Source organism: Clostridium sulfidigenes, assembly GCF_000732635.1.
Classification (GTDB): Bacteria; Bacillota; Clostridia; order Clostridiales; family Clostridiaceae; genus Clostridium_J; species Clostridium_J sulfidigenes.
Map to the genome: position 1 here is coordinate 1 of NZ_JPMD01000010.1, position 87,973 is coordinate 87,973.

81 protein-coding genes, 2 tRNA genes, 1 rRNA gene, 2 pseudogenes, 1 riboswitch and 2 other annotated features are annotated in these 87,973 nt (G+C 29.2%); of the genes and pseudogenes, 70 read left to right on the plus strand and 16 right to left on the minus strand.

Annotated elements, in window-relative coordinates:
• The first annotated feature begins 4 nt into the window (after window positions 1-4).
• The 3 genes from rrf to IO99_RS04420 all read left to right on the plus strand — a co-directional run bounded on the left by rrf (window position 5) and on the right by IO99_RS04420 (window position 283).
• Window positions 5-122, plus strand: a 5S ribosomal RNA gene (gene rrf, locus IO99_RS04410).
• A 7-nt stretch (window positions 123-129) separates the two neighbouring features.
• A tRNA-Phe gene (locus IO99_RS04415) sits at window positions 130-205 on the plus strand.
• Window positions 206-209: 4 nt separating this feature from the next.
• Window positions 210-283: transfer RNA gene (locus IO99_RS04420), tRNA-Cys, on the plus strand.
• 126 nt (window positions 284-409) lie between these two features.
• Here IO99_RS04420 and IO99_RS04425 read toward each other — a convergent pair.
• Window positions 410-1,570: a zinc-binding metallopeptidase family protein gene (locus IO99_RS04425; RefSeq protein ID WP_035130773.1), complete on the minus strand. Its 1,161-nt coding sequence runs from the start codon at window positions 1,568-1,570 to the stop codon at window positions 410-412.
• A gap of 469 nt (window positions 1,571-2,039) precedes the next feature.
• On the opposite strand from IO99_RS04425, the gene IO99_RS04430 reads away from it, so the two are divergent.
• The 10 genes and pseudogenes from IO99_RS04430 to IO99_RS04470 all read left to right on the plus strand — a co-directional run bounded on the left by IO99_RS04430 (window position 2,040) and on the right by IO99_RS04470 (window position 9,220).
• Complete coding sequence (locus tag IO99_RS04430) at window positions 2,040-2,246, plus strand: sigma factor G inhibitor Gin (protein WP_035130775.1); 207 nt, start codon at window positions 2,040-2,042, stop codon at window positions 2,244-2,246.
• Entirely contained in the window at window positions 2,228-3,664 is a 1,437-nt protein-coding gene (locus tag IO99_RS04435; protein ID WP_035130777.1) for an aminotransferase class I/II-fold pyridoxal phosphate-dependent enzyme, read from the plus strand. The genes IO99_RS04430 and IO99_RS04435 overlap by 19 nt, the downstream gene beginning before the upstream one ends.
• A gap of 41 nt (window positions 3,665-3,705) precedes the next feature.
• Window positions 3,706-4,332, plus strand: coding sequence for a dTMP kinase (gene tmk / locus IO99_RS04440; protein WP_156964285.1), 627 nt, complete (start codon window positions 3,706-3,708; stop codon window positions 4,330-4,332).
• A 20-nt stretch (window positions 4,333-4,352) separates the two neighbouring features.
• Complete coding sequence (locus IO99_RS04445; protein ID WP_035130781.1) at window positions 4,353-4,682, plus strand: cyclic-di-AMP receptor; 330 nt, start codon at window positions 4,353-4,355, stop codon at window positions 4,680-4,682.
• A 76-nt stretch (window positions 4,683-4,758) separates the two neighbouring features.
• On the plus strand, window positions 4,759-5,688 hold the full coding sequence (locus IO99_RS04450) for a DNA polymerase III subunit delta' (RefSeq protein ID WP_242844090.1): 930 nt from the start codon (window positions 4,759-4,761) through the stop codon (window positions 5,686-5,688).
• Between the two features lie 88 nt (window positions 5,689-5,776).
• Window positions 5,777-5,929: pseudogene (locus tag IO99_RS18640) on the plus strand (MerR family transcriptional regulator); the annotation flags it as partial.
• A 63-nt stretch (window positions 5,930-5,992) separates the two neighbouring features.
• Window positions 5,993-7,132, plus strand: coding sequence for an RNA-guided endonuclease InsQ/TnpB family protein (locus IO99_RS04455; protein ID WP_035130785.1), 1,140 nt, complete (start codon window positions 5,993-5,995; stop codon window positions 7,130-7,132).
• 163 nt (window positions 7,133-7,295) lie between these two features.
• Window positions 7,296-8,204, plus strand: a complete 909-nt coding sequence (locus IO99_RS04460; RefSeq protein WP_035130787.1) for a PSP1 domain-containing protein — start codon at window positions 7,296-7,298, stop codon at window positions 8,202-8,204.
• A 10-nt stretch (window positions 8,205-8,214) separates the two neighbouring features.
• On the plus strand, window positions 8,215-8,418 hold the full coding sequence (locus tag IO99_RS04465) for a heavy-metal-associated domain-containing protein (protein WP_035130795.1): 204 nt from the start codon (window positions 8,215-8,217) through the stop codon (window positions 8,416-8,418).
• Between the two features lie 139 nt (window positions 8,419-8,557).
• Entirely contained in the window at window positions 8,558-9,220 is a 663-nt protein-coding gene (locus IO99_RS04470; RefSeq protein WP_035130797.1) for a LysM peptidoglycan-binding domain-containing protein, read from the plus strand.
• A gap of 113 nt (window positions 9,221-9,333) precedes the next feature.
• Here IO99_RS04470 and IO99_RS04475 read toward each other — a convergent pair whose 3' ends face one another.
• A complete protein-coding gene (locus IO99_RS04475) occupies window positions 9,334-9,993 on the minus strand; it encodes a type II toxin-antitoxin system VapC family toxin (RefSeq protein ID WP_035130799.1) in 660 nt (219 codons plus the stop codon).
• A gap of 662 nt (window positions 9,994-10,655) precedes the next feature.
• On the opposite strand from IO99_RS04475, the pseudogene IO99_RS04480 reads away from it, so the two are divergent.
• From IO99_RS04480 to IO99_RS04490, 3 genes and pseudogenes are all read left to right on the plus strand, one after another.
• Window positions 10,656-11,403: pseudogene (locus IO99_RS04480) on the plus strand (tRNA1(Val) (adenine(37)-N6)-methyltransferase).
• A gap of 30 nt (window positions 11,404-11,433) precedes the next feature.
• On the plus strand, window positions 11,434-12,276 hold the full coding sequence (gene rsmI, locus IO99_RS04485; protein WP_035130800.1) for a 16S rRNA (cytidine(1402)-2'-O)-methyltransferase: 843 nt from the start codon (window positions 11,434-11,436) through the stop codon (window positions 12,274-12,276).
• Window positions 12,277-12,459: 183 nt separating this feature from the next.
• Window positions 12,460-13,587: a C40 family peptidase gene (locus tag IO99_RS04490; RefSeq protein WP_051823916.1), complete on the plus strand. Its 1,128-nt coding sequence runs from the start codon at window positions 12,460-12,462 to the stop codon at window positions 13,585-13,587.
• A gap of 126 nt (window positions 13,588-13,713) precedes the next feature.
• Here IO99_RS04490 and IO99_RS04495 read toward each other — a convergent pair whose 3' ends face one another.
• The gene (locus IO99_RS04495; protein WP_035130802.1) at window positions 13,714-13,959 is read right to left on the minus strand and encodes an AbrB/MazE/SpoVT family DNA-binding domain-containing protein; all 246 of its coding nucleotides are present in this window, start codon (window positions 13,957-13,959) and stop codon (window positions 13,714-13,716) included.
• A gap of 788 nt (window positions 13,960-14,747) precedes the next feature.
• Here IO99_RS04495 and IO99_RS04500 point away from each other — a divergent pair.
• The 12 genes from IO99_RS04500 (at window position 14,748) to IO99_RS04555 (ending at window position 25,592) form a co-directional block, all read left to right on the plus strand.
• Complete coding sequence (locus tag IO99_RS04500) at window positions 14,748-15,311, plus strand: DUF1836 domain-containing protein (RefSeq protein WP_414632299.1); 564 nt, start codon at window positions 14,748-14,750, stop codon at window positions 15,309-15,311.
• Window positions 15,312-15,390: 79 nt separating this feature from the next.
• The gene (locus IO99_RS04505) at window positions 15,391-16,287 is read left to right on the plus strand and encodes an HD domain-containing protein (RefSeq protein ID WP_035130803.1); all 897 of its coding nucleotides are present in this window, start codon (window positions 15,391-15,393) and stop codon (window positions 16,285-16,287) included.
• 118 nt (window positions 16,288-16,405) lie between these two features.
• Window positions 16,406-17,896 (plus strand): methyl-accepting chemotaxis protein, encoded by a 1,491-nt coding sequence (locus tag IO99_RS04510; protein WP_035130805.1) that lies wholly within the window; start codon window positions 16,406-16,408, stop codon window positions 17,894-17,896.
• An 878-nt stretch (window positions 17,897-18,774) separates the two neighbouring features.
• Window positions 18,775-19,698, plus strand: a complete 924-nt coding sequence (pyrB, locus tag IO99_RS04515; protein WP_035130807.1) for an aspartate carbamoyltransferase — start codon at window positions 18,775-18,777, stop codon at window positions 19,696-19,698.
• 21 nt (window positions 19,699-19,719) lie between these two features.
• Complete coding sequence (locus tag IO99_RS04520; protein ID WP_035130809.1) at window positions 19,720-20,154, plus strand: aspartate carbamoyltransferase regulatory subunit; 435 nt, start codon at window positions 19,720-19,722, stop codon at window positions 20,152-20,154.
• A gap of 22 nt (window positions 20,155-20,176) precedes the next feature.
• Complete coding sequence (locus IO99_RS04525) at window positions 20,177-21,364, plus strand: dihydroorotase (RefSeq protein WP_035130811.1); 1,188 nt, start codon at window positions 20,177-20,179, stop codon at window positions 21,362-21,364.
• Between the two features lie 19 nt (window positions 21,365-21,383).
• Window positions 21,384-22,259, plus strand: a complete 876-nt coding sequence (pyrF, locus tag IO99_RS04530; protein ID WP_035130918.1) for an orotidine-5'-phosphate decarboxylase — start codon at window positions 21,384-21,386, stop codon at window positions 22,257-22,259.
• A 72-nt stretch (window positions 22,260-22,331) separates the two neighbouring features.
• The gene (locus tag IO99_RS04535) at window positions 22,332-23,075 is read left to right on the plus strand and encodes a dihydroorotate dehydrogenase electron transfer subunit (RefSeq protein ID WP_035130813.1); all 744 of its coding nucleotides are present in this window, start codon (window positions 22,332-22,334) and stop codon (window positions 23,073-23,075) included.
• A gap of 10 nt (window positions 23,076-23,085) precedes the next feature.
• Window positions 23,086-23,982 carry a dihydroorotate dehydrogenase gene (locus IO99_RS04540; RefSeq protein WP_035130815.1) on the plus strand — a complete coding sequence of 299 codons (897 nt, stop codon included), beginning with the start codon at window positions 23,086-23,088 and terminating at the stop codon, window positions 23,980-23,982.
• A 12-nt stretch (window positions 23,983-23,994) separates the two neighbouring features.
• Window positions 23,995-24,567 (plus strand): orotate phosphoribosyltransferase, encoded by a 573-nt coding sequence (pyrE, locus tag IO99_RS04545; RefSeq protein ID WP_035130817.1) that lies wholly within the window; start codon window positions 23,995-23,997, stop codon window positions 24,565-24,567.
• A 186-nt stretch (window positions 24,568-24,753) separates the two neighbouring features.
• Entirely contained in the window at window positions 24,754-24,975 is a 222-nt protein-coding gene (locus tag IO99_RS04550; RefSeq protein ID WP_035130819.1) for a hypothetical protein, read from the plus strand.
• A 128-nt stretch (window positions 24,976-25,103) separates the two neighbouring features.
• Window positions 25,104-25,592 (plus strand): YhcN/YlaJ family sporulation lipoprotein, encoded by a 489-nt coding sequence (locus IO99_RS04555; protein WP_035130821.1) that lies wholly within the window; start codon window positions 25,104-25,106, stop codon window positions 25,590-25,592.
• Between the two features lie 62 nt (window positions 25,593-25,654).
• Here the strand turns inward: IO99_RS04555 and ispF are convergent, their stop codons facing one another.
• Window positions 25,655-26,128, minus strand: coding sequence for a 2-C-methyl-D-erythritol 2,4-cyclodiphosphate synthase (gene ispF / locus IO99_RS04560; protein WP_035130823.1), 474 nt, complete (start codon window positions 26,126-26,128; stop codon window positions 25,655-25,657).
• 583 nt (window positions 26,129-26,711) lie between these two features.
• Here ispF and IO99_RS04565 point away from each other — a divergent pair.
• Window positions 26,712-27,257: an LptM family lipoprotein gene (locus IO99_RS04565; protein ID WP_035130825.1), complete on the plus strand. Its 546-nt coding sequence runs from the start codon at window positions 26,712-26,714 to the stop codon at window positions 27,255-27,257.
• A 66-nt stretch (window positions 27,258-27,323) separates the two neighbouring features.
• Here the strand turns inward: IO99_RS04565 and rluF are convergent, their stop codons facing one another.
• On the minus strand, window positions 27,324-28,061 hold the full coding sequence (rluF, locus tag IO99_RS04570) for a 23S rRNA pseudouridine(2604) synthase RluF (protein WP_035130827.1): 738 nt from the start codon (window positions 28,059-28,061) through the stop codon (window positions 27,324-27,326).
• 169 nt (window positions 28,062-28,230) lie between these two features.
• Between rluF and IO99_RS18270 the strand changes: the two genes are divergently transcribed.
• Window positions 28,231-29,406, plus strand: coding sequence for an N-acetylglucosaminidase (locus tag IO99_RS18270; protein ID WP_051823918.1), 1,176 nt, complete (start codon window positions 28,231-28,233; stop codon window positions 29,404-29,406).
• A gap of 63 nt (window positions 29,407-29,469) precedes the next feature.
• On the opposite strand, the gene IO99_RS04580 is transcribed toward IO99_RS18270, so the two are convergent.
• The gene (locus IO99_RS04580; protein WP_035130829.1) at window positions 29,470-30,042 is read right to left on the minus strand and encodes a hypothetical protein; all 573 of its coding nucleotides are present in this window, start codon (window positions 30,040-30,042) and stop codon (window positions 29,470-29,472) included.
• Between the two features lie 231 nt (window positions 30,043-30,273).
• Here IO99_RS04580 and IO99_RS04585 point away from each other — a divergent pair, with 231 nt between their 5' ends.
• Both IO99_RS04585 and IO99_RS04590 read left to right on the plus strand, forming a co-directional pair.
• Window positions 30,274-31,833, plus strand: coding sequence for a hypothetical protein (locus IO99_RS04585; RefSeq protein WP_035130831.1), 1,560 nt, complete (start codon window positions 30,274-30,276; stop codon window positions 31,831-31,833).
• A 115-nt stretch (window positions 31,834-31,948) separates the two neighbouring features.
• Window positions 31,949-33,514, plus strand: coding sequence for a hypothetical protein (locus IO99_RS04590; RefSeq protein WP_035130832.1), 1,566 nt, complete (start codon window positions 31,949-31,951; stop codon window positions 33,512-33,514).
• Window positions 33,515-33,636: 122 nt separating this feature from the next.
• Here IO99_RS04590 and cls read toward each other — a convergent pair whose 3' ends face one another.
• Entirely contained in the window at window positions 33,637-35,091 is a 1,455-nt protein-coding gene (gene cls, locus IO99_RS04595; protein ID WP_035130834.1) for a cardiolipin synthase, read from the minus strand.
• 200 nt (window positions 35,092-35,291) lie between these two features.
• On the opposite strand from cls, the gene IO99_RS04600 reads away from it, so the two are divergent.
• Together IO99_RS04600 and IO99_RS04605 are read left to right on the plus strand one after the other, a co-directional pair.
• The gene (locus tag IO99_RS04600; protein WP_035130837.1) at window positions 35,292-36,167 is read left to right on the plus strand and encodes a YitT family protein; all 876 of its coding nucleotides are present in this window, start codon (window positions 35,292-35,294) and stop codon (window positions 36,165-36,167) included.
• Between the two features lie 86 nt (window positions 36,168-36,253).
• Window positions 36,254-37,747 (plus strand): leucyl aminopeptidase, encoded by a 1,494-nt coding sequence (locus tag IO99_RS04605; protein ID WP_051823919.1) that lies wholly within the window; start codon window positions 36,254-36,256, stop codon window positions 37,745-37,747.
• Between the two features lie 237 nt (window positions 37,748-37,984).
• Here the strand turns inward: IO99_RS04605 and IO99_RS04610 are convergent, their stop codons facing one another.
• On the minus strand, window positions 37,985-38,170 hold the full coding sequence (locus IO99_RS04610) for a hypothetical protein (protein WP_035130839.1): 186 nt from the start codon (window positions 38,168-38,170) through the stop codon (window positions 37,985-37,987).
• A gap of 77 nt (window positions 38,171-38,247) precedes the next feature.
• Window positions 38,248-38,451, minus strand: a complete 204-nt coding sequence (locus IO99_RS04615; protein WP_035130841.1) for a hypothetical protein — start codon at window positions 38,449-38,451, stop codon at window positions 38,248-38,250.
• A gap of 180 nt (window positions 38,452-38,631) precedes the next feature.
• On the opposite strand from IO99_RS04615, the gene IO99_RS04620 reads away from it, so the two are divergent.
• Both IO99_RS04620 and IO99_RS04625 read left to right on the plus strand, forming a co-directional pair.
• The gene (locus tag IO99_RS04620; protein WP_035130843.1) at window positions 38,632-39,207 is read left to right on the plus strand and encodes a nucleoside recognition domain-containing protein; all 576 of its coding nucleotides are present in this window, start codon (window positions 38,632-38,634) and stop codon (window positions 39,205-39,207) included.
• 14 nt (window positions 39,208-39,221) lie between these two features.
• Window positions 39,222-39,755 (plus strand): spore maturation protein, encoded by a 534-nt coding sequence (locus IO99_RS04625; RefSeq protein ID WP_084178068.1) that lies wholly within the window; start codon window positions 39,222-39,224, stop codon window positions 39,753-39,755.
• Between the two features lie 321 nt (window positions 39,756-40,076).
• Here the strand turns inward: IO99_RS04625 and IO99_RS04630 are convergent, their stop codons facing one another.
• Entirely contained in the window at window positions 40,077-41,462 is a 1,386-nt protein-coding gene (locus IO99_RS04630; protein ID WP_035130844.1) for an MATE family efflux transporter, read from the minus strand.
• A 420-nt stretch (window positions 41,463-41,882) separates the two neighbouring features.
• Window positions 41,883-42,131 (plus strand) — a binding site (T-box leader).
• Window positions 42,132-42,215: 84 nt separating this feature from the next.
• Between IO99_RS04630 and metG the strand changes: the two genes are divergently transcribed.
• Both metG and IO99_RS04640 read left to right on the plus strand, forming a co-directional pair.
• Window positions 42,216-44,150 carry a methionine--tRNA ligase gene (metG, locus tag IO99_RS04635; protein WP_035130845.1) on the plus strand — a complete coding sequence of 645 codons (1,935 nt, stop codon included), beginning with the start codon at window positions 42,216-42,218 and terminating at the stop codon, window positions 44,148-44,150.
• A gap of 76 nt (window positions 44,151-44,226) precedes the next feature.
• On the plus strand, window positions 44,227-44,475 hold the full coding sequence (locus IO99_RS04640) for a TIGR04076 family protein (protein WP_035130846.1): 249 nt from the start codon (window positions 44,227-44,229) through the stop codon (window positions 44,473-44,475).
• A gap of 21 nt (window positions 44,476-44,496) precedes the next feature.
• Here the strand turns inward: IO99_RS04640 and IO99_RS04645 are convergent, their stop codons facing one another.
• On the minus strand, window positions 44,497-45,264 hold the full coding sequence (locus tag IO99_RS04645) for a histidinol phosphate phosphatase (protein WP_242844091.1): 768 nt from the start codon (window positions 45,262-45,264) through the stop codon (window positions 44,497-44,499).
• 226 nt (window positions 45,265-45,490) lie between these two features.
• Here IO99_RS04645 and IO99_RS04650 point away from each other — a divergent pair, with 226 nt between their 5' ends.
• The 7 genes from IO99_RS04650 to IO99_RS04685 all read left to right on the plus strand — a co-directional run bounded on the left by IO99_RS04650 (window position 45,491) and on the right by IO99_RS04685 (window position 52,438).
• Window positions 45,491-46,255 carry a TatD family hydrolase gene (locus IO99_RS04650; RefSeq protein WP_035130847.1) on the plus strand — a complete coding sequence of 255 codons (765 nt, stop codon included), beginning with the start codon at window positions 45,491-45,493 and terminating at the stop codon, window positions 46,253-46,255.
• 319 nt (window positions 46,256-46,574) lie between these two features.
• Window positions 46,575-47,600 (plus strand): 3D domain-containing protein, encoded by a 1,026-nt coding sequence (locus IO99_RS19600; RefSeq protein WP_035130848.1) that lies wholly within the window; start codon window positions 46,575-46,577, stop codon window positions 47,598-47,600.
• 154 nt (window positions 47,601-47,754) lie between these two features.
• Entirely contained in the window at window positions 47,755-48,297 is a 543-nt protein-coding gene (rnmV, locus tag IO99_RS04660; RefSeq protein ID WP_035130849.1) for a ribonuclease M5, read from the plus strand.
• Between the two features lies 1 nt (window position 48,298).
• On the plus strand, window positions 48,299-49,141 hold the full coding sequence (gene rsmA / locus IO99_RS04665; protein WP_035130850.1) for a 16S rRNA (adenine(1518)-N(6)/adenine(1519)-N(6))-dimethyltransferase RsmA: 843 nt from the start codon (window positions 48,299-48,301) through the stop codon (window positions 49,139-49,141).
• Window positions 49,142-49,242: 101 nt separating this feature from the next.
• Window positions 49,243-50,859: a hypothetical protein gene (locus tag IO99_RS18275; protein WP_051823920.1), complete on the plus strand. Its 1,617-nt coding sequence runs from the start codon at window positions 49,243-49,245 to the stop codon at window positions 50,857-50,859.
• A 94-nt stretch (window positions 50,860-50,953) separates the two neighbouring features.
• A complete protein-coding gene (locus tag IO99_RS04680) occupies window positions 50,954-51,538 on the plus strand; it encodes a hypothetical protein (RefSeq protein ID WP_035130852.1) in 585 nt (194 codons plus the stop codon).
• 93 nt (window positions 51,539-51,631) lie between these two features.
• Window positions 51,632-52,438, plus strand: coding sequence for a YhfM domain-containing protein (locus IO99_RS04685; protein WP_035130854.1), 807 nt, complete (start codon window positions 51,632-51,634; stop codon window positions 52,436-52,438).
• 74 nt (window positions 52,439-52,512) lie between these two features.
• Here IO99_RS04685 and thiT read toward each other — a convergent pair whose 3' ends face one another.
• The 4 genes from thiT to IO99_RS04705 form a co-directional block, all read right to left on the minus strand.
• Window positions 52,513-53,157 (minus strand): energy-coupled thiamine transporter ThiT, encoded by a 645-nt coding sequence (gene thiT / locus IO99_RS04690; RefSeq protein WP_035130856.1) that lies wholly within the window; start codon window positions 53,155-53,157, stop codon window positions 52,513-52,515.
• Window positions 53,158-53,268: 111 nt separating this feature from the next.
• Window positions 53,269-53,364: riboswitch (TPP riboswitch) on the minus strand.
• Between the two features lie 139 nt (window positions 53,365-53,503).
• Entirely contained in the window at window positions 53,504-53,704 is a 201-nt protein-coding gene (locus IO99_RS04695) for a cold-shock protein (protein ID WP_035130858.1), read from the minus strand.
• Between the two features lie 200 nt (window positions 53,705-53,904).
• Entirely contained in the window at window positions 53,905-55,386 is a 1,482-nt protein-coding gene (locus tag IO99_RS04700) for a C40 family peptidase (RefSeq protein WP_035130860.1), read from the minus strand.
• Between the two features lie 150 nt (window positions 55,387-55,536).
• On the minus strand, window positions 55,537-56,169 hold the full coding sequence (locus tag IO99_RS04705; RefSeq protein WP_035130863.1) for an MBL fold metallo-hydrolase: 633 nt from the start codon (window positions 56,167-56,169) through the stop codon (window positions 55,537-55,539).
• Between the two features lie 263 nt (window positions 56,170-56,432).
• Window positions 56,433-56,647: a binding site (T-box leader), on the plus strand.
• Between the two features lie 179 nt (window positions 56,648-56,826).
• Here IO99_RS04705 and ileS point away from each other — a divergent pair.
• Together ileS and IO99_RS04715 are read left to right on the plus strand one after the other, a co-directional pair.
• The gene (gene ileS / locus IO99_RS04710) at window positions 56,827-59,928 is read left to right on the plus strand and encodes an isoleucine--tRNA ligase (protein WP_035130866.1); all 3,102 of its coding nucleotides are present in this window, start codon (window positions 56,827-56,829) and stop codon (window positions 59,926-59,928) included.
• A 156-nt stretch (window positions 59,929-60,084) separates the two neighbouring features.
• Window positions 60,085-61,080, plus strand: coding sequence for a LacI family DNA-binding transcriptional regulator (locus IO99_RS04715; protein ID WP_035130868.1), 996 nt, complete (start codon window positions 60,085-60,087; stop codon window positions 61,078-61,080).
• A gap of 67 nt (window positions 61,081-61,147) precedes the next feature.
• Here the strand turns inward: IO99_RS04715 and IO99_RS04720 are convergent, their stop codons facing one another.
• Window positions 61,148-62,638, minus strand: a complete 1,491-nt coding sequence (locus IO99_RS04720) for a 4Fe-4S dicluster domain-containing protein (RefSeq protein WP_035130870.1) — start codon at window positions 62,636-62,638, stop codon at window positions 61,148-61,150.
• A 368-nt stretch (window positions 62,639-63,006) separates the two neighbouring features.
• On the opposite strand from IO99_RS04720, the gene IO99_RS04725 reads away from it, so the two are divergent.
• The 23 genes from IO99_RS04725 to IO99_RS04835 all read left to right on the plus strand — a co-directional run bounded on the left by IO99_RS04725 (window position 63,007) and on the right by IO99_RS04835 (window position 87,723).
• Entirely contained in the window at window positions 63,007-63,333 is a 327-nt protein-coding gene (locus tag IO99_RS04725; RefSeq protein ID WP_035130872.1) for a hypothetical protein, read from the plus strand.
• A 145-nt stretch (window positions 63,334-63,478) separates the two neighbouring features.
• Entirely contained in the window at window positions 63,479-65,032 is a 1,554-nt protein-coding gene (locus IO99_RS04730; RefSeq protein WP_035130874.1) for a cell wall-binding repeat-containing protein, read from the plus strand.
• A 277-nt stretch (window positions 65,033-65,309) separates the two neighbouring features.
• Window positions 65,310-65,453, plus strand: coding sequence for a hypothetical protein (locus IO99_RS18970; RefSeq protein WP_156964286.1), 144 nt, complete (start codon window positions 65,310-65,312; stop codon window positions 65,451-65,453).
• Window positions 65,454-65,865: 412 nt separating this feature from the next.
• Window positions 65,866-66,891, plus strand: a complete 1,026-nt coding sequence (gmd, locus tag IO99_RS04740; RefSeq protein ID WP_035130878.1) for a GDP-mannose 4,6-dehydratase — start codon at window positions 65,866-65,868, stop codon at window positions 66,889-66,891.
• 20 nt (window positions 66,892-66,911) lie between these two features.
• Window positions 66,912-67,838 carry a GDP-L-fucose synthase gene (gene fcl / locus IO99_RS04745; RefSeq protein ID WP_035130880.1) on the plus strand — a complete coding sequence of 309 codons (927 nt, stop codon included), beginning with the start codon at window positions 66,912-66,914 and terminating at the stop codon, window positions 67,836-67,838.
• Window positions 67,839-67,911: 73 nt separating this feature from the next.
• Complete coding sequence (locus tag IO99_RS04750; RefSeq protein ID WP_035130882.1) at window positions 67,912-69,039, plus strand: glycosyltransferase family 4 protein; 1,128 nt, start codon at window positions 67,912-67,914, stop codon at window positions 69,037-69,039.
• A complete protein-coding gene (locus tag IO99_RS04755) occupies window positions 69,032-70,249 on the plus strand; it encodes an oligosaccharide flippase family protein (RefSeq protein ID WP_035130883.1) in 1,218 nt (405 codons plus the stop codon). The genes IO99_RS04750 and IO99_RS04755 overlap by 8 nt, the downstream gene beginning before the upstream one ends.
• A gap of 183 nt (window positions 70,250-70,432) precedes the next feature.
• Window positions 70,433-71,095 carry a sugar transferase gene (locus IO99_RS04760; RefSeq protein WP_035130885.1) on the plus strand — a complete coding sequence of 221 codons (663 nt, stop codon included), beginning with the start codon at window positions 70,433-70,435 and terminating at the stop codon, window positions 71,093-71,095.
• A 1-nt stretch (window position 71,096) separates the two neighbouring features.
• Window positions 71,097-72,200 carry a UDP-galactopyranose mutase gene (glf, locus tag IO99_RS04765; RefSeq protein ID WP_035130887.1) on the plus strand — a complete coding sequence of 368 codons (1,104 nt, stop codon included), beginning with the start codon at window positions 71,097-71,099 and terminating at the stop codon, window positions 72,198-72,200.
• Entirely contained in the window at window positions 72,200-72,970 is a 771-nt protein-coding gene (locus IO99_RS04770) for a DUF4422 domain-containing protein (protein ID WP_035130889.1), read from the plus strand. Before glf ends, IO99_RS04770 begins: the two co-directional genes overlap by 1 nt.
• A gap of 29 nt (window positions 72,971-72,999) precedes the next feature.
• Complete coding sequence (locus IO99_RS04775; RefSeq protein WP_051823921.1) at window positions 73,000-74,127, plus strand: CDP-glycerol glycerophosphotransferase family protein; 1,128 nt, start codon at window positions 73,000-73,002, stop codon at window positions 74,125-74,127.
• Between the two features lie 44 nt (window positions 74,128-74,171).
• Entirely contained in the window at window positions 74,172-74,879 is a 708-nt protein-coding gene (gene ispD, locus IO99_RS04780; RefSeq protein WP_035130893.1) for a 2-C-methyl-D-erythritol 4-phosphate cytidylyltransferase, read from the plus strand.
• 115 nt (window positions 74,880-74,994) lie between these two features.
• The gene (locus tag IO99_RS04785; RefSeq protein ID WP_035130895.1) at window positions 74,995-76,068 is read left to right on the plus strand and encodes a zinc-binding dehydrogenase; all 1,074 of its coding nucleotides are present in this window, start codon (window positions 74,995-74,997) and stop codon (window positions 76,066-76,068) included.
• A gap of 12 nt (window positions 76,069-76,080) precedes the next feature.
• Window positions 76,081-77,073, plus strand: coding sequence for a glycosyltransferase family 2 protein (locus IO99_RS04790; protein WP_035130897.1), 993 nt, complete (start codon window positions 76,081-76,083; stop codon window positions 77,071-77,073).
• Window positions 77,070-78,581, plus strand: a complete 1,512-nt coding sequence (locus tag IO99_RS04795) for a lipopolysaccharide biosynthesis protein (RefSeq protein ID WP_035130899.1) — start codon at window positions 77,070-77,072, stop codon at window positions 78,579-78,581. Before IO99_RS04790 ends, IO99_RS04795 begins: the two co-directional genes overlap by 4 nt.
• Before the next feature lie 43 nt (window positions 78,582-78,624).
• Window positions 78,625-79,875 carry an O-antigen ligase family protein gene (locus tag IO99_RS04800; RefSeq protein WP_035130901.1) on the plus strand — a complete coding sequence of 417 codons (1,251 nt, stop codon included), beginning with the start codon at window positions 78,625-78,627 and terminating at the stop codon, window positions 79,873-79,875.
• Window positions 79,876-79,904: 29 nt separating this feature from the next.
• Window positions 79,905-80,771 carry a glucose-1-phosphate thymidylyltransferase RfbA gene (gene rfbA / locus IO99_RS04805; protein ID WP_035130903.1) on the plus strand — a complete coding sequence of 289 codons (867 nt, stop codon included), beginning with the start codon at window positions 79,905-79,907 and terminating at the stop codon, window positions 80,769-80,771.
• A gap of 26 nt (window positions 80,772-80,797) precedes the next feature.
• On the plus strand, window positions 80,798-81,355 hold the full coding sequence (rfbC, locus tag IO99_RS04810; protein ID WP_035130905.1) for a dTDP-4-dehydrorhamnose 3,5-epimerase: 558 nt from the start codon (window positions 80,798-80,800) through the stop codon (window positions 81,353-81,355).
• A 17-nt stretch (window positions 81,356-81,372) separates the two neighbouring features.
• Window positions 81,373-82,425: a dTDP-glucose 4,6-dehydratase gene (gene rfbB / locus IO99_RS04815; RefSeq protein WP_035130907.1), complete on the plus strand. Its 1,053-nt coding sequence runs from the start codon at window positions 81,373-81,375 to the stop codon at window positions 82,423-82,425.
• Window positions 82,426-82,440: 15 nt separating this feature from the next.
• Entirely contained in the window at window positions 82,441-83,121 is a 681-nt protein-coding gene (locus tag IO99_RS04820) for an acyltransferase (protein WP_035130909.1), read from the plus strand.
• Window positions 83,122-83,146: 25 nt separating this feature from the next.
• Window positions 83,147-84,445, plus strand: a complete 1,299-nt coding sequence (locus tag IO99_RS04825) for an O-antigen polymerase (protein WP_035130911.1) — start codon at window positions 83,147-83,149, stop codon at window positions 84,443-84,445.
• Window positions 84,442-86,793 carry a preprotein translocase subunit SecA gene (gene secA / locus IO99_RS04830; RefSeq protein ID WP_051823922.1) on the plus strand — a complete coding sequence of 784 codons (2,352 nt, stop codon included), beginning with the start codon at window positions 84,442-84,444 and terminating at the stop codon, window positions 86,791-86,793. Before IO99_RS04825 ends, secA begins: the two co-directional genes overlap by 4 nt.
• A 21-nt stretch (window positions 86,794-86,814) precedes the next feature.
• Window positions 86,815-87,723, plus strand: a complete 909-nt coding sequence (locus tag IO99_RS04835) for a glycosyltransferase family 2 protein (protein WP_035130913.1) — start codon at window positions 86,815-86,817, stop codon at window positions 87,721-87,723.
• The last annotated feature ends 250 nt before the right edge of the window (window positions 87,724-87,973 follow it).

The window sequence follows — 87,973 nt, forward strand, 5'->3', positions numbered from 1 at the left end:
CTWATCTGGTAATTATGCTTTTGATGGATACACCCGTTCCCATACCGAACACGAAGGTTAAGCATCAAGAGGCCGATAGTACTGCACGGGAAGCTGTGTGGGAGGGTAGGTTGTTGCCAGGTCAGGTGTGGCTCGATAGCTCAGTCGGTAGAGCAGAGGACTGAAAATCCTCGTGTCGCTGGTTCGATTCCTGCTCGAGCCACCAGTTTGGCGCTATAGCCAAGTGGTAAGGCAGAGGCCTGCAAAGCCTTTATCCCCAGTTCAAATCTGGGTGGCGCCTCCAAAAAGACTTGTAAACAATATGTTTACAAGTCTTTTTATTTTACTTATTAAATCATAGTATATCATTATTAGATTTAGTATATAAATTTTTATATAGTATGTTACATAAGAATTCACTTTTATTCCATTATAAAGTTTTAGAAATGTTTTTAGAGAGAGAGGTAGTGCTTTCATAGATTAAATCTTTGCGTTCAATTAAATCTATAGAAGTTAAAATTAAGGCTTCAATAGCTTTCCATATATTACATTGAGCATATTCTGTTAATGTTAAGTCCATAAACTGTTTTGATGGACAGTGAATTGATGGATCATTTACTATTGATATAGACGGATATATAGTAGGCGTAGTATGACTTACAGTACCAATTCCTAAGGGATATAGCATTTTTTTTCCGTAGTTCATTTCAATTAATCCAGTTTCTTTTAAGTTATTTTCAAATAATTTATTTACTATTTTATTATCTAAAAGTTCTTTGCAAGGAAGCTCAATTAGCTTAATAGAGCAATCTATATTTATGATATCTTCTATGCATTTAATATAGCTTCTTATATTTTCTTCGATTTTATGACATAACTTATGATCTTTTGATTTAATTTCAAATTTAACCTTAGCAGATGAAGGATATTCAACTAATGCATTATCACAGGTAAGATTTAAATGATCCATATAACATTCTTTTGAGATGTTTTTAACTAACTCGTTTATAAAGTGTACTGTATGTAGACAAACATCTAATGAACTTTGGTTAGCATTATCATTAGAAACAAGTAAATTATTATAATCAAGCTGTAAGGTTGTGCATGCTTGTGAAGTATTATTAATAGATGTTATATTATCCACATGAGGAGCAAAAATTACACTACAATTTTCAAATACATTTTCTTTTGTCATTATAATTTCTGAACCATTGGAGTATTTCCCTGGACATCCGATTACTAGAATAGAACCTCCTATTTTGTCAATGACAGAAGATAAACCTATGGCTGCACCTAAAGACATAGTAGCATTGGCATTATTACCAAAAACATGACCATCATCACTTCCACTACTATATTTACATATAAAACATATCTCAGGATGACTGTGTCCAATTCTGGCACGAAATGCAGTTGGAATATCTATGAAATTTTTTTCAATATTAAAATTATATTTTTGTAAAAGTTTTATAATGTAATCTGATGATTTATATTCATTAAAACAGTTTTCACTATTTTCATATAAAAATTTATTAATATCTAGGATTTCAGATTTTATAGTAGATAAAAAACTTAGAACATTTTGTTTCAATTGTAACCCTCCCTACAATTTTATAGATACTAATATTATCAATATCTGACCTTATGTAATTAGTATGTGCACATATATCTATATTATCCAGTAACAAATTTATAGATAAATAGTATTTTAATAGTATCTATATTTGTAATAAGTTTTTTATTAAATGTATTTATGAATACAAGAAAATTAGACAATTTATGTAGATTAATAGATATATGGGTTTATTAATTTATTAACATTATACTTGATGTTATTTAAGGTAGAAAAAGTATGAATTATAAGATGAAATTTTTTTTTTTGGACAAAATAAAAAAAAGGATTTCATGAATAAAATATATTATAAGGGGCGATAATTAAGACAGTCTTAACATGGATAAAACTTAGAAGGATTACTCTATTTTAACTAAGTTGACTTATTCAAAGACAATATAATAATAGACTAACAAGTTCTATTGGATAAATTTTGAGGGGGAAAAATATGAATAAGGAATGTATTATATGCAGAAAGCCTCTAGATAATGGTATACTTATATATGGACGAAGAATTTGTGAGAACTGTGAAAGAAGATTATTAACAATAGAAACTAGTACAGATTTTTATGAATTTTATAAGAATTGTATTAAAAAGAATATAGTTCAACTTATACCAAGAGGAGTGAGTGATAAGTGCCAAGATTACCGATAGTAGATGCACTATTGAAATATAAAGAAGAAGAAAATAGCTATTTTGCTATGCCTGGACATAAAATGGGAAAGGCATATGAAGATACAAAAGAAGGAAAGATTTTATTAGATAATTTCATTAAATTTGATATTACTGAGGTAGAGGGTTTGGATAATCTTCATAATCCTACAAGTATAATAAAAGAAGGACAAGAACAACTTGCTAATTACTATGGGTGTAAAAAATCTTACTTTTTAGTTAATGGAAGTACATCAGGAAATATGATTATGATATTTGCTACATTTAAAGAAGGGGATAAAATAATCGTAGAAAGAAACTGTCATAGATCAGTATTCAATAGTATAATATTACGTAAGTTAAAGCCTATATATGTTATGAATGAGGTAAGTGAAAAATATGATGCTTCTTTTTCTATTAGTAAGAAGCATCTATTTAAATTAATAAAGGAAAATCAAGATGCTAGGGGAATATTATTAACATACCCTAATTATTATGGCATATGTACAGAGTTAGAAGAAATAGTAAAAGAAGCTAAGAAATATAATATGAAGGTATTAATAGATTGTGCTCATGGAGCACATTTTGGAGTTATAGATGAATTGCCTGATAATCCGCTTAAGCTAGGTTGCGATATGGTTGTTCAAAGTGCTCATAAAACATTACCAAGCTTAACACAAACATCATTTTTACACGTTAATTGTGATGAGCTTTTAGATGAGGTTAACTTCTATACTAGCATGTTTTTGACAACGAGTCCTTCATATTTATTTCTTGCCAGCATGGATTATAGTAGATATTATTTACAGAAGTATGGAAGTAAGGATTACGGTATATTAATTAATTTATGTGAAGAATATAGAAGAAAAATAAATCTCATTGGTTTTTATCATATAATAGATGAGCATGATATAATTAAGAAAAGTTCATCAACTAGAAATAAGGTATATATAGATAAAACTAGATATGTTATAAATGTACCTAAAGGATTTAGTGGACATCTATTACTAGATTATTTAAAAGTTAATAAGATTCAATGTGAAATGAGTGACTCAAGAAATGTAGTATTAATTTTTGCTACTTCAAACACCAGAGATGATTTTGATAAACTTTATAGAATACTAAAAGAGTGCAATAAGGATACTTTAGTAGATGAATATGTAAAGCCTATGCAGTATGAAATTCCACTAATAGATAAATTACCATGGGAAACTCTAAATATGAAAAAAGTTGAGTGTAGTATTAAAGATTCCGTAAATAAAGTGTGCGGACAAGCTATTGTCCCATATCCACCTGGGGTACCACTAATAATGCCAGGAGAGATTATTACGAAAGATATTATTGATATAATAGGATATTATATAGATAATAATGTTACATTATTAGGAGTGAAGGAAAATAACTTAATTATAATAAAATAGCAAAGAAACTATAGGAAAAGATAAGTTTGGAGGTAAGTTTTTTGAATAAAGGGTTATTAATAGCATTAGAAGGTCCAGATGGTAGTGGAAAATCTACACAAATAGAATTATTAGAAAAATATTTTGTAGATAAGGGTATTGAAGTTATAAGAACGAGAGAACCTGGAGGAACTAAAATTAGCGAAAAAATTAGGGCGGTAATTTTAGATAATGATAACCAAGAAATGGATAACATGTGTGAGGCTTTACTATATGCTGCAGCGAGAGCTCAGCTTATAAAGGAGGTAATAAAGCCTGCAATTGCTGAAGGGAAGGTAGTCTTATGTGATAGATTTGTATATTCATCTATAGTTTATCAAGGAATTGCTAGAGATTTGGGAATAGACACTGTCAAATCTATAAATGATTGTGCTTTAGGTGGACTTGAAGCGGATTTAGTATTTATGATAAGTATTCCATATGATAAAGGAATTGGAAGAAAGAAAAATCAACGGGAATTAGATAGACTTGAGAATGTTGGTATGGATTTTCATAAAAAAGTTTTTGAAGGATATTCAAAAATTAGTAGTATTTATGATAAAATAGAATTAATAAATGGAGATGACTCTATAGAAAATATTCATAGGAACATAGTAAATAGAGTTGAATCCTATATAGAGCATAAATAAATATTTAGGAGGGGTATTATATGAAATTAATAATTGCGATAGTTCAAGATGACGATGCTATGGATTTAATCGATATCTTAACAGAGAATGGGTTAAGGGTTACAAAGCTTGCAACTACAGGTGGATTTTTAAAAGCTGGAAATACCACATTAATGATAGGTGTAGAGGTAGAGAAAGTTGATACTGTTTTAGGATATATAGAAGAAATCTGCAAAGTTAGAAAACAACTTATATCATCACCTTCTCCGGTTGCTGGATCTACAGGAGTATATGTTCCGTATCCTGTAGAGGTAAATATAGGTGGTGCTACTATATTTGTTGTTGATGTAGATAAGTTTTTAAGAGTATAATATATTTAAGTAAAATAATGTACAATAGGTTAAACTTATTGTACATTATTTATTATATAGGAAGGAGCAAATGAGTATGATAGGTCATGAAAATATAAAAAATAGCTTAATTGAAGCAATTAATAATAATAAATTTACTCATGCTCATATACTAGTTGGAGAAAAAGGTATAGGGAAAAGTGTCTTAGCTAAATTTATAGCATCAAGGCTCTTAGGAATAGATGAAGTAAGGGAACATGTAGATATAATTAATTGGTCTTTAGATAAGGGAAAAGCATCCATAGGGGTGAATACTATTAGGAGTATTATAGAAGAATGTAATAAGAAACCTTTTGAGAGAGATAGAAAGGTTATTATCATAGACAACGGTGATAAGATTACATTTCAAGCACAAAATGCATTTTTAAAGACTATAGAAGAACCACCGGCTAATGTTTATATATTTATATTGTGTGAAGAATTAGAAAGCATGTTGGATACAATTAAATCCAGGTGTGGCATACATAAACTAAAACCACTATCAAAGGAAGAGATGATTTTATTTCTTAAGAATAGATACACAGGAATTGAAGAAAATAAGATGTTAGTGGCTATTTCTTTTGCAAAAGGAATACCAGGAAAAGCAGAGAGTTTAATAGAAAATGAGGATTTTAGTTTAATAAGAAATACAATTTTTGAACTTATATATAAAATTAAGGATAAAGATTATGAAACTTCTTTATTATATGAAAAGTTTTTTAATGATTATAAAAACATGGAAGAGGATATTTTAGATGTAATTATAACCATAATAAGAGATATAATTATTTATAAAGAAGTTGGAGATGAAGAGCTTATAATAAATATTGATAAATTATCCGATATTAAAGATTTAGTTAATATATTTTCATTAAGTAAATTAAATGGTATGATTAAAGTTGTAGATGATACAAGAAAAACTTTAAAAAATAATGTAAACTCGTCATTGGCATTTATAACGATGGTTTTGAGAATGCAGGAGGTATAGCAACAGTCAATAAAACTCTATAGAAGTTTATATAATATTTTTGATTTTATATAATGATTATGTTGTAATAAATTCAAGAGGTGATTATATGAAATACTATTCTATTGGGGAGTTTTCAAAACTAATAAGTAAAAACTCTCAAACATTAAGAGGGTGAGATAAAAAAGACATATTAAAACCACATCATGTTGCTCCAACAGTGTATAGATACTATTCACAAGAGCAACTTAATCAGTTTTTAGTTGTAGACTTCAAGGCAAGAGATCCAATAAAGCTAAAAAAATGATTAAGGAGTTGTTAGAGAGTGATACTGGGGAAGAAAGTTAGATTGTATCCAACTAAAGAGCATGAACAGAAATTATGGCAATCAGTTGGTACTGCAAGATTTATTTATAATTGGACTTTAGCAAGACAAGAAGAAAACTATACCCTAAAGGGCACGCGTAAAAATGGTGGTAAATTCATATCTGATAATGATTTAAGAAAAGAATTAACTATCTTAAAGAAAACAGAACTTAATTGGCTTAATGAAGTATCTAACAATGTGGCTAAACAAGCTGTTAAAGATGGTTGTGAAGCTTATAAAAAGTTTTTCAAAGGGTTAGCTGATAAACCACGATTCAAGAGTCGAAGAAAATCTAAACCGTCTTTCTATAACGATACATCAAAGCTAAAAGTTAAAGAAAGTTCAGTATTAATTGAAAAAGTAGGTTGGGTTACTATAAAGAAAAACTCAATACCTATAAATTGTAAATATACTAATCCAAGAATAAGTTTTGACGGAAAGTATTGGTTTATAGCAGTTGGTATAGAAAAAGAAAACCCAATAGTAGCATTAACTACTGAAAGCATAGGAATTGATTTGGGCATAAAAGATTTAGCTATATGCTCCAATGGAATGACTTTTAAAAATATTAATAAAACAAGAGTTGTAAAGCAACTTGAAAAAAGGCTACGTAGATTACAACGTAGAGTATCTCGTAAATACCTAAAAAATAAAGAAGGGAGTAAGTTTGTTAAAACAAGTAATATTATAAAAATCGAAAAGCAGATTAGATTACTTCATAGAAAATTAGCCAATATAAGAAGTAATTATAATCACCAAGCAACGAATAAGATAGTGAAAACCAAGCCATCAAGAGTTGTTATGGAAACACTTAATATTAAAGGCATGATGAAGAATAAGCATTTATCAAAAGCAATTTCAAAACAATGTTTATATGAGTTTAAAAAACAAATGCAATACAAATGTGAGTTCAATGGAATTGAGTTTATTGAAGCTGATAAATGGTATCCATCATCAAAGACTTGTAGTAAGTGTGGTCATGTAAAACCAAAGCTTTCATTATCTGAAAGGACATATATCTGTGAAGAATGTGGCTTAGTTATAGATAGGGATTATAACGCAAGTATCAATCTATCAAGATATGAATTAGTAGGCTAATCACTTAAAAGATACTACTAATATGTACCATGCGTTGTATGGGAATTTAAGCCCTGGGAGTGTTATAGCAAACGAAAGTAGCTTTATAGCAAAATCGGACACATTGAACAGGGAATTAAACAAGCTTTATAGATTTCTATAATGTTTTGGCAACGGTTTAAATATGATAACAGTAATAGGAGTAAGATTTAAAAAGGCAGGTAAGATATATTATTTTAATCCTGGTGATTTAGATATAAAAAAGGGTGACTTTGTAGTTGTTGAAACCGCAAGAGGAATTGAGTTTGGTGAGTGTGTAGTTGGTATGAAGGAACTCAGAGAAGGTGAAATTGTAGCTCCTTTAAAGGATGTAATAAGGAAAGCTTTAGAGGAAGATATAAACGCAAATAAAACTAATAAAGAAAAGGAAGAAGAAGCTTTTAAGATATGTCTTGAGAAAATAAAGGCTCATGATTTAACTATGAAGCTTATAGATGTAGAATATACTTTTGACAATAATAAAGTAATATTCTATTTTACAGCAGATGGTAGAGTAGATTTCAGGGAATTAGTTAAGGATCTGGCATCAATTTTTAGAACTAGAATAGAATTAAGACAAATTGGTGTTAGGGATGAGGCTAAGATGACTGGAGGTCTTGGACCTTGTGGAAGAAGTTTATGTTGCTCTACATTTTTAGGTGAATTTGCCCCAGTATCAATAAAAATGGCAAAGGAACAAAACCTATCTTTAAATCCTACTAAAATATCAGGAATATGTGGAAGACTTATGTGTTGTTTAAATTATGAACAAGAAACATATGAAGGGATAAGAAAAAGATTACCTAAGGTAGGTTCTATAGTAGATACATGCTATGGAAAAGGAGAAGTAGTTTCTAATAGTGTAGTTAAAGAGGCGGTAAAAGTAAAAGTAAACCTAAAAGATGGTGAAGATGATATTAAAGTAGTTAGTATAAATGATTTAACATTAATATCTGGTAGCTATGAAGATATAATTAATGAAATTGATTTAAAGGAATTAGAAAATCAAGCTGAAGACCCTACACTAATTAAAGAGCTATTTAAAGAAAATTAGGAGGAAGGATATGAAGACCACACTTAAAGTTTGTGATATGGTTACAAGTAAAGATGTTACAAGAGTTAAGAATGCCATATCCGCCAATGAAGGGGTTATAGCCTGTGGAATACACAAAGCTAAAAAAGAAGTAGAAATTGTTTATGACAATTATTTTATAAACATAGAGGATATAATTGAATCCATAGAGAATAGTGGTTACACAGTTATATAATTATTCAGAATCCTTGTAGATATAAAGCTACAAGGATTTTTTTTACATAAAAATAAACAAAATTAATTAAACATGTATATTTTATATAAATTTGTTAATTATTTAAATAGTAGTATTAAAATATAGAGAGGTGTTAATTATGAAATTTAAAAAACAAATAATAATAGCTATAAGCTGTGCAATTGTTTTGGGTGGAATATTTTTTTCTGTAAGCTATATAGGGAATAAAGATCAAAATAAAGAAACTAGTAACAAACCAGCTACAACCACTGACTCAAAGACTAATGAAGCTATAAATGAAAATAAAGAGAATACTGATAGCACAAAGGTCAATGATAAAACTACACTAGGACAAGAAGATAAAAAAGATACAGGTATGGAAGAAGTAAAAGAAGGATACTATACAGTAAAAGCTAATGATACTCTTTATAGTATAGCTAGAACTTACATGCCAAGCTCTGACCCAAATGAAGTAGTAGCAGAAATATTAACAAGGAATAATATGAATAAAGATGATATTATTTCATCAGGACAAAAACTCATTATATCTTATGAAACTTCATTGGTAACAGGAGAAAAAAAATCAGACCAAAAATCAGAAGAGGTAGCTTCAGCTAATACAGCAGAGCATACTGATCACATTAAGTATGTTGTTAAATCAGGCGATACATTATTTAGCATATCTAAGGAGTATTTATCCAATATGGATATAATGGATGGAATTGAATTAATTAAAGCACATAATAGCCTAAATGAGGATACAATAAAAGTTGAAGACACTCTATGTATACCTAATAAATAATATACGAATAAATTAACTTTAGATTAAGGAGATATCTGAAGTAATACCATAGCCTATAAAACAGTTTTAAGATTTTATAGGCTGAAATATAGCCATGTAGAAATACTACATGGCTATATTTTTAATATTTTAACAGAATCACAATTGGCATAAACAAAGTCACTATCTAGAGTCAATAAATAATGTATATTATGACATATACAAGTAGCTATATGAGTAGCATCATTTATAGACAATAGGTTTTTAATCATTATTTCTTTAGTCTTACTCATACAGAGCTTATTTATTTCAACATATTCGTATTTAACGGTGTTTTCAAGTTGATTGTGCATGGTTACAGCAGTCTTATAATAAATACTTAGCAGATCTCTTTTAGAACTGTTTTTAGATAGGTTATCAAAATACTTTTTATAGGGAATTTCTCTTAGTTTATCTATTCTTTTATCCTTTATAATTTTTCTGTCATATTTACTAAAGGATGATATAATTTGTTTTATATTTGTTTGAGAATTAAAGGCACTTTCTTTATCAATTTTGTGACGTATATCTATCATAAATATTTTATACATAATTTGATTTAAAACTTCAGCAGAAATTATATTTGTAACTAAAAGTTTGCACTGGTTATTGAGTAATATTCTGAATACTTCTATACATTCAGTATGTTTTATATCATCATCATAAACTAAACTTAACAAAAATGATGCATCTAACAATATAGAAGTACTTGATTGAAAATCTATTGATGAAAAGGGGTAAAATAATATTTCCATAATGCAAACCTTTCTTAATTGATTATACTGAATGATTATTGTATTATATTAAATTAAACCATTAGTTATTACTGCTACTTAAGTAATAAATTAAATATAACTGTATATTCCTATTGATACTGGTAATAATATAAACAGAGTTCTTAGCTTCTTTGAAGCTCTAGAAATCGTTATCCAGGGACGTAGCAGCTCTTTACTCCCACATTGAAGAAAATATGGGCGTATTAGAGCTGGTAGTCATCGGATAAACAGAGTTCTTAGCTTCTTTGAAGCTCTAGAAATCGTTATCCAGGGACGTAGCAGCTCTTTACTCCCACATTGAAGAAAATATGGGCGTATTAGAGCTGGTAGTCATCGGATAAATGACAAATTAAATCATAAATATAAACCCTAAATGCAATATGTTTTATTTAGTATATATTATTTATAAAATACTAGAAAAAACATATTGCATCCCCCTATATTATAGTATGTAAAAATAAAAAGGTTTCCCCTTGATGGTTAAATATTTATAACTACTCAAGGGGATTTTATAATTTTAAGAATAAATTTTTGGATAATTAGTAGTTATATTATAGATATTATGGATAAGATGAAAAACATAGCAACTTATTATATAATAGGATATGTGTAATTTGGGTATTAGAAAGGAATTTTATATTATGAGTTTAATAAACATAGATGAAACGTTAGATGACTTACAATTAAAGGGTATTCATATCATACAAAAAAAAAGAGGGATTTAGATTTGGAGTTGATGCAGTACTTTTAGCCAATTTTGCTAAGGTAAAAAAAAATGCAACTGTTATTGACTTGTGTAGTGGAACAGGAATAATTCCATTTATAATTAAAGGGAAGAGCCAATGTGGAGTAATAAAGGGTGTAGAGATACAAGGAGAGTTTGCTGAAATGGCAAATAGAACTGCTATGTATAATAATTTTAGTGATGAGATTAAGTTCATAGAAGGGGATTTAAAGGATAAGGAACTTTTAAAATCATTAGGTAGAGTAGATATAGTTACTGTAAATCCACCGTATAAGTTGTATAGCTCTGGAATACTCAATGAGAGTGATAAGAATGCCATTGCTAGACATGAGGTATGCTGCACATTAGAAGATGTTATAATCGCAGCTAGGACGTTATTAAAGGATAATGGTAAATTTTTTATGGTACATAGACCAGATAGAATAGTAGATATATTTACTCTTATGAGAAAGTATAAAATAGAACCAAAGAGAATAAGATTTATTCATCCTAAACCAGGAAAGGCACCTAATATATTATTAGTAGAAGGACAAAGGGATGGGGGAGCATTCTTAAAAATAGAAGATCCATTATATGTACATATGGAGGATGATTCTTATTCAGAGGAAATTAAAGCAATGTATAATTCACAATGGTTAGATTAATAAGATAAAGAATAGAAGAGGTGAGTAAAAGTGAGTGGTAAATTATATTTAATTCCTACTCCAATAGGAAATCTAAAAGATATAACTCTTAGGGCCCTTGAAACTTTAAAAAGTGTAGATATAATTGCATGTGAAGATACAAGACAGAGTTTAAAGCTTTTAAATCATTTTAACATAAGAAAAACATTGATAAGTTATCATAAACATAATGAGAATGGGAAAAGTGAGGATATAATAAATAGATTAATAGAAGGCAAAAATATAGCTATAATAAGCGATGCAGGCACTCCAGGAATTTCAGATCCAGGTGCTATTATAGTGAAGAGATGTATTGAAGAAAATATAGAATTTGAAGTGTACCCTGGAGCAACAGCAATTACTACTGCTCTAGTTTATTCTGGATTAAATACAGATAAATTTTTATTTGTAGGATTTTTATCTAGAGAGAATAAGGATAGAAAAGAGGTTATAGAGGGGTTAGCAGATAGGCAAGAAACTTTAATATTCTATGAGGCACCACATAGATTAGAATCCACTTTAAATTTCTTAAAAGATAACTTAGGTAATAGAAATATTGCAATATGCAAGGAGCTTACAAAGCTTCATGAAACTATATTAAGAGGAACATTAGAAGAGTCTATAGAGCATTATAAAGAAAATAAGCCTAAGGGTGAATATGTACTAGTGTTAGAAGGAAAAAGCAAGACTGAGATTATTGAAGAAATGAAGTCTAAGTGGGTAGATATGAGTATTGAGGAGCATATAAAAGAGTATATAAATCAAGGATTAAATAAAAAAGAAGCAATAAAGAAAGTTGCAAAGGAAAGAAACCTACACAAATCAGAGGTATATAAGTTTGGAATTGATATATAAGCAAAATCATTTTGAAAATTTTTCAAATTAGAAGGAATATGATAATTTATATTGAATATATTTACTGTATATCTATTAAAAAATAGATGGTTATCTCATTTTTTTCCTAAATTACTTGAGATAACAATCATTATAGTGTTATAATGGTAAATGAGATTTATAAATGAGGGGGAGGGAATTTTTTTGAATAAGAAGAATATATCATTAGTACTTGCTTTAGCATTGTCTATTTCTTGTGTTGGAACTAGTGCATTTGCAGACCCAAACAGTGATAGATCAACATATGAGCAAAAGTTGGAAGAAAACAAAAACAACTATAAAAGTGCTCAAGAGCAAGTCGATGAGATAGAAGCTTCAATACAGTCAGTAAATTCTCAGATGGAAGATATATCTATAGATATAGAAGAGTTGAATGCTGAAATTCTTGAAGCAGAAGGCAAAATTGAAGAGAGCAACAAGAAGGTACAAGCTACTGAAAGTGATATAAAAGAGCAAAATGAAAAATTTAGTGAGAGAATGAAAGCGATGTACATTAATGGTATGGGTAGTTATGTTGAGGCGCTTTTAAACTCAAATAGTATATCAGATTTTATGTCTAGATTAAATAACATAAATATAATGATAAACTCTGATAAAGAAATTGTTAGTAGTTTAAATGAAAAAATAGAAACTATTGAAAAACAGAAAAAAGTAGTTCAAGATGAAAAAGTAAAGCTAGATGCATTACAAGAAGAAAATAATAAAAAATTAGCTCAATTGGAAGAAAAAAGAGCAGAACATAAAAAGGCTTTAGCTAAAGCGGAGGCTAATAGAGACTTATTTGATGCAGCTGTGAAAGAGAGTGAAGCTCAAATAAGAGAGACAGAGAGACAAATAAGGGAGTATGTTAGTAATGGTAATACTAGTAGCTCTAATAGACCAAGTAGAGGAGGCAGTGGTGATTCAAATGTGATAGCACCTCCAAATGCCTCAGGAAGCTCTATAGTTGGTTATGCATATAAATTTTTAGGAGTTCCATACCAATGGGGTGGAAACGGGCCTAATACTTTTGATTGTTCAGGCTTAACTAGATATGTATATGCTGCCAATGGAATAAATCTTCCTAGAGTAGCTCAGGATCAAATGAACGCAGGAACACCAGTTTCTAATCCTCAACCTGGGGATTTGGTATTCTTTGGTTCAGGCGGATATGCATACCATGTTGGTATATATGTAGGTAATAATTCTTACCTTCATGCTCCTCAAGATAATGAGGTTGTAAAAATATCGCCTATGAGTAGATACGATTATATAGGGGCAAGAAGATATTAATTTCTTAAGATAAGATCAGTAATTTAATTGCTGGTCTTTTATTTTAGGGTTAATAGATAGATTTATATAGTATATACGATATAAATAATAAAAACGTTACTTATTTCTAAGTAACGTTTTTATTATTTATTGTTGATTCTTTAATTCATTTAGACATTTTTGACAGATGTTTTTAGATTTATAGTTAACCACATCACGAGCATCTCCACAGAAGATACATGCAGGTTCATATTTCTTTAATATAACTTGCTCACCATCTACGTAAATTTCAAGAGCATCCTTAACGTCAATATCTAAAGTCCTTCTCAATTCTACTGGGATAACTATTCTCCCTAGCTCGTCTACTTTTCTTACAACACCAGTTGATTTCATAATAAATTCCTCCTATATTTTTGATTATGTAATCAAATAAAATTTAGTTAGCAGATATTATATTTAATACCATATAATAACTATAATACAAGAAAAATCATAAGTCAATAAAAAATGATAAAAAAAATAAATTTATTACATTATATGCCATTAATATATAATCTATTATAGTAGTATTAATCACATAATAAGGAAAAAATGAATAATTTAACTTATAATTTAATATTTTAACATAAAAATGCTTATTTTCAAAACTATTTTATTTAGTTTGTGAATTGATTCTACAAAAAATATCAAAATTTGAAGGAGGTAAAGCCATATTATTCAGTAGTCTAGACAGAAAATAAAAAATATTATGCACAACCTATATGTGGATAATGTGGATAATATATAAAGATACCTAAAGTTAGTAGAATTATAGGAATTAACATGTATATATTAATCAACAGTTGATGTTGATATTATTTATAATAATATGTTAGTAAAATGTGATTATTGTTAATAATATTGATATGTGCTTATATTTGAATGAACAATTTATATTAATTTCATAATCCATGAATAAATAATTCGACTTTTATTTTATAAGATATTTGTAAATATAGACATTATCTTTTATAATTAATATGAAGTAGTGTACAAAAATTTACATTATCATATATTTAACTAGTATTAAGGCGAGAATATGTTAAATATTAAAAAGGTTATTAAAGTGAGGGATGAAAATGAATGATAGAGATAGAGATAATGGGACTATTTTTCAAGAGGTGGTATCTAAATTTTCGGAGATGATAGGTGAGAATACTGAAAAAAGTATAATACAGTATGATGAATTACCACAGTATGATTTATTCTTATCACAAGTTAAAGATTATCTTAACGATAAGTTTAAGCACGATAAATTTACTAATAGCATACTTCAAAATTATATAAAGAGCGAAGTTATTTCTAAGCCAGAAGATGGTAAAAAAAGAGGATATACTAAACTGCATTTAGCTCAATTGGTTTTATTAGGATATATGAGGCCGATTTTGACAACAGATGAAATAAAAAGTGTATTTAGATTAGCTTTTAATGATATAAATAATAGGGAGGATGATATTCTTTCATGGGAAGATACCTTTAAATTATTTAGTGATTTACAGCAAAAGAATATAGAATTATTTTTTAGTGGAGAAGAGAAGGATTTAGAAGAAATAATTAGAAGACACTTGGAAAAGTATGAGTTTAATAATGAAGATAAAGAAAGAATATTAATATTCTTGTTAGTTATGATTTTAGTAGCTCATGCAAGTAATATAAAAAAACTAGTTACTACATTAGTTGAAGAATTTGGAGATAAATATAAGTAAAATATTATATGGATCAAAGAATAAAAATATCTTCTTATGAAAAGATACATAATAGATGACTTTATAAGGAGATGAGGTTATGAAATCAATCTATTTGATTCAAGTAGCTAATAGTACTAATAAGGATTTAGTAGAATTGTTACTTATGATTAAAGATAAAAAAATATATAAAGATGAGATAATATATACCCTAGGAGATATTACAGGCGAATTAAGGCTTAAAGTTGAAAATAATTACAACAAAGTATTAAATATAGGTGATGTAGTAAATGTTAGTATAAAAGACAATAGTATAGTGAAGATAGATTTATCAAAATCTAGTTATAATTTAAATGATTTTATGAACTGTGTAAAAAGAGATGTAAAATTTATATTAGATGAATTAGAAGAAATGACAACTCAACAATTTAAATGTGAAGAGGTTATGTCTTTAGATAAATATTTTTTTTGTGATAAGAAATTTATAAATGATTTTTCTCAAGGAATTGGAGGGTTAGAACACCATACATATATAGGTGGGCTTGCAGAACACACTCTTAATGTAACCTATTGGGCAAAGAAACTTGCATATAGGTATAATTGTAGATATAAGGAAATTGCTATATTAGCAGCAAAACTTCATGATATTGGAAAGATATATGAATATTCGTCAATTGGAAGATTTAAACCAACCATGAGAGGTGAAATGGAAGGTCATATAGTTATAGGTATAACTATGATAGAAGAAGCATTTAAAAATAACCCTGGATTTTATAGTGAGGACTTTAAAAATCGAATTAAAGGATGTATTGTTCAACATCATGGAAAACCGGAGTATGGATCTCCTAAAGGGCCAAATACAGAAGAGGCTTTTATAGTGCATTATGCAGATTATCTTGATGCTACTATGAATAAGGTATCAAAGGTAAAAGATAAAACAATACATGATACGTGGTCGGATTATGAAAAAAAGATAGAAACTAAATTATTTATATAAAACCATAAAGCGAATTACTTAGGTAGTTTGTTTTATGGTTTTATTTTCAAAATATATATTAAGATGTATATACAATGGTACGATAATTCAATCGAGTAAAAATATGGGGGGAATTATTATGGGGAAAAATGAACATAAAGAGAACTATAACAATTATATTACTAAAGTAAATAAATTAATGTTAATTGTATTCCTAAGTATTATGTTTGTTACAGTAGCAGGTTCAGTTCTACAAGTTTATAGGGGAGATAGAAGGATTGGATTTGCAATATATAATATATTAGTAGCAGGTATAGCCTATGTTATAGCCATATTCTTATATATGAAAAACTCATCAAATAACATAATGAGATGGGTTTTGGCTACAGGATTTTTATTAGTAGATACATATATATTACTCACATCATCCTGTGCATCTGCTTTTGCAGCTGGATTTCCATTTATACTAAGTTTAGTTTTATACTTGGATTTAAAATTAATAACTACTGTTGGTGGAATAAATTTAATATCTATACTAATATATGCATATATGCAGGTAAAGTTAGGAAATAGCACTGAGTTAAGTGGGATTTTAGGTACTACTATAATGTTTTTGCCAACGCTTGTAATAGTTACACAATTTATTTCTAAAATGAATAAAGATATAAATAAAAATGTAGAAGAATTAAATGAAAATAGTAAGATACAACAAAAGATGTTAATAGATTTATCCAATGTATATACTGTAGTTAAAGAAAAATCTAATGAGCTTAGAGGAATTGTTTCTTTAATAGGTCAAAGTACAGAAATTGTAAATTCATCTATAGATGAAATAGCAATAGGGGCAACTAATACTAGCAAAGAAATTGAGAGTCAGACTAATTTAGTAAATAATATAAAGCATGAAATAACAGAGACTGAAGAGGTAACTACTGTTGTTAAACAATCCTCTGAGGAAGCTGATGAGGTAATAGACAATGGAATAAAAATTGTTCATGAATTATCTAAGAAAAGTGAATATATTATGAGCAAAAATAAAAAGGTTAGTGACATTATGAAGGAACTAGCTGAAAAATCATCTAATATTGCGGAAATAACTAATGTTATATCATCTATTTCAGAGCAAACTAATCTTCTAGCATTAAATGCTGCAATTGAAGCAGCTAGGGTTGGTGAAAGTGGAAAAGGATTTGCTGTGGTAGCAGATGAAATAAAGAAATTAGCAGCTGAGAGTAAAAATAACTCACTAGAGATAGGAAATATACTGAAGTCTCTAGAAGAAGATACTAATGTATCAGTTTTAGAGGTAGAAGAATTAGTTCATGCTAATGATGAACAACAACAATTGGTTAAAGATACAAATAAAGCATTTTCAATTATTCAGAAAAATGTATCTACAGTAAAAGAGGAAATGATAGGTGTGGTTTCTAAGGTATCTGCAATTTTAGATAGCAGTGAAAAAATTCATGATAACATTACAAATCTATCAGGTATAGCCCAAGAAACCATGGCAAGTTCGGAAGAAACTTCAACCATATCTCATGAAAATCTAAATAATTCTAAGGAATTAGAAAATATAGCAGCAGTGTTAAATAGTTCAATAGAGGAAATAAGTAAGTACTTCAAATAAATAGAGTTTGTAGTCATTGGGATTAACATATTAAAAAAATAATGCACTCTTCATTTTAAAGAGTGCATTATTTTTTTATATTTTAGCTACAAGAACTTTCACCTATAGCTTTAGATATTACTCTAAAAGTTTTTCCAAAGAATGTTTTTTTGTAAGAAACAATACAATCTTCAAAAATATATTCTTCATCTTTATCAACTGCAAAAGTTATTCCATTAACAGTTTCTACAGTATCATTTGATTTTTGTTCATCCAGAACAACGCTTAGGTTAGGGCCACCTCAACCAAAACCTGCAATAGCTAGTCTAACAACAGATTTGCCTTGTTTGCTTAAATTTTCTAAAAGTGCATCTTTAGTTTCGTTATCAAAAGTTATTTTCATTTTAATATCCTCCTTTTAATTTGCTTTTATTTAGTATACCATGTGGTTTTACATTTATGCTGATAAATATTTGATAAGCTTGGTATTTACTTCTTAAGATAAACTAGGGTAAAAGTTATACTGTTTATATAATTTATAATACAATATTTATATAGAAAGATATGTGATTTAATCACATAAATAAGCCAAATTAAAAAATTTAGTATTATGATAAACTATATTGACATTACAGTTTATTTAAAGTAAAATGAAAATAGTAAAAATTTAATAAAGAATCCTTTTAAAAACGGTACAGAGATGCCGGCAAGGGAAGATAATATTTTGGTATGAATACATTTGTAATATGATAAAATTTACAATAATATATTCATATACAAAGTTGTATTTACAGATATTTATAGCTTTCCTTGTTGAGGAAAGCTTTTTTTATTGAATTTTATAAGTAAATCTTAATACCTTTAAATTATCCCAGAGAGGCTAAAAAGGAGTGTTTTATATGTTAAAAGGAAGAAATTTAATCGAACCAATGGACCTTACTTTAGAAGAATTAGACGAAATATTTGACCTAGCAGATGAAATAATAAAAGATCCAAGGAAATTTATACATGCTTGTGATGGGTACTTGCTTACTACATTATTTTATGAGCCAAGTACTAGAACCAGATTTAGTTTTGAAGCTGCTATGAATAGATTAGGCGGAAGCGTAATCGGATTTTCAGAACCAAATGCTAGTTCAGTAGCTAAGGGAGAAAGTATTGCAGATACCATAAGAACTGTTGCATGCTATGCAGACATTGCTGTAATGAGACATCCTAAAGAAGGAGCACCACAGGTTGCAGCACAATATAGTGACATTCCCGTAGTAAATGCAGGGGATGGTGGACACCAACATCCAACTCAAACCTTAACTGATTTACTAACCATAAGAACCCTGAAGGGAAGACTAAATAATTTAACAATAGGTTGTTGTGGAGATTTAAAATTTGGAAGAACAGTACATTCATTAATAAAAGCTTTAAGTAGATATGAAAACAACAAGTTCGTACTAATTTCACCTGAAGAATTAGAAATACCAGAGTATATAAAGAAAGAAGTCCTTAAAAAGAAAAACATAGAGTTCAAGCAAGTTAGAACTATGGAAGAAGCTATGAAGGAAATAGATATTTTATATATGACAAGGGTACAAAGAGAAAGATTTTTTAATGAAGAAGACTATATAAAACTTAAAGATACTTATATATTAGATAATGAAAAAATGAATCTTGCGAAAGAAGATATGATAGTACTTCACCCATTACCAAGAGTAAATGAGATAGCATATGAAGTAGATAGTGATAATAGAGCTGTGTACTTTAAGCAAGCTAAGTATGGAATGTATGTGAGAATGGCATTAATACTAAAACTATTAGGAATTTACTAAGGTATATAAGGAGGAAGTAATATGTTAACTATAAATAGTATAAAAAACGGATTAGTAATAGATCATATAAAAGCTGGAGAAGGAATAAAAATATTTAACTTCTTAAACTTAGATAAAGCTGATTTCACTGTAGCTCTTATAATGAATGCTAATAGTGATAAGTGTGGGAAAAAAGATATAATAAAAATAGAAACTAGAATAGATATTGATTTTGAAATATTAGGAGTAATAGATCCAAATATAACTATAGATATAATAGAAAATGAAGAAATTAAGGAAAAAATTAAGCTTACACTTCCTGAAAAGGTTGAAAATGTTATTAAATGTAAGAATCCTAGATGCGTTACATCTATAGAACCTAACATAATGCATATACATTACTTAGTAGATGAAGAAACGAAGGAATATAGATGTCATTACTGTGATGATTTACAAAAGGTAACTTCATTATATTAATAGATAGGATTGGAGAATACTTATGGAAATTTGCATAAAGAATGGTACAGTAGTTGACTGGAGTGGAACCTTTGTTGGAGATGTGTATATAAAGGACGGAGTAATTTGTGAGCTAGGAAGAAATCTCATAAAGGATTGTAAAACTATAGATGCGGCAGGAAAGATAGTAATGCCTGGTTTTGTAGATTTACATGTGCATTTTAGAGATCCGGGACTTACACATAAGGAAGATATACAATCAGGTTCTCGTGCTGCAGTTAAAGGTGGATATGTAATGGTAAACCTTATGGCAAATACAAATCCAGTATGTAGCACTATGGATACAGTTAATTATGTTATAAATAGGGGTAAGGAAGTAGGACTTATAGATATTAATCAAGTTATATCTATAACTAACGAGTTTAGTGGAGATGACATAAGCCATTTAGATAAGCTAAAAAAAGGTGATATAAAAGTAATATCAGAAGATGGAAAAGATGTTATGCACAGCGAAGTTATGTTAAATGCTATGATTAAGGCTAAAGAGAAGGATATAACTGTTATGTGCCATTGTGAGAATCATAATCTATCTGATATAGATATGAGACTGGCAGAAAATACTATGACTTGGAGAAATATAACTTTAGCAAAACATGCAGGGTGTAAAGTTCACTTTTCCCATGTAAGTACCAAAGAATCTATGGAATATATCATTAAAGCAAAGGAAAAAGGTCATAAAGTTACTTGTGAAGTATCTCCCCATCATATAGCTTTAACAAATGATGTAGAGTATAGAGTAAATCCACCTCTTAGAGAAAAGGAAGATATGGAATATTTAATCCAAGCTATAAAAGGTGGATATGTGGATAGCATTGCTACAGATCATGCACCTCATACTGAAGAGGATAAGAAAAAAGGAGCTCCAGGAATATCAGGAATAGAAACAGCCTTTGGAGTTTCTTATACAAAGCTTGTAAGGTCAGGTAATATAGACTTAAGTAAGCTAAGTGAAATCATGAGTAAGAGACCTAGTGAAATACTAGGAGTTAATAAGGGCCAAATAGATATAGGTTATGATGGAGATTTAGTAATATTAGATTTAGAAAAAGAATATGAGATACGTAAGGAAGAATTTTTATCAAAAGGTAAAAATACTCCATTTAATGGTATGAAAGTATATGGAGAAGTTATAACTACCATAAAAGGTGGTAAAGTTGTTTATAAAAAATAGAAAAGTGAGGGAGTATCATATGATTATAGATAGACTATTCGATATAATTGCAGAAAAAGGACATGTATGTGTGGGACTAGATACAGATATATCATATATACCAAAAAGTTTTATGAAGAAATTTGAAAACATAGGTGATGCAATTTTCGAATTTAATAAAGCTATAATAGATGAAACTATAGACCATGTAGCTTGCTATAAGCCACAAATAGCATATTATGAAGCATATGGATTGGAAGGATTAAGAGCTTATTCTAATACATTAAAGTATATAAGGGAAAAGGGAGCAATATCTATAGGAGATATAAAAAGAGGCGATATTGCTAAAACGGCTGAAATGTATGCTAAAGCACATTTTGCAGGAGAATTTGAAGCTGATTTTATAACGCTAAGTCCATATATGGGATTAGATAGTATAGAGCCATACTTACCTTATATTGAAAATAGTGAAAAGGGAGTTTTTGTACTGATAAGAACTTCAAACAAGGGTAGTAAGGATATTCAATATATAGAAACTAAGGGCGGTAGAAAAGTATTTAATGTAGTAGGGGAAACTATAAATAATTTAGGGAAAAATTATATAGGTAAGTGTGGGTATAGTTCTATAGGTGGGGTTATAGGATGTACCCATGTAGATGAAGGTATAGAAATAAGAAATTCCTTAGATAGTACATTCTTTTTAATACCAGGATATGGTGCTCAAGGTGGAAAAGCAGAAGATGTAGCCCTTTATCTTAAGGATGGAAATGGAGGAGTTGTTAACTCTTCAAGGGGTATAATGCTTGCATATAAAGGAAAACTAGATGGTGAAGAAAACTTTGCTAAGTATGCAAAAGAAGAGGCAATTAGAATGAAAAATGAAATTCTAACAGCTATAGGAAATCTAAAAAAATAAATTTAATTACAGTTCATGCCATACAACTTTATTGTATGGCATTATATTAGAATAAATTATTAGGAGATTAGAATGAAAAAAGATAATTATGAATACAAAGTTTGTAAAGTAATAGAGAATAAAGAAGTTGCTAAAGGAATATTTAAATTATCTATAGAGGGGAAGTTTCGAGGAGAACCTGGACAGTTTTATATGCTAAGAGCCTGGGAAAAGGAACCTATATTATGGAGACCTATTAGTATTCATAATATAACATCAAATTCTATAGAATTCCTATATCAACTAGTTGGAGAAGGAACAAAATTATTAAGTAATCTTATACAAGGACAAGAGGTTAAGGTTATGGGTCCATTAGGAAATGGCTTTGACTTAGAAGAGATAAAAGGCAAGGTTGCGGTAGTATCAGGAGGAATTGGGGTTGCTCCAATGAGATACCTAGTAGATAACATAAAGGATTCAGAAGTTCATATATTTGCTGGCTTTAGAGATGAAGTTTATGGGTTAGAAGAAATAAGTGAGTTAGATTTATCAGTAAAGGTGTCTACAGAAGATGGTAGTGTTGGACATAAAGGATATGTAACAGAACTATTTAATCCTAAAGACTATGACTTAGTTTTATGTTGTGGACCAGAGGTTATGATGTATAGAGTAATTAATATGTGCAAGGAAGTGGGTACAAAGATATATGTATCAGAAGAAAAGAAGATGGCTTGTGGAGTAGGAGCTTGTCTTGGTTGTACATGTAAAACAGTTAGTGGAAATAAAAGAACATGTAAAGATGGTCCTGTATTTAATGGATTAGATTTAGAGTTTTAAAGGAGAAATTATGCTTAAGGTAAATATTTGTAATAAGGAATTCAAGAATCCAATAATGACAGCATCAGGTACTTTTGGCTTTGGTGAAGAGTATAGTAAGTTTTATGATATAGCAAAACTTGGAGGAATTTGTAGTAAGGGCTTAACCTTAAATCCGAGACAAGGTAATGATGGAGTAAGAATCAAAGAAACAACAGGTGGAATGCTTAATAGTGTAGGACTTCAAAACCCAGGAGTAGAAAACTTTATAAAAGATGAACTTCCAAAGATGAAAGAATATAACACTAATATAATAGCTAATGTTGGTGGAGCTACAGTAGAAGAATATATAAGTATAATCGAGAAGTTAAACCAGGTTGATGTAGACATCATAGAACTTAACATTTCATGCCCTAATGTAAAACATGGTGGTATGGCTCTAGGAATAAAATCAAAGGTTGCCTATGAGGCAGTAAAAGAAGTGAAGAAGGTATGTAAAAAACCATTGATGGTGAAGTTATCTCCTAATGCAGAAAATATAGTAGAGATGGCGCTTAGTTGTGAAGAAGCGGGAGCTGATGCACTATCATTAATAAATACTTTTCAAGGAATGTCTATAGACTACAAAAAACGAAAGGCTGTATTTGATAATATCTATGCAGGATTCTCGGGACCAGCAGTAAAGCCTATGGCTTTAAGAATGGTTCATCAAGTGTGTAAGGCATGTAAGGTTCCAGTAGTTGGTCTTGGCGGTATTACAAATTGGGAAGATGCTATAGAGTTTATAATGGCAGGAGCTACAGGGATCCAAATAGGTACAGCTAATTTTATAAATCCTTTTGCACCATTAGAAATTATAAAAGGAATAGAAGACTTTTTAATAAAAGAAAATATTAAAGATATTAGTGAAATTAGAGGAATAGTATAGGAGGAAAATATTATGGAAAATAAAATTGTAGATATATTAGTTCAGTGTGAGGCATTATTAGAAGGGCATTTCTTGCTATCATCAGGTAAACATAGTAATAGATACTGTCAATGTGCAAAATTACTACAGTATCCAGATAAGGCAGCTCAAGTATTAGAAGTAGTTGCAAACAAGGTTAAAGATTTAGATGTTGATATGTTAGTAGGTCCTGCTATGGGAGGAATAATAGTTGCTTATGAGCTAGCAAGACAACTAGGAAAGCCAGGGATATTTACTGAAAGAAAAGACGGTGTAATGACATTAACAAGAGGCTTTGAAATTAAGCAAGGACAAAGAGTTTTAATTACAGAAGACGTAGTTACAACAGGAAAATCTACTATGGAAGTTGTAGAAGTACTAAGAGGTTTAGGTGCAGAAGTTGTAGGTGTATGTTGTATAGTCGATAGGAGAGTTGAAAATTGTGCTTTAACTCTTCCGGTTTATAGTGCATGTAAATTGGAAATAGAAAGCTTTGATAAGGAAGAATGCCCACTATGTAAAAAGGATATACCTTATATAAAACCGGGTAGCAGAAACATTAAATAATCGAATAATTAACCAAGTTGTAATAAAGTTCACCTTACTTATAGATTTTATATAGGGAGGTGAATTTTTTTATAAGAGATGGTGCAAATAAATTTTATATTATAACTAATGATTATAGTCATAAATTATATAATAGGATAATATTATATATCATTAATTAACAACTGGTGTAAGGAGAATGTAAATATGATTAATGATGTTCCTAGTATTATATATGATAAAAATAAAAATCCTCTGAGAGTTATAAAATCATCAAGAGTATTCTTTAAGAAACATGGAAGAGTTGGATATGTATTTCATGTTGAGAGGGAGGAAAGAATAACAAGTATAAGTGAGTTTGACTTAGTTGAAGACAATGGGAATTTTGTTGTTACGAAAGATATATTTGAGAATTCAGATACAATGTAAAAAGTGGAGATATAATTTAGAATAGGAATATACTTATGCTTATAAGCCAAACTATATATAGTTATTTATTATTAATTCTATAGATTATAGAAACTAAATTAATATAATTATATATAGGAGGATATAAAATGAAAGGAAAAATAAATGATATATTATTATTTATTGTAGTATTATTAATTATTGTAACGGTGGTATTAATGGGATGTAATAGTAATAGTAAAAAAAGTGATACTGTGGGAGCCGGTCCTACTGTTGAAGATATGAGTGATGAACCTATAGATAAAGAAGTAGAAATTAGAAATGCTATATCCATCTGTGAGAGAATTATGGCAGACATTGAAGAAATTCCAGAAATACAATCATCAGTAACCTATATAAACCATGAATCTGTATTAGTTGCATTAAAGTTAAAGGATAACTACAATAATATATCTCCGGAACTACGAATGGAAGTTGAAAAAAAAGTTAAGAACATCTATTCTAATGCTAAAACCATAGCTATAAGTGATGACGAATATGTATATGAGTCAATAGCCAAATTGTTGAAGTCTTTTAAGGAGAATAAGCCATTTGAAGAATTTAAGAAAGATTTAGAAGAGATAATAGAGAATATGTAATAAACATTTTAAAAAGTCCAAGGTTGAATTTAAATAACCTTGGACTTGTATTTTTATATATCTTATATTTTACTTATTAAACATATAGATTGAGAGGAAATTCCTTCTTCAATACCAGTAAAACCAAGACCTTCTTCAGTAGTAGCCTTTACATTAATTTGATCTATAGAAATCCTTAATGCTTCACTAATATTTTCTCTCATGGATGTAATATAAGGAGACATTTTAGGACGCTGGGCAATTATTGTTGCATCTATGTTTTCTATTTTATAATCACTTTTACTTAATAATTCTCTAACTTCATTAAGAAGTTTAATACTAGAAATGCCTTTAAATTCAGCATCTGTATCAGGAAAGTGTTTTCCTATATCACCAAGTGCTGCAGCACCTAGTAAACTATCCATAATTGCATGAATAAGAACATCAGCATCTGAATGACCTAAAAGCCCAAGTGTATGTGGTATTTTAACTCCACCAATAATTAAATCTCTATTAGGAACTAACTTATGTACATCATATCCTAAACCAACTCGCATATATAAACCTCCAATAAATAATAAATAATAAATAATGTGTCAACTTAAGTTTAACACAGTTTAATCATTAGTATCTATTAGAAAGATAAAAAAAGTTTAAGTGTGTAACATCTAATTTTCCTAGTAAAGATGTATAAATAAAAAGTTATAAACAAGTTATTCACATTAGTGTGGATAATGTTGATAAAATTTCACGTGTTTATAAGGTATATACGGAGTCAAGAAGAGAAATTATAGAATTATAAGATGAAAATCTATGTATTAACATTGAATTCACTAAGTTATAAACAGGATACCTGTGGATAATGTTAATAATATGGACAAGTTGATAATTTAACAGTACATAAGTTTATTCTTTGTATTATCGACAATATTTTATTAACAATGCATGTTAATAAAATAATATGTAGAAATTTAGTATTGAAAATATTACAAAATATGATATAATTTTATATGGATTTACAAAGAGTAGAAATACTCTTAATATTTTGTATCAACTATGTAAATGTATACAAAAATTATATACTATTTCGTATACCATTTACTAAGTATTAAATTTATTAGGAAATATGGAGGATTAAAAATGAAAAGAATAATTGCATTAGTATTAACAGCAACCATAGGTTTAGCATTAGTAGGATGTGGAACAAAAACTAATACTTCAGAGGATTCATCAGCTAAAACTACTGAGCAAACTTCTACTCAAGAAAGTAAAGAAAAAGAAAGCACAGAAGTACCAGAGGTTACTTATGAAAGCTTTGAATCACTATTAAACAGTTTTGCTAACGAAGAATATTATTATAATGAAGCAAACACTTTAAAATTACTTACTGATGAAGATGAAACTGCATTTGTAAAAAAGGCAGAAACTGCTCTTGATAAAGTATTAAGTGATGAAAAAATAGACAAATCAAAGGCAAAAGTATATCAATATTACAGAAATGTAAACGGTAAAAAAGATCAAGTTGCATATGTAATTACTTATGGAGATAATAATACTGCAGAGAAAGTATATGAAGTTTATTCAGATGTATCTGATGATTTTGAAATAACTTTTAAAGAAGTAAAAGAAAATAGTGACATAATTGCACATAAACAATTTGCAGAATTATTTAAAGGTGAATTTTAATTAAAATAAAAAATAAAAAAGAAGAAGATGAAATAAAATGAACATCTTCTTCTTTTTTACTCATATCTAAGTTTCACTTTGAATAGTACCTATTGAATCTTTAGTAAGATTAATGATTGTGGACATTTCTTCAGAGCTTAGATAACGCCATTTTCCTGTAGGAAGATTACTTAAGGACACATTCATAATTCTAATACGTTTAAGACTAGTTACCTTGAATCCTAAGTATTCGCACATTCTTCTAATTTGTCTATTTAGGCCTTGGGTTAAAATTATATTAAAAGTACATTTGCCAATTTTTCTAACTTTGCATTGCTTCGTCATAGTACCAAGTATAGGAATTCCATTTTCCATTGCATTAATAAATTCTTTTGTAATAGGTTTATCAACAGAAACTACATATTCTTTTTCATGATTATTTCCTGCACGTAATATTTTATTTACCATATCTCCATCGTTAGTTAAAAATATTAATCCCTCAGAAGGTTTATCGAGACGTCCTATAGGGAATATTCGCTCGTGATAGTTAACAAAGTCAATTATATTTCCCTTAACATGAGTTTCTGTTGTGCAAGTAATTCCTACAGGTTTATTAAGGGCTATATATACTTTATTCGACTTAGGTTTAATAGTTTTTCCATCAACTACTACAGTATCAGTAGGACTAACTCTTGTTCCAAGGGTAGCTAAGATACCATTTACATATACTTTACCAGATTCAATAAACTTATCTGCTTCTCTTCTAGAACAAATTCCACTTTCGCTTATGTACTTATTAAGTCTAAGTAAGTTTTTATTATCCATATAGTTATATCACCACCTAGCATAAGACTTAATGAATGTCAGTTATTATATAATTACTTACATTCACTTTAAATTTATTGTATAATTATAGCATAATATCAATGTTATTAGTATTATACAATATAACAGATATTATATAAATAAAATTTTAGAGGATATGGGGGGAACTATGAATAATAAAGTAGTTAAGAAAATTTTTAGTATTTTAATAGTAATTATAATGTGTATGACACCATTAGCATTAACTGGTAGTGCATTTGCGGCAGTAAATATACAGGATTTAAATCATCAAATAAATATACCAACAAATAAAACTTGGACAATAAAGCTTAGTAATAAACTACATCCAAACTTAATAAATAACCTTAGTACTTATGTAAAAGTTTTTTCACCTAATGGTGGTGAATTAAAGGTAGGTTTAAGTTACAATGAAACTAACAAGGCTATAAAAATAACACCGCCTTCTGGAGGATATAGTACAAGCACTACCTATAGTATAATTGTAAAATCTGGCTTATATGATAGTGAAGGAAAATATATTGAATTACCTGCAGTAAAGGAATTTTCTACAGTGCCATCAAACCATAATGTATCCACATTAGGTACAATGTCTACCTATTCAGTAGGAACTACAGTAGATAATTTTGCAAATATCCAATATAATAAGAAACCACCAATATTTAGAGCTTTATATTCTGGAGATGCAAGAAAAACAGATATATCACAGTATTTAGAACCAAGCAGATATAAAAATGATAAAAATGGTATATATATGTTTATGAAACTAAACTTCATACAAGATATAAGTGTAAGTACGCTAAATAGCATATTAGTGGGTAAGGGTACATTATCTAATATGGGACAAGCATTTTACGATGCTTGTAAAACCAATAATGTAAATCAAGCCTATGCAGTGGCACATGCACTATTAGAGACTGGAAATGGTACATCTACCTTGGCAAAAGGAGTAGACTATAAAAAAGAAGATGGAACTACCGTTAAGGTTTATAATTTCTTTGGAATCTGTGCCTTTGATAATTCACCAGTAAGTTCTGGAGCAGAAGCAGCCTATAAAAATGGGTGGACTTCACCAGAAGCAGCTATTAAAGGTGGTATTAAATGGATTGCTGAAAATTATATACATTCAGATAAAAATGCAAAGAACCCTAGAACAGCTCAAGATACTATATATGAAATGAGATGGAATGTTCATAATTACAATAGTCCATGGCATCAATACGCTACAGATATTGTATGGGCATATAAGCAAGTAACTAATATTAAATTAATAATGGACAAGCATCCTAATGTTAAACCACAATTTGAAATACCGGTGTATAAATAAAAATTATAGTATAAAACCCTAGTCATAAAATGACTAGGGTTTTCAAATTACAAAATTAATATACTAATCAATATTAAGATCATTATCATTTCTATTAATTATAACTTTATAATTATATTTTTCAGCATATTTTTTAAAATTATCAAAATTAAGAGGCTCTCTTTTGTTATCCTTAGTTATATATATATATACACTGCCAGGTGAATATTCATCACACTTCGGGATTAATTCCTCTTTTAATGCTGAGTCAAATAAAAGATTTAAACCTAAATTTAATTCATTTCCTTTTAGTGAACTTAAACTTTCCAATCCTAAAGTAGACCCACTAGAATCTGTAATTTTAACTATCTTGTTTCTATTTATACCTATTTTGATATTGGAGTCTAAAGAGAGGATTATATTAGCTCTAGGTGAAAAGAAGATAAAATAAATACAACTTAATACTAATGCACAAATAGATATTAGTATTATAAATACTTTTATAAGATTTGACCTATCTACATATACAGTACCATCATAAATATTACCTTTAATAGGAGCTTTATCATTTCGTTCTAATGTAACAAATTCTTTATTATTTGTTACTATATAAACTTTATCATCATCAAAATTAATTACTTTACCAGATTTTCGCATATAAATACCTTTCATTAATTAAATTTACTTACAACATAAGTATATTTTACAATACATTTTTAAAATATAAAAGTAAAAGTAATCATCATCATAAAAAAATATTTTATTGCAAAAAAATATTATATTAGATAATATTTGCAAAAAGTGTTTGAATATTCAGTATACCGGGAGTATAATTTATACTAATAGATAAAAAAAGGGAATTTATTAAGACCTTGGGGGAGAGTTAATATGAGTAAAAAAAAGATATTATTTTTAAGTATAATAATGGGGTTTTTAATAATACTAATTGGTAATTATTTAAATAACTACAATTTATTGAAACAACCACCGTCAGAAAAATGGAGTAAAGAAGTAAAAATAGGAAGTGGGGTAGGAAAGAATACACCAGTAATTATAAAAGAAGAAAATCGTTTGTTAGTAGCATACGAGGACACTAAAAAGATTAAAATATGTGAAACAGATTTAGATGGAAAAGAGATTAAAACTAAAGAATATGCTATAGAAGAAGAATTGCTTAAAAATTTAATATTTACTAAAACTGATAAGGGATATACTTTGATTTATAATTCTACTAAATCAAGCATAGATTATTTAGAAAAGTTAGTTTTAGATGAAGAATTAAATTTGGTAGAAAAAGAAATAGAAGAAGGAATTACATTTACTGAGCAAATTGATAGTAAAAATATAGTTTTAGCATATAAAGATAAAATTAAGGTAGTAAACACAGTATCAAATGAAAATATAGAAGTGCCAGTAGAAAAATTGAGTATGCTTACTGCTCAAAAAAGTAAAGATGGGCTTTTGGTATGTTACTTAGAAGAAGAGAAGTTATTTAAAGGATTTACAGTTAAAGATGGAAAGGCATCAGAGCCATTTCTTATTAAAGAGATAATTAAAGCTGATAAAATTACTTATGGTGCAATGTCATTATCTTCAGATGTAGAAAATGGATATTTGCTTATTGAGAAATATGATAGAAATGAATACTCTTGCACAGAAGTAATGGAATTTCCTATAAGTGGAGGAGAAGGACAGATTAGTGCCCTTGTAGTTGATAAATCAAGATACGTTGTAAATACTAAAGGAGCCTATTCAGAAAATGGTGCAAAATTTTATGCAACCATGGCAGTTCCTTTTGGTAAAAAAGAGTTCCAAAAGGCTATAGTTTCTTTTGAAATAAAAAGTGGTGAAGTTTCAAATTCACAGAAGATAACTAGACTAAGAGAATTATGTATTCACCCATATAATGATGAAGATTATATAGCGTTTCTTAGCTTTGAAAAGGATGGATTATATAGTATTAATATAGCATCTAGTAATGAGAGATTTATGGAGGTAAACAATGGACCTCGTAGAGATGAAAGATTAAGATCTCTTGGGTATGTAGTGGAAGGTTTTATGTTTAGTGTATCTTATATTATAATATTAGGATTTAGATGGATAGTTCCTTCTTTAGTTATAGCAGGAGCAGTCTCTTTTATGGATTACAAATTTGATGATAAAAAGAAGAGGTATATGTATATTATACTAGCTGCAATTGTTGTAATAATGAAAACACATACCATAAATAAAGCTTTTTATGTGCAATATTCACATATGTTACCTACTATTTTAGCCCCATCATTTATAGGCATATTGATAAGCTCCTTAATTGGACTAGTTGTATATGGATATGGATACATGGTCTATATAGATGATTTTGAGAGCATATTTCTAGGTAAGTTTAGTATATTCATGTTAATTGATGCATTGCTTACATTAATGATATTTGTACCTCTTATAATATAATAATAAAGTTTAATTAAAATTTAAAAAGAGATTATTTCTTATAATTAATTGAAATAATCTCTTAAAGTTATATAAAACATATGCATAATAATCAATAGTTTAAGGAGATATATAAATGAAAAAGAAAAAAATGCTTTTAATTTTTCTAATTATTGTGACGTGTATATTAATACTTATTGGAAGCTATAAAAATAACTATAATTTAGCAATACAACCACCATCTAAAACATGGAGTAAGGAAGTAAGTGTAGCAACTGCAACAACAAAAAATGCTCCAGTAATTTTGAAAGAAGAGAATAGAATACTTATAGCATATGAAAATAATAAAAATCTTAATATTGTTGCCACAAATACTATAGGAGAAGTTTTACAAACTAAAGAATATGAAGTAAATGAAGAATTAGTGAACAATGTATTACTTACTAAGAGTGTAGATGGGTATATATTGATGCTTAACTCTATAGTAGATGGAGAAGGATATTTATTAAAAATATATGTGGATAAGGATTTAAATGAGGTTAACAGAGAAAATATTAAAGGAATAAATAGCACTTATCAATTAGATAATAACAATATAGTAGTTGCCTACAATGATAGACTAGAAATAATGAATACATTAGAAGATAACACTGTATCTATTCCAGCAAACACTATAGACATGCTTTCAGCGTGTAAGAGTAAAGAGGGATTTTTAATATGTTATATGGAAGATAGCTCATTTATTAAAGCAATTACTTTTAATGAAGGTATAATTTCAAAACCTATGTTAGTGGAAGAAATAGCTAAGAATAATAGAGTTACGTATAAGAATATGTCCTGTTCTTCAGATAGAGAAAATGGATATACAATGTTCGAGCAATATGTTAAAGGTGAACTTCACTCTTGTAGGTTATTTGAATTTCCTATAGCTGGAGGTGAGGTTAAGGAAAGTAAACCAAGAATTAATGAATCAAATGAACTAATAAATGCTATAGGAGTTTATTCTGATGAAGAAGGTGGAAAATTTTATACTATAATAGACAATTCTTATGGAAAAAAAGAATCAAGAAGAGGAATAGCGGCTTTTGTTGTAAAGGATGGTAAAATAAATAAGATTGAGCCAGTTACAAGAACAAGAGGAGTGTGCATTAATCCTTATATAAGTGAGAATTATATAAGTTACTTAAGTTTTAGAGATGAAGATTTATATGATGTTGTCATAGCATCAACAGATGAAGAATTTAAAGCTATAAATAATTTGCCGAGAGATTCGGAGAAAAAAAGTGCTATTACTTATACCATTGAGGGTCTGATGAATAGCTTTGTATGTATAATAATTGTTGGATTCCCATGGATAGCAATAGGTTTAGTTTTAAGTGGAGCAGTTACATTTCTAGATTATAAGCTGTCTAATAAGCAAAAGAAGATTGCATATATAATAGTAGCTACATTAACAACTTGTGCAAAGATCTTTTTTATAATAAAAATGTTCTATGTTAAATATGTTTATATGTTACCGCCGGCTATAGCCCCTATTTATATTGGTGTTATCATATGTACAATAATAGCAGTTATAACATATAGCTATGGATACTATAGTTATACAAGTGAATTTGAAGGTATATTTATATCAAAATTTGCTTTAAGTTTATTAATTGATGCATTATTAACTTTGATGATATATGCTCCTTTAATAATATAAAAAAGTCAAACCGTCATATCTATTTTAAACTTCTAATAGTTATAGATATGACGGTTTATTTAATAATCACAATGCTTCTGTTATACTCAATAAAATGATCTATAGAATAACTAAAATCCTATTTATAGAATAGGAGATAGTAGTCTAGATATAGCTTCCTTGAATTTAATTATTAGAGATCTATTAGAATAATGCTCAGGAGTGAGTAAAGTACTTTGCAATATATCTGCTTCAAAGGCTTTATCAACCACAGAGGTAGTTCTCGTACCATATATTATGGCATTAACTTCAAAGTTTAGATTAAAACTACGAATATCCATATTAGCAGTTCCTATAGTACACATTTTCCCATCTACTGATACCATTTTGCTATGAATGAATCCATTGTCATAGGTGTAGCATTTAGCACCACATTCTACAAGTTCCCAAATATAAGACTTAGATGCCCAATAAATAAATGGATGATCTGGCTTACAAGGTATTATAATTTTAACATCTACACCAGATAGGCATGCTATTTTAAGAGCCGTTAAGATACTATCATCTGGAATAAAATATGGAGTTTCGATATAAATAGAGTTTTCAGCTTTGTTTATTAGTTTAAGGTAAGTATTTCTTATACTACACCACTCTGAATCTGGACCACTAGAAATTATTTGAACAGCTGTATTATCTATATATTGCTTTCTAGGAAAATATTTTTCTTCCATAAAAAAGTCTTTTTTGCTTGCAAAACGCCAATCCATTAAAAATCTTACTTCTAAATAATTTACAGAGTCACCTTGAAGGTGAAGATGGGTGTCTCTCCAAAAGCCAAATTTCTTAGATAGTCCTAAATATTCATCTCCTACGTTTAAACCTCCTACAAAACCATGTTCTCCATCTACAACACATATTTTTCTATGATTTCTATAGTTTATTCTCACATTTATATAAGGTATAAAAGGTGGAAAAAAGCAATACACTTCTCCACCGGCTTTTACCAGTGGATCAAAAAAATGCTTTTTATTATGAATGCAACCCATACCATCGTAAAGTAGTTTAACTTCAATGCCTTCCTTTGCTTTCTCCACTAAAAGATTAAGTATTTCAGTGCCTAGGTTATCATCATTAAAGATATAGTACTGAATATGAATAAAATTTTTGGCATTCTTTATACAATCTATCATGATAGGAAATTTTTCATTTCCATTATTAAGAATATCTACTTTGTTGTTATTAGTAACAATAAAATTATCACTATATAGATTTAAATTTATTACATCATGATATTCTTTTAATAGAGAGTTATTATTAACTATAGCTTTGTCGCTGAGAAGGCGCTTTTGCTCTTCAGAGAATTGCATAAGAACAGATTCTTCTTCCTTTTTTAGAACAAAGAATTTTTTGCGACGAAGATTTTGACCAAAGAATAAATACATTATGAAACCAATAAATGGTATGAACAACATTATCATAAGCCATGTCCAAGTATTACTAGTATTTCTCTTTTCAAATATAATTACAATTATAGCAAAAGCAATATTTACAACAAATATAAGGTTTATAATATTTAAAAAAACAGTATAATTATCCATAAAAACTCCTTATTATAATATAATAATTAAATTTTAGCATAACATATAAAAAATACATATAAAAAACTCTAAAAACTATATAATTATTATAATAATAAAAGTATAATTAAAATTAGTGTTTGCAACATGTATGATTCTATGCTATAAAACTAGTGTAACATAAATAATATAGTATAACATAAAATAAACGGGAGGGCAAAATGAAGGAGTCTTTTAACAAAAGTGAACTTAAAAATTATCTAATGATAATGGTTGGTATAACAATACTGGCTATAGGAATAAACGTATACTATTCACCACAACATTTAGTTACCGGAGGAATATCAGGTTTAGCTATTATATTAGATTATGTATTTAGAATTCCACTATGGTTAACTAATGTAATTGTAAACATACCACTATTTATAGTTGGAATAAAAATAAAAGGAATGGATTTTGCAAAAAAATCTATATTTGGAGCAGCTTTTGTATCTGTTGCCCTTTGGTATACTAGTTTTATACCGCCAGTTCAATCTGACTTATTAATATCAAGTGTATTTGGAGGCCTTTTTGTAGGAGCTGGAGTTGGATTAGTATTAAGATCATCGGCATCAACAGGAGGTACAGATTTACTTGCAATAATTATAAAGCATTATTTGAAGAAAATACCTATAAATCAAATAATGATGTGCATAGATGGAATGATAATAGTAGTAGGTTTATTTGTTTTTGGCGTAGAAAAAGCCATGTATGCATTGATATCTATCTTTATAGTTTCTAAAGTAGTAAATACCTTAGTAGAGGGTGTAAATTACTCTAAAGAAGTACATATAATCTCAGAAAAGTCTGGTGAAATAGCACAAGAATTAATGAAGCACTTAAATAGAGGAATAACAAGCATAAATGGTAAGGGTGTATATACTGGAAAAAGTAAAGATATATTGTATATTGTATGCTCTACAGAAGAATTAATCGAGCTTCAAAGAATTGTAAAAGAAGTAGACACTGAAGCTTTTATAATAATAAATGATGTAAGAGAAGTAGTAGGAAGAGGATTTACTCAGCCACAGTATGATGGATACAAAGAAGAAAAATAGAACATTATAGAAGGATTTAGAAAATAAGTATAGAAACTATTTAAGTATAGAATGTATATTCAGTTTTGAAAGGATAGGTGATTAAAATGAATATAAAAGTGGAGAACTTAAAAAATGTTCAATCACATAATAATTCCAAAGGTATATTTTTATTTGAAAGTTATATGGAACTACAACAAGGGTTTCCATGTGATAAATTAAATAATATCCTTAGTTGCTTAAGTGAAAGTAAAGAGTTCACTGGCAAAAAAGGAGATTTATATACACTAACTAATATAGAAGATGGGTCTATACAAAAAACTATACTTGTAGGTCTTGGTGAAAAAGCTAAGTGTAAAGTAGATAATGTTAGAAATAATACTTCTAAGTTAATCAAGGAAGTAATCAAACAAAAAATAAAAACTCTAGATTTACATGTGAAATCTATGGATTGTTGTTGTAATTATGAAAAAGTTAAAGCTATTACTGAATCCATTATAATGACTACTTATAATTTTGATAAATATAAAAGTGATAAAAAAGAAGTTCTATTAGAAGAAGTAAGAATTATATTTCATGAGGACCAAGATTTAGCTAAATTAAATGAAGCTGTAGAAGAAGGAAGACTACTTGCAGAAGGAAATTTAATTTCAAGAGAGCTTGTAAATGAGCCTGCTAATATTTTAACTCCAGAGGCATTATCTAAAAAAGTTCAGCAGTTAGGTCTTGATCATGGATTCCAAGTTGAAGTATATAATAAAGAAGAAATTAAAAACTTTGGTATGGAATCATTTTTATCTGTTGGCAAAGGTTCTTCAAATGAGCCTAAGCTAATTGTAATGAGATACATGGGTGATACTAATAATAAAGAAAATATATTAGGTCTTGTAGGTAAAGGATTAACCTTTGATGCAGGTGGATATTGCCTAAAAACTGCAGGAAGTATGTGGACTATGAAGAGTGATATGGGGGGAGCAGGTGCTGTTATCGGTGCCATGTCTACCATAGCAAGAAAGGGATTAAAGAAAAATATTGTAGCTGTAGTGGCTGCTTGTGAGAATTTAATTTCAGGAGATGCATATAGACCTGGAGATATAATTAATACTATGAATGGTAAAACCATAGAAATTATAAATACAGATGCTGAAGGCAGATTAACTTTAGTAGATGCAGTTACTTATATAATAAGAAAAGAAAATGTAACTAAGGTAGTTGATATTGCTACTCTTACTGGTGCTGTAGGTGGTGCTATAGGAAGTGCCGCTACAGGAGTTGTAACTAATGATGATGAATTCTACTCACTTTTAGAGGAAGCTTCTTTACATTGTGATGAAAGAGTTTGGAGATTCCCAACCTTTGATGAATATAAAGAAAAAATAAAAACTGGTAATGCAGACTTAGTTAACTCAACTGGCCCTGTAGGTGCAGGAGCAATTACAGCAGGATTATTTATTGGTGAATTTGTAGAAGATAAGCCATGGTTACACCTTGATATTGCAGCTACAGCTTTTACATCACAGACACCAAATAGAGAATATTTCTCAAAGGGTGCAACAGGAGTAGGGTCAAGATTATTATATGAAATTGCTAAAAGATATTAATAAACATAAAAAACCTGTGGAAACACAGGTTTTTATTATCCGATGACTACCAGCTCTAATACTCCTATCTTTTTCAAAGTGGGAGTAAAGAGCTGCTACGTCCCTGGATAACGATTTCCCCTAAAGGACAACGAATTCTAAGTATCAAATAAATTGATACTAAGAATTCTGTTAGTAACCTTCAGTGGGAGAAAAACTCCCTCTGAAGCAAAGAAATCTGTTTATGTAAATATTTAATTATAAGATACCTTCATTTTTAAGAACAGATTCAATCTCTTGGACTTTTTTAGCAAGAGAAATAAAGTTTTCTTTTATCATGTCCTCAGATACAGAATTAAATTTAATATTTTCTTCTAGTTTTTCAATAGTAGAAAGTGCTTCATCAATCTCTTTTTGTGCTTGCTTTAAATTAGTTTCATTCATAAAAAATCTCCTTTAGTTATTTATTTAATCTATACATTAAATGTTATCATTGAGAAGATTTAAATTCAACTATAAATTTATTGAAATGAATTATAGGAGTTAGTATAAGACTTATCAATTTTGCTACTATGAAGGGAGTATACTTCTCCGTTAACTAAATCAACAACTTCTACAAGACCAGAATTATCATAAACTTTTCTAATGAATAACTCTCTATTGTTATAATAACCAGTAGCTCCAGGGTTTTGATTTTTCATTTCTATTATTTCATTTAAATCCATAACATAATATACCTCCTAGTATGATTTTTAATAGTTTTTCCTAAATTGACAGTTTTTATGCATGATAAAATAGAGGATAGAATTTTCTATATAATAAAAAAGCTAAATATTGTTTAAAGGAAGAACATATACATTACATATAAATATATATTAATTTATTAAAGATATGGGAGAGTTTGTATGATAAATGTAATATGGTTCGGAATTTTATTTATAGGTATAGCTTTTGGTGTACTTACAGGAGATGGAGAGCTCTTATCTAAAACCATAGTATCAACTACATCAGATACAGTTAAGCTTATTATAGAGCTATTAGGAATGATGTGTCTTTGGTGTGGGGTGATGAAAATTGCAGAGAGAAGTGGCCTTACAGACAAATTAGCCAGATTGTTAAAACCTATACTTAGAAGAATCTTTAAAGAAGCAGGAAAAGATGATAAGGCTTTAGGAGCTATAGTTATGAATCTTACAGCTAATATGTTTGGATTATCTAATGCAGCAACCCCTTTTGGTATAAGAGCTATGGAGGAAATGGATAGAATAAATGGGCATAAAGATGTGGCAAGCAACGATATGGTACTATTTCTAGTGTTAAATGCAGCCTGTATTCAGTTTGTACCAACTACAGTTGTTTCTATTAGAGCTGCATTTAATTCTGGAAATCCAGGTTCAATAATTCTACCAGCACTATGTACTACAACCTTTGCATCTATACTTGGAATTATTTTATGTAAGTTTTTACAAAGATACTTTTAAAGGAGGAAAATGCCGTGGGAAATATATTTGATTATTTATTAAAGGGAATAATTCCAATAATTATAGGTGCTGTAGTACTATATGGCATTATTGCTAAGGTAAAAGTATATGAATGTTTTGTAGAAGGAGCTAAGGAAGGTATAAATGTATGTGTAAGGATTTTCCCTTATCTTTTAGCTATGCTTATAGCAGTAAATTGCTTTAGGGCTTCAGGGGCTATGGATTATGTTATAAACTTAATAAAGCCAGCTGTTAACGTGGTAGGTATACCTCCAGAAATCGTTCCGTTAATATTTATAAAACCACTATCAGGTAGTGGAGCAATTGGAGTTTTCACAGATATAGTAAAAAGCTATGGACCAGATTCTTTCTTAGGATTTCTATCATCCATAATAATGGGTGGTACAGAAACTATATTTTATACTATTACTGTGTATTTTGGAGCTGTTGGTATAAAGAAGGTAAGACACAGTTTATGGGTAGCTCTAATAGTTGATTTTTGTGCCGTACTCTTAGCAGTTAATTTAGCAGTAATGTTAATGAGATAAAGAAATTTGTTAATACAGGGGAGGAGTTTAATTAAAAGTATAGAACTTGTTTATATATAACATATTTTGTAAAATGTGATATATAAGTAGATTCTAGATGGGAGAAAAAGTTATGGATGTTTTTATGGAGAATTTTTTTTTATCTTCTTATCTTGTTTTTTATAATAGGAGCTGTAGTTGCAACAATAAAAAGAATTTTACGCTAGAGAGGAATTAAATTATATAAGAGATTACTTAAGAAAATAATAGTAAATGAAACTGCCTAATAAAGAGCATTAGCATACTTTATTAGGCAGTTATTAATATATAGCTATCAATATTTTAGTCTAGCTTTGTTATATAACTATTTATAGGTTTTAGTTTTTTAACATAGAATATATAAAGCAGAAGTCCATCTACAGACCATTGAATTAGACATATAATCCAGAACACAGTTATTGATGTGCCTAGTAAATAAATGAATATAAATACTAGTGGAAGTCTTATAAACCAAGAGGTTACGAAGGCTATAATAAATGGAGTTTTAGTATCACCATAACCTTTGAAAATTCCACCTACAATCATCGATAGTGCCATGGCAGGCTGTTCTGCAGCAGCTATCATTAAACAAGCTGCCCCAAGAGAAATAACTTCAGTATTACTACTATCTATAAACATTTTAATAAGTTGTGCTGGGAATATTAAGAATAGTAATGTAAATATGCACATTACACCTATTCCTAAAATCATAGCAGTACGACCATACTCTCTAGCTTTTTTATAGTCGCCTTCACCAACTTTATTTCCAACTAGAGTTGTAGCAGCAACGGCAAATCCCCACCCAGGCATAAAAGAAATAGATTCTAAGGTTAAAGTGATTTGGTTAGCAGCAAAGGCGATGGTACCAAGATGCATAATCATCATACTTGTAAAAAGCCTAGCTAAACTATAGGCAGCTTCTTGCATTCCAGCAGGTACAGATAAAGAAGTAATATTTTTTATTCTAGCACCGCTGAATTTCTTTAAGTACTTAAATTCAATTTTTATTAGGGATTTTTTATAGGTATATATAGCTGAATAAATAAATCCTGATATATTAGCTATAGTTGTAGCAATAGCGGCACCCTTAACTCCAAGTTCTGGAAAACCAAGTAAACCAAAGATTAATATAGTATCTAATGAAAGGTTAACTACAAGCATAACAATAGAAACAATCATTGGAGTTTTAGTATTTCCATAGGATCTATTAACAGCATTTAACATACTAGATAACATATTAAAGGGCAAGCCAATACATACAATATTTATATAAGTTGTACCTAATCCTATTATGCTTGGCTCAGCACCAGCTAGAACTAACAATTTTTTACTAAATAAGAATATAAATAGTGTAGTAGCCATACTTACTAGGAATCCTAAAGAAAATCCTAAGGTTGCATATTCATTAGCCTTATCTAATTCTTTAGCACCGTATCTTCTTGCTACAATTGAAGTAATTCCAACAGATAAGCTTTGAGCAACTAAAATATTAGTAAATGTATAAATAACTTCACTGGACATTCCTACAGTACTGACAGCAATATCCCCTCCATATTGACCTATAAGCATAGTATCAACAGTCCATATCATTGTATATAATAACATTTCTATTACAGCTGGTAAGGATAGTTTAAGTACATCCTTTACTGTAGATTTATTTAAATAAAGGTTCTTTTTTAATAATTCCATATAACTACCTCCTTTTAAAAAATTCCCTTTTAATTGCCTAATAATAATGTAAGAAAATTATGGCACATATATAATGATAATTCATATTTCCAAAAAAAAAATAGATGTAATACAAATAAAAATAAATAAAGTATAAAAATTCATAAAAGTGAATAAATTACTATATAAATATATACCTATATAAATAGTTATATATAAAACTATAAGGCTAGTTAAATAGTTAAATAGTTAACTATTTGTTGTGTTCATGCGGGTTTCAGGGCTATTCTACCCTTTGAAGGTATGATTAAACATATGTCTATAGGGAAGTTATGAATAATTATATTGCTACTATTTAATAATATATTAATAAACATAATATATTAATTATACCGTTGACATAAAATAATTATAGTATTATCATATTAATTAATATTGATATTTAATGCGAAGAAAAGAAGAGTACTAAATGAAATTTTCTAAAGAGAGCTAGAATAGGTGAAAACTAGCGAAAAAGAAGTTTGGGAACATGGTCTTGGAGCAGATTTTCTGAAGTGTAGTCACCAAGGAAAATAGGGAAGTCCCCCTTATAGGACAAAGTAATAAATGCTAAGGCTGAGTTACTTATTGAGGTGTCTACTGTGAAGTAGATATGAATTAGAGTGGTAACACGTATATAACGTCTCTATGTAGAAATATTTCTGCATAGAGATTTTTTTTAGACTTAAAGCCAAAAGATATAATAAAAATACAATAATTTTAGGAGGAAGAAATATGACAAAGAAACCATTTTATATTACTACACCAATATACTATCCATCAGCTAATCTTCATATAGGAAATACTTATACAACTGTGGCAGCTGATGCTATAGCAAGATTTAAAAGATTTACAGGTCATGAAGTAATGTTTTTAACAGGAACAGATGAACATGGTCAAAAGCTTCAAAGAATAGCAGAAGACAAGGGTGTTAAACCAATAGAATACATAGATGAAATAGTATCTGGAATTAAAGATCTTTGGAAGCTTATGGACATTAGTTATGATAAATTTATTAGAACTACTGATGATTATCATAAAAGCTCTGTACAAAAAATATTCAATCAGTTATATGAACAAGGAGATATATATAAAGGCTCTTATGAAGGTTGGTATTGTACACCTTGTGAAGCTTTCTGGACAGAGACTCAAGCAGTAGATGGAAAATGCCCAGATTGTGGTAGACCAGTAGAAAAGGCAAAAGAAGAAGCATATTTCTTCAAAATGTCTAAATATGCAGATAGACTTTTAGAGTATATAGAATCTCATCCAGACTTTATACAACCAGAATCAAGAAAAAATGAAATGGTAAATAACTTCTTAAAACCAGGATTACAAGATTTATGTGTATCAAGAACATCTTTTGATTGGGGAATACCAGTTGAGTTTGATAATGGTCATGTAATTTATGTTTGGATAGATGCTCTTTCAAACTATATAACTGCATTAGGTTATAACCAAGAAAACACAGAGCTTTATAAGAAGTTCTGGCCAGCAGATGTACACTTAATAGGAAAAGATATATTAAGATTCCATACTATATATTGGCCAATCATGTTAATGGCATTAGGATTAGAGTTACCAAAACAAATATTTGGTCATGGATGGCTTTTAGTTGATGGTGGTAAAATGTCTAAATCTAAAGGAAATGTAGTAGACCCAGTAATACTTGTAGATCACTTTGGAGTAGATGCTGTAAGATATTACTTACTACATGAAATACCATTTGGTTCTGACGGACTTTTCAATAATGAAATATTCATAAAGAAAACTAATTCAGATTTAGCTAATGACCTTGGAAATTTAGTTTCAAGAACTGTAACTATGGTAGAGAAATACTTTGGAGGAGTAATTCCAGCTCCAGATGTTAAGGAGGCTATCGATGAAGAATTAATTTCCGTTGCATTAGAAGTACCTAAGAAGGTTGAAGCTGAAATAGAGCATTTAAGAGTTTCTGATGCACTAGATCATATATGGACATTAATTAGAAGAACCAATAAGTACATCGATGAGACAACTCCTTGGATATTAGGTAAGGATGAAAACTTAAAAGGAAGACTTGCTACAGTTCTTTATAACTTATGTGAAAGTTTAAGAATAATATCTTCTTTAACTTCAGCATTTTTACCAACAACAAGTGCTAAAATAAATGAGCAATTAAATATTTCTAATGCTACATGGGAAAGTTTGACTTCTTTTGATGGTACTGTTGCAGGAACTAATGTTAATAAGGGAGCTGTAATATTCCCAAGAATAGATGTGGAAGCTAAAATAAAAGAACTTGAAGAAATCGCTGAAGCAGCTAAAAAAGCTGCACAAAAAAGAGAAATAACTCCAATAAAAGAAGAAATAACTATAGATGATTTTGAAAAAATTGACCTTAGAGTAGTTAAAGTTTTAGAATGTGAGCCAGTTAAAAAAGCTAAAAAGCTTTTAAAATTTAAGGTAGATATGGGTGGAGAGATTCGTCAAGTTATATCAGGTATTGCAATGCACTGCAAGCCAGAAGATTTAATTGGAAAGAACGTAGTTTTAGTTGCAAATCTTAAGCCTGTAACTTTAAGAGGTGAAATATCTCAAGGTATGATTCTTTCTGCAGCTACAGATGATGATTCAAAATTATGTGTAGTAGATCCAGGTGACATTGAATCAGGTTCAATAGTACGTTAATAAAAAAAGTTACATCCTTTGGATGTAGCTTTTTTTATTATATAATTAAAGGTAAATAAATCATTGGGGGAATTATATGGGAAAGGTAAGAATAACTGTTTTAGAAAGTAAGTGTAGGTGTGGATATCATAAAAAAGGAGACATATATGAAGTGGAAGATATTTGTCCTCCAATTTGTCATGAATTGTGGCAAAATATTTATCCAAGTGTATACACTTTACTTAATGGAGGAGATTTAGATTTTGGAGATGAACGTAGAAAAATGTTTAAGCTTTCATGTCCAGATGGAGGAAGGGTGAAAGTTAAGGGAGAAGTTATAGAATAAAAAAATAGAAAGCCTGAGTATTTAGAAAAATTCAGGCTTTCTGTTTTTAAAATATATTGGCTTAACATTACATAGATGGCATAATAAAAGAGCTTCTTTAAAATTGTTATTAATAGCGGTAGGATTGTGGGAATCAGAACCAATAGTTACATATTTCCCTCCTAATTCTTTATATCTACTATAGATTTTTTTTAGATTATCAAAGGTTACATTGCTTTTTATTCTACGAGTATTTATTTCCATAGCAGTATTAGTATCAATACAAGTTTTTATAACACTATCTATTAAATCATTATATTTATCATAGTAAATCTCACTATCACTTATAGGTGCGTATCTGGATATATAATCTATATGACCTAAAGTATCTATGTATGGATGAGTTTTTATACAGTCACAAATCTCTTGAAAATACTTAATTAGAACTTCTCTATAGGATAAGCCTTCATAAATATCCGAGTATCCAATATCAATATTATTTATTGTATGTTGAGAACCTATAACTTGATCAAAGTCATAGGAATTTATAAGTTTTTCATTATCTTCTTTATAATCTAGAGACATTCCAACTTCTATACCTAATAATAGATTATCACTTCTGTATTCTCCGTACTCCTTAAAGTAATCACCTACATTAAAACGAAATCCAGCTTCCTTAGGATAATTTAAATCCATATGGTCTGTAATAACTAAACCTATGTTGTGTTTATCTGCTGTATTAATAGCATCAGTTAGCTTCATGTTAGAATCAGTAGAAAAACAAGTATGTATGTGGCTATCAAAAATCATAAGATTACCCCCTTAAATATTACTATATAATTATAACACAGTATGAAATTTACTCCTTTGTTATCATGAATAAATTTACATATATTGGATAAAATCTAAATACCTTACTAGCTTTTATATTTATTAGTGAATTTTAGCTATGGACAAAGATTAATTTACCATATATGATAAATTAAATGATAAATATGGGATTGATAAAAATTTAACTTATGAAAGTGGGGATAATATGATATTTGATTCACATGCTCATTATGATGATGAACAATTTGATGATGACAGAGATGTTATTTTAAAAGAGATAAAAGATAAAGAGGTTATAGGCGTAATAAATTGTGGTTCTAGCTTGAAGGGTCTTGAAATGTCTGTAAAGTTAGCTGAAGACTATGATTTCATTCATGCTGCTGCAGGAATTCACCCAGAGAATGCTGATGAATTTAGGGATGAAGTTAAAGAGAGAATACGTAGCCTAGCTATGGATAAGAAGATAGTTGCAATAGGAGAAATAGGACTAGACTACTATTGGGAAGAAAACCCTTCAAGAGAAGTACAAAAGAAAGTTTTTAGAGAGCAGATGGCTATAGCTAAAGAATTTAATTTGCCTGTTATAATTCATGATAGAGATGCCCATGGAGATACCCTAGAAATATTAAAGGAATTTCCTGATGTAATAGGTGTAGTTCACTGCTTTTCAGGAAGTGTAGAATTCTCTAAAGAATGTTTAAAGCTAGGATATTATATAGGGGTTACTGGGGTGGTTACTTTTAAAAATTCTAAGGTTATAAAAGAAGTGGTAAAGGAATTGCCCCTAGATAGGTTGTTGGTAGAAACTGACTGCCCATATATGGCACCAACACCAAATAGAGGAAAGAGAAATCAATCAAACTATATAAAGTTTATCATAGAAGAAATAGCTAATATTAAAGGTGCAAGCAGAAAACAAATTGAAGAAATTACAATATTTAACACAAAAAGCTTGTTTAATTTAAATTAGTGAGGTATAATTTGAAATATAAATTTGAAAGTGTAGTTAAGATATATTAAATTATAGATATAAATCTCATTAGTTTTTAAGTCAAATGTATATAAAGAATAAATGAACTTATTTTTGCATATGTATAGTATAAACCTGTACTTATCACCCCGGAGAGACTGAAACTAAAACACAGAAAAGCTATTATTTTAATTATTATTTTATTATGCATAGTATGCATTAAGTTCAGTCAATTCAATGATTAGAGTGCTAAATTTGACATAACTACGGTATCTAATATATAATAGCAAAGTACTCTTGTCTGAGGGAGGTAATCTTTATGATGATTAAATTCAAAGATAAATTGAAAAGTAATTTTTCAATTTGGCCAAAGACGGTGTTCGTTGTTGTATTAATTCTATTAAGTGCCGCAGTTACTATTTGGGGGTTAAGGAATACCGTTGAAGTAGTAGTTGATGGTCAGAAAGTAGAAATAACTACATTATCAAAAAATTTAAAAACTATATTAGAAAACAACGGCATAACAGTTGCTCAGAAGGATAAAATTTCTGTGGAACTAGACAGCGAAGTTAATGATGGTGACATAATTTATATCAATAAGGCAGTAGATGTAGAAGTAGTTGTAGATGGAAAAAACTTATCAATAGCATCAGCAGAGAAAACAGTAGAAGATATGTTAGAAGCTGAAAATATTAAAATAAGTCAAGAGGACAAGATAGTTCCGTCTATGGATGAAAATCTACAAGCAGGTATGACTGTTGAAGTTACAAGAGTAAAGAAGAAACTTTTAAAAGAAGTTCAACCAATAGCTTTTGAAACTGAAACAAGAAAAAACTCTGAACTTAACCAAGGAGTAGAAAAAGTAGTTCAAAAAGGTTCTAAGGGTAAGAGAACTATCACAACAGAGGTTGTGTATGAAAATGGTAAAGAGGTTAATAGAAGAGTTGTAAAAGAGGTTGTTAGTAAGAATCCTATAAATAAGATAATAGATATAGGAACCTTAGCTGTTGTAAGACCATCACGTGGTGGCAATGTAAAAGACTTTGCATATTCAAGTATGATATCTTGTGTATCAACTGCCTATACTTCCGATAGGGGAGATTCAGGTACTATAACAGCAACAGGTACAACTGTTAGACGTAATCCAAATGGATACAGCACTGTAGCTGTAGATCCAAGAGTAATTCCATTAGGAACAAAACTTTATATCGAAGGATATGGACTTGCCATTGCAGAAGATACAGGGGGAGCCATAATAGGTAATAAGGTTGATGTGTATGTTAATAGCTATGATGAAGCTGTTAACTGGGGAAGAAGACAGGTTAACGTTTATATTTTAAAATAGGAGCATAGGCTCCTATTTTTTTATTTCAGATGCCTAAAATTAAATATGCTATGATATAATTACATTGGGAAATTTTAAAATACAAAGAAATATATAATTTTTATATAAAGGTTACATAATATTTTATATAGCATAATGCAGGACGGAGGTATTTATGATTAAGGAAGTAATTGTGGTAGAGGGACGAGATGATGTGACAGCTGTAAAAAGAGCTGTTGATGCTGAAGTAATATCAGTTAGTGGATTTGGTATAAATAGTAAAGTTATTGAAAGAATAAAAGAGGCTAATAAGAGACAAGGGGTAATAGTTTTAACAGACCCTGATTTTGCTGGAGAAAAAATAAGAAGAATTATAGCTAAAAGAGTTCCTAATATTAAGCATGCTTATATAACTCAAAGCGAAGGAAGAAAAGGTGATAATATAGGAGTTGAAAATGCTTCACCAGAAACTATTATCAAGGCTTTAAATGGAGCAAAGTGTGAATTAAAAGAGCCTAGACATGAGTTTACTATACAAGATATGCACTATTTTAGATTAACAGCAGATAAAGATGCTAAAAAAAGAAGAGATGCTATAGGAAGAGAATTAGGAATAGGGTATAGTAATACAAATCAGTTATTAACTAGATTAAATAATTATGGTATATCTAAGGATGAGTTTGTAGAAGCTATGAAGAAGGTAGATAAGGAGATTTAGTATGGATAAATTAAATACAAAAGAACTAGTTGAAAAATATAATTTTAAGTTTACTAAAAGTTTAGGACAAAATTTTTTAACTGATTACACAGTGCTTGAGGATATTGTAGAGGGTGCAAATATAACTGAGAATGACTACGTAATAGAGATAGGTCCAGGTGTTGGAACTTTAACTAAGGAGTTACTTAAAAGGGCTAAAAGAGTTACTAGTATAGAGCTAGACTCTAAATTAATACCTATTTTAGAATCAGAGTTATCTAGTTATGAGAATTTTAGTTTAATAAATAAAGATGCTTTAAAGGTAAATTATAGAGAACTAATAGGTGAAGAGAAAAGTGTAAAGGTAGTAGCTAATTTGCCATATTATGTAACTACCCCTATAATAGCAAATCTTTTAAATGATAAATTAGATATAAAATCTATAACTATTATGATTCAAAAGGAAGTTGCAGAACGAATTAATGGAGAACCAAGCACTAAAGAATATGGAGCATTTACTCTACTTGCAAAGTATTATTGTGATACAAAAATTATCAGGAATGTACCTCCAAGTTGCTTTATTCCATCTCCTAAAGTAGATTCTATAGTTATTAGACTAGATAAATTAGATAAACCTAGAGTTGAAGTGAAGGATGAAAAACTTTTCTTTAATATAATAAGGCAATCTTTTAATATGAGAAGAAAAACCCTATGGAATAGTATGAAAGCTATAGGATTATCTAAGGAATTGCAAGAAAAGGCTTTTGAAGATGCAGGTATTAATCCAACTAGAAGAGGTGAAACTCTAACAATAGAAGAGTTTGCTACTTTAGCAAATAAGATATACGAGATTCGCCTTAAATAGACGAATCTTTTTTCTTATAAAAATAAATAAAGAATATCCTTCATTTTTTATATATAGTAGTCATATATTATAATGTATAAATAAAAATGGAGGTAAAGAGTATGCCGTCTAGAAAAAGCTATAATAGATTTTTTATAATATTACAAGAAGATCAAAAAGGATATGGACTAGATTCTAATAAAACACCTTCAGGCTACGCTAAGTTAGAGGTAAGAAATGATAAAGCAAAAGCCTCATATTATGCTCAAAATCTTAAAAAGCAAAAGGGCCCATACTTTATGATTTTAATAGTTCAAGGAAACAATGGTAATGAACTAATAAATCTTGGTCGAATCAATATAGATGATGGCGGAAAAGCTGATGTTAGCAATGAGTTTGATGCTAATAATTTAGTAAATACAAACATAGGTATGGACAAGGTGCAAGGAGCAGCTATTGGTAAGATAAGTGCAGATAAAGTTATGCCTGTAATGGTAGGGTTTATTGGAGGGGAAGAACTTAAAAACTGGCAGAACTATCCTCTAGCTAAGAGTGACAGTAATACTGTAAAAGAAAATAATAGTACAACTACACCAGTAAAAGAAACTCCAAAATCAGATAATGGAAATATGAATAAAGTAGTGCCTGAAATTCAAAATACAAATTTAGGGCAGCAAGAAAGTAATACTGGAATTATGCAAAACAACACCAATAATACACAGCAACAGACAGGAGTATCACAAAATACAGGAACTGATAATACACAGCAACAAACAGGAATGCCGCAAAATGTAGGAACTGATAATACAAACATTACTAATCCTCCATATGGTGGAATTATTCCTAATATACCTGGAAGTACTTCTATTCCTATGCCAAATACAAGTGCACCAGGAAGTACTTCTAATCCTACCCCTAATACCAATATACCTGGAATCGCTCCTACTCCTATCCCTAATATCAATATACCTGGAATCACCCCTACTCCAATGTCTAATACAAGGAGTGATGAAAATTATATAAGTGATGAAGTAGATATTATTGATGTTGAAGAAATTGAACCTTTGGTAAAGAATGATCTAATAAATGAACAATTAGAAAATAATGATGAAGACTATATTGATGATGAGAATAGAATATTTGAAGAATATGAAAAAGAAATAGAAAGGTTAAAAGATTATAGAAAAAAACACTCTAAAAAGAAGAATAAATATGATGATTGTAAGGTGAAAAAACCATATGATCATGACGATATAGATAAAAAATATGAAGATTGCAAACCTGAGAAACATAAAAAAAGTGAATGGAATGATAAGGATTATCCAATGGGAACTATGGGTAAATTTTTTAAAGAAGTAATTTATGGTTTAGAAAAGATTGGTAGTAATGAGAATATTAAAAACTGTTTTTGGTATAAAGCTCATGTAAAAAAATTAGAGGATATGTATTGTGTTTATGATTACAATAAATATTCTGTGGTGTTCTATCCTATGATTTGCTATTATCCTTATATATCACGACATGGAAATTTCATGGTTGGATATAAATGTGATGATGAAGGTAATTTAAAATATATTATATATGCAATACCAGGCACAAGAGATTTGGCAGACCAACCATATGAAGGAAAGACTGGTTTCGTAACTTTCATGCCAGATGAAGATAATGATAAAACAGGTCATTGGTTAATGTATTATGATATAAAAGGCAATACTGTGGTTGTACCAGTTAAGAGGTAAGATAATATATGAATTTAAAACTCCGAATTTTATTCGGAGTTTATTCTATTTTTTGAAAGAGGTACATAGTATATTAATAAAGGGAGGGTAACATATGAAATTAGTAGATGATAATATGAGAAAATTAGGATTAGCAATAATACTAGCAGGGCTTATGATAGTTATATTAGGAGTTGGAAAATATTTTGAAGAAAGTCTAAGAACAGCTACATTAACTCAGAATAGTATGGTTGAATTTAAGCAATATGATATTCTAGATGGTAAAATAAAATATAAGTTACCTAGTAGCTGGTTAACTACAATAAAAGAGAATAAAGATGATAAAGTTGTATACTTAAATGAGTTTGTTTCAGATGATGCTAATACTTATGGTTCTATAGAGCTTATAAGTAGCAGTGAAGGTGTTAAAGCAACAATAGATAAGTGCATAGCAGATGTAGAGAGCATGGGAATAAAAGACTATAAAAAAGAAAAAGTGAAGATAGATAATATAGAATTAGATTATATTAAGTATGATTTAAAAAGTAGTAAAGAAAATGTAAAAAGAACCTATGAGTATTATGTTCCATACGATGATTATGTGGCTAGAATAACATTTATAATTAGTGATAAAAAAGCTAGAGAGAATACACAAGTGGTATTTGAAAATATAGTTAAAACTTTTTCCTTTGAAAAGTAAAAGAGTTATTTGATTTAATGTATAACAACTATTATAATAAAACATATGATAAAGAATGAAAAATTCTAAGAATTTTTCAAGTGGAGGGCAAAGGTGAGAAGAGTAAAGAGTAATTTCATAGTTATATTATTAATAATATCATCATTACTAATTTCCGCTTGTGGTATAAGGGGAAATAGTGATTTTAACTATATGCAAGAAAGGAACATTATGAAGGTTACAATTCAAAGTACTAGAGATAAAAGTTATAAGTTTACTGTTACTGACAAAGATGTAATAAATGATATATATAGTATACTTTCTAGTGCAAGTGTTGTTGAAGAAAAGTCAACCTTAGACCCAGACTATACTCTGGAGATATATGAGAGCCCAACAGAATTTAAGACCTTTAATTATGTAGCTGGACTTGACAAAAAGGATGGGGCAAATCTGTATAATGATGATAATAAGTATATTGTTTCTAAGAGGCTTGATAATGATATTATAAAAAACTTTGCAAATATAAGAAAACCTATCGACTTTGAGTATGTATATTATACTTCTATTTTAAGTTGTTTAGATAAGTATGTATCCGCTAATAAAGATGCAGGCAATGTTGGGGTTAATATATCTAGTGATAATATGGCTGCACGTTTTCAAATATCCACAGAGATTGAGGAATTTAAGAAGAAAGTAAATAAACTTAAATCAGTAACATTCATGGATACCTCTGTTACTAGAGATGATTTTAAAGTAGTTATGAATGTAAAAACAGAAGGATATACATCTAAGAAATATAAAGGTATTGTTACCTTTGAAAATACTGAAAATACTTCTTCCACTAGTTATTATATAAGTAACGTTTATGATCGTGGAGAATGGAAGTTTAACATAAGTGATGAAAAACCCAAGGATTTCTAAAAGTAAAATAAATATAGTAATTAAAAGGATATAGCATGATGATTAAGTAAACATCACGCTATATCCTTATTAAATTATCGTATAGAATTATTAGTATATGGAGCTAATCTTTTTGTAAGACTATTTAAATTTATAACTGAGCATACTGCTATGCAAATTAAACAATCTATAAGAATATAAGTACCATTATATGCTAGTGAATATACTGCTGGAGTTAAGTTATATTTAGCAGCATAACTTCCCCAGAAAATTATTCCCGCTATGTAGTGGAATATAAATCTTGCAAAGAAAGCCACTATTATAGCTAAATACTTATTTTGCTTAAAAAATCCTGAAAGTCCAATTGCCATAAAAGGTAGAGTATAGTCAAACAGAACTTGAATAGGGTGCAAAATATATGTAGGTCCTATAACAAAGTTTAATATTCCGTACACAAAGCCAGTGAACATTCCTATAGTAGGTCCATAAATTAAAGATATTAAAATTATAGGTAGCATACTAGCAAGGGTTGCACTTCCACCTAAAGGGAATTTGAAAAATGTGAAAAATTGAAGAATTACCGACATGGCAACTGCTAAGGCTATATGAGTTGTTAACCTAGAAGTAAACTTGATATGTTTAACTTTTATAAACACACATAATAGAATTAGGACACCAAATAAGGTGGCAATAGTTGTCCAACTAGCTAGAATATTTTTCATATTTTCTAAGATATTCATAAAGAGTCCTCCTTAAATTAAGTAGTGCTAAGGACTAATGTTGAAGCTGAAGTTATACTCTGCAAAAAAGCCATGTTCGTAAGAACACGGCTAAATAACTAAGCATTAACTTAAGCTTATTAATCGCTTCCCTACGCTAGCATTATCTAGGTCAGGTAAAGGGTAATGAAAAATCATTTCTCAGCCGTAGCACCCCTAGCACAATATATTATTTTATATTTTCATAATAGCATACATAGTTTTATAGTTCAATAGAGCCCTATATAAACTGAATAAAAATAGAGACTACGAATTTTAATCGTGTCTCTATAATGATGAATAATACATATTTCTTTAAAATATATATCTATATTTTTGTAACATTTGCTGCTTGAGGGCCTCTATCCCCACTAACTATTTCAAATTGAACCTTTTGTCCTTCATCAAGAACCTTATAGCCATCTCCCGTTACAGCAGAGAAATGTACAAATACATCTTCATGACCTTCCATAGATATAAAGCCAAAACCTTTTTCACTATTAAACCATTTTACTGTTCCTACTTCCATATAATCTCCGTTAAGCAACTTAAATAGTTGCACCCTTTTCAACATACTCAGTTTTGCGGTGCTACTCCTGTTGGTCGTGTACTCCAGGGCATCAAATCTTAATATTATTAAGATAAGCACGGAATCTCCTTTCAAAATATTTGACCATATCTAACTTCTTAGATATTAATTATAGTGTTCTCAATTTAAAATTTTTTATACTATTTTATTATACGTTTAGCAATATAATATCTATTACTATAATAAGCAGAATTTAAGTTAGAAACTCTTACACAGTCACCAGGTTTAGGAGCTTGTATAAATAAGTCATTACCCTTATAGATTCCTACATGAGATATATCATTAGGATCATCATCATTAGTAGTAAAGAAGATTAAATCTCCAGGTTTTAAATCCTTACGATGAACAATGACACCTTGATGTACTTGATAGTATGTGGATCTTTCTAAGGATATTCCTAGTTGCTTGTACACATATTGAGCAAGTCCAGAACAGTCAAAACCTACAGGGGTAAATCCGCCCCAAAGGTATGGTACTCCAAGGTATTCTTCAGCTTTTAAAGCTATGTCTTCACCAGTATAGTTACTTTGTATAAGAGGAGTTTCCTTTACAATAGGATTTGATGATTGATTTTCATCAGCTATAGTTACATAGTCACCGCTAATATATCCATTAGTATTACCTACCTTAACATTATACCAACCATTAGTATAAGAGATAATAGGTAATTTACTACCATATCTTACTGTAGTTATGACAGCATGGCTAGTTCCAGCACCAGAACGGACATTTAAAGCATCTGCATTAACAATTGCAACCTTACCATTTACTGTGTGAGAAGGTGGAATTTCTTCAGGTGGTATAACGTCACCTCTACTAGGATTATTGCCAGTAGAACTACTATTCTTTGATATGTATTCTGAACTTACAAAGGCTGTACCACCTTTATAATTGATTTTGTGCCAACCGTTACTGGTTGATAATATTTCAATTTTAGAATTTTTATATAGAGTTCCAACTATTTTAGAACTAGCATTCCCCTTTGAACGAACATTTAGAGCGTCTGCATTAACAATACCCGTAGATTTAACGGTACTATCGGCAGAAGAGTTATTATTAGTACCATTACCTGAGTTTGTATTAGTTGAAGAAGTATTAATGTATTCAGCGCTAGCAAAACCCGTAGTATTATTATATTTAATTTTATGCCAACCATTGTTAGTAGATACTATTTGCACTTTAGCATTTTTAGAAAGAGAACCAATAATTTTACTGTTTGTATTACCTGCAGAACGAACATTTAAAGCAGTAGCAGTAACAATTCCAGTTTTAGAGGCTTGTACTTTATTAGGTGCATGTACCGTATTAGAATTACTAGCTGGTTTAACATATTCTCCAGAAATCCAACCAGTAGTGTTATTATATTTAATTTTATACCATCCATTTGATATCTCTAGAATTGATACTTTAGTATTATAATTTATTTTACCAATAATACTACTGCTAGTATTATGATTTGATCTTATATTTAATACATCTGCAGTTACAGTTCCTATAACTGTAGAGCGGTATGAAGAATTTGAAGTTTGAGCTGAATCGGCTATTGCTATAACTTGCATAGAAGTAGCAATGGCTGTTCCTGTTGCAAGTGTACATAAAATTTTTAATGCTTTATCATTCATTAATTCACAGTCCTTCCTTAAAATATTTTCCAGTAGAATATATTTCATATTATTACTTAAATTATAAGGTAAATAATGATATATAACAACAAATAACAGCAATAAATATATAATTTTTTAATATAATAGAACTCTAATCTAGTTTTAAGGTTAGAGTTCAAAAATTTTAACCAAATTTATACCTTCTATAGGCGGATTTATAGTTAATGTATGAGACTTTAGGTTTACAGCGTTTTTCATAAAAGATATGAAATTTTCTATTCCGTGAATAGGAAAGTCTATATGTGGAACTTTATAATGCATTGGAATTACTAATTTACTTTGGATTTTATTGCAAAGGGTAGCTGCAACCTCAGGAGCAATAGTAAAATTACTCCCTACTGGTATGAAGAGTATATCTACAGTACCTAATAAATCTAATTCTTCAGCCACTAGCATATGTCCAAGGTCTCCTAAATGACATAGTCTTAAGTTATCCGTTTCTACTATGTAAATTATATTATCACCACGTTTAGCTCCCTTTATATTGTCATGATAAGAAGGAAAGCCTTGAATTTTAATAGAAGAGCTTTCATATGAGCATGGTGTGTTTATAATAATTGCACCAGGGTTTATTAAATCTGTATAGTTATGATCAAAATGGTCATGACTTATGGTAACTATATCTACAGAACCTTTATAGGGTGTTCCACCTAAACATTTATTATAGGGATCCATCAGTATCTTTTCTCCATGAGAATTTTCAAGTAGAAAGCAAGAATGGCCAAACCAAGTAATTACCATAGTTAGTACCTCCTAATTAAGTAAAGTTAACTATTTAGTCTATTTTAATTATTAACAGCTTTGCTTAATTTATGCTTTAGTATGTAAAAAGAACATTTTAATTTAATAAGAAGACTACAATAATAAGAAGATTACAATAATAAGAGTAGATGCAATTGTAATAGATTAAATAATATTTTAGTATGTTATTAGAAATAAAGCCCTTTACATTAAAATTTTTATATAATATAATAGATGTAAAATTAATTTACAACATAGTACATATAAAAGCTAAGATTAGGACAGTACTCTAAAAGGTAGCTTAAAGAGAGTGGGGGTAGGTGAAAACCCATAGTGAATAATTAGAGGAAGATCACCTAGGAGCTGAGAACTGAAATTAAGTAAGTTTTTCCGTATTTCTGCGTTAAGGAATAGGATATGTAAGTATCCGAAATTATTAACACTGTAGGTGGTATAGCGAAGTAACTTCGTCCTTAGTAAGGGCGGAGTTTTAATTTTTATCCATGATATATGAGATTAATTAATGAATGCTATGGATAAAATTAAGGCTAGATACTATTAAATTAATTTTACCTTATAATTACTTAACAATATTTAAATGATTCCATGAGATTAACCAGAAATGTTACAGATAAACTATGTAAGGAGGAAAAATATATGTATAAGAAAATTGATAACTCAAAGTCTTTTATGGACATTGAGAAAGATATGTTAAAGCTTTGGGAAGAAAAAGACGTAATACAAAAGAACTTCGACTTAAATGATGAAGGTGAATATTTTACGTTCTATGATGGTCCACCAACAGCTAATGGTAAGCCACACATAGGTCACGTTATAACAAGAGTTATGAAAGATATAATCCCAAGATATAAAGTTATGAAAGGTTATAAGGTTTTAAGAAAAGCTGGATGGGATACTCATGGTCTTCCAGTAGAACTTGAAATTGAAAAGAAACTTGGAATTTCAGGAAAACCTGAGATTGAAAAGTATGGAGTAGAAGAATTTGTTACTCAATGTAAAGATAGTGTATTCTCTTACGTTGAAATGTGGAGAGAAATGTCTGAAAGGCTTGGTTACTGGGTTGACATGGAAAATCCATATGTAACTTATCATAATGATTATATAGAATCAGTATGGTGGGCTTTAAAGCAAATGTGGAATAAGGATTTATTATATAAAGGACACAAAGTAATGCCTTATTGCCCAAGATGTGGAACTACCTTATCATCTCACGAAGTAGCACAGGGATATAAAGATGTAAAGGATAGCTCAGCTTATGTAAAGTTCAAATTAAAAGATGAAGACAAATATGTATTAGTATGGACAACAACTCCTTGGACATTACCGAGTAACGTTGCTCTTGCTGTTAATAAATCTTATGATTATGTGGAAGTTTTACATGAAGGTGAATATCTAATTCTTTCAAGAACTCTTTTAAACAAACTTCAAGGTGAGTATGAAGTAGTAGCTGAATTTAAAGGAGAAACATTGCTTGGAAAAGAATATGAGCAAATGTTTAAGTTCGAAGTGCCTGAAGAAAAAGCATTTTATATAGTTCATGGAGACTTTGTAACATTAACAGATGGTACTGGAATAGTTCATATAGCACCTGCTTATGGAGATGACGATAATCAATTAGGAAAGAAATATGGTCTTCCTATGATTAATCTAGTAGATGGAGAAGGCAACTTTGTTCCAGCAGTAACTCCTTGGGCTGGAATATTTGTAAAAAAAGCAGATGAGAAGATTTTAGCTTATTTAAAAGAAAATAATATTCTTTATAAGAGTGAGAAGTTTACACACTCATATCCACATTGCTGGAGATGCGATACACCACTTCTTTATTATCCAAGAGAAAGTTGGTTTGTAAGAATGTCTTCAGTAAGGGACCAACTTATTGAAAATAACAATAAAATAAATTGGATGCCTGACAATGTAAAAACAGGTAGAATGGGTAAATTCCTTGAGAATGTAATTGACTGGGGAATTTCTAGAAATAGATATTGGGGTACTCCACTTCCAATTTGGGAATGTGAATGTGGCCACAGAGAGTTAATAGGAAGTGTTGAAGAACTTAAGGAAAAAGGTGTAAATGTACCAGAGGGTATAGAGCTTCATAAGCCATATATTGATAGGGTTAAGGTTACTTGTCCACACTGCCAAAAAGAAATGACAAGGGTTGAAGAAGTTATAGACTGTTGGTTTGACTCAGGTTCAATGCCATTTGCTCAATATCACTATCCTTTTGAAAATAAAGAACTATTTGAAGCAAACTTCCCAGCACAGTTTATTTCTGAAGCTGTAGACCAAACAAGAGGATGGTTCTATACACTTCTTGCTATTTCTACAACTGTGTTTGAGAATAATCCTTTTGAAAACTGTATAGTACTAGGACACGTTTTAGATAAAGATGGACTTAAGATGTCTAAACATAAGGGAAATGTACTTAGTCCATTTACAGTACTTGAAAATGAAGGAGCAGATGCTTTAAGATGGTATTTCTATACTGGTAGTGCACCATGGCTTCCATCAAGATTCTATGAAGAGGCTGTTATAGAAGCTCAAAGAAAATTCATAGGAACACTATGGAATGTGTATTCCTTCTATGTTCTATATGCAGAATTAGACAATTTTAATCCAATAGATTATAAAGATTTTAAATCAGAAAATGTAATGGATAAATGGATGATGTCTAAACTAAATACATTAGTTAAAAATATAGATGAGCATTTAGAAAACTACAGAATAACTCAAGGAGCTAAAGAACTAGAAGATTTTGTAGATGAATTATCTAACTGGTATGTTAGAAGAAACAGAGCAAGATTCTGGGGTGAAGAGCTTACAGAGGATAAGATAGGTGCTTACATGACTTTATATAGAGTGCTTGTATCATTCTCTAAAATAGCTGCACCATTTATACCATTTATAACAGAAGAGTTATATCAAAATCTTGTTGTTGCTTTTGATAAGGATGCAGAAGAGAGTGTTCACCTATGTAAATGGCCAGAATACGTTAAAGCTGATGTAGACGCGGTATTAGAAGATGAAATGGATAAGGCATATAAGATAGTTAAGCTTGGAAGAAGTGCAAGAAATGGGGCTAATATTAAGAATAGACAGCCACTTGGAAAAATGCTTGTATCTGTAGACTCACTTCCAGAATATTATGGAGACATAGTTAAGGATGAGCTTAATATTAAACAAGTAGAACTAGGATCAGACCTTTCTAAATATGTTAACTTTGAAATAAAACCTAATCTTCCAGTACTAGGAAAGGCTTACGGAAAAATGATTCCAGGAATCAGAAAAGGTATAGCCTCAATGAATCAAATGGATCTTGCACAAAGAGTAAATAATGGTGATGTGGTTACAATAAATGTAGATGGAACTGAAATAGAGTTAAATAAAGAAAATCTACTTGTAACAATGCAGGGCTTAGAAGGATTTGCTTTTGCTGGAGAAGGTGAAATAGGTGTAGTATTAGATACAAATATTTCAGAAGAACTTAGAGAAGAAGGTCACATAAGGGAAGTTCTAAGCAAAATACAAAACATGAGAAAAGAAACAGGATTTGAAGTTTCAGACAAGATAAACTTATACTTTGCTGGAAATGAAGCCTTAGAGAATGTAATAAGAAAGTTTGAAAATCAAATAAAGAAAGATACATTAGCATTAACTGTAGCCTATAATAGTGATAAGGCTATAAATGAAGTTAAAATTAATGGTGAAAAGTTATTATTACATGTAGAAAGAGTTTAGTAATAATATGTTAAGTTAAAATATTAAGTAGTTTAGATGGAGTTAATATGATAATAGATTGCTCCATCTAAACTTTATAATTATACTTTACTTTATAGTATAAATAAGGTATATATGTATTAAAAATATGCAGAATAATAAGAGAGGTGATATATAGTGGCAGCGTCAATTAAAGATGTAGCAAAAGAAGCAAATGTTTCTATTGCCACGGTTTCAAGAGTACTAAATGATATAGATGTAGTTAATCAAGAGACAAAGCAAAGAGTTCTAGATGCAATAGACAAGTTAGATTATAGACCCAATATTTTAGCAAGAAGCTTAAAGACTCAAAGGTCAAGCACAATTGGTATAATAATACCAGATATATCAAATTCCCTTTACCCTGAGATTGTAAGAGGGGCAGAGGACTTAGCAAGTATTTATAATTATAATATAATGTTATGTAATACTGATCTAGACAAGAGTAGAGAAAAAGAAAGTTTTAATATATTAAGAGAGAAGATGGTAGACGGTATAATATATATGGGAGACCGTCTAGATAAAGAGATAAAGGCAGCTATAAAATCTGTTGGCACTCCTGTAGTATCAATAGGTGCTATGGATGATGAAGGAGATGTTCCTAGTGTAGGTATAGATAGTTATACTGCTGCATATGATGCTGTAAATTATCTATTCTCAAAAAATAATAAAAACATAGCATATATAGGATACATTAAAGAAAATGCTACTGAATATAAAAAGATGTATCATGGCTATAAAGACGCCATGGATGAAGAGAATTGTTTCAATGAAAAACTAGTTTATCTTGGAAGTTTAAAATATGAGGACGGCTTTGAAGGAATCACTCATATTATAAAAGATAATAAGGTTGATGCAGTTTTATGTGGAAGCGATCAATCAGCTCTTGGAGTTATAAATGCTTTAAGAGAAAAAGGAATCAGGGTACCAGAAGATATAAATGTTATAGGATTTGATAATATAGCATTATCAGGAGTATTTTATCCTAAGCTTACTACAGTTTCTCGTCCCCTATACGATATGGGCTCTGTGGGAATGAGACTTCTTATAAAGCTTGTAAATAAGATTCCAGTTGAAGAGACTTATTACAGATTACCATATAACATAGTTGAAAGAGATTCTTGTAAGAAATAAATAGAATTAAATATAAAATAATTTAAACAATAAAAAAGTGGATTTTAAAATCCACTTTTTTTATTGTTTATCTATCTAAGGATACTTTTCCCATAAGTTTATTAGTCTTATTATCAGATACATTTTTTATAGATGAACTTTTACCTTCTTTAATAAAGGTTCCCTTAGTGGTCATAGGATCTGAGAAGACTCCAGCACCATTTATACATCCACCATTACACATCATTCCTTCAATAAAATTACCTTGTAGTTTATTTATTTTTGCCATGTTTAAAGCTTTTTTTATTTCTGTAGAACCTGAAACTTTTACTGGTTTAAATTCTATATTAATATTTTCTGTGCTAACATAATTTTCTATAGCAGCAGTAAGTCCACCAGCCATACCAAAGCCCCTACCTAAAGTTGAGCCATCTTCAAGGGTCTCTTCACTGCAGTTTTCAGGATTGGTATTGAAAGCATCTAATATAGCACAAAGCTCTTCAAAGGTTAGCACGTAGTCAATAACTCCAGCTACATCCGGTCTTTTAGCTTCAGCTTTCTTAGCTGTACATGGACCGATAAATACTATTTTAGCATCAGGAGTTTCATTTTTTATGGCACGTCCCATTGCAATCATTGGAGATACCGTATTGGAGATGTGAGAAACCTCAGTAGGAAATTTTTTCTCAATGTAGCTAAAGAAGCCTGGACAACAAGAATTAGTCATATAATTTTGTCCACTTTCCATTCTCTCTACAAATTCCTTAGCTTCGTGCATTGTTACCATATCTGCACCACAAGATGCTTCAAACACATCAGAAAATCCGATTGCTTTTAATGAAGATTTAATTTGACCTATTGAAACATTATTGCCCATCTGACCAGAAATTGATGGGGCAACAATTGCAATCATTTTGTGTTTTTTCTGATATAATTTTTTAGATACAGGAGCTACAAGACTTTTATCAGATATAGCACCAAAAGGACAAGCTGTCATACAAGCTCCACATTGAATACAATCCTCTTCATTAATAATAGCACGTCTAGTGATTTCATCTACCTTGAGAGCTCCAGTTGGGCATGAAGTTTTACAAGGACGACGAACTTCGGATATAGCATTATAAGGACAAATCTTCTTACAAAGTCCACATTCTTTACATAATTCCTGATTTATATATGATTTACCACCTACAGTCATCATGGCATTAGCAGGACATACTTCCTTACATTTATGAGTAATACAACCTCTACAAGCCTCTGTAACGGTATATTTATCTATGGGACATCTATCACAAGCAGCCTCTATGACGTACATAATTTGCTCGTTATTTTTAATATCAATAAGATCACTATATTCATCCCCTATAGGCATATATCCAGCAGCCAGTTTAGCTCTTTGATTTACTATGGCACGCTCTTTGAAAATACAGCATCTATATGCAGGAGTATCTTTATCAACTATAAATTTATGAATATTGAATATTTCTTTGGTATTTAGATTATCATTAATAGATAAAAGGACAATTTGTTTTAGAACCTCATGCTTAATCTTTTTTAACGATGTATCAAAAGTAAACATTAAAATCCCTCCTAATTTCATAACATTGTTAATTTTTTAACCAAAACTAATTATAGCATCATTTATTTTTTATGCAATAGGTTAAGCATTGAAAAATAAAATTTGGTAAAAATATAATAGGGATGATAAATATATTTGAAATTAGGGTCACATAGTTATATACTAATAAAGGTTTAATTATTGGTTAAAAAATTAAGTATTTATACCCATGAAATTTATTTTATTTAAAATAGAAATAAATATAATAATAAAAACATAGAATTAATAAAGAAGATATTTTAACGTGGTATTAAAAGGATTATAATAAAATTTTATGATGAAGAAAATATTTTAACTATAAGAAGACTGAGAGAAGGAGGAGATTATAATTGAGTAATAAAATTAATCTTATATGGAAAAGTGAAGAGAACAATAGTTTTGTAATAGGGGAGATTTTAAATAGTGACCATAGATACTACTTTAGATATAATCTAGAAGAAGTGAAAAGGGCTATGGAAGAAGGATTCAATCTATTAGAAGGATTCCCAAGAGTAAATTCAAAATATTTTAGTGAAGAACAATTTAAATTATTTACTAATTGGATTGAAGAAGGTCAGAAAGTTAATGATTTAACTTTTGATATGTTTAAAGGATTTGCTTATGGTCAGTTCAGATTTGAAGAGAATAATAAAGATAATGATGAAGAAATAGCATAAAGCAAAGAGCAAAATATATTTATTATGTTTTGCTCTTTCTTTAAATGAAATAAATCAATACAGGAAAATTATGATGTAATTTGTAAATATATGATATAATAATAGCATTATACTAATAATTTATCGATATTTGGAGGAAATTGATATGAGGAGATGTTGGACAAAGATATTAGGTTGTTTATTTATATTGTTAACATTCAATATAATGAGTGCATATGGAATAGATATGGACTATATTTGTGGTATAGATAGGTATGAAACAGCATCTATTATTGCATCTAAAATGCAATATTCCTCTGCTATTTTAGTTAATGGAAATTCATTAGCAGATGGACTTTCTGCTAGTGGGTTAAGTGGGGCAGTAAATTCTCCGATCTTACTGACTCAGTCCAATATCCTACCAGAAGTAACACTTAATAAGCTAAAAAAAGTGAGTACTGTATACATTGTAGGTGGGAAGAGCGTAATTTCCTCCAATATAGAGTCAAAGATAACCAAGATGGGTAAAAGAGTTATAAGAATTGGTGGAAAAAATAGATATGATACATCTATTTTAATAGCAAATAAAATTGAAAAAACAAATGGTATTGGAGAAATATATTATGTAAATGGACTTAGAGGAGAAGCGGATGCTATGAGTATAGCTCCAGTAGCAGCTAATAAAGGAAACCCTGTAATTTTAACAGATGGTAATTCTACGACGTACAGAAAAAATGTACAATCCTACTCTATAGGTGGTACTGGAGTTATGAGTACTAATTTTAATAATTTTTCTACAAGAATTGATGGAATAGATAGATTTGATACTAATAGGAATGTTATTAATAAATTTTTCAACGATAAAAGTCATATTAATCTAAGTAAATCTCATGTATTAGTTGATGCATTAACAGCTTCAGTATTAAAGGAGCCTGTAGTTTTAGTTTCAGATGATTCGGATAAAAGTATAATTGCAGGTGCTAACAGTGCTACTGTTTTAGGAAATATAAGTGAGATTGCTATAAGTCGTGCTAAGAGTTATTTATATGGAGATAAAGTGGTATTTTATGTACAACATCAAGATGATGAAACTATTTTTGGGGGAAGCACTGTAATAGATGCTATAAAGTCTGTAGGAAGTGAGAATGTTTATATGGTTCTAGTTACAGATGGAAGTGGATCTAAGGTATTTAATTACGAAAGATACAAGGGTCTTGCACATGAGCAGAAGGTAAATTTAAGAGACAATGAATTTAAAGCAGCAATAAGTAGATTAGGAGTAAAATTAGAAAATGTAGTATTTTTAAATCAACCAGAAGATAAAATAGATAACGAACTTTTAAAAGATACTATATTATATTTTGAAAATACCTTTAATAATGTAACACACATTACCCATAGTTATAAATATGAAACCCATCTGCAGCACATAGCTACAGGAAATACAGTTAACAGTTTATATGTAAATGGACTTATAAAAGATTGTAGATTTTTAGCTAGAGAGGATAAAATCTCAGGAATTTCAAGACATCAATTAATAGAGAGTGTTGCAGATAATAATGGAGAAAAGAAAAAAGTTCTTAATGCATGTAGTGAGTATAAATTAGATAATAAAGATATGATAAGAGAAGGGATAGGTTATAAATCAGTAAGTAAATTATTTATAAGATTAACTTCTAATCCAAAAGTACCGTCATATCTTCATGAATCTGGGATATAGTTAAGAATTGGCTTAAGACAGTTAGTCTTAAGTCAATTTTTATATTATTAATAAAGTTAACACCACTTTACAAGTAATCAAATTTAAATTACCCCAAAATACAACGAACCAAACGACTTAACCCTGTACAAACTAATCATAGCAATGCTTTCTATTCAAGAGGTTCGCTCAATTAAATTCCTCTACGAGAAATTTATAAAAAGGCATTGGGATTGTTGTTTGCGATAGTTGGTATACCAAGAAACCATTTGTAACACCTATAAGAAAGTTTGATAACATGCATGTTATAGGTACTATTCGTAGTGATACTGCTACATATGACCTAAAATCACTCCCTACGGGAAAACGTGGAAGACCATGTTTAAGAGGCCAAAGAATTGACTACAAAACACTACAATATCAAAATGAAGAAACAGCATAAAGGAAAGAGCAAAATATATTTATTATGTTTTGATCTTTCTTTTTATTTCAATTGTCTTAGATGGTTCAATACTAGTAATATCAGTGGTTTAGGTAATGAAGAACATAAAAACATAAAAATACAAAAACAAAAAAAACATAAAAAGTTTGGAATGTTGGAATTATTGTAGATTAATTAAGATTTATAAAATAGAATAATACATATGATATAATAACAATGCATATTGTAAAAATTAATAGTTTGTTGACTGGAAAAATAATATTTTATATCATAGTATAATAAGTAAGAATGCAATATTGTAAAAATAATAGTAAAACTAAATATTTTTAGAAATATGTGCAACTTTTACATAATTGTATGTATAAGATTTCAATATAAGTATAGAAATAAATTGTCTAAGAAGGAGAAAAACATGAAAAAAGCATTAATAACAGGTATAACAGGTCAAGATGGATCTTATTTAACTGAATTTTTACTTGAAAAGGGATATGAGGTTCATGGAATAATAAGAAGACAAAGTAGTATAAATACTAAAAGAATAGATCATTTATTTGAAGACGAGAATATCGGTAATAAAAAGCTGTTTTTACATTACGGAGATCTTACTGATTCTAGTAATCTAAACAGATTAATGCAGAAGATTCAACCAGATGAAATATATAACTTAGGAGCTCAATCTCATGTACAGGTGTCTTTTGAAGTGCCAGAATATACTGCAGATGTAGATGCAATGGGAACTTTAAGATTATTAGATGCTATAAGAGAAAATAATTTGAATTGTAGATTTTATCAAGCTTCTACATCGGAGTTATTTGGTGGGATTCCAGAAAGTGCACCTCAAAATGAAGATACTCCATTTTATCCAAAGAGTCCTTACGGATGTGCAAAGTTATATTCATACTGGATAACAGTTAACTATAGAGAAGCATATAATTTGTATACATGTAATGGAATACTATTTAATCATGAATCACCGAGAAGAGGGGAAACTTTTGTTACTAGAAAGATTACTAGAGCTGTTGCAAATATAGTAAATAAAAAACAGGAAAGATTGTCTTTAGGTAATTTAGATGCAAAAAGAGATTGGGGTTTTGCTGGAGACTATGTGGAGGCTATGTGGTTAATGCTTCAACAAGAATATCCAAAGGATTATGTAATTGCTAGTAATGAAACCCATACGGTAAGAGAATTTGTAGAATGTGCATTTAGAGAAGTGGGTATTGATATAATTTGGAAGGGTCAAGGCGTTGAAGAAGTAGGGATAAATGCTGCTAATGGTGAAATATTGGTAGATATCAATCCTAGATATTTTAGACCCTCAGAAGTTGAATTTTTATATGGAGATTGTTCAAGGGCAGAAAAAGAACTTGGATGGAAGAGAAAGGTTGATTTTAATCAATTAGTTAGAATGATGGTAGAACATGATTTACATAGATAGTTATTAGAAAGGGGATTTTTATGGATAGGAATGCTAAGATTTATGTAGCAGGACACAAGGGATTAGTGGGCTCAGCAATTGTAAGGAATCTTAAAAAAAGAGGATATAAAAATATTATAACTAGAACTCACGGAGAATTAGATTTAAAGAACCAAAAAGCAGTTGAAGAATTTTGGAGAGAAGAAGAGCCAGAGTACGTATACTTGGCAGCTGCTAAGGTAGGAGGAATTCTAGCAAATGATCAGTATCCTGCAGACTTTATATATGAGAATTTAATGATACAAAATAATGTTATAAAAGCTGCTCATGATTTTAATGCAAAAAAATTATTATTTTTGGGAAGCACTTGTATATATCCTAAAAATGCGCCACAACCAATAAAGGAAGAATACTTGCTATCAGGGTTTTTAGAACCTACAAATGAAGCTTATGCTATAGCTAAAATAGCTGGCCTTGAAATGTGTAAATTCTTTAAGAGACAATATGGGGATAATTTCATTAGTTGTATGCCAACTAATCTTTATGGACCTTATGATAATTTTGATTTGAAGAGTTCTCATGTATTACCTGCACTGATAAGAAAATTTCATGAAGCAAAGGAAGAAGGAAAACCATCAGTGGAAGTATGGGGCACCGGTACTCCTTTAAGAGAATTTTTACATGTTGATGATATGGCAGATGCATGTATATTTCTCATGGAAAATTATAATGGAGAAGAGCATGTAAACATAGGAACTGGAGAGGAAGTATCCATAAAGCAACTAGCTGAGACAGTAAAAGAAATTATTGGATATAAAGGTCAACTACTATTTAATAGTGATAAGCCAGATGGAACGCCTAGAAAACTAACAGATATAACTAAGCTTCATGAATTAGGCTGGAAACATTCAATAAATCTAAAAGAGGGTATAGAAGATAGTTACAAGTGGTTTAAGGAAAATTATTAAAGATATTATCATTTAATCTTTTGATGATATAGGAGATATATTGATTAAATGATTAATAAATAAGGAGTATATAATGAATATAGGAATTGATTTATTGTGGGTTAAGCCAGGGAAATCTGGAGGCATAGAGTCATATATAAGAAATTTAATAGATGGATTTCTTATATATGGTAAAGATGATTACAAATATATACTTTTTGTATCAAAGGATAATGCTTCAACCTTTGAAAAATATACTAAAAATAAAGCCTTTAAATTAGAAGTATGTAATGTTTTTAGTGAAAATGTAGGAAGAAGAATTTTATGGGAAAATTTCAATTTAAATAGAAGGTGTATAAATTTAAACATAAATATTTTATTTATTCCAGTATACAGTAAACCTCTATTAAATCATAGAAAAATAAAGTATATAACTACAATTCATGATATACAAGCTATGCATTATCCACAATACTTTTCTACAATGAAAGTATTGTGGTTAAAATTTGCATGGAAAAGATGTTGTAAAACCTCTCATAAAATAATTGCTATAAGTAACTTCGTAAAACAAGATATAATAGATACTTTTAAGATACAAGAAAAGAAAATACAAGTAATTTATAATCCTATTGTTAAAAATAATACTAACGGAAATTTTAAGGACATTGAGGAAACATTCAAAATAAATAAAAAAAATTATTACTATACAGTGGCGCAATTACTACCCCATAAAAATTTAGAAACTCTTCTTTATGTTATTAAAGAAATAAAGGAGAAAGAAATCAATGTTCCAAATACCTTAGTTATATCTGGAGTTGGTGGTAAAGATGAGGGTAGATTACGTTTAATAATAGAAGAGCTTAACTTGAGCAATAATATTATTATAACTGGTTTTGTAACTAACGAAGAAAGAGATTTATTATACAAAAATGCTGCTGTATTCTTGTTTCCAAGCATATTTGAAGGTTTTGGCATGCCACCTATAGAGGCGATGCAATTAGGAGTACCTGTTTTAACTACTAAATGTAGTAGCATACCAGAGGTTACAGAAGGGAAGGCTAATTATGTAGAGGACCCTTTTGCAGTGGCTCAATGGGTGAAAAAAATAATAGAGATAGTAAAAGAAGGAGACAGTACAAACTATAGTTTTCAAAATTACTATTTAGAAAACGTGACAAAAAAGTATTTGCAGTGTTTTCATGAGGTTAGTAGCTATGATTAAGAATATGGTAAAAGTATTTTTTAGCAATGTAAGTAGTTTAATTATAAGCTTTATAACAAGCATAATAATAGCTAGGATATTGGGACCAGAAGGGAATGGACAATTAGGAGTTATTATATTAATTCCAAGCACATTATATGTTATAATTTCGGGACAATATTTTGGGGATAGTCAGTATTTCACAAAAAAGAGTATATATTCTAAGGAAGAAATGATATCCTCATCTCTTATTATTTATGGGTTTTTATGTGCTATTCAGATGTTATTGGTAACAGGATATCATATGATTTCTTATGTACCCAATTATATATATATAATACTTATGATAGTAGTATTAAATTTAAACTTATTTATAATGCCATTTTTAATTGCAATAGATGAGATTAAAGCCAAAAATATTTTAACAGTAATGTCGTCTATTCTTAATGCGTTACAAGTAATAATTTTAGTAATTCTATTAAATAATACGGTTAATGTTAAACAGATTGCTATGACACAGATAATAACTTTTGCAGTAGCAGATGCGGTAGGGATGTATATAATATTTTCTAATAAAAAAGGAAAACTTGATTTTTCTCTAAGGAAAAACTTTAATATAATAAAATCTGTATTTGGATTTGTAAAAAGTTGTTACATATCGAATGTAGCTAATTTTTTGAATTTCAGAATAGATCAGTGGTTCATATTAGGTTTTGGAGGAAATGCATCCTTGGGATTATATTCTGTGGCAGTAAATATGGCAGAAAAACTATGGATTATACCTGACTCTATAGCAGCTATTTTATATCCAGGAATAGCTGCTATGGATAATCACAAAAAAGTAATAAAAAGCATAAATAAGATTATTTTTTGGGGCAGTGTAGCAGGATTACTTGGCTGGGGATTAATATTTTTAATTTTAGATAAATTAATTATACTGATATATAAAAGTGAATATTTACAAGTATCACAAGTTATAAAAATTCTATTTCCGGGGATAATTATGTTTTCAATAGGTAAAATTGTAACATGCTTTTTATCGGGGGTAGGAAGACCCGATTTAAGAGTAAAGCCTTCGGTAATAGGGACAGTATCAAATTTAATTTTAAATATATTCTTTGTTCGTAAATATGGAATTGTTGGAGCTGCTTTTTCAACCACCATTAGCTATACAATATACGGAGTTTGGACTACTTTAGTTTATTTTAAGATATCAAAGGAGTACGCTTAACTAAAAAAGTACTATTATATAATGAGAGAGATTTTTCTAATGAAATAAATCATAAAAATATGATGAGAATTAACTGTAAATAGTATTTTATATAACATAAAGCTGATATATAATGGTATAATATCTTCAGATAATATTAATTTCACAAATTACTTTAGGATTTGTGCAGAAGGAGGTAAAGCAATGCTAGAACCCAAAGTAGAGTATTCAAATTTGAGTATAAATGTAAAAGAAGAAAAAATTGTATATAAAATCTTAAAAAGGACTATTGATATAATAGGTTCTCTTTTAGGATTAATAATACTTTCACCAATATTTTTGATTCTATCAATAGTAGTTAAGGCGGATTCTCCAGGTCCCATATTTTTTGCACATAAAAGACTTGGGTATAATGGGAATTTAATAAGAATATATAAATTTAGAACCATGGTAATAAATGCAGAGGAATTGTTAAACAACTTATCTCCAGAGCAAAAGGAAGAGTTTGCAAAGAACTTTAAATTAGAGAGTGATCCTAGAATAACAAAAGTAGGTAATTTTCTTAGAAAATCAAGCTTGGACGAGCTTCCACAGCTCTTGAATATTTTAAAAGGTGAGCTAAGCATAGTGGGACCTAGACCAATTGTAGAAAAAGAATTAAAAAACTACGGTATATATGGTGAGAAGCTGCTTAGTGTAAAACCAGGACTTACAGGAAACTGGCAAGCTAATGGTAGAAGTGACACAACCTATGAAGAGAGAGTAGAAATGGATATGCAGTATATAGATAATAGAAGTATATTTATGGATATAAAAATTATATTCAAAACTTTTAGTGCTGTAATAAAAAAGCAAGGGGCAAGGTAAAATGAAAAAATATGATTATGTGATAGTTGGAGCAGGGCTTTATGGGTCAGTATTTGCCCATGAAGCTAAAAAAAGAGGAAAAAAATGCTTGGTTATTGATAAAAGAAACCATATAGGTGGGAACGTATATTGTGAAAATAAAGATGGAATTAATATACACACATATGGAGCACATATTTTTCATACCAGTGATGACGAGATATGGGAATATGTAAATAATTTTGTTACATTTAACAGATTTACTAATTCACCTATAGCCAACTATAAGGGAGAGTTATATAATCTACCCTTTAATATGAATACTTTTAATAAGCTTTGGGGAGTAATAACTCCAGAGGAAGCAAAAGAAAAGATAGAAGGACAAAAACAAGTATTAGGAGGAAAGACTCCTGAAAACTTAGAAGAACAGGCCATATCCTTAGTAGGAACAGATATATATGAAAAGTTAATTAAGGGATATACAGAAAAACAATGGGGTAGAAAGTGCACAGAGTTGCCATCTTTTATCATAAAACGACTTCCTGTTAGATACACCTATGACAATAACTATTTCAATGATAAATATCAAGGTATTCCTGTAGGTGGATATAATAAACTTATAGAAACATTATTAGAAGGAATAGAAGTTAAGCTAAGCACAGACTTTTTTAAGATTAAAGATGAAATTGTTGCAATTTCAGATAAAATAGTGTTTACGGGAATGATTGATGAATTTTATGATTATAAATTTGGAGTTTTAGAATATAGAACACTAAGGTTTGAAACTGAGTTTAAAGAGACTAATAACTATCAAGGTAATGCGGTGATTAATTATACTGATAGCGAGACACCATACACAAGAATAATCGAACATAAGCATTTTGAATTTGGAACAGGAGAAAATACTTTTATAACTAAAGAATATCCAAAGGAATGGGAAAAAGGGGACGAGCCTTACTACCCAGTATTAGATGAGAAAAATAGTTTAATATATGAAAAGTATAAAGAATTAAGTGAAAAAGAAGAAAAGGTTATTTTTGGAGGAAGACTTGGCCAATATAAATATTATGACATGCATAATGTGATAAAGGCTGCTATAGAACGTATAAAAGAGGAGTTTAAGTAATGGATATAAGGGTGTATGTTGCTACACATAAAAACTATAAAATGCCACTGGAAAAAATGTATATTCCGCTACATGTAGGTAGAGAGGGTAAGAATGATTTAGGATATTTAGGTGACAATACAGGAGATAATATATCTATTAAAAATTCAAATTACTGTGAGTTAACAGGATTATATTGGGTTTATAAAAATATAGATTGTGAATATATAGGATTAAGTCACTACAGAAGATATTTTACAGTTAAACCTTTAGTAAATAGAGTTTTATCCAAAGACGATAAGTTTTCTCTAATCATTAAAGAGGAAGAGGCATTACAGCTACTTAAAGATGCTGATATAGTTTTACCAAGTAAGAGAAATTATTATATTGAAACAGTAGAATCACACTATAAAAATGCCCATCATATAGAGGATTTAAATAAGGTAAGAGAAATAATTAAAGAATATCACAGTGAATATACTGAAAGCTTTAATGAAGTAATGGGTGGGAAAAAGCTTTATTTATATAATATGTTCATTATGAAAAAAAAGGATTTTGATGAGTATTGCAAATGGCTCTTTGATATTTTATTTAAGTTAGAAAGTCAAATAGATATAAGTAACTATGATAACTATCAAAGTAGAATTTTTGGATTTTTAAGCGAAAGACTATTTAATGTATGGATAAAAAAACATAACCTAAAAATCAAAGAAATTCCTGTTATAAATATGGAAGGAATAAATTGGTGGAATAAGGGTATAAACTTTTTGAAAAGGAAGTTTATTAAATAACAGTTAATGTTAAAGAGGAGAGACATACAGTGAGAAAATTAATATTTATATTCTCTAGTCTTATATATAAACTTTTTTCTTTGATCCCAATAAAAAAAGATAGAATAATAATGGAATGTGATTACGGAAAAGGATTTTATGGAAATCTATTATATATATATAAGGAGATTGAAAAAAGAAATCTCACAGTTGAGATTATAATTCCTTTGAATAAAGGGATAACTATAGATGTTAACAATGTAAAGGTAGTTAAAACTAGAACACCATTACATTTGTATTACCTTGCTACATCTAAATATTGGATAACCAATAATCATTATTATCACTTTTTAAAAAAGCGAAGTGGTACCATTATGATTAATACATGGCATGCAATGGGAGCTTTTAAGAGATTTGGTATAGATTCTGCTAAAAGCGAAGAAGAAATAAATAGATTTGAAAGAGATAGTAAAAATATCGATTACCTTTTAGTTAGTTCATCAGAACTAAGAAGTATTTATTCTAAAGCATTAAATGTAGAGGAAAATAAAATATTATCTATGGGAATTCCAAGAACTGATGTTTTGATTAATGAAGAAGAGATAGAAAAAGCAAGGATTAGATTTTATAATAAATATCCTAGCCTTAAGGATAAAAAGCTTATATTATATGCTCCAACCTTTAGGGATGATGAAAAGGAATATTTTAATATGCAGTTAAATCTAAAATTATTAAAAAACAACTTTGGAGATAACTATAAATTTATATTTAAATTACACCCAATTATAAGAAATTCCTATGAAATAGATGATGAGGTTAAGGATTTTGTTATAGATATGGGTAAAGAAAACATAAATGATCTAATGATTGTATCTAATTGTTTAATCACTGATTATTCATCAGTGATATTTGAGTATTCCCTACTTAAGAAGCCAATGGCCTTCTTCACCTATGATTTCCATAAATATAAAGAAGAGCTTAGAAATTTTTATTTTCATTTTGAAGATTTTATTCCAGGAGAAATGATGAATACTACTGAAGAGATAGTAACCTTTATTAACAATGCTGCAATGGGTGACTTTGATATAGATAGAATAAATAGTTTCTCAAGTAGATTTTGTGAATATAAAGATGGCGAGGCTTCAAAAAGATTTGTAGATTATTTTTTAAACTTTTAAATTCAATGAATATCTATCATTGATCACTAATAAAGGAGGAAGCTATGAATATAGGATTAATACTTGCAGGAGGAAGTGGCACTAGAATGGGTGGTGATCTTCCAAAGCAGTTTATAGATATATACGGTAAACCATTAATTGTACATACCATAGAGGCTTTTGATATAAATCCCAACATTGATTATATAGCGGTTATATGTAAATCAGACTATAAAGAGGATTTAAATATATGGGTTAGAAAATATGGGCTTACAAAGGTTAAGTGGATAGTAGATGGCGGAGATACAAGACAATCCTCTGTGGAAAATGGACTTAAGGCTATAGAGGAGTTTTGTGGTGGTGATGATATAGTAGTTGTTCACGATGCTGCAAGACCACTTATATCTCAAAGAATAATTGATGAGAACATAGAAGGTGCAAAGGAATATAAAGCTGTAGACACAGTTATTCCAAGTGCAGATACTATTATAAAAACCTTAGATGGAGAATTTATTGAGGAAGTACCCCCAAGACATGAACTTCATTTAGGTCAAACACCTCAGAGCTTTGAATATGCCCTAATAAAGAAGGCACATGATCATGCTAAAGAAAATAATATTAACACAGCTACAGATGACTGTCAGCTAATTCTTAAGTTAGGAGAAAAGGTTCATTTAGTTAAGGGAGATAAACTTAACTTTAAGGTTACAACCTTTGAAGATTTGTTAATATTAAAATCTGTAATAAAGCTAGGAAAGTTAGAAGTTAAATAGTTAAATAGTTGAATAGTTAAACAGTAAAATTGTTAAATATGTGAGTAGTTAAATAGTTATATAGCTAAAAAGCTAAATTATTAAATATAGATATAGGCTTTAGGTGGTGATAAGTGTGTTAAGTAAAGGGTTTAAAATAGTTTCTCCCAATACCTTTGAAATATATTATGAAGATGTAAATATAAAAGCCAATGAAGCCCTTGTGAAGATAGATATGGCAGCTATTTGCAAGGCAGACTTAAGATATTTTTTAGGTTTGAGATCAGAAAGAATATTAGGTCTTAAGTATCCTATGAGACTTTTACATGAGGCTGTGGGAACAATTATTAAAGATCCTACAAATACATTTGAAATTGGAGATACTGTGGTTTTAGTTCCAAACATAACTGACTGTAGTATTAATGGGGGAGAAGGTAATTGCAATTTATATAAAAATGTAGCAATATGCCCTCTTAAAGATAATAACTTAGGAGAAAATTATTGTCCTAAGGCAAAGTTTGCCTCTAGTAATATAGATGGTTTCTCTTGTGAGTATATATCATTTCCTATATCTAATATAGTGAAAGTTGGACATAAGGTTTCCAAGGAAGTGGCAGTATTTTCAGAACTTACTTCTGTTGCTATGGCAGCTATGAGAAGGGTTAGAGATTTAAATAGTAAAACCATAGCCCTATGGGGAGATGGAATTGTGGGATATATTCTAGCTTCTGTTTTAAAGAGTAAAACTAATAGTAAAATTATAGTTATAGGAAAGCATGAAGAAAAGTTAAAAAAATTTCCTGTTGATAATTATTATTTAGTAGGGCAGTCATCTCTAAAAGAGTTAAATATGGACATAGCCTTTGAATGTGTTGGAGGAATTGGTTCACAAGGAGCAATAAATGAAATTATAGATTCCATAGCTATTGGTGGAGAAATAGTTTTAACAGGAGTTTCAGAAGAAAATATAGAAATCAATACTAGAAAAATACTAGAAAAAGGTCTAAGACTCACTGGAACTACAAGAAGTTCTATAGAGGATTTTCAGGAATCTGTAAAGCTGATGGAAAATCTTAATTACTCAAATTCTATAGAACAGTTAATAAATGGCGTGAAAGTAATAAATAACATTAGCGATTATTATGTAGTTTTTGAAGAAGAAGTAAAAAATAAATCTTTGGGAAAAACTATAATGAAGTTTTCAATATAGAAGGGAAAGAATATGAACACTAAGATTTCAGTAATAATACCAATTTATAATGTGGGAAGTTATATAAAGAAAACTATAGAATCTCTTGCAGTGCAGAGTTTCAAAGATTTTGAAGTAATAGTTATAAATGATGGTTCCACTGATAATTGTAATATTATATGTGAAGAAGAACTTATAAAGTATAATTTGACTTACACCATTATAAATAAAAAAAATCAAGGGGTAAGCAACGCAAGAAACCAAGGCATATCTCTAGCTAAGGGAAAATACTTATATTTTTTAGATGGTGATGACTATATTGAAAAGCAATGTCTTGAGAAGTTCTACAATTATGCTGAAAAAGAAGGTACATATATAGTATTTTGCGGCTATACACATCTAAGTGCTGATAATAATTATAGTGTTATCTCAAAGGTTCATAAATACATAGATTCCATATTAGAAGGAAAAGATGCTGCTGCAAGAATGCTTAGAAATGAATTTTGGATTAGTGCAATATCAGGATTTTATTTAAGAAGCTTTATAATAGAGGAAGCCTTGAAGTTTCCAACAGATATAAAATTTGGGGAGGATACTGTCTTTATAATTAAAGCTCTTACAAGAGCAGAGTCCGTAGGCTGTGTTAAGGAACCTTTAGTGAATTATGTAAGAAGAGGAACTTCTGTAACGAAGACACCAAGTACAGCCTATTATAATCTCCATGATTCAGATGTGAAAATTTTAGAGTATAACAAAGAAGTTTGTAAGGATAAAAATATTAAAAACGCTCTATTGAACTACCATATACCAAGAAATATAATAAGAATTTTTTCTACTATGGCAAAGGGTGGAGCAGATAAAAAAGAGTTATATGAGTTTATAATGAGGGAAGATGTACGAAATTTTTTAAAAGGGTTTAATCCTAAAAGTAAGAAATTTAAAGTGGCTTCCCTTATGATTTTGAGATTTCCTAAGATAGCCTATAAGGTTTTTAATATCTATGGAAGAATGGGTAAAATACAATGAGATTAAAGTATGCAAAACGTAATGTAATATATGGTACCATAACATATGTGGTTTTAATGCTTCTAACATTCATAAATAGAAGGATATTTATAAATATGTTAGGACAAGATATGGCAGGACTCCAAGGATTGCTTCAAAATGTACTAAGTTTCTTGAACTTGGTAGAATCTGGAGTTGGCATGGCCATAATGTTCTCATTATATAAACCCTTTGCAGAAGATGATAGGGTTCAGATAAAGAGTACAGTAAATTTATACTCTAAGATTTACAAGGTATCTGGAACTATAGTGTTAATAGCAGGAATTGTACTTTCAGGTGCTTTGGGTATTTTTGTTAAAAATCAAATACCTATAGACTATGTAAGGATATGTTTTATTCTTTATGTTATAGATACTACATTAACATATTATTTTTCTTATAAAACATGTATGCTATATGCAAGCCAAAAGGGATATATAATATCAATTTGTGATTTTGCATTTAAAGCTGTAAGAGGCATAGTCCAGATATTTATGTTGTTTATATTTAAATCATTTTTACTTTATATAGCAATACAGATTTTAACTAATGTAGGATACTTAATAACTATAAACTATATGGTTAAAAAGAAGTTTCCTTGGTTTAAGGAAACAGAAGTTTCAGAAGTTAAAGAGAAGAATAATATAATAAAAAATATAAAAGCATTATTTATTCATAAGGTGGGAGCCTTTGTAGTTTTTGGAACTGATAACATGCTAATATCATACTATTTGAATTTAAAAATAGTTGCAATGTATACAAACTACCAAATGGTAATATCATTTTGTCAAAATTTTATTAATAAGATTTTTGAAGGACTTACAGCTAGCATAGGAAATCTTCTTACAGAAGGAGATTCTGAAAAATCCTTTGGGATATTTAAAAAGTTGATGTTTGTGAATTTTTGGATTTCGTCTATGGCAACAATTTCTCTTTATAATGCCTTTGATAAATTTGTTACTATATGGATTGGAAAAGAATACATTTTAGACAATATGGTGGTAATAGTTCTCCTAGCAAACTTTTATATAACTACAATGAGAATGTGTATAGATAAGTTTAAAGAAAGTGGAGGTCTATATTATGAGGATAGATATGCTCCTATTTTTGAAGTTATTATAAACTTAGTTTTTTCAATTATGTTAGTTAAAAAATTTGGCCTTGTAGGTGTATTTGTAGGAACATTGATAAGTAACTTATCTGTAGTATTCTGGGTTAAGCCTAAAGTGGTATTTAATAAGGTATTTAAAAGAAGTTTAAGTCAATATATTGTAAGGTACATTGGGTATTTAGGTATTGGAGTTATACCCTTTTTATTAACTAGAATTATAGGAAGCTTTATAAATGTTGAAAATATAATTTTTTCATTTTTAATAGAGGTTGTATTAAATGTAGTAGTAATAAATCTAACTTATTTGGTAATTTTCTATAGAAGTGAGGAGTTTTTATATTATAAAGGGTTAGTGATTAAGAAACTAAAAAGGCGTTAGAAAGACTATTCAGTATAGAATGTTTGAGGTGGTAGAAATAAATATGATGAAATTAAATAGAGATAAAGATAAAATTATAAATATTTGTAACAGTAATTGGTTCAAATACGGATTAGTATTTCTTACAATGCTTTTGAGTTCTTCCATAGAATTAGTTACAGATATAGAAATTATAAATATGGGGAAAAATGCATTTTTCATAATAGTTCCACTTATACTTATTGTATTAATGATAAAGAATAAGCAGATCAACAAGGATATAAATATAACTTTCTTATTATTATGTGTTTTTAGTTTTATATCTGTAATTTGGAGTATTTCCCCTAAAGATACTATAAAAGGTTCCATATTACTTGTGGGTACTACAATTTTAGCCATGTATATAAGCAAAAATTATGAAAAAGAAGAAATAATGAAAAGTTTATTAATATGGTTTTTTGCTTTAGTAGTAATAAATCTAGTTCTCGTAATATTTAAATCTGATATTATCTATCAGATAGAAGAAACTAGATATAACAATGCAATTAAGGGTATATTTAAACATAGAAATACATTGGGATTATATATGTCTATGGCTATTGGTGTAGGATTATGGTTTATATTGCAAAACAAAGAGAAGGTAAATAAATATATACCTATAGCTACTGTTATAGGTGGAGGGATTCTTTTATATTTAAGCAAAAGTATGACTTCATTACTATTAGGTATTTTAATTATATTTCTTATATATTTCACCAGATATAAAAAGTTTAATACAATTTTATGTTATAGTATTATTCCTTTAATGATAATAGGGGTTTTAGTATTGGTTTTTACACCAAATTGGTTCAAAGAAATATTGGAGAGCCTTGGTAGAAATTCTACATTAACTGGCAGAAGTGTAATTTGGGCAGGTGTTATAGCAGCTATAGTATATAAACCACTTTTAGGGTATGGTTTTGGGGCATTTTGGACTGTAAACCCACATTCCGTATTATTTGTTTTATCAGAATATAAATATGAGCTTCCTGTAAACTCCCATAATGGTTATTTGGATTTATTAATAGAATTTGGAGTAGTGGGAGTAATAGCTATAATTATTTGGATTGCTTACATGGTAAAAAAACTAAAAGAAACCACAAAAGTTAATCTAAATAAAAATAATAAGTATATAGGATATATAATGTCTTACTTTATATTTATATTAGTATTTAATTTAGTTGAAAGCTCCCTTATGAAGCCATGCAACTCTTCCTATATATTACTTGTAGTTTTTACAAATATGCTTTCAAGAATATCCAAAGAAAGTATCTAATTTTAAAATAGATTAAAGGAGCGTTTATTATGAAGGGAATTGTACTTGCTGGAGGTTCAGGAACAAGACTATATCCTGTTACAAAGGCTATGTCAAAGCAAATGGTACCAATATACGATAAACCTATGATTTATTATCCAATGTCAGTACTTATGTTATCAGGAATTAGAGAAATTTTAATAATATCCACTAAAAGAGATTTGGAAACCTTTAAAGAGCTTTTTGGTGATGGAAGTGAATTAGGGCTTGATATAAGCTATGAAGTTCAAGAAGCTCCTAATGGACTAGCAGAGGCATTTATCATTGGAGAGGATTTTATAGGAGAAGACAATGTAGCTCTTATTTTAGGGGATAATATATTTTGGGGACAAAGTTTTGATAAACATTTAAAGGCAGGAGCTGAAATAGAAAAAGGAGCTCTTATATATGGATATTATGTTCAAAATCCAAGGGAATTTGGAGTAGTAGAATTCGATGAAAACAATAGGGTTTTATCTTTAGAAGAAAAACCAGAAAAACCAAAATCTAAATATGCAGTACCAGGATTATATTTTTATGACAACTCTGTAATTGAAAAGGCAAAATCTTTAAAGCCATCCAAAAGAGGGGAACTAGAAATAACTGATTTAAACAAACTGTATATGAAAGAAAATACACTAAAGGTAGATTTATTAGGAAGAGGAATGGCTTGGTTAGATACAGGTACCCATAGCTCTATGCTTAAAGCGTCAAATTTTGTAGAAGCAGTTCAAAGTACTCAAGGTACATATATAGCAAGTCTAGAAGAAATTGCATTTCGAAAAGGTTGGATAAATAAAGAACAACTAAGAAAACTAGCGGAGCCACTAATAAAGAGTGATTATGGAAAATATCTTATTGAAATTTCAGAAGAGTAAGTATAGAAAATTGTGAGGGAAAGATTATGAGTAATTTCATATTTGAAAAAACATCTATTGAAGATCTATATATAGTAAAGCCAAAGGTATTTCATGATAATAGAGGATATTTTATGGAAACCTATAGTAAAAAGGCGTTCTTTGAAAATGGACTAACAATGGAATTTGTACAAGATAATGAATCTTTTTCAACAAAGGGAGTATTAAGAGGGCTTCATTTTCAAACAAAACATTCTCAAGGAAAACTAGTAAGAGTTATTCATGGAGAAATCTTTGATGTGGCTGTAGACCTTAGAAAGGATTCACCAACCTATTTAAAGTGGGAAGGGGTATATCTCTCAGGAGAAAATAAAACTCAATTTTATATTCCGGAGGGCTTTGCCCATGGATTTTTAGTTTTATCCAATGAGGTAACCTTTAACTATAAATGTTCAGATTTTTATCATCCAGAATATGATAGTGGCATTCGTTGGAATGATGAAACTATTGGGATAAAGTGGCCACTGGATAAAATAGAAGAAGTAATTCTTTCAGATAAAGATAAAGAGCAGCAATTTGTATCTGAATTTAATAGCCCTTTTTAGGTGAGAGGAGAAGGAAAATGAAAACATACTTAGTTACTGGAGGAGCAGGTTTTATAGGCTCAAACTTTATAATATATATGTTAAAAAATTTCAAGGATATAAAAATAATAAACCTGGATAGTTTAACCTACGCTGGAAACCTAAATAATCTTAAAGAGATAGAAAGTGATGTAAACTATCATTTTGTTCATGGGGATATAAGGGATAATTTCCTGGTAAATAAAATATTTGAGGATTTTAAAGTAGATTATGTCGTAAACTTTGCAGCTGAAAGTCATGTAGACAGAAGTATTGAAGACCCTGAAACCTTTGTAAAAACAAATGTACTGGGAACCTTAAATCTTCTAAACTGTGCTAAAAAAGCTTGGTATGTAGATGGAAAATGGAAAGAAGGAAAGAGATTTCACCAAGTTGGAACAGATGAAGTATATGGATCATTAGGAGAAACAGGTTATTTTACAGAAAGCACTAGCTTAGATCCTCATAGTCCATATTCTGCAAGTAAAGCTTCATCAGATTTAATGGTAAAGGCTTACTTTGATACTTTTCAGATGCCTATAACTATTACAAGATGTTCTAATAATTATGGGCCTTTTCAATTCCCAGAAAAATTAATACCATTACTTATTAATAATGCAATAAATCATAAAGCACTACCTATATATGGAGATGGTCTTAATGTAAGGGATTGGCTTTATGTAGAAGATCATTGCAAAGCTATTGATATGGTGATTAATAATGGAACTATAGGTGAAGTTTACAATGTAGGTGGACATAATGAAAGAAAAAATATTGAGATAGTAAAAGAAGTTATAGAATATTTAAATAGAGAGTATGATAACACTATAACAGAAGAGCTAATCACCTATGTAGAAGATAGAAAAGGTCACGATAGAAGATATGGTATAGATCCTAGTAAAATTAAAGATGAATTGGGATGGTATCCAGAAACCTCTTTTGAAAAGGGAATAATTAAAACTATAAAGTGGTATTTAAAAAATAAACAGTGGATGGAAGAGATAACATCTGGAGAATATGAAAATTACTACAACAAAATGTATAATAAATAGGAGAGCAATTAAGTTATGAGAAGACTTTACTTAATTATTAGAGCCATACCTAAAACCATATATTTCAACTTTAAATATTTACCTTTTAAAAAAGCTATAAAATTACCTATAATTGTATCTCATAGAGTGTGGTTAATGAAGTCACGAGGTAATGTAAATATTAATAGTAATGTTATAAAACCGGCAATGATTAAGCTTGGATTTGGAGAAGTTGGAATTTTTGATTCCATGAGATCAAGAAGTGTTTGGAATGTTTCTGGAACAGTAAATTTTAGTGGGACTGCCACACTAGGACATGGAATTAAAGTTTCTGTTGAAGATGAAGGGAAATTAAATATAGGTAATAATTTAATAGTAACAGCAGAGTCATCTATAATTTGCAGAAGAGAAATATCTTTAGGTGAAAATGTTATGATTTCTTGGCAAGCTCAAATAATGGATAGTGATTTACATCCTATTATAAATAGTGAAAATATAGTAATAAATAAAGATGAGCCTATAGATATTGGAGATAATAGTTGGATTGGTTCAAGAGTAATTCTTTTAAAAGGGGTAAAACTTCCTAAAGGAACTATAGTAGCTGCAGGAAGCACCCTTAATAAAGGAGCTTTAAAAAGCATAAAGGAAAAAGAGAATAGCTTAATTGGAGGAGAACCAATTAGAATCTTAAAAGAGAATGTTACATTTAAAGTGTAGTTGGAAAGTATATTAGGAGGTATTTATGTACGAAGTATTGGCAATTATTCAAATTTTAATTCTGGTAGCCTTTGTAGTTAATTTTGGGAGAAAACAAGGGATATCATTTCTTGTAGATCAAGGGAAAGTAATGTTTATTTTATGGATAACAGCATTAATTTTGTATAATTTAAAGATAAGCACTCTTTATAATCCTAATATTCAGATAAATATAGTTGTGGGAGCAATCCTAATAACCTTTTTTATACTATCTAAAAAAATATCAGTTGGAGAAGATGATATTAAATTAGTATTTAATAATTTCACAGATAGAAAACAATATAAGATATACTCAAGAATAGCAGATTTAATATTCATAATAGCGTCACTAGTATTTATATATAATGCATATAAGTATGGACTAGAGATTCTTGAAGCAAACAAGGTTGATAAACAACAAGTTGATCATTATGCAGCATATATAATTTATATGCTTGTGTTAGTTTCTGAAATAAAATACATACTGTTTAGAAGGTTTAAAAATATAAAAGATTTCCTAGTATTATTTGGATCTATATTAATACTATTCTTAACACTAAATAGAGGTCCAATTACATTTTTATTTATAACTATAGGAATTTATGAAGTATTTAATTTTATAAATATAAAGTCTAAATTAACTAAGAAACAAAGAGGGGTAACATATGGATTACTAGGATCTTTAGTAGCAGTATTTATATGGTTCTTTGGATACATCGGAAATATAAGAATGGAATATGCCTTTGAAAAAGTATATAAAACAAATCTTTGGAAGCATTATGGAGTTAATGAAATGATACCTTCAGGATTGGTATGGATATTTTTATATCTTACAAGTCCCCTTGAAAATGTAGCATTTTCTTTGGAAAATCAGGTGGTGAACCTAACATATTTCAACAATTTACTCTATCCCTTTATTAAATTTGGAGCAACTATATTAGGAAAAGGTGAAGAATATAAGGCATGGATGCTTACAAGGGCTACTTATATACCACATCTTGAGAAAGTGTCAGGGTTAAATGCAGCGTCATTTATACCAGATGCATTTCAGGACTTTGGAGTATTTGGATTTTTAGTATACTTAGCAATATATTTATTAATAGCCTATGTTTCTATTAAAGTTATAAAAAGTAAAAGAGAAATTACATCTATAACAAAAATACTTATATATACAAATACCTTAAGTTTATTATTATGGAGTGTGTTTACAAATTCATTTAGAATATCTATACTAATTATAAATATAATGTTATTACTATGTATTGAATTTGGTTATAAGAAATGGACACAATGGAGGATAAAATGAATATAATTAAAAACTTTTTTGGAAACTATAGTAGGAAAGAAGTAAAGAAATTAGGAATTATTGCAGATAAGATTATGGCTTTAGATGAATCAATGACAAAGCTTACAGACCAAGAGCTAAAAGAAAAAACTGAAGAGTTTAAAGAAAGATTATCTAAGGGAGAAACCTTAGATAATCTTTTGGTAGAAGCCTTTGCTGTAGTTAGAGAGGCTTCTTATAGAGTTTTAAACATGAAACACTATAGAGAGCAATTAATAGGAGGAATAGTCCTTCACCAAGGAAGAATTGCAGAGATGAAAACTGGTGAAGGTAAAACTTTAGTAGCAACCTGTCCTGCATATTTAAATGGTCTTTCAGGAGATGGGGTTCATATAGTCACAGTTAATGACTATCTAGCAGAAAGAGACTGTGAAGAAATGGGACAAGTATATAGATTTTTAGGTTTAGCAACGGGAGTTATCCTTCAACCTATGAAACCTGATGAAAGAAGAGAAGCTTATAATTGTGATATAACCTATGGGACTAACAGTGAATATGGATTTGACTATTTAAGAGATAATATGGTTATTGATCCAAGTGAGAGAGTGCAAAGAAAGTTAAACTTTGCTTTAATTGATGAGGTAGATTCTATATTTATTGATGAAGCAAGAACTCCTCTTATAATTTCAGGACAAGGAAAGAGTTCCACTCAAATATATAAGGTGGCAGATATCTTTGCAAAGGGATTAAAAAAGGATGAAGATTATGAAATAGATGAAAAGGTAAAAGCAATAATCTTAACAGATGAGGGCGTTGAAAAAGCTGAAAAGTATTATGGCATTGAAAACTTCTCTGATGAAAAAAACATGGATATTCAGCATCATACTATGACGGCACTTAGAGCCAATTATGTAATGAGTCTTGGTATTGACTACATTATCAGAGATGGAGAAGTAATGATTGTAGATCAATACACAGGCAGAGTTATGGAAGGTAGACGTTTTAGTGAAGGTCTACATCAAGCCATAGAAGCTAAGGAAAAAGTTAAAATCAAAGAAGAAAATGACACCCTTGCTACAATTACATATCAGAATTATTTCAAACTCTACAAAAAATTATCTGGTATGTCGGGAACTGTAGATACAGAATCATCAGAATTTCAAGAAATATATAAATTAGATGTGGTAGTTATTCCAACTCACAGACCTATTCAAAGAATAGATAGAGAAGACAGGATATTTAAAACAGAATATGAGAAATTTAAAAGAGTTGTAGAGGATATAGAAGAAACTCATAAAAATGGACAACCAATATTAGTAGGTACATCTAGCATTGATAACTCAGAAATACTTTCCTTTATGTTAAAAAAGAAAGGTATACCGCATGAGGTTTTAAATGCTAAAGAGCATGCCCGTGAAGCGGAAATAATAAAAAATGCAGGACAAAAAGGAGCTATAACCATAGCTACAAATATGGCTGGTAGAGGTACGGATATAAAACTTGCAGAAGGTGTAGAAAAACTAGGAGGTCTTAAGGTTATAGGAACTGAAAGACATATGTCTAGAAGAATAGATAACCAACTTAGAGGTCGTTCAGGAAGACAAGGAGATAATGGAGAATCAGTATTTTATGTATCCTTAGAAGATGAGATAGTAAAAAGATTTGGAAAAGAAAGACTTGAAAGAATAGAAAAAAACACCAAGTTTTTAGAAACTGAAGAAATAAACAATAAAAAAATAAATGAGCTTATTGAAGTATCACAGTCAGTAGCAGAATCCTTTAACTTTGAAGCTAGAAAAAATGTAGTTAAGTATGATGATGTACTAAACAAACAAAGGGAAATACTATATAAGCAAAGAAATGAAGTAGTTGAAAAAGAAAATGTTGAAGATGAAATAAAGGCCATGATGAAAAATGTCATTGAAAAAGAAGCAGAAAATATACTTATAGATGCAGATAATGATAATTTTGAAGAAAAACTAATGAACCTAATGAGTATTATGAAAGATTTATTAGGAAATGCAGAAATAAATTCAGATAGCTTTAAGGATCTAAGCAATGAAAAAATATTATCAGAATTATCTAAAGTAGCAATAGATATTTACGATAATAAAAAAGAGACTATAGGAGAAGAATTTGTAGCAGTGCAAAAAAGGATACTATTAAAAACTGTCGATTCAACATGGATAGACAACATAGAAACCCTTACAAACCTAAGGAAATATGTATCTCTTCAAAGTTACAATCAAAAGGATCCTATTGTTGGGTATACTAGTGAAGCTAGTGAAATCTTTAATGTAATGATGTATAATCTTCAAAAAAATGTAGTAAGGTATATAATGAATATTAAAATCAATACATATATTTAACTACATACAAAGGAGATATCAATGGATAAGAAGGTTACAATAATACTTTTAAACTATTGTGGAACAGAGGATACCTTAAATTGCATTAAAAGTTTAGAACAAATAGAATACAATAACTATGAAATTCTGGTGGTGGATAACGCATCGCCAGATAATTCCTATAAAACTTTGAAAGAAGAATTAAAAGATACTCCACATATATTATTAAAATCTCCTTGTAATGATGGTTTTGCAAAGGGAAATAATATAGGAATAGAATATGCCATGAAAAAAGGAACTGATTATATACTTTTACTTAATAATGATACCTTAGTAGATAAAGATTTTCTTAAAGAACTAGTAAAGTGTTATGAAAATCATACTAACCCTGGTATTGTTGGCTCTAAGATTTTGTATGAGGGTAATAGAGATCACATTTGGTATGGTGGTGGAGATATAGATTTTAAAAAGTTCTATGGGTACCATTTAGGCGAAGGACACAAGGATGAAGGTCAGTATAATAAAGAACGCCCTATAAATTTCATCACAGGATGCGTAATGCTTATAGGAAAAGAAGTAATAGATAAAATAGGTGGACTTCCAGAAGAATATTTTATGTATTTTGAAGATGTAGACTATTGCATAAAAGCAAAAGAAGCAGGTTATGAGTTATATTACTGTCCTAAATCAATAGTATATCATAAAGTAAGCGCTTCTTCAGGTGGTGAGGAATCTACCTTTGGAATAAAGTGGGGAACTAGAAATAGAATTATATTTATGAATAAATTTAAATATAAAGTTTCAAAGAAAAAATATTTAAAATCTAAGATGTATTTTTATTCAACTAGAATAATAAAACTTTTACAATTTTCTATTAAGAGAGAATTCGACAAGAGCAAAGCTTTAAAAGAAGGAATAAAAATGGGGCGAGCCGTTACAAATACTAAATAATATGCAAAATGTTAAATTATATTAAAAATTAAATATAAATGATTTAAATACAAAATATATTAATATTTTGTATTTTTTTATAAAAAAGAGGATTTTTAAAATTGGTATAGAATATTATATAAATGGATATTTATTTATTGATTAGAATAATATAAAATAATTTAGAAAAAAATGAATAAATTGTTGATATATTAATTTGTGTTGTGTAGTATAATATCTTTTATGAGTAAAAATGGCAATTATAATAAAT

Coding starts and splice junctions, on each gene's coding strand:
- IO99_RS04430 (WP_035130775.1), top strand. CDS start 2,040: ATGAATAAGGAATGTATTATATGCAGAAAGCCTCTAGATAATGGTATA.
- IO99_RS04445 (WP_035130781.1), top strand. CDS start 4,353: ATGAAATTAATAATTGCGATAGTTCAAGATGACGATGCTATGGATTTA.
- IO99_RS04450 (WP_242844090.1), top strand. CDS start 4,759: ATGATAGGTCATGAAAATATAAAAAATAGCTTAATTGAAGCAATTAAT.
- IO99_RS04460 (WP_035130787.1), top strand. CDS start 7,296: ATGATAACAGTAATAGGAGTAAGATTTAAAAAGGCAGGTAAGATATAT.
- IO99_RS04465 (WP_035130795.1), top strand. CDS start 8,215: ATGAAGACCACACTTAAAGTTTGTGATATGGTTACAAGTAAAGATGTT.
- IO99_RS04470 (WP_035130797.1), top strand. CDS start 8,558: ATGAAATTTAAAAAACAAATAATAATAGCTATAAGCTGTGCAATTGTT.
- IO99_RS04475 (WP_035130799.1), bottom strand. CDS start 9,993: ATGGAAATATTATTTTACCCCTTTTCATCAATAGATTTTCAATCAAGT.
- IO99_RS04495 (WP_035130802.1), bottom strand. CDS start 13,959: ATGAAATCAACTGGTGTTGTAAGAAAAGTAGACGAGCTAGGGAGAATA.
- IO99_RS04500 (WP_414632299.1), top strand. CDS start 14,748: ATGATAGGTGAGAATACTGAAAAAAGTATAATACAGTATGATGAATTA.
- IO99_RS04505 (WP_035130803.1), top strand. CDS start 15,391: ATGAAATCAATCTATTTGATTCAAGTAGCTAATAGTACTAATAAGGAT.
- IO99_RS04510 (WP_035130805.1), top strand. CDS start 16,406: ATGGGGAAAAATGAACATAAAGAGAACTATAACAATTATATTACTAAA.
- pyrB (WP_035130807.1), top strand. CDS start 18,775: ATGTTAAAAGGAAGAAATTTAATCGAACCAATGGACCTTACTTTAGAA.
- IO99_RS04520 (WP_035130809.1), top strand. CDS start 19,720: ATGTTAACTATAAATAGTATAAAAAACGGATTAGTAATAGATCATATA.
- IO99_RS04525 (WP_035130811.1), top strand. CDS start 20,177: ATGGAAATTTGCATAAAGAATGGTACAGTAGTTGACTGGAGTGGAACC.
- pyrF (WP_035130918.1), top strand. CDS start 21,384: ATGATTATAGATAGACTATTCGATATAATTGCAGAAAAAGGACATGTA.
- IO99_RS04535 (WP_035130813.1), top strand. CDS start 22,332: ATGAAAAAAGATAATTATGAATACAAAGTTTGTAAAGTAATAGAGAAT.
- IO99_RS04540 (WP_035130815.1), top strand. CDS start 23,086: ATGCTTAAGGTAAATATTTGTAATAAGGAATTCAAGAATCCAATAATG.
- pyrE (WP_035130817.1), top strand. CDS start 23,995: ATGGAAAATAAAATTGTAGATATATTAGTTCAGTGTGAGGCATTATTA.
- IO99_RS04550 (WP_035130819.1), top strand. CDS start 24,754: ATGATTAATGATGTTCCTAGTATTATATATGATAAAAATAAAAATCCT.
- IO99_RS04555 (WP_035130821.1), top strand. CDS start 25,104: ATGAAAGGAAAAATAAATGATATATTATTATTTATTGTAGTATTATTA.
- ispF (WP_035130823.1), bottom strand. CDS start 26,128: ATGCGAGTTGGTTTAGGATATGATGTACATAAGTTAGTTCCTAATAGA.
- IO99_RS04565 (WP_035130825.1), top strand. CDS start 26,712: ATGAAAAGAATAATTGCATTAGTATTAACAGCAACCATAGGTTTAGCA.
- rluF (WP_035130827.1), bottom strand. CDS start 28,061: ATGGATAATAAAAACTTACTTAGACTTAATAAGTACATAAGCGAAAGT.
- IO99_RS18270 (WP_051823918.1), top strand. CDS start 28,231: ATGAATAATAAAGTAGTTAAGAAAATTTTTAGTATTTTAATAGTAATT.
- IO99_RS04580 (WP_035130829.1), bottom strand. CDS start 30,042: ATGCGAAAATCTGGTAAAGTAATTAATTTTGATGATGATAAAGTTTAT.
- IO99_RS04585 (WP_035130831.1), top strand. CDS start 30,274: ATGAGTAAAAAAAAGATATTATTTTTAAGTATAATAATGGGGTTTTTA.
- IO99_RS04590 (WP_035130832.1), top strand. CDS start 31,949: ATGAAAAAGAAAAAAATGCTTTTAATTTTTCTAATTATTGTGACGTGT.
- cls (WP_035130834.1), bottom strand. CDS start 35,091: ATGGATAATTATACTGTTTTTTTAAATATTATAAACCTTATATTTGTT.
- IO99_RS04600 (WP_035130837.1), top strand. CDS start 35,292: ATGAAGGAGTCTTTTAACAAAAGTGAACTTAAAAATTATCTAATGATA.
- IO99_RS04605 (WP_051823919.1), top strand. CDS start 36,254: ATGAATATAAAAGTGGAGAACTTAAAAAATGTTCAATCACATAATAAT.
- IO99_RS04610 (WP_035130839.1), bottom strand. CDS start 38,170: ATGAATGAAACTAATTTAAAGCAAGCACAAAAAGAGATTGATGAAGCA.
- IO99_RS04615 (WP_035130841.1), bottom strand. CDS start 38,451: ATGGATTTAAATGAAATAATAGAAATGAAAAATCAAAACCCTGGAGCT.
- IO99_RS04620 (WP_035130843.1), top strand. CDS start 38,632: ATGATAAATGTAATATGGTTCGGAATTTTATTTATAGGTATAGCTTTT.
- IO99_RS04630 (WP_035130844.1), bottom strand. CDS start 41,462: ATGGAATTATTAAAAAAGAACCTTTATTTAAATAAATCTACAGTAAAG.
- metG (WP_035130845.1), top strand. CDS start 42,216: ATGACAAAGAAACCATTTTATATTACTACACCAATATACTATCCATCA.
- IO99_RS04640 (WP_035130846.1), top strand. CDS start 44,227: ATGGGAAAGGTAAGAATAACTGTTTTAGAAAGTAAGTGTAGGTGTGGA.
- IO99_RS04645 (WP_242844091.1), bottom strand. CDS start 45,264: ATGATTTTTGATAGCCACATACATACTTGTTTTTCTACTGATTCTAAC.
- IO99_RS04650 (WP_035130847.1), top strand. CDS start 45,491: ATGATATTTGATTCACATGCTCATTATGATGATGAACAATTTGATGAT.
- IO99_RS19600 (WP_035130848.1), top strand. CDS start 46,575: ATGATGATTAAATTCAAAGATAAATTGAAAAGTAATTTTTCAATTTGG.
- rnmV (WP_035130849.1), top strand. CDS start 47,755: ATGATTAAGGAAGTAATTGTGGTAGAGGGACGAGATGATGTGACAGCT.
- rsmA (WP_035130850.1), top strand. CDS start 48,299: ATGGATAAATTAAATACAAAAGAACTAGTTGAAAAATATAATTTTAAG.
- IO99_RS18275 (WP_051823920.1), top strand. CDS start 49,243: ATGCCGTCTAGAAAAAGCTATAATAGATTTTTTATAATATTACAAGAA.
- IO99_RS04680 (WP_035130852.1), top strand. CDS start 50,954: ATGAAATTAGTAGATGATAATATGAGAAAATTAGGATTAGCAATAATA.
- thiT (WP_035130856.1), bottom strand. CDS start 53,157: ATGAATATCTTAGAAAATATGAAAAATATTCTAGCTAGTTGGACAACT.
- IO99_RS04695 (WP_035130858.1), bottom strand. CDS start 53,704: ATGGAAGTAGGAACAGTAAAATGGTTTAATAGTGAAAAAGGTTTTGGC.
- IO99_RS04700 (WP_035130860.1), bottom strand. CDS start 55,386: ATGAATGATAAAGCATTAAAAATTTTATGTACACTTGCAACAGGAACA.
- IO99_RS04705 (WP_035130863.1), bottom strand. CDS start 56,169: ATGGTAATTACTTGGTTTGGCCATTCTTGCTTTCTACTTGAAAATTCT.
- ileS (WP_035130866.1), top strand. CDS start 56,827: ATGTATAAGAAAATTGATAACTCAAAGTCTTTTATGGACATTGAGAAA.
- IO99_RS04720 (WP_035130870.1), bottom strand. CDS start 62,638: ATGTTTACTTTTGATACATCGTTAAAAAAGATTAAGCATGAGGTTCTA.
- IO99_RS04730 (WP_035130874.1), top strand. CDS start 63,479: ATGAGGAGATGTTGGACAAAGATATTAGGTTGTTTATTTATATTGTTA.
- IO99_RS18970 (WP_156964286.1), top strand. CDS start 65,310: ATGCATGTTATAGGTACTATTCGTAGTGATACTGCTACATATGACCTA.
- gmd (WP_035130878.1), top strand. CDS start 65,866: ATGAAAAAAGCATTAATAACAGGTATAACAGGTCAAGATGGATCTTAT.
- fcl (WP_035130880.1), top strand. CDS start 66,912: ATGGATAGGAATGCTAAGATTTATGTAGCAGGACACAAGGGATTAGTG.
- IO99_RS04750 (WP_035130882.1), top strand. CDS start 67,912: ATGAATATAGGAATTGATTTATTGTGGGTTAAGCCAGGGAAATCTGGA.
- IO99_RS04755 (WP_035130883.1), top strand. CDS start 69,032: ATGATTAAGAATATGGTAAAAGTATTTTTTAGCAATGTAAGTAGTTTA.
- IO99_RS04760 (WP_035130885.1), top strand. CDS start 70,433: ATGCTAGAACCCAAAGTAGAGTATTCAAATTTGAGTATAAATGTAAAA.
- glf (WP_035130887.1), top strand. CDS start 71,097: ATGAAAAAATATGATTATGTGATAGTTGGAGCAGGGCTTTATGGGTCA.
- IO99_RS04770 (WP_035130889.1), top strand. CDS start 72,200: ATGGATATAAGGGTGTATGTTGCTACACATAAAAACTATAAAATGCCA.
- ispD (WP_035130893.1), top strand. CDS start 74,172: ATGAATATAGGATTAATACTTGCAGGAGGAAGTGGCACTAGAATGGGT.
- IO99_RS04790 (WP_035130897.1), top strand. CDS start 76,081: ATGAACACTAAGATTTCAGTAATAATACCAATTTATAATGTGGGAAGT.
- IO99_RS04795 (WP_035130899.1), top strand. CDS start 77,070: ATGAGATTAAAGTATGCAAAACGTAATGTAATATATGGTACCATAACA.
- IO99_RS04800 (WP_035130901.1), top strand. CDS start 78,625: ATGATGAAATTAAATAGAGATAAAGATAAAATTATAAATATTTGTAAC.
- rfbA (WP_035130903.1), top strand. CDS start 79,905: ATGAAGGGAATTGTACTTGCTGGAGGTTCAGGAACAAGACTATATCCT.
- rfbC (WP_035130905.1), top strand. CDS start 80,798: ATGAGTAATTTCATATTTGAAAAAACATCTATTGAAGATCTATATATA.
- rfbB (WP_035130907.1), top strand. CDS start 81,373: ATGAAAACATACTTAGTTACTGGAGGAGCAGGTTTTATAGGCTCAAAC.
- IO99_RS04820 (WP_035130909.1), top strand. CDS start 82,441: ATGAGAAGACTTTACTTAATTATTAGAGCCATACCTAAAACCATATAT.
- IO99_RS04825 (WP_035130911.1), top strand. CDS start 83,147: ATGTACGAAGTATTGGCAATTATTCAAATTTTAATTCTGGTAGCCTTT.
- secA (WP_051823922.1), top strand. CDS start 84,442: ATGAATATAATTAAAAACTTTTTTGGAAACTATAGTAGGAAAGAAGTA.
- IO99_RS04835 (WP_035130913.1), top strand. CDS start 86,815: ATGGATAAGAAGGTTACAATAATACTTTTAAACTATTGTGGAACAGAG.